The organism is Bacteroides graminisolvens DSM 19988 = JCM 15093 (assembly GCF_000428125.1).
Taxonomy (GTDB): Bacteria; Bacteroidota; Bacteroidia; order Bacteroidales; family Bacteroidaceae; genus Bacteroides; species Bacteroides graminisolvens.
Genome location: NZ_ATZI01000013.1, coordinates 1 through 91,604 on the forward strand (window position 1 = coordinate 1; position 91,604 = coordinate 91,604).

Consider the following 91,604-nt stretch of genomic DNA (forward strand, 5'->3'; position numbering starts at 1 on the left):
CGACCCGTTTCCTTGTATAGTTTCTTGAAATTATCAAGGTTAAGACTATCGACAATCGCATTGACTATGCGAACAGGAGCATTATCAGCAATATCTTCATCGATTCTTTGCGGAAAAAGAACTGTTTGGTTGGGAGTGTAAGGACGAAAATGTAACTTTGCCATAACGAAAAACTTATGCCTAAAGTTACAAAGATTTTAGGAAATAACAAAGCCCGGGCTTGCGAAAGTCTGGGCTTTGCGCATAAAAAAAAGAGGATGTGCCTGTTTTGACACACCCTCTTTAGTTTATAGTAAGAGGTACTGTTTGGCGTGTAATGCTTATCGCAGTTTACTTTTCTTCTTCGTGGTAGTCTCCATTCGCTTTGATCAATGCAATCAATTTGTCGACCGCTTCTTCTTCGGGAATGTTCTTCTCAATGCATTCTTTCTGCTTGTAGAGACTTATTTTCCCTCTTCCGGCGCCCACATATCCGTAATCAGCGTCGGCCATTTCTCCCGGTCCGTTAACGATGCATCCCATGATGCCTATCTTCAGTCCTTTGAGGTGAGAGGTAGCGGCTTTGACCCTGGCTATGGTACTTTGCAAGCTGAAAAGCGTTCGTCCGCACCCCGGACAAGAGATGTATTCGGTTTTGCTGGTTCTGACACGACCGGCCTGCAAGATGCCAAATGCAGTTGCATCTACTTGCGCATGGGTTAATGTTCCTTGGTTGTAGAGGAAAATACCGTCGCACAATCCGTCGAGTATCAAAGCGCCCATATCAATAGCCGATTTAACCTGCAAGTTCTCTACATCGTTTTCGCTGTAATGCTGGAAGAATATCACCGGATTCTTTAAGCCTTCATTCATTAACTGATGAACCAGCGCACGGTGTTCCCCGATGCGGTTGGGGTGATTGCTCTGAGACAAGATAACGATTTCCGGATGTGCTTTGAGGCAGGCTACTGCTTCATCGGTCAGAGCCATATACGGGATAAACAAAAACTTAAGTTCCGCTTGACAAGCCCCTACTGCATATAGCTGGTTGTGACTGAATGCAGGCCAGCATTTCTTTCCGGCTGCTTCGAACTTCTCCTTTTCTTCTGCCCACACATCGGCATCCACAATATAGTCGGGACCGTTTTCCAGTGTGGCGGGAATGCTTTTGGCAGCATAGATGTAATCGGGCATGAATTGATCGTTCGTCTCAAACTTCCCGTCAAGCCTTTCGGCTACTACCACCGGCACGTTGTCGCCACCGATGTTTCGTATGGAAGTTGTTTCCCTTTTTACGGGCGACAAGAAATTAAACGAATCGTTGGCTACTCCCGGAATATACGGATGGTCAGCACGCTGAGCAATGTAATCAACAATTTTGCGGGCAACCGGTATCTCTAACTCCGGCTCTTCACTTAACGATACACGAATGGTATCTCCGTATCCGTCGGCCAGCAGAGTTCCTGTTCCCAAGGCCGACTTGATGCGACCGTCCTCACCGTCACCTGCTTCGGTTACGCCCAGATGAATGGGAAATTTCATTCCTTCCTTTTCCATCACATCGACCAACAAGCGTACAGTGCGCACCATGATGACAGTGTTTGACGCCTTTATCGAAATAACGACATCAGAAAAGTCTTGCTCTACGCACACACGAAGAAACTCCATGCAAGATTCAACCATCCCTTCGGGCGTATCGCCGTAGCGGGTCATGATGCGGTCTGACAAGGAACCGTGGTTTACACCGATACGAATGGCCGTGTGGTTTTCCTTGCAAATAGCTAAGAACTCAACCAAACGTTCACGTATCTTTTGTAATTCAACGGCATACTCTTCGTCAGTATAATCAACTTGCTTGAATGTCCGCGGAGCATCCAGGTAATTACCCGGATTGATGCGCACTTTCTCGGCATACAAAGCAGCCACATCCGCCACCTTAGGCGTGAAGTGCACATCGGCCACCAGCGGGTTCAAGTACCCTTGTTTTCTGAGTTCAGCGTTGATGTTCCTGAGGTTTTCGGCCTCCTTGACTCCTTGCGTGGTAAGCCGCACATAGTCGGCCCCCGCATCAATAATTCTTTTTGCTTGTTCTACACAGGCTTCTGTGTCCTGCGTAGCTGTATTGGTCATTGACTGAACGCGAACGGGGTTACTTCCTCCCACTTCCACGTTCCCCACATGAACCACAGACGTTTCCCTACGGGAATAGTTGAATAAATCCATTTAATTAGTTTTAAACTCAAACTTAACCTCCTTCAGCTCCTCGTTGGCCTTAACGATCTTCCTTTTAAGTCCTTCTTTGTAAGCAATGAATTTGGTTTCTAATTCTTTGTTTTCCAGAGATAACATCTGGACCGCAAGAATTGCCGCATTGAGTGCACCGTTTATTCCTACTGTAGCCACGGGAATGCCCGGAGGCATTTGTACAATGGCCAATAAGGCATCCATGCCATCGAGGGATGATTTTATAGGAACGCCAATAACAGGCAGTGGTGTCGATGCTGCGATAACTCCCGGCAAATGAGCAGCCATCCCGGCAGCTGCAATGATAACCTTTATACCTCTGAGATGTGCATTCTTGGCAAACTCTTCTACAGCTTCCGGTGTGCGGTGAGCCGAAAGAGCATTCATTTCAAACGGTACATGCAAATCATTGAGTAATTGTGCCGCCTTTTCCATTACGGGAAGATCAGACGTGCTGCCCATGATAATACTAACAATTGGTGTCATACGATTGGTTTATTCATTAATGGTTTTTTTATATTCTTTAGCGTCAAGTAAAACACTGAAGTCGGCATCAGCCGATGGCTCGATCTTAATAAGCCATCCGGCACCGTAGGGATCCTGATTAACCAGTTCAGGTTTCTCCTCAAGCGCTTCATTCTGTTCCAAGATTGTTCCGCTTACCGGCATGAACAAGTCGGATATGGTTTTCACTACTTCAATGGTTCCGAAAACGTCACCGGCGTTCAGTTCTTCACCTACCGTTGGTATATCTACAAACACAATATCGCCCAATTGGTTCTGTGCATGTTCTGTTATACCAATGTAAGCAACTTCACCTTCCACACGAATCCATTCGTGCTCAGAGGTATACTTTAGTTCTTCCGGAAAATTCATAATACTTAGTTTTAGGGTTTATAATTATAATAAGAAAATTCGAAATAAGATATTGGCAATGGGGTGCAACACGAGCAGTGAACAGATAAATCCTACCACAAAACCGGTTAGTACCTCGCTCAGTGTGTGGTGTTGCAATATGATTCTGGCTGTACCCAGCACTCCTGCAATAAGTATAAACAGGGATAACCACCACACCGGGTTGTATCCGAAAAGGGCGCTGAAAGAAACGACCCCTCCTACAATGCCACCCATGCCCAGCATGTGTTCACTCAGTTTCCATTTCAAGTTCAGTATAATAGAGATAAGCATCATTAGTAAAGCAGTCAGTATGATGCCCGACATGTACCAGGGTATATTCAGCTTTCTCATCATCAGCATACAAAACACGTAAGAGATGATGGTAAGCAGATAGGGTACATAGCGCTTTTTTCTGTCGGTAAGATCTTTCGCCTCAAAACCATTGATTTTCCGGAAAAGGAAAATGGTTAGCGTGGGCATTAAGATGGTGAAGCAATACACCACGCCCAGCACGATGAGCTTATATGCCAAAGGCATAATGTTTAGGTACGAGAACAGAAATAAAATAAGGAAAGCAACAAACGGGATTGAAAACGGCGTGAAAACGGCCGAAACAATTCGTGCTGTTTTGATCAATGTTCTGTCTGCAATAATATGTTCTTCCATAAGTTGAATTGTTTATTTTCTTAGCCGGGCTACCGGTATGTTTAATTGCTGACGATATTTGGCTACTGTTCGGCGGGCTATAGGATAGCCCTTCTCCTTCAATATATCGGCCAATTCATCATCGGTCAATGGTTTCTTCTTGTTTTCGCTGTCAATGCATTCTTTCAGGATGCGACGTATTTCACGTACCGACATTTCTTCTCCGTCTTCTGTGGTATAACCGTCACTAAAGAAATATTTCAGTGAGTAAATACCAAAATTTGTTTGTACATACTTGCTGTTGCTAACACGTGAAATGGTGGAGATGTCGAGCCCTGTCCGCTCTGCCACGTCTTTCAGAATCATGGGGCGAAGCAGCGATTCATCTCCTTCCTGAAAAAAAGGACGTTGTAAGTCTATAATTGCCTCCATGGTAGTTTGCAACGTGTTTTGTCTTTGCTTGATGGCATCAATAAAACCTTGAGCGGCATCCATTTTCTGCTTCAAAAAGAGCATGGCTTCTTTAGATTCTTTTGTCTGGTTGGCCTTATTATAGGTATGTTCCTGAAGCATATCGTTGAATTCACGACTCATGCGGAGTTCGGGCATGTTTTTATTATTCAGGCTAAGCACTATGCTTCCGTCATCGAACGTTTCAACAATGAAGTCAGGTACAATTTGTTGCATATTACGGCCAATCACCTCTCCGAGAGAGCTTCCCGGTCTGGGGTTTAGCTTGGTGATTTCATTGATGGCGGCTTCAAACTCTTCTTCGCTGAGGTTGAGCCGCTGAATGATCTTATCCCAATGCTTACGGGTAAACTCCTCATAACACTTCTCGATGATGTTTAATTCCGTTTGCTGTAAAGATGACGGTTCCTTGCGCTTTATCTGGATAAGCAAGCACTCTTGCAAACTTCGTGCTCCCAATCCGGGAGGATCGAAATCTTGTATGATGCTTAACACCTCTTCCAATTCCTGCTCTTTGGCATCAACACCTGCATAAATGGCTAACTCATCGCTAATGCTATCTAATGTTTTGCGCAACAGTCCGTCATCATCAAGAGAGCCGATAAGATATTCGGCCAACGCTTGCTGATGCTCGGTGAGGTTTCGTTCACGGAGTTGTTCTTGCAGTGTTTCGTAAAAAGAAGTAGTGTCCGAGAAAGGTATTTCCTCGGCCTGCTCTCCTTTTGACTTATTTCTTTCCTGTAATTTATAATCGGGAATATCGTCTTCGGTCAGGTAATCGCCTAATGAATCATATTCATTGTCCGACTGATCATTTTCTGCATTTTCAGAGAGATCGTCGACAGTTGTTTCCTCTTTCCCTTCTTCAAGAGCGGGGTTTTCCAGAAGCTCGGCACGCACACGATCTTCTAGTTCCACAGCCGGAAGCTCGAGCAGCTTCACTACTAAGATTTGCTGTGGCGAAAGAGTTTGAACCTGTTGTTGTACTTGCGATTGTACCTGACGGGAACCTTGTGCCATAATGTTACTTTTTCAATCGTTGATCTTGCTACAAAAGTAATTAATTTAATTGAGAATCGTCAAGGGGTAATTATCTAATTTTGATTTAAAACGGTTATCTTTGTTGCACTAACTTAAAAACGGAACATTATGTTTTCTAAAGAGACGTACGTGCAACGCAGAGCGTTGCTCAAAAAGAGTTTAGGCTCTGGAATACTTTTATTTCTAGGTAACGATGATATGGGCTTGAATTATGAAGATAACACTTTCCGTTATCGTCAGGACTCCAGCTTTCTCTATTACTTCGGTCTTTCTTTTGCCGGTTTATCTGCTGTGATTGATATTGATAATGATAAAGATATTGTTTTTGGAGATGAACTGACCATTGACCATATTGTATGGATGGGCACTCAGCCAACGTTGAAGGAAAAAAGCGAGCGGGTGGGCATAACATGTACTTTGCCTTCTGATTCTTTAACCGAATATTTGCATAAAGCTGTTCAGAAAGGGCAGGCAATTCATTACCTTCCTCCTTACAGAGCAGAACATAAATTGAAACTTCAGGAATGGCTGGGCATTCCGCTGGGTCGTCAGGAAGGATCGGTCGATTTTATTCGTGCCATTGTGAAACAAAGAAGCTACAAGTCTGAAGAAGAAATTGCCGAAATAGAAAGAGCTTGTAATATAACGGCCGACATGCACATCGCTGCCATGAAAATGCTTCGCCCGGGAATGAAAGAGTATGAAGTAGCATCGGCCATACAAGCAGTTGCCTTTGCGGCAGGAGGTGATTTATCTTTTCCTACCATTGCAACGGTTAACGGACAGACACTCCACAATCATTACCATGACAATACGGTTCAAAGCGGCGATCTGTTTCTAATTGATGCCGGAGCAGAAACCGCTATGGGATATGCCGGTGATATGTCGTCCACGATTCCTGCTGATAAGAAATTTACTACGCGTCAGCGCGAGATATATGATTTGCAGGTTGCGATGCATCTGGAATCAGTGAAAGCGCTAAGACCGGGAGTTCCTTTTGTTGACGTCTATGATCTTTCTGCGCGTGTGATGGTAGAAGGTTTGAAACAGTTGGGACTCATGAAGGGAAATGCCGATGATGCTGTTCGTGAAGGAGCGCATGCTTTGTTCTATCCTCATGGATTGGGACACATGATGGGACTCGACGTGCATGATATGGAAAACTTAGGTGAAATTTGGGTAGGTTATGACGGAAAGCCAAAGAGCACTTTGTTTGGTCGTAAATCTCTTCGTCTGGCCAGAGAACTGGAATGTGGTTTTGTGCATACCATTGAACCGGGTATCTATTTCATTCCTGAGCTTATTGACCTTTGGAAAGGGCAGAAGAAATTTAATGATTTCATTCATTACGATGCGGTAGAAGCTTATAAAGACTTTGGAGGTATTCGTAATGAAGAAGATTATTTGATTACAGAAACAGGAGCTCGCAGGTTAGGCAAGAAGATTCCGTTGACAGCCGATGAGGTGGAAGAATTAAGATAATATATGACTCAAGATAATAAGGCAATCGTTTATGCAGCAATAGCAGTTCTCAGCTGGTCAACGGTTGCCTCTGCTTTTAAAATAGCTTTAAGGTACTTAAGTTCGTTTGAACTTTTATTGGTGGCTTCTTGTACTGCTTTCCTTATTTTTTTATTTACCTTGCTTGCCCGAAATAAATGGAAAGGGGTAAAGAACCTGTCAGCTTCGCAGTGGAGATGGTTTGCGCTGCTGGGTCTCCTTAATCCCGTGACCTATTACTTGGTGCTGTTTCGTGCCTATGATTTACTTCCGGCACAGGTGGCGCAACCTGTCAATTATTCATGGCCCATATTGCTGTTAATCTTATTTTCATTATTTGCGGGGCAATCCATTCCCAAAATTAAGTATGTGGGGATGCTGCTTTCTTTGGGAGGTGTAGTCCTTATCTCAGCCGGCACGGGCTTGTCTGATAAACTAGAGTTCTCTGTTACAGGTTTTCTTTTGGCTTTTTTAAGTGCATTCTTGTGGGCCGGTTATTGGATGGTTTCTAATAAAAGAAAAGAGGTAGATGCTATTATCGCTTTGACGGTTACTTTCTTTTTTGGTAGTGCATATCTTCTTATTGCCTCACTATGGATGGAACCGGTTGTATTACCTATTCAAGCGTTGCTGTCGGGTATGTATGTCGGAGCTTTTGAAATCGGTATTCCTTTTGTGTGTTTTGGAATGGCTATTCAGTTGACCTCCAATGCCACATTGGTAAACCAGATGTGCTATTTATCCCCTTTCTTGTCTTTGTTTCTTATTCATCTCGTTCTTGGAGAACAGGTCGTGTGGACTACTTATGCAGGTCTTTTACTGATTGTAGTGGGCATTATTTTCAATCAGTATCTAGCACCCAGATTGAAACACTAAGGTGTATTGTTTGTATTCCAAAGTGATCATTAACCTTAGAATACAAACAATCATTCACTCTAGTTAATATTTAAAGCTACTTCCTCCGAGGAATTCCCTCAATAATGAAGTTGGAGGAATTTCTTTGTCTTGTACTGTGGCGAAGTATTTGATAAATTTAAGCAAGCGATAGGCTTCACAATATTCTTCGCTATTGCGCGGAACATTCATTAATATAGGTTCAGCGTAACTTCTTAGTACTGCAAATTCAAACAACAAAGCCGAGTTAAACATGACATCGGCATTTTCCTGAAACGGAAAAATCCATTTATCTTCACCTGCTCTTACACTGGGCCATCGCGATATGGTTTCTTGTGCTGAATACCCTCTGTAATTGAAATCACGTATGATGCGGCGCAACAAGCGATTGTCAGTTGTTGGAATCCAATTATGATCGTCAAGTGATATGGTCGTTAATGCCGAAACATATATTTTAAACTTCTTTGCATCCGGAATGTGCGATGTGAGTTCAGGATTTAATGCATGTATGCCTTCCAATATAAGAATGGTATTGTTATCTATTTTAAGTTTATCACCGGGATATTCTTTCTTTCCTAACGAAAAGTTGAAACGTGGCAAGTCAACTTCTTCACCCTTTAATAAGGCTTCCAGTTGATTATTGAAAAGATCGAGATCGAGTGCATATAGAGACTCATAATCATAATTACCATGCTCATCACGAGGCGTTTGTTCACGGTCCACAAAGTAATTATCCAAGGAGATGGGGTACGGACGAAGTCCATTGGTCATCAGCTGGATGGATAATCTCTTACTAAAAGTGGTTTTCCCTGAAGAGGAAGGCCCCGCAATAAGAACCAGTCGTACCCTGTTCCCGTTTTCTCCTTTATGAAAAATGGTATCGGCTATCTGGGCTATTTTCTTTTCTTGAAGAGCTTCGGCAACATTAATCATGTCTGTTGCGTATCCTTTCTCGCATGCAAGATTAAAATCACCGGCATTGTTCATGTCCATGATTTTGCTCCATTGAAGGTATTCCTTGAATACATCGAGCATTTTTTCCTGCTTGATTACTTTCTCTAGTTCATTGGGATTGTCTTTGTTAGGGATGCGCAGCAATAATCCGTCGTAATATTCTACTAAATCGAAAAGCTGTATATAACCGGTTCTTGGAACTAAATTACCGTAATAATAATCAACTGTATCTCCTAAGGTATAGTAATAAGTATAAATAGAGTCGGATGTTTCAAGTAACCTCACCTTATCATCCATACCCTTCTCATTGAATATTCTTACGGCTTCTGTGGTATGACATTCTGTGCGTTTGAAAGGAATATCTGCTTTTATTATTTCACGCATTTTATCCTTGATGCGTTCAACATCATCGGGAAGGATATCACGTCCTAATTTCAGATTGCAAAAATATCCTTTCGACACAGGGTGCTCCATGTATACCTTTGCATGGGGATATAACTTGCTTACTGCCTTAAATAGGATGAAACAAAGGGAACGTACGTACGTGCGCATACCCGACGGGTCGGTTATGTCAAGGAATTCGATGTCTTTATTATTGTATACTCTAAAGTTTAATCCTTCGGATCGGTTGTTGACTTTGGCACTTACAACAGGGTAGGGTAATCTGAAATCCAGACTATTGTATATCTCTAAAAGTGAGCTTCCTATAGGTACTTCTTTAGTAATTTTGTTATTTTTGCAATGTATTTGTATTTTCTGTTTCATGCTTATTATATTTTAATGAGTAAATTAGACGGATAAATATATTGCGAAATTGTTTATAAGGCAAATAACCATCAATCGAATTAAAGATGCAATATTCTTTTTATGATTTTTTAATGCTCATAGGCTCTTTGGGTCTGTTCCTATACGGAATGAAAATTATGAGTGAAGGATTACAAAAAGTAGCCGGTGACAGGTTGCGTAGTATATTAACGGCGATGACAACGAATCGTGTTACCGGAGTACTTACCGGATTGATGATTACGGCACTGATACAGTCATCCTCTGCCACAACGGTCATGGTAGTAAGCTTTGTGAATGCAGGCTTGCTTACGCTGACGCAATCCATCAGTGTGATAATGGGGGCAAACATCGGGACAACCGTTACGGCGTGGATTATTTCATTGTTTGGTTTTAAAGTCGATGTTTCATCTTTTGCACTTCCTTTATTAGGCATAGCTATTCCGCTTATTTTCTCGAGCAAGAGTACCCGAAAATCTCTGGGTGAGTTTATCTTTGGATTCTCTTTTTTGTTTATGGGGCTTGCTTATCTGAAAGACAATGTACCGAACTTAGCAGAAAATCCCGAAATGCTTGCTTTCATACAGAATTATACGGGCATGGGGTATCTGTCGATCTTATTATTCCTCTTGCTGGGTAGTATACTAACCATAGTCGTTCAGTCGTCCAGTGCCACGATGGCAATTACTTTAGTGATGTGCTCCATGAACTGGATTCCTTTCGAACTGGCAGCAGCATTGGTTTTGGGCGAAAATATAGGAACTACCATTACAGCTAATCTAGCTGCATTAACGGCTAATACTTCTGCCCGGCGGGCCGCGTTGGCTCATTTCATGTTTAATGTGTTTGGTGTTCTGTGGATGCTGGTTCTTTTCTATCCGTTTACCGGAATGATATCTTATTTTGTAGATACCTATATGGCAAGTGATCCTCAAGTGGCAGTTTCATTTAAACTTTCTGCATTTCATACGGCATTCAATATTTGTAATGTGTGCATCATGATTTGGTTTGTTAAGCTGATAGAGAAGACGGTGTGCCTGATCATACGCAAAAAGGAAGACGATGAAGAATACCGACTGCGATTCATTTCGAGTGGTATGTTGTCGACTGCCGAACTTTCTATCCTGCAGGCACGCAAAGAGATTCATCTGTATTCAGAGCGTACTTTCCGTATGTTCCGTATGGTGCAAGACTTGCTTCACACAGAAAAGGATGATGATTTCAATAAGCTTTTTAGTCGTATAGAAAAGTACGAAAATATAAGTGATAACATGGAACTGGAAATTGCGAACTATCTGAATCAGGTTTCTGAAGGTAGGTTAAGCTCTGAAAGTAAGCTGCAGATTCGTTCCATGCTACGTGAAGTTACTGAAATTGAAAGCATTGGCGACAGCTGTTACAACTTGGCCAGAACAATTAACCGCAAGCGTCAAACGAATCAAGACTTCACAGAAAAGCAATATGAGCACATTCATTTTATGATGAATATGACGGCTGAGGCTCTTTCGCAAATGATATTGGTTATTGAAAAGCCCGAACAACACAGCATTGATGTGAATAAGTCATTTAACATTGAGAATGAGATAAATAATTATCGAAATCAGTTGAAGAATCAGAACATCCTTGATGTGAATAATAAAGAGTATGATTACCAGATGGGAGTTTACTATATGGATATCATTGGCGAGTGCGAAAAACTGGGCGACTATGTTGTGAATGTGGTTGAGGCTAGTAGCGATATGAAAGAAAAGAAAGCTTCCTAAATAGAGTATTTCCCCTATGCAAAATAGCTAGCATAGGGGAAATCATTTTTTACTCGTCTAAAGGCTCAAAATCTTCTTTTCCTACCCCACAAAGCGGACAAACCCAATCTTCAGGTATGTCTTCGAATGGAGTACCCGGTTCAATTCCACTGTCCGGATCGCCTAGTTCCGAATCATAAACGTAGTCACAAGCTGTACAAAGGTATTTCATAATTTTATCGTTTGGTTTATCAGTTAAACAGATAATAGCTGGTTTTGTTTAATGGTAATCGGCCTCTTTCTGATTTTATAAAAAGCATTAATCTGCACGAATTACCGATTTTATGTTGTATTTTTGTGCTTTTAATTATGTGATCTAGTATGACTACAACAAATGAAACTTATTATCATTCAGGCCTAAGCGAGGATGAAGTTCAAATAAACAGAGCAAAGTATGGTGATAATTTGCTAACACCTCCCAAAAGACCCTCTTTGTGGAAGCTTTATCTTGAGAAGTTCCAAGATCCGGTTGTGAAAGTACTTCTTGTTGCAGCTATCTTCTCTTTAATCATCTCTTTTATTGAACAGGAATTTGCAGAAACGATTGGTATCATCTTTGCGATATTGCTTGCTACCGGTATCGGATTCTTTTTTGAGTATGATGCAAATAAAAAGTTCGATTTGCTTAATGCTGTTAACGAAGAAACGCTTGTTAAAGTAATCCGTGCAGGAAAAGTACGCGAGATTCCTCGCAAAGATGTTGTGGTTGGCGATATCATTATTCTTGAGACAGGAGAAGAGATTCCGGCAGACGGAGAACTGATTGAGGCATTATCCTTGCAAGTCAATGAGTCAAACCTAACAGGAGAGCCTGTTGTAGAAAAAACAACGAATGAAGCCGAGTTTGATCTTGAAGCAACCTATTCATCAAACTTGGTTATGAGAGGAACAACAGTTGTTGATGGTCACGGCATGATGAAAGTGATTAAAGTGGGTGATGCAACTGAAATAGGTAAGGTTGCACGTCAGAGTACGGAACAAAGCACTGAACCCACTCCTTTGAATATACAATTAACCAAGTTGGCTAATCTGATTGGTAAAGTTGGTTTTACTATTGCTATTGCTACTTTCCTGATTTTTGTAACCAAAGATTTATATCATTACATAGGCGCAAACGAAATTAACGGATGGCACTCTTATGTTGATATCGCCCAAATCGTACTTAAGTATTTTATGATGGCGGTTACCTTAATCGTTGTAGCGGTACCCGAAGGCTTACCAATGAGTGTCACTTTGAGCCTTGCATTAAATATGCGACGTATGTTGGCTACGAATAATTTAGTTCGTAAAATGCATGCTTGCGAAACAATGGGAGCTATTACAGTTATCTGTACTGATAAGACGGGAACGCTTACCCAGAATCTGATGCAAGTTCACGAACCCAAATTTTATGCTTTAAAAGAAGCCAAAGTATTGGGAGACGATTTTACAAGCAAACTTGTATCAGAAGGTATTAGTGTAAACTCAACGGCTTTTTTGGAGGATTCTGAAGAACAAGGAAAACTAAAAGGAGTAGGTAATCCTACTGAAGTAGCCTTACTTCTGTGGTTGAATAGCTTAGGAAGAGACTATCTTGCTATAAGAGAAAAATCCAAAGTGATTGATCAGCTAACTTTCTCAACGGAAAGAAAATACATGGCCACTTTAGTGCACTCCGGTCAGACTGGCAAAAAAGTGCTTTATATAAAAGGTGCTCCGGAAATTGTGTTGAGTAAATGCAAGGAAGTTGTGTTGTCGGATGGACAAGTCAGTGCTCAGGACTATAAAAAGACCATTGATGAGCAACTTATGACTTATCAAAACATGGCAATGCGTACGCTGGGCTTTGCCTATAAAATAGTTGACGACAATGAGGATGCTGATTGTGTTGCCTTAGTTTCAGCCAATGATTTAAATTTTCTTGGAGTTGTAGCTATCTCTGACCCTATTCGTGATGATGTACCTGCTGCGGTTGCTAAATGCCAGTCGGCCGGTATCGGAATTAAAATTGTAACAGGCGATACTCCGGGAACAGCTACAGAGATTGCTCGTCAAATTGGTTTGTGGACTGCTGAAGATACAGAGCGGAATAGAATTACGGGAGTTGCTTTCGCTGAACTGACTGATGAGGAAGCGCTGGAAAGAGTAAGAGATTTGAAGATCATGTCTCGTGCACGTCCTACTGATAAACAAAGACTTGTGCAATTGCTTCAGCAGAAGGGCGAAGTGGTGGCCGTGACAGGTGACGGAACAAATGACGCACCGGCGTTGAATCACGCACAAGTGGGACTTTCTATGGGTACAGGAACCTCTGTTGCCAAAGAAGCGAGCGATATCACATTGCTTGATGATTCTTTTAATAGTATTGGCACAGCTGTGATGTGGGGACGTTCGCTCTATAAAAATATCCAGCGTTTTATTGTGTTTCAGTTGACCATCAATTTTGTGGCCCTCCTGATTGTTTTGATCGGTGCCTTTATGGGAACTGAACTGCCACTTACTGTGACGCAAATGCTATGGGTCAATTTAATAATGGATACTTTTGCAGCCCTTGCGCTGGCTTCTATACCGCCCAGTGAAAAAGTGATGAATGATAAACCACGCAAAAGTGATGACTTTATCATCACTAAACCAATGCGATATAACATCATTGGAGTAGGAACTATCTTCTTGGCTGTTTTAATGGGGTTAATCTTCTATTTTACAGATGCTGCAGGTGCAATGTCTGTTCACGACCTAACCATCTTCTTTACGTTTTTTGTTATGTTGCAGTTTTGGAACCTGTTTAATGCTCGTGTGTTTGGAACAACTGATTCTGCATTCAAGGGATTGAGCAAATCGTATGGAATGGAATTGGTTGTACTTGCTATATTAGGAGGACAGTTCTGTATTGTTCAGTTCGGTGGTGATATATTCCGCACAGAACCGTTGAACTTCCAAACATGGGTTGTTATTATAGCAACCTCTTCTTTAGTACTTTGGATTGGTGAAATAATCCGACTGGTTAGACGTTTGATATATAAATAAAAACAGATGAAAAGAAAAGGCATTAAAAACCTTATAATTGATTTTGGTGGTGTATTGATAGATCTGGATAGAGATCGTTGTATCAGGAACTTCGAACAATTAGGCGTAGCGGACTTTGGAGATCTGATTGATCCGTATCGTCAGCAAGGTTTTTTCATGGAGTTGGAGAAAGGTTTGATTACTGCTTCAGAATTCAGAAATATAATCCGGGACCGCTCGAATAAGCTTTTTACCGATAAGCAAATCGATGCTGCCTGGAACAGCTTTTTGGTTGGCATTCCTACTTATAAACTCGATTTGTTACTGAAACTTCGTGAACACTATGTGGTTTACTTGTTAAGTAACACCAATATAATTCATTGGAAATGGTCATGTGCCAATACCTTCCCGCATAAGGGATTTCGTGTGGAAGACTATTTTGAGAAGATGTTTCTTTCGTTTGAATTACATCAAGCAAAACCTGAAAAGGATATGTTCGAGACTCTACTTGCTGAGACAGGTATTGTTCCTGAAGAAACTTTCTTTATTGATGATGCCCCCGCAAACTGTCAGACAGCTCAATCTCTAGGAATATCTACTTATACTCCTGAGGCAGGCGAGGATTGGGGACACTTGTTTAAATAAGACTAAAATAACATGCAGATTATCGATAATATTCCAGATCTTCCTTTGGAACCATGTGTTGCTACCATCGGTTTTTTTGATGGCGTGCATCTGGGACACCGCTTTCTTATAGAGCAGGTGAAAGAACTTGCAAAGGATAAGGGGTTACGTTCTGCATTAATCACTTTTCCGGTTCATCCACGCCAAGTGATGAAGTCTGATTACCGTCCGGAGTTGCTTACTACCCCTGAAGAGAAGATAGAACTGCTGAAAGCTCAAGGTGTTGATTATTGTATTATGCTTGACTTCACGGTTGAATTATCTCAATTATCAGCTCTCTCTTTCATGAAAGACATACTTCAACAAAGGTACAATGTAAGCACCTTGATTATAGGATATGATCACCGTTTTGGGCATAATAGAAGTGAAGGCTTTGAGGACTACGTACGCTATGGCCAACAGATAGGAATGAATGTGTATAGAGCCCAAGCCTGCATGATTGATGATTTGAATATCAGCTCATCTTTGGTTAGAACATATCTGCTAGAAGGCAAAATTGATTTGTCAACTCGTTATCTCGGGTATAATTATTCTATTGAAGGTGTTGTTGTGGGGGGGTATCGCGTTGGGCGAACTATTGGATTCCCCACGGCAAACCTAGATCTACGTGAATCCAATAAGTTGATTCCCTCAGATGGTGTTTACGCAGTACGTGTGGAGGTTAAGGGGTGTTTATATGCTGGTATGCTTAATATCGGTTACCGGCCAACTCTCGATAACGGGTCGAAAAAAAGTATTGAGGTTCACATCCTTCGTTTTGACGAAGATATTTATGATGAAAAGATACGCCTTTATTTCGTAAGCCGTATTCGTTCTGAGATGAAGTTCTCCGGACTTGATGAACTGATAGCACAATTGAAACGTGATGCAGCATTCGTTGATTCGGTTCTGCCCCGTTGATTCCCTTTCTATTTATTGCTGTTTCACATTACTTTCCATTCTTCCTTTTTTAAGGCTTATTTTCGTATAAAAGACCTTTTGTTATTGAAATACATATTTTTTTTATTGTTTTTCAATAAAACATTTGCGTATGTGATAAATACTGTTTTTCTTTGCATATCGAAAAACAATATATTATTATTGAATAACAAATTTACGTCTTATGAAAAGTTCATTACTAAGCATTACTATGTTGATTGTATCCATCTCGGTTATGGTCATGTTTATTTGCGGTACAGCCGCTTGTGCATAATCAATTTAAAATAAAAGTTTATCTTTGCATCCTGAATAACGAAAAATGAAAGAAGCTATCAAATTAGTATTGGTGTATTTCGCCTGCCAGATTGTTGGGGCTATATTGGCTATGATACCTTGCGCCATTATTGCTCTTGTGTTGTACAAAGACTTTTCCTTGGTACAAGACATGATGTTAGCCCCATCTATGCTAGTCGGGTTTGGCTTAATGACATTTTATCTCTTTCGGAAAAAGTACATTCCCTTTGACCTGCAATCGTGGAGTGCTATCTCTGCTTCTTATCTGTCTTCGGTTATTCTGCTTACATTTTCCGTCATGTTTTTGATTGATTGGCTGATGTCACATCTTACCTTTCTTCCCAATTGGTTAGATGCTTCGTTTGATGTGCTATCTTCCAATTGGCTGGGGATTCTTTCCGTAAGCGTGCTTGGTCCCATTTTGGAAGAGCTTCTTTTTCGGGGTGCTATCACAAAAATCCTATTGAAGAAATACAAACCGGCAAAAGCGATTATTTTTTCCGGATTGATTTTCGGGATTTTTCACTTAAACCCTGTTCAGGTTGTAGGTGCTGCTCTGGTCGGTTTTGTTTTTGCTTGGATGTACTATAAAACCAAAAGCCTCCTGCCGGGAATTGTTATGCATATAGTGAATAATAGTACTTCTGTTTATCTTGCAACCAAATACCCTGATGTTGACTATCTCAATGAACTCTCGGGAGATAATTATACCTTATATTTGGGCATGGCAATGGCTTTGATGATTTTGCTTGTTCTTTATATGGAGAAATTAATGGCACACAAGAAACGGGAAAACGCAAACATTATAAATTAATAATATAACCTAATGAAAAGACGATTGAATTTACTTTGTTTATTAGTTATGCTGGTTCTGAGCTACTCTGTGTTTTCGACTTTGTATGATTTTGGCCGTGGAGTGAGCGCCGGGCTTAAGATGGCTAAAAACATTAAAGCAGATAAGGCTGCAAAGAATGACAATCCTGCTTTGCATTTAAAATTGGCTGCTTTTACTCCGGATAATTTTACATGTTTTACTGATTCCGTATATAATGAAAAAACATCCTCTTATGTACCGGCCATGTATAGTCAGTTAATAGTCAGTGTAAAGACCAACCCAAGTATGTGCACCATGCTGATTTCAGGAATTTTATCTTTGCTTGAATTTATATCAATCGCTCTCTCTGTAGTCTTCTTTATACGCATTATTATTTCTATTAATAAATCGGATATTTTTAATTGGAAAAACGTATCCCGGTTGAGGTGGCTTGGAGCTGCATTGACATTTAGTTTCACGTGCTCGCTTGTTGCTTTGATTATTAGTAATTATGAATTGGCGGATGCCTTTGCGTTAAAAGGTTATTCGATGCATTTGTCTGAACTGTTGTCAATTACAACCTTGGTTCTTGGTATTATATCATTTATCATTGCGGAAGTATTTGCAATTGGTTTACGTTTGCAGGAAGAACAAGAACTTACTATTTAAAAAGGAAGGAAAGAATATGTCTATTATAGTAAATCTGGATATAATGATGGCCCGCAGGAAGATTTCTTTGGGAGAGTTGGCTGAGAAAGTTGATATAACTCCTGCCAATCTTTCCATTCTTAAAACCGGTAAAGCCAGAGCCATTCGTTTTTCTACTTTAGAGGCAATATGTAAAATACTTGATTGTCAACCGGGAGATATATTAGAATTCCGCGATGATGGCAAAGAATAGCTTCTTATCTGCACATGAATATAAAAAAGAAAGGAAGCTTAAAGCTTCCTTTCTTTGGCTTTGTAGGCCAAGGCATACATTCTTATTTGTTTGACCATCGACAGCAGACCGTTACTTCGTGTTGGCGACAGATGCTCTTTCAAACCTATCTTTTCAATAAAATAAAGATCAGAACTTAATATCTCATCAGGAGTATGTCCTGAAACAACTTTGATGAGCAGTGCTATGATTCCTTTTACGATGAGGGCATCGCTTTCTGCTTTGAAAATAAGCTTTCCATCCACTTCATCAGCTTGCAACCATACTCTGCTTTGGCAGCCTTCAATCAAATTCTGTTCCGTTTTATATTTTTCTTCGAGCGGTTCTTGTTCATTTCCTAAATCAATAAGTAGTTGATAGCGATCCATCCAATCGCTAAAGTCATTGAACTCAGCAACAACTTCGTCTTGTAATTCGTTGATAGACATTCTTTTTTTATTTTTCGTTATATATTACTTCCAATACAGTTTGCCCCACAGCCTTAAGAGTCGATCTGTCAATAATATCCATGGTGTCATTAACTGTATGCCAGAAAGAGCCAAAACTAGATAGCTCGCTTCCTTCGTCGGTCGGAATGATATCAATGCTGGGAATTCCGGCCAATCTATTTATAAATAGGTGGTCATCTGTAACTGGGCTTCCTTCTTTATCGATAAAGAAACGTCCGTATCCCATCTCGTTAGCCTTCTTCCATACCTTATCATTTACATCTTTGGCATACTTTTCAGAATACCCTTCTTTATAGAAAGTGGCATTCTTGCCTCCTACCATATCGAGTAGAATGCCAAATCTAGCATTGTAACCCTGCACGTGCGGGTTCCTCGCCCAATACTGTGTGCCAAGACACCAATACTCTTCTTTGTGTTCGCCATTGTAAAATTGAGGAGCACCGTAATCTTCAGCGTCAAAGAAGATAATATCCACACCTAACTCCGGTTGTTGTTGTCCTAGCAGGCGTGCAATTTCCAGCAATACACCTACACCGCTTGCGCCATCGTTTGCTCCTAAAATAGGAGTATGGTGGTTTTGTTCATTGGGGTCATTATCCGCCCAGGGACGAGTATCCCAATGGGCAAATAGCAATACGCGTTTTTTATTTTCAGGCTTATACGAACCAATAATGTTTCGGGCTTTTAGTATCACTCCGTCGTAACGAAGCAGATCGGCATATTGATTGGTAACCTTAGCACCAAACTCCTCCAGTTTCGCTGCCAGATAATTACCGCAAGCAACATGTTGGGGAGTATTTAGAACTCGCGGTCCGAATGCAACTTGCGCATTGACATATTGATATGCGCTGTCCGCATCAAAGTCGGGCGCCTTAACAGTTTGTATATTCTCAGCAACAGTCGTGCTTTTTTTTGAATTAGCTCCACACGAGGTTGCTATAATCAATGATAAAGCACAAGCTAAATACATAAGTTTGATTTTCATTTAAAGAGTTATTTTAGATTTTCAAAAATACAAATATATTATTTTAGTTCACTATCCGATAGTCAGAATTTGATTTCAACAACCTTGGATGTTACCGTTAATTCAACCTGTGCGCCGTTCACAATAGCCATGTTTTGAGCCACATGTCCCACTGGAAAATCAAAACAAACAGGGTATTTATACTCCTTAACAATATCTACTATAGCCTCGTAAAGAGGTTTACCAAGAGATAAATCTTCGTCATATTCGGTGAACTGTCCTATGATCAACCCCGATAAACGTTCCAGTATACCACCCAATTTCAAATTATAAATCATTCGTTCAATGGCATGCGGCCTTTCGCCAACATCTTCTATGTATAGAATGGTGTTTTCCGGAATAATATCATACTTTGTTCCCCTTAGTCCATAAAAAACGGCTAAATTTCCGCCTTTTATGATACCTTTTGCCTCTCCTGTTTTGTTTAATTTGTGAGGAGCACAGTTGTAAGTCGGTAGCTGGCCTAAAAGAATCTTTCTTAAACTCAGTGTGCCGGCGTTATCTTCAGGTTCAACACTGAGGTGACGGGCCATAGGAGCATGAATGGAGGCAAAACCATGATATTGGAAAAGATTGTGAAGAGCTGTAATATCACTGAAGCCAATCAACCATTTGGGCGATTTACAAAACTGTTCAAACCGAAGTTGCTCTATGATGTGAACAGCCCCATAGCCACCCCGACTGCAAAAGATTGCTTTTACATCCGGTGCGTCCATTGCATGTTGAAAATCATCAAGCCTTTGGTTTATGCTTCCGGCATATTTACCCGATGCTGCAGCGGCATGTTTGCCCAATATTGATTGGAGTCCCCAAGAAGCTAAACGCTCTTGTGCACCTTTTAAAAGATTCTTGTCTATTTTGCCTGAAGGAGACACGATTGCCACCTTATCTCCCTCTTGCAAATAAGATGGAAATATGAAGTTGTCCATATTTATTGCTTTGATGATTGAATGCTACAAAAGTACATAAAAAAATATGATTATCTTATTAGTTAGAGTTATGTGTAGTGAAACAATTATAATATGTCAAAAGGATAGTAATCATTCCTACTTTTTTGTTGTTTAATGGTGTGTGGTTCACTCTTTTTTCTCATATTTGCTAAAAATCGAACTTTATGAAACCGATTACTACTTTTAATCAGCTTACGGAACATCTCACAACCCTTTGCAAGCGAAAACGTGTTGTGGCAGTTTGCCCTAACGATGCTCATTCCGAGTATGCCATAAAACGTGCTGTTGAGGAAGGCTTTGCCAGTTTTCTTTTAGTGGGAGACGCCCGTTTGCTGCATTCATATACCGAATTAAGTATCTACTCTGATAACATAGAGATTATTGATATTCCCGATTCCGATGAGGCAGCACGCGAAGCAGTTCGCTTAGTCAGATCGGGTAAGGCCGATATACTCATGAAAGGGCTTATCAATACGGATAATCTGCTCCGTGCCATACTAGATAAAGAACACGGCTTGTTGCCGGCAGGCAAAGTGTTAACCCATTTGGCTGTTATGCAAATCCCTACTTACCATAAATTGTTGTTTTTCTCGGATGCGGCTGTCATCCCCAGACCAACGTTGCAGCAACGCATTGAAATGATATGGTATGCTATTCGTACTTGTCATCATTTTGGGATTGAACAACCCCGCATCTCTTTAATACATTGTACGGAGAAGGTTAGCTCTAAATTTCCTCATTCGCTTGATTATGTGAATATCGTTGAACTGGCTGAAGCCGGAGAGTTTGGCAATGTGATCATAGATGGTCCGCTGGATGTGCTTACCTCCTGCGAACGTGAAAGCGGAAACATAAAAGGCATTGCCTCACCCATTAACGGAGATGCTGATGTGCTTATTTTCCCTAATATAGAATCTGGGAATACCTTCTATAAATCGGTTAGCTTGTTTGCCCAGGCAGAGATGGCAGGTGTTTTGCAGGGACCCATTTGTCCGGTTGTGCTAACTTCAAGAAGCGACTCCGGTTTATCAAAATATTACAGTTTGGCCATGGCCTGTTTATCCTCTAATGATATTTAATTATGAAAATTCTGGTCGTCAATCCCGGTTCAACTTCCACGAAAGTTGCTGTTTATCTAAATAAAACCGCTTTGTTTGTAACGAACTTACGCCATTCAGTCGAAGAACTATCGGCATTTCCTACTATAATGGATCAGTTTGATTTTCGCAAACAGCTCGTTCTGAATGAATTGAACCGCAATGGAATTGCACTGCAATTTGATGTTGTGATCGGTCGCGGCGGACTTGTAAAGCCAATTCCCGGTGGCGTCTATGAAGTTAACGAAGCCATGAAGAGAGATACACTAAACGCTATGCGAACCCATGCCTGTAATTTGGGAGGTTTAATCGCTCGTGATCTGGCCTCCTCTATTCCCGGTTGCCATGCATTGATTGCCGATCCCGGAGTTGTTGACGAGCTCGATGATGTGGCCAGAGTTACAGGTTCCCCTCTCTTGCCGCGTATTTCAATCTTTCATGCCCTCAACCATAAGGCCGTTGGTCGGCGATATGCCGCCAATTGCGATGCAAATTACGAAGATTTGAATCTGATTATTTGTCATTTAGGCGGAGGAATCTCCGTGGCTGCACACAGAAAAGGAAGAGCGGTTGATGTGAATAACGCATTAGATGGCGAAGGTCCCTTCTCGCCTGAGCGTGCGGGTACATTGCCCGCCGGTTCCTTAATTGACCTTTGTTACAGCGGTCGTTTTAGCCGTGAAGAATTGAAAAATAGGATTTCAGGACAAGCTGGTTTAGCTGCTCACTTGGGAACTACAGATGTTCCTGAAGTGATTTCCATGATTGAAGCGGGCGATAAACATGCCGAATTGGTGTTGAATGCCATGGTTTATAACGTTATTAAATCCATTGGTGCTCAAAGCGCAGTGCTGAAGGGTCAAGTTGATGCGATCATCCTGACAGGCGGTATTGCGCATTCCGATTATGTAGTGTCAAGAATCAAGGAGTCGGTATCTTATATAGCTCCCGTAATCGTTTATCCCGGTGAAGATGAAATGGAAGCTTTAGCCATGAGCGCCTATGAAGCACTAAACGGAATACTGCCTATTAATGATTACAAATAAGCTCCTGCAACGCTTTATCATTTATTTTTAAAAAGAACCGAATGTTACTTTTTTCAGCTCCAGATTACTTCTTTAATGTTAAATAGTAAATTTTTGGAGCATAAAATTCATTGGAAAGAAATTTTCTTTTATCTTTGCGCTTGTGTTAAGTTAATAAATTGATTAAGGTCGATTTTTGACTGTTTCGAATCGGAAAGTATGGGGGTACTTTCCGATTCTCTTTTTTGGTACCAGTCTGATTTATGGATATAAAAAAGCCCGATCGCATATTTGCAACCGGGCCATATTATTTAGTCAAAAAAGACTGTTTACTTTTTCTCGGGACGAGGGAATAAAACCTTTCTGGAAAGTTTGAATTTACCAGTTTTTTGATCCACATCGATCAATTTAACTTCAATCTCGTCGCCCTCTTTGATACCAGTTTCCTCCACTGTTTCAAGACGTTTCCAGTCCATCTCAGAGATGTGCAACAAACCGTCTTTTCCGGGTAAGAATTCAATGAAAGCACCATAAGGCATGATAGAACGTACTTTTCCTTTGTAAACCTCGCCTACTTCAGGAACGGCTACAATACCTTTGATGATACGCATAGCGCTATCGATAGATTGCTTGTTGGTTCCGGCAATTTCAATTCTGCCCACGCCATCAACTTCTTCAATAGTAATGGTAGCACCTGTTTCCTCTTGCATTCCCTGAATGATTTTTCCACCTGGGCCAATGATTGCACCAATAAATTCTTTAGGAATAGTCAGTGTTTCAATACGAGGAGCATGATCCTTCAAGTCGGCACGAGGCTCTTGAATAGTCTCGGTAATTTTACCCAGAATATGCATACGTCCTTCTTTTGCTTGATTCAAAGCACGTTCCAGAATTTCGAATGATAAACCGTCAACCTTGATATCCATCTGAGTGGCAGTAATACCATCTTTCGTTCCGGTTACCTTGAAGTCCATATCACCCAAGTGATCTTCGTCACCTAAGATATCAGAAAGTACGGCATATTTTTCTTCGCCGGCATTTTTGATCAATCCCATAGCGATACCCGAAACCGGTTTTTTGATTTTCACACCGGCATCCATCAATGCAAGTGTTCCGGCACAAACAGTTGCCATTGATGACGAACCGTTTGATTCAAGAATATCAGAAACCACACGCACTACATAAGGATAGTTTGCAGGAATCATTTTCTTCAAAGCTCTGTGAGCCAAGTTTCCGTGACCAATCTCACGGCGACCTACGCCACGTTGAGCCTTCGCTTCACCGGTTGAGAAAGGAGGGAAGTTGTAGTGAAGAAGGAAACGTTCTTTTCCGTGCACCAATACATCATCAATCATCTTCTCATCGAGTTTGGTTCCCAATGTAACAGAAGTCAAAGACTGCGTTTCACCACGAGTGAAGACTGCTGATCCGTGAGGTCCGGGCAAATAACTAATTTCGCTCCAGATAGGACGAATCTCAGTTGTTTGACGACCATCCAGACGCTTGCCTTCGTCAAGAATGCAACGGCGCATAGCCTCTTTTTCAACATCGTGATAATATTTATTAATTAAACCAACCTTTGCAGCCAGTTCTTCTTCGCTGAAAGTTGCTTTGAATTCCTCGCGAATAGCATCGAAAGCATCCTGACGTTCGTGCTTGTTCTTATTGCCCGATGCTGCAACAGCATAAGCTTTTTCGTAGCAAGCATTATGAACAGCCTGGCGAAGCTCCTCATCATTAACCTCGTGGCAATATTCACGTTTCACAGTTTTGCCAACCGCTTCGGTCAATTCCATTTGAGCTTTGCAATGAACCTTGATTGCTTCGTGAGCCACTTTCATTGCTTCGAGCAGTTCAGCTTCAGAAACTTCGTTCATTTCACCTTCAACCATCATGATGTTCTCATACGTTGCTGCAACCATGATATCCATGTCTGCTTGCTCCAGTTGGTCAAAAGTAGGGTTGATTATATATTTTCCGTCGATACGTGCAACACGCACTTCGGAGATAGGTCCGTTAAAAGGAATGTCCGATACGGCTAGGGCTGCAGAAGCAGCAAGTCCGGCTAATGCATCGGGCATGTCTACACCATCTGCAGAGAACAGAATAATGTTAACATAAACTTCAGCATGATAGTTGTCAGGAAACAAAGGACGTAGAGCGCGGTCTACTAGTCGGCAAGTAAGGATTTCATAATCAGAAGCTCTTCCTTCTCTCTTGGTGAAACCGCCAGGGAATCGACCGTAAGCGGCGAATTTTTCTTTATACTCTACCTGAAGAGGCATGAAATCTGTTCCGGGAACTGCATCTTTAGCGGCACAAACAGTAGCTAGTAACATGGTGTTTCCCATGCGTAGCATGACAGAACCATCTGCCTGTTTTGCCAATTTTCCCGTTTCGAGTGTGATGGTTCTTCCATCACCCAGCTCGATCGTCTTAACAATTGGGTTAATCATAAAAATTGTTTTATCTATATCTTCTTTCAAAATTCGTGCAAAGATATACAATTATCGTGCTAATATCGTGTAAATGAGATAAAAAGTTATTCCATCACTGTTTTTTTTTCGTTCAAAAAGCGAAGATGAGCGCAAAATGCTTTGACTAATCTTTAAAAGAACTATATTTGCAGGCAAAAACATAATCATTATTATGAAGAAAATATCACTCATGGCACTTACTGTGCTAGTACTTAGTTCGTGTAACTCTGACCCGAAATTTAATATCAAAGGAGAAGTTTCCGATGCCGATGGCAAAATGCTTTATTTTGAATCATCCGGTCTGGAAGGTGTTGTGGCGATTGATTCAGTAGAACTGGGTAAAAACGGTTCATTTAGTTTTAAACAGTTGAGACCGGAGTCTCCGGAGTTTTACAGACTAAGAATTGAGGATAAAGTCGTTAATCTTTCGGTCGATTCTACTGAAACCATAGAAGTGAAAGCCCCATATGCAAAGTTCTCGACCGATTATGACGTTGCGGGCAGTGAAAACTGCGTGAAAATTAAAGAGCTTACTTTAAAACAGATTAAACTTCAATCGGATGTAGATGCTCTGTTTAAATCATTACAAGACAATGTAATCACTCACGATGTTTTTGAAGACAGTTTATCGGCTGTGATAACCAAATATAAAGATGATGTAAAAGTCAATTATATATTCTCGGCACCCAATAAGGCAGCGGCCTATTTTGCGTTGTTCCAGAAATTGAATAATTACATGATTTTTGATCCGTTGAACAACAAAGATGATGTGAAATGTTTTGGTGCTGTGGCTACAAGTCTGAACAATGATTATCCTCATGCAATCAGATCCAAGAACCTATATAATATTGTTATAAAGGGAATGAAGAATACTCGTACTCCGGTGCAAAAGACGGTAGAAATTCCTCGTGAAAAGGTAACTGAAGCAGGAGTTATTGATATTGCTTTAAGAGACATAAAAGGGAATGTGCGCAAACTTACCGATCTGAAAGGTAAAGTCGTATTACTGGATTTTACGATCTATCAAAGTGCAGTATCTGCCCCACATAATTTTACGTTGCGTGATTTGTATAATAAATATGCAGCTCAGGGGCTCGAAATCTATCAGGTGTCACTGGATGCAGATGAGCATTTCTGGAAAACAGCAGTTGACAATTTGCCTTGGGTGTGCGTGAGAGATGCCAATGGAATTTACTCACAAATTGCAGCTATATATAATGTAAAACAAGTGCCTGCCTACTTCCTGGTTAACAAAAATAATGAGCTTAGCAAGCGTGGAGAAGACATTAAAGACCTGGATGCAGCTATTAAAGCCTTATTGTAATTTGGCAAATTACGTTTTATTTTGTGTAAACATGTTACAAAGCATCCGTTTTCGCTTGACACGTATTGTTTAAAGCCTTATCTTTGTAGCAGAAAAATAGAGGGAGGGTTCCAGCATGGCTCATGTTGGAATTCTTTTTTGTTTATATGACCATTTGAAAACTAAAAAATATAGGAGAAAAAAACATGGCTTATATGTCTGAAGAAGGCTACAAGAAACTTGTAGAAGAGCTTAGGGTATTGGAAACTGTGAACCGCCCTGAGATATCGCGTCAAATTGCTGAGGCTAGAGATAAAGGAGATTTATCAGAGAACGCCGAGTATGATGCCGCAAAAGAAGCACAAGGCATGCTGGAAATGAAGATAAACAAGCTAAAAGCTATTATCGCCGATGCCAAAATCATTGATGAATCAAAACTGAAAACCGATTCGGTGCAGATTTTGAATAAAGTAGAGCTTAAGAACGTAAAGAATGGTATGAAGATGACTTATACCATTGTTTCTGAAAGCGAAGCTAACCTAAAAGAAGGCAAAATCTCTGTAAGTACACCTATTGCACAAGGTTTGTTGGGCAAGAAGGTAGGTGATGTTGCAGATATTCAAGTACCTCAGGGCAAAATCAGTTTAGAGATCATGAACATTTCGTTTTAAAGTATTAAAAGGTTGAAATAGTATATATTTCAGCCTTTCTTTCTATTAACCCAATCGTATTTAAAAAAAGAAAGGAGCCCTTTATGGCAAGTATTTTTAGTAAGATTATTGCTGGCAACATTCCTTGTTACAAAGTAGCCGAGGATGAACACTTTTTTGCTTTTCTTGATATCAATCCTTTGGTGAAAGGACATACGTTGGTTGTTCCCAAAAGAGAGGTCGATTATATTTTCGATCTGCAAGATGAAGAGCTGGCTGCGTTTCATGTGTTTGCAAAGAGCGTAGCTCGGGCCATTGAACAAGCCATCCCTTGTAAGCGGGTAGGAGTTGCCGTCATGGGACTTGAAGTTCCTCATGCGCATATTCATTTAATTCCCATCAATAAAGAGTCTGATATGATTATTTCCAATCCTAAAATGAAATTGTCGGATTCTGAATTTGCTTCGATAGCAGAATCAATCAGAAAGGCCTGGGAAAAATAAAACAGATATATAAGCTATGTTTTCAAATGAAAAAGGGAGCGAAAGCTCCCTTTTTTTATACATAATCTTCTCCGAGTTTTATTTGCGCATCATTCACGTATTTTCTGATGGCATGCTCCTCGTCTTTCTTGCAAATGAGCAGCACATTGTCTGATTCCGCAATGAGATAACCTTCTAATCCTTCAATTACAGCCAACTTATCAGGCGGCAATGCAATGATATTGTCTTTGCTGTCATACAAAAGCGACTGGCATTTCAAAACAACATTCTTGTTGATATCCTTTGGTGAAAGATCGTACAGAGAGCCCCATGTGCCCAAGTCGGACCAACCGAAATCACCCAAAGCCACATGCACATTGTCGGCTTTCTCCATGATACCAATATCAATAGACACGTTGGGGCAAGTTGGGAAATTCGTATTTATATAAGCTTTCTCTTGCGGTGTGCCATAAATTTCGGCACCGGCACCTAAGTTTGCTGCAACTTCCGGCAAGAAATCTTCTATTGCTTTAATGATGGTGTTGGCACTCCACAAGAAAATACCCGAATTCCAATAAAACTCGCCACTGTCAACAAACACCTTAGCCAGTTCCAGTTCCGGTTTTTCTGTGAATGTTTTCACTTTATAGAAATTATCTGCTTCCTTTTCGGCAACTTGAATGTATCCGTAACCTGTTTCGGGCCTGTTGGGCTTAATACCCAAGGTCAGTAAACGCCCAAATTCAGAAACAAACTCCAAACCCTTATTTATGGCTTCGAGAAATTCACCCTCTTTCAGAATGAGGTGATCGGACGGTGCCACCACTATTTTTGCATTTGCGTTGATGGCCCTAATATGATAGGCGGCCCATGCTATGCAAGGAGCTGTGTTTCTTCTGGTAGGTTCAAGTAAAATCTGCTTCGGGTTCAGGCTTGGTAACTGTTCCTTTACTAAATCAGCATATATATCATTCGTTACAATAAAGATGTTTTCAGCGGGAATCACTTTGCTGAATCTATCGAATGTTTGCTGTAGCAGAGAGCGGCCTGTGCCGAAGAAATCAAGAAATTGTTTGGGTAGTGTTTTGCGGCTGAAAGGCCAGAACCGGCTTCCGATTCCTCCTCCCATTATCACACAATAGTTATCCTTATTCGTCATGATATTGACTGTTTTTAAAGTTTCCGCTAATGTAGGATTTATTTCGTTAAAAGGAATGTTTTGTTAGTTATTTATTGTTTTTCTGCGGATTTTTAAGGGAAACTCTTGCAGGTTTAGAAAAAAGCCGTATCTTTGCACCGCAATTAAGCCCAGATGGCGGAATCGGTAGACGCGCTGGTCTCAAACACCAGTGGATTCACTTCCATCCCGGTTCGACCCCGGGTCTGGGTACCACTAAGAAAGCTAAGTATTGATTATTCAGTACTTAGCTTTTTTGCTTTAATATAAGACACAGAAGTGTCAACTTTGTTTGGTGAAACAAAATAAAAACAGTACTTTTGAAAATAGATACAGTCACTTAAGTAGCAATCCATGGAACAAGGAATTTGGCAAGAGATTGAAGCACTGCAGCGTCAGTTCGTAAAACTAGGTATCAGTGAAGCGGTGGACTATGAGAAGTACTACCTCTATTCGCTCATTGCCAACTCTACTGCTATCGAAGGTTCTACCCTGACTGAATCAGAAGCGCAACTGCTTTTTGACGAAGGTGTTGTAGCCGGTGGTAAACCTCTTCTTCATCACTTGATGAACGAGGACTTGAAGAACGCCTACGAGCTGGCGATAAGAGAAGCCAAAGAGAAAACACCTATTGCTTCTGCATTTCTACAAACCCTCAATGCTGCATTGATGCATTCCACAGGAGGCATTCACAGCGTAATGGGTGGCTCTTTTGATTCCTCGAAAGGTGAGTACCGCCTCTGTGGAGTTACAGCTGGCATCGGTGGTCGCTCTTATATGAGCTATCAGAAAGTCCCTTCAATGGTTACTGAACTGTGTAACTATCTGCAAAAGCGTATCGCCACAGCATTCACTATTCAAGAACTATACGAACTTAGTTTTAATGCTCATCTAAATCTGGTAACCATTCATCCGTGGGTAGATGGAAACGGACGCGCTTCTCGTCTGTTGATGAACTATATCCAATTCCTCTATAACCTTTTTCCAACGAAACTCTTCAAAGAAGATAGAGATGAATATATTCTTGCCTTGCGCCAGTCGCAAGATGAAGACAGTAACCAATCTTTCTTGGCATTTATGGCAGGGCAATTAAGAAAGTCCCTTTCCTTAGAAATTGAGCGGTTTGATGCTTCGCAGAAGAAAGGATTCAGTTTTATGTTTTGAGTACGGAGTACGGAGTACATTGAGGATGTTATTAGGTGAAATGCAGTACCTGAAGTATTTTGATTATCTGTCCTTCGTTTATGCCAAATGGTTTTTGTGATTCTCACGAATGATTATAAAATTTTACACATTGTTCAAAAGGTTATTTTATTATCAAAGTTTTGTTATAACAATTACAACCAGATACTTGCTCCAATCCTGAACCCGATGTAGCGTTTCAGGTTCATCTCTTCAAGTAGAAAGCCTTCGGTCTTAGCAGTCATTCCTAAATTTAGAGATAATCCTTTAACTCCTTTTATTCCTGAATAGACCCTGTATTTTCCTGTTAAATCAATGGCAGTTCCAAGTTTCCCCGAGTTTTCAGCGAAAGCCAATGCTCTAGGTTGTATCCAGCCGTGCAAAGCAGCATCAATAGCGATGTTTTGTGCTACTGATATATTGTATAAATCCGCTCCCAATGCGGGAAACCATGTATTTTTGTTTTCATATTGTCTTAAATAAAAATGAGCATTGACGGACTTTGTTGTTAGCCAGAAATGTTCGTCAATGTAATCTCCAAAGGGAACCATGCCATAGCCCAAAGCGAAATTCCCGTTGCATTTGCTATTCAACTTAAAACCGGTTTTTCCAAGAAGTAGTGGGTCTACTAAATTTAAAAGCGAACGCCAGCCTACTCTTTTTACGAATCTCTTCTCTTTATTTGTTAAATCGTTGTGAAATACTTCCTATTCCTTTGTAGGTAAGTATGGAACGATGCCCTTCTTCATGCGTTAAAGGAATGAATATCAAGGAGGCTGCCGATTGCAAAAGTAGATTGCTGAGGTAAATAGGCTTGTTTTTGAAGATTACAATTTTATTTAATTGACGCATGCTTAGTCTATACAGACTTAAATAATTTTCGTTGGCCTGGCGCATGGTAAAGAGCTTGGCAGGAGAGTCGATCAGAAGAAAAGAATACTCTTTTACTGCCAATGAATCTTTACTTCTGTTTTGTGAAGCTGCATTCACTACTAAAACAAATAATAGAAGTAATGTAATATATGATCTTTTTTTAATCATGAGCAATTTCGAATCTAAAGTTAGTCATGGTTCTTATTGTTTATGAGGTTTACCACCACTTTTACCATGGTGTCTTTCTCTTCAGTACTGCTTTCAGCAATCATTAGAGTCAGGGCAACTAGTGCTCCGTCCTACCCATCACTTGCCTTATGTATTAAACGTTCTAACACTCCCCGTTTACTCTGATTTAAACTCGTCCTTGTCATATTCTTCTTTCAGCATTGAATAATACAATCGATCAACATATTTGCCATCTGTATAAAAGAAATCACGTAGAGTTCCTTCATACGTAAAATTACATTTTCTTATAACGCCCTGCGAAGCTATATTCCCTTCTTTGTGGCAGACTTGTACTTTGTGGAAATTGACATGGTTAAAACAAAAATTCAGAATGGCTTTTACCGCTTCTGTTGCATAGCCCTTACGATGAAACTTGCTTCCTAAAGCATATTCTATCTCACAAAAAATGGTTTTTGTTGTCGATAAGAAAAATGGCAACTTGTCCGATGCATATACCGGACTCCTTTTCAATAATTGCCCAACGATAGTAATCTGGATTTTTGTATGAGTTAATGTATTTATCTAATAGTGCTCTGACTTCTTCTTTTGTTATGTATACCGGTTCGCAGTACAAGGACTGAATTGTTGAATCGCTAATCCAGTAGACCAGCATATCGTTATCGTCTGTGTACTGAAAGGGTCTTAGTGTAAGCCTCTCTGTATTGATGACTGTTGTTCCGCAGTGTTTTAGCGTATCATCCAAAGTATAATAGTTCGCTTTCGGGTCAAAAACAAAACCGTTACCGAGTAATGCTTTGCAAGAAGCTATGTTGTCACTATCCGGCTGAACTATGATCTTAGCATGTGGGTATTGTGTTTTAATACGTTCAACCAGCAATCTGATTATTTGCTTGCCATAGCCTTTGTGCAGATAATCTTCTTCCCCGATAAAGTAGTCGATGCTGAATAATTCATGTGGCCGATCTACAGTGTACCAATCTTCCTTAGCGACAAAGCAGTCGTAATATTGTCCAAAACCAATAGGGTGGTTTTCTTCTTGTGCAATGAAATGGTTGAGAAAGCTAAAGTTGCCTTTTCTTTCTTTGATCTCATTTAGCCATTCATCGGCATCGTTATACCACTTCAACACGTGTTCTTTGTTTAACCAGCAGGTTAGTTGCCGGATGTGGCTATCTTGAACGGGAACTAATTTTAATTTTTCCATATCGATATAGTTTTATTCTGAATATGAGCTGTTTACAAATGTAGTAATTTGATTTCACTTAAAGATCATTCCTTTCAATGTACTTGTATGGTAAAATGTATTTTGTACCTTTACCTCATAATTAATCAGTTGATGGCTAACCAATGAATTCAGTTCAACTTTCTAGTAATCAAATTCAGAGAATAGAGTCTTTCCTACGGAGAAAAGGGATTGAGGTAACTAATATGGAGAGTTTTACTTTTATGACCAGATATGATTTGAGCACCTCGATAAAGTGTAAACCTCAATTCCGAAATCTGGCCGGACCGGGAGTCTTTACTTTCAGGCTAAAGTCGGGTGCTCTTCGTGCTTTTAAACTATATCCGTATCGTTTACGCTACAGCTACCTGATTCAGTATCTTATAGAAAAAAAGATTCCGTTTATAAACTATGTTTCTCAAGAAAAAAGGGATATGGATTTATGTTACATAGAGTTTCCCGGTTTTTCTATGCGATTAGCTTATTTTACCTTACTGGCTTTAATTTTGACTTTTTCTTCTATTTTTCTTTTCCTGCACCAACCGCTTTCTGTAGCGATATTTGGTGTTGCATATTTGTTGTTGGGTGTTTGCCTATTATACCATGGCGTTTTGAAGCAACATTCACTTGTCTTTGATGCTCATAATCTCATTTTGCGTAATTATTTTCAAAAGAAAGTAATACCGTATCATGAGCTGAAGAAAGTAAACTTCGGTGGTAGAAACCATTATAAAAATGTTCATCCGTTTTTCATGGAGATACTTGATGTTCAAAACAACTATCATGTATTTTTTCTTGGTAACGTTAATAAGAAAAATATGATAAGTGCGGTTGAATGTCTCAAAGCGCATGGCATTGATGCTACTTCAGAAGCTATTATATAAACAAAAATTATCTGCTACTTACAAAACCTTGTGCACACCCGGGTGTACAACTATCATACACCCGGGTGTACGGAACTTGTACATGGGGGTGTACAAAGTCTGTACATCCGGGTGGAGACGAAAATTGCTCACTTGCAAAATAAATCGCAGTAGCATACTAACTAAAGATTCTATATATAAACAATAAGTGACTATAAACTTGTAAGAAATTAGTGCCAAAAAAGTTGGTGATACTTGGTGATACTTGGTGAGGCTTTTTTTTAGGCAAGTGTCACCCAGAATTGTCTGATTATCAGTTTGTTACAAGGTTGGTGATACTTGGTGATACTTTATTTCATACTTTTTATGAGACCTTGCGGAACAAAGCACTGCTATTCTTTAAAAGAAGTCAAACTTTTATTTTTAATATTAATTCATATTTACATAGTTTGCATATCATTTATTTTGTTCGTATCTTTATTCCGTTGAATTACAGAGGATAACATAACGTTGATTATATTAATATATATGCGTTTATCATGCATTTATTAAGACTTACTCTTCGACGTTTACCCTAAATGTATCGACAAAAGGCTTAATTTGGCGGTTTTTATTGTTTTCAATAACAATCGATATATTCTCTCTTAAAGTTTGTTTTAGATGGATATTAGTTTCAGGTCTCGCAGTTGCGGGACCTGTTTTTTTATATCGGCTCCTCGTTATTACTTAAAAATAGTATCTTTGTGCTCCTATTTTTTATGTATATGAGTATCATACGTAAATTGAAGCATCCGTTTATCTGGCTTTCGCGTTTCCGTAATCGTTGTGGTTATGGAGTGCACTCGCCTTTTGCCTTTAACTTTATTACGAATGTAATTTATGAAAGGCTTCCTTATTATGCATACAGCACATTGCCCATGCAAGAAAGGGAGCTGGCTCGTCATAACAAAGGGAGAATGTTTTTCTGGGAGAGCCGAAAGGTGAGCCGGCTTTTGTTTCGATTGGTTAACATGGCTCAGCCCGATGTGATAGTGCATGTGGGGAGGCGGTCATCGGCTGCTGTGTATTTGCAAGCTGCCAAAACGACTGCTACTTATTTATATGCCGAATCGTTTTCGGAAGTTTCTTTGAATGATGGAATGCCTATTGATTTTTTGTTTGTCGATGCCGAGGCTGCTTTGCTTACTGCTCAGGTTCTTGACAATCTGCTGAGTCGCCATTCTTTGCAATCAATCTATGTTTTTCGGGGCATTGGTTATGGCAAGGAGATGAAGGCTTGCTGGAAAAAATTGCAGGATGATGAGCGGACGGGCATTACGTTTGATCTTTATGACCTGGGTATTGTTTTCTTTGATAAAAAGAAGATAAAACAACACTATACGGTCAACTTTTAGTGGGTGGCTGCTGTTAATCTTTTACTAATAAGCAATGATATGAAGAAAAGTTTAGTATATACGAAGACGGGTGACAAAGGACGTACCGGACTGATTGGGGGTACGCGGGTGTTGAAAACGGATGCACGGCTCGAGGCTTATGGCACGGTAGATGAGCTCAATGCTCATTTGGGGGTGCTCATTACTTATCTGACTGAAGAGGGTGATGCCGAGTTTCTGCGCGTAGTGCAGGACAAGCTTTTTGGTGTGGGGTCTTATCTGGCAACGGATCAGGAGAAGACCGACTTGCATGCCGTAAGTATCATCAAGCCCGAGGATGTGGAAAAAATAGAACTGGCTATTGATGAAGCCGATAACGGATTGCCGGCTATTAATAATTTTGTACTTCCCGGTGGCGCCAGGGCTTCGGCTTTCTGCCATGTGTGCCGAACGGTTTGCCGCCGTGCCGAAAGGCGTATCTTGGCTTTGACGGATCATTTGACTATTGATCAGAATTTATTGGCTTATATCAACCGTCTGTCCGATTATCTTTTCGTTTTATCACGTAGGATTAATTTTCTGGAGAAAAAAGACGAAATATTTTGGAATAATCGTTGCAAATGAAGTATTTTATTATACTTTTGCCGAAAATATAAAAAAAGAGGAATAATATTCACATTTTAAATACTGTAAAACTATGTATTGGACGTTGGAATTAGCATCAAAATTGGAAGATGCACCTTGGCCTGCTACCAAGGATGAGCTTATCGATTATGCAATGCGGTCGGGAGCCCCTCTTGAAGTAATTGAAAACCTTCAGGAAATGGAGGATGAGGGTGAAATTTATGAAAGCATTGAAGATATTTGGCCCGATTATCCGAGTAAAGAAGATTTCTTTTTTAACGAAGAGGAGTATTAAAACTACAATAGATAGAAAGAATACGAAGCCTGGTGATTTGTTACCGGGCTTTTTTTGTGTTTCACATTGTAAACAAAAGGGGCTCGCAGGGCGTTCCTTAAAAAGAATTTCTTACTTTTGCAGAAATATTAAACTTTATGACTTATGAAAAAATGGATTACTCTTTTTACTGTGACTGTTTGTTTGGCTATGGCTATGCCGGCTAAAGCACAAATTAAGTTTGGTGTGAAAGGCGGTTTGAATTTGGCTTCGGCTTCACTTTCTGATGCATGGGATGCTAAAGGAAATGCAGATAATTATACCGGCTTTTTTATTGGCCCAATGGTAGACATTACAATACCTATTATAGGATTAGGTGTTGATGGTGCTTTGATGTATGCTCAAAAAGGAACGAAGTTTTCTTATGAGGAAGATAAAATTTCAAAAGAAAAGACTTTCAAACAACAGGGTGTTGAGATTCCTATCAATCTGAAGTATTCTATTGGATTAGGTAGTCTGGCCAGTCTTTATTTCGCTGCCGGTCCCAGTTTCTTTTTTAATATGAACTCTGACGATGACTTGACTTTTGATTCGGTGAAAGGTTCGCTGGATTATGATAAGTCCGAAGTGTCACTAAACCTGGGTGCCGGTGTGAAGTTACTCAAACATCTTCAGTTGGGTGTTAACTACAACATGGGGTTAACTGATTCGGCAAAGGCGAAGATTGATAGTCCTTCTAGTGCATGGGATGCCATTAATGGTGAATCTTATAAATCAAAGATGTGGCAGGTTTCTGTGGCTTACTTGTTCTAGAATTCTTAGAATTTATAGATATGCGAAGATAGAGGGGTTTAGGCTCCTCTATTTTTTTGCGCTGATACTACGCTGCTTTACATAAGAACTTTTTTGTACCTTTGCTCTACGATGAAAAAATATGTAGATGTTATATTGCCTTTGCCACTGAACGGAACTTATACGTATGCCGTTCCCGATGACTTGTCTCTGTCTGTTGAGGCGGGCTGCCGGGTGGTGGTTCCTTTTGGGAAAAAGAAGTATTACACGGCAATTATCAGCAATGTGCATTATTGTCCGCCTTCGGAGTATGAAGTAAAGGAGTTGTTTGCTGTGCTGGATGATTCGCCTGTGTTGTTGCCTCTTCAATATCGGTTCTGGCAATGGCTTTCGGGATATTATTTGTGTCCCCTGGGTGATGTCTATAAGGCAGCCATGCCTTCGGGGCTGAAGCTGGAAAGTGAAACGATGGTGGAATATAACCCTGACTTTGAATCGTTGCAGCCTTTGTCGGCCAAGGAACAATTGGTTCTTGACTTGCTGTCTGCCGAACATGAGCAGTGCGTAAGCAAACTGGAGAAAGACAGCGGAATAAAAAATATACTGACCGTCATTAAATCTTTGCTCGACAAAGGGGCGCTTTTTGTGAAGGAGGAGCTACGCCGAAACTATAAACCACGCACGGAGGTGCGGGTTCGCTTGTGCAGCGAAGTGGCTCACGAGGAGAAGTTGCAAGCTCTGTTTACTGAACTGGGAAGGGCGCCTAAGCAATTGGCCTTGCTGATGAAATACCTTGAACTGTCTGCCTTTATGGGAACGGGAACGTTGAAAGAGGTTTCCAAGAAGGAACTTCTAAAGCAAGCCGATGTTTCGGCCAATGTGTTTGCTGCATTGGTTGACAAGCGGTTGTTTGAGGTGTATGATTTTGAGGTGGGACGCTTAACAAATGCTTTGGCTAATGTGTTGCCTTTAAATCCGCTGAATGAGTTTCAACGCAAAGGGTATGCCGAGGTGGTGGAGTCTTTCAAACAAAAGAATGTTTGTTTGCTGCACGGGGTTACGTCAAGCGGTAAAACGGAAATTTACATTCACTTAATTGCCGATGCACTGGCGCAGGGAAAGCAGGTGTTGTACTTGCTTCCCGAAATAGCGTTGACTACTCAGATTACAGAACGCTTGCAGCGCGTGTTTGGCTCCAAACTGGGTGTGTATCATTCTAAATTTCCCGATGCAGAGCGGGTGGAGATTTGGCAGAAGCAGTTGAGCAATGAGCCGTATGATGTGATTCTGGGTGTGCGCTCGTCGGTCTTTTTGCCGTTCAGCAGGTTGGGACTGGTCATTGTCGACGAGGAGCATGAAAATACGTATAAACAGCAGGATCCGGCTCCGCGTTATCATGCACGCAACGCAGCCATTGTATTGGCTTCTATGTATGGTGCCAAAACGCTGCTGGGCACGGCAACGCCGTCTATCGAGAGTTATTTCAACGCGCAAACGGGTAAGTATGGTTTGGTGGAGATAAAAGAGAGGTTTCAGGAGATTCAGCTTCCCGAAATTGTGCCGGTTGACATCAAGGAGTTGTACCGGAAGAAGCGAATGACGGGGCCGTTTTCTCCGCTTTTGCTCAAGGAGATTACCGATGCGCTGCAACGGGATGAACAGGTTATTTTGTTTCAAAACCGACGCGGATTTGCTCCGATGATTGAGTGCCGCACGTGCGGATGGGTACCCAAATGCAAGAATTGTGATGTGAGTTTAACGTATCACAAGGGGATGAATCAGCTGACTTGTCACTATTGCGGATACACGTATCAAGTGCCCACGGTTTGTCCGGCATGCGGGGGTGTGGAGTTGTTGCACAGGGGTTTTGGCACGGAGAAAATTGAGGATGACATCAAGTTGTTGTTCCCCGATGTTGCTGTAGCGAGAATGGACTTGGACACTACACGCACGCGAACGGCTTATGAAAAGATTATTGCTGATTTTACGGAAGGAAGAACGCGCATTCTTATTGGTACGCAGATGGTGTCTAAAGGTCTCGACTTTGACCGGGTGAGTGTGGTGGGAATACTCAATGCGGACACGATGTTGAATTATCCTGATTTTCGTTCTTACGAACGGGCTTTTCAGTTAATGGCGCAGGTGGCGGGCCGGGCTGGGAGAAAGCATAAAAGGGGAAAGGTTGTTTTGCAGACGAAGAGCATGGATCATGAGGTGATTGCTCAGGTCATTGATAACCGGTACGAGGAGATGGCGCAAGGACAGTTGGCCGAGAGGCAGATGTTTCAGTATCCTCCTTTCTTTAGGCTTATTTATGTGTATATGAAACACAAAAACAGTGAGTTGCTCGATAAGATGGCGGATGAGATGGCAGGTAAGTTAAAAACGGTTTTGGGTACCAGGGTACTTGGTCCGGATAAACCGCCGGTGGCAAGGATACAGACTTTGTACATTAAGAAGCTGGTGGTGAAGATTGAGAATGATGTTTCCATGAATAAGGTACGGGAGATTTTGTATGATGCGCGACTGGCGATGTTGCAAAATGAACTTTTTAAATCGGCTATCATTTATTATGATGTGGATCCGATGTAATATAGTAGATGTTTATGAAGAAAAAGATATTGTTTGTTTGCTTGGGTAATATTTGCCGCTCTCCGGCAGCAGAGGGGGTGATGCGTCACTTAATTGAAGAGAGGGGGTTGAATGATTTGTTCGAGATTGATTCGGCCGGTATATTGAGTTATCATCAGGGGGAATTGCCCGATTCCCGAATGCGTGCGCATGCCGCTCGCCGGGGGTATAACCTGATACATCGGTCTCGCCCGGTGAAAACGGACGACTTTGAGGTGTTCGATCTTATCATCGGCATGGATGATCGCAACATTGATGATTTGCGTGAACGGGCTCCTTCTCTGGAGGCTTGTGACAAGATACACCGAATGATCGACTTCTGCACTCGTATGCAGGCCGATCATGTTCCCGATCCGTATTATGGCGGTGCGCAAGGTTTTGAGTATGTGCTCGACATACTAGAGGATGCTTGCGACGGCTTACTTACTTCTTTAACTCCGGATAACTGATGCGGGTGTGGTAGATGGTTTTGAGCTTTTCTTTGAACACTCCTTTGATGATGGCTATGTCTTTGAATGTAATGGGACATTCTTTGAAATAGCCTTCTTCTACCTGCGAATCGATTATCTTTTCAACCAGGTTGCCAATGCTTTCTTCGGTGTACTCGGGCAGGCTGCGTGAAGCGGCTTCTACTCCGTCGGCCATCATCAGGATGGCGGTTTCACGGGTGAAGGGGTTGGGACCGGGGTAGGTGAAGAGTTCTTCATCGGGTTCTTCGTCGGGGTGCTCGTTTTTCCATGAAATGTAGAAGAACTTGGTTTTTCCCTTGCCATGGTGGGTGGTGATGAAGTCTTTAATGACTTTGGGCAGGTTGTGTTTCTCAGCCAGCTTAACGCCATCGGTTACGTGGCTGATTACAATTTGTGCACTCTGTTCGTAACTGAGTTTTTCGTGCGGGTTGATGCCGCCCGATTGGTTCTCGGTAAAGAAAACGGGGTTCTCCATCTTTCCGATATCGTGGTAGAGGGCTCCGGTACGTACCAACTGGCTTTTGGCACCGATGCGTATGGCTGCTTCTGCCGCAAGATTGGCTACTTGCAGTGAATGTTGGAAGGTTCCCGGTACTGTTTCGGACAGTTGTCTGAGTAGGTTGTTGTTGATGTTTGAGAGTTCTACCAAGGTTACGTTGGAGGTAAAGCTGAATATCTTTTCGAGCAGGAACAACAAGGGGTAGGTGAACAGTAGCAATATGCCGTTGATCACGAAATAGATGTACATGCTGCGGTTTAACTTAGACAGGTCGTTCTCTGTTATCAGTTCGAACGAGAAGTAGAGTACGATGTAAGTCACGATAACTAGTATGGCTGTACGGAAGAGTTGTGAGCGTTGTGACAGTTCTCGCAGACTGTATATGGCTACCAACCCGGCTGTGAGTTGAAGCAGTATAAATTCGTGCGGATAACGAAGTGTAATGGAGCATGCCAGTATGGTGATAACGTGCGTAATGAACGCTGTTCGTGAATCTAGAAATATACGCGTGATAATGGGCAGCATGGCATAGGGTATGATGTAGATGCTAAAGAGGTTGTTGCTGATCATAAGCGCCGTAACGATGCAATAGAACATGATGAGGGAGAACAATAAGGGCATACTGCCTTTTCGCTCATAATAGTCTTTGCGGAACAGTTCCATGTAGAGCATGAAACAAAGCATCAGGATTCCGATGAAGAGTATTTGTCCTCCCAGAATTAATTGCTTTTGTCCGATGGACTCACTTCGTTTGATGGATTCTTTTTTCAGTGATTCCAGAATGTTATATGTACGTTGATCTATGATTTCTCCGCGATCAATAATTTTCTGCCCGCTTTGTACCACTCCGTTTGCCCAGGAGTAGTTATCTAAGAGTTCTTTTTTGGCTGCCTCAGTTTTCTCACTGTCATAATTCAGATTGGGCAGAACGTATTCGTTTAGAGAACCCCGACGAAGAATTTCTTTCTTATAATGAATGGTGTCGGCAGACAAAAGGTATTCGTAGGCTTCCTTTACGCTGTACACATTACCGGCCAGTTGTTGGTTGGCCAGTTTGTCTTCCACCACCATGATGAAGGTGACGCTGTCTTTTTTTATTTGACTGATGTCTTCCGTTGATGCGATACCTTTGGCATAGATTTCTTTCAATGTTTTTTCCAGGTGATGCAGGTATCCCACAGAGGGAACAATTTGATTGAGGTGTTTCTTGTAATTCTCTTTCAACTTTCTTACTGCGTCCTTCTCAACTGTTTTGTTTAAACGATAGTAGGGCTGGAAGGAAGCCAATAGGCTGTCTTGCTCTTTCTTCACCACTGCTTCGTCTTTGTAAATAGGGAAGTCGAAGGTTGCCATCAGTTGGCCGTATTTCCAAGGTTTATTAAGATCGAACTGATAACTGAACTTCCCTTCACGAGGAAGAAAATAGACAATAAGTGCTACTGTGCCTGCAAAGACAAGTACTTTATATAGTAAATCTCTGTATGAAAAGCTTTTCTTTATCTTCAAATAACTCATATTCGTTGAAATTTTTGCGAAAAGTACAAAAAAAAACATTAGTATCGGAAAAAAAGGCTTAATTTTGCCGCGATTTACCTATACAAAAGCAATTATGTCAGAAAGAAAAGTAAGAGTTCGTTTTGCTCCCAGCCCCACAGGGGCATTGCACATTGGTGGTGTGCGTACTGCATTGTATAATTATCTTTTTGCCCGTCAACAGGGTGGTGATTTGATTTTCCGTATAGAAGATACGGACTCAAACCGCTTTGTACCAGGGGCTGAAGAATACATTTTGGAATCATTTGCCTGGCTGGGAATTCAATTTGACGAAGGGGTAAGCTTTGGAGGAAATCACGGTCCGTATCGTCAGTCGGAGCGTCGGGATATATACAAGAAGTATGTACAAATCTTGTTGGATAACGGCAAAGCGTACATTGCTTTCGATACACCCGAAGAACTCGAAGCTAAAAGAAATGAAGTGTCTAATTTCCAATATGACGCGTCTACACGTTTGTCAATGACAAATTCGCTGACTTTGTCGGCCGATCGCGTGCAGGAGCTCATTAGTGAAGGAAAACAATATGTTGTTCGTTTTAAGATTGAGCCGAACGAGGATGTATGTGTACACGATTTGATTCGTGGTGATGTGGTGATCAATTCTTCCATCCTTGATGATAAGGTGTTATACAAATCAGCGGATGAATTGCCTACTTATCACTTGGCTAATATTGTGGACGATCATTTGATGGAAGTGTCTCATGTGATTCGTGGTGAGGAATGGTTGCCGTCGGCTCCGTTGCATGTATTGTTATACCGTGCCTTCGGATGGGAAGATACCATGCCGGAGTTTGCGCATTTGCCGTTGTTGCTTAAACCGGAAGGAAATGGAAAGTTGAGCAAAAGAGACGGTGATCGTCTGGGCTTTCCGGTGTTCCCGCTGGAATGGAAAGATCCTAAAACGGGTGACGTATCTTCGGGATATCGGGAAGCAGGCTATCTGCCCGAAGCTTTAATCAATTTCTTGGCTTTGTTGGGATGGAATCCGGGCAACGATCAGGAACTAATGTCGATGCAGGAGCTGGTTGAGTTATTTGACCTTAACAGGTGCAGCAAGGCGGGAGCTAAGTTCGATTATAAAAAGGGCATCTGGTTTAATCATCAATATATTCAGAAGAAGAGCAACGAGGATGTTGCCACGCTTTTCCTTCCTGTATTGAAAGCACACGGGGTTGAGGCGCCTTTTGAAAAGGTTGCAACAATTGTGGGAATGATGAAAGAACGTGTTAGTTTTGTCAGTGAACTGTGGGATGTGTGCGATTTCTTTTTTGTGGCTCCGACAGAATATGACGAGAAAACGGTCAAAAAGCGTTGGAAAGAGGATTCGGCTAAATGTATGCTCGAACTGGCCGATGTGCTGGAAGCTATCGAGGATTTTAGCATCGAGGGACAGGAGAAGGTTGTTATGGACTGGATTGCTGCCAAAGGGTATCACACGGGAAACATTATGAATGCGTTCCGACTAACTTTAGTAGGAGAGGGCAAAGGCCCTCACATGTTTGATATATCTTGGGTTTTAGGCAAGGAAGAGACTCTTTCTCGTATGAAACGCGCTGTTGAAATTTTGAAATAAGATCTATGTTATATAATCTTGCAATTGGCATTTACGACCTGATTGTTCATATCATGGCTCCCTTTAGCCGGAAGCCTCGCAAAATGATGAAGGGACATTGGGTTGTTTATGAATTGCTTCGCCAACAAATAGAAAAGGATGCCCGTTATATCTGGTTTCATGCTGCTTCGTTAGGGGAGTTTGAGCAGGGACGGCCGCTAATTGAGAAAATCAGAGCAAAATATCCTGATTATAAGATATTGCTTACCTTTTTTTCGCCTTCGGGTTATGAGGTGCGTAAGAATTACAGGGGAGCGGATGTGGTTTGTTATCTGCCTTTTGATAAACCGCGTAACGTGAAGAAGTTCTTAGATATTTCAAATCCGGTAATGGCTTTTTTTATTAAGTATGAGTTCTGGAAGAATTATCTGGATGAACTCAATAAAAGAAGAATTCCGGTGTATAGTGTATCGTCTATTTTTCGTAAGGATCAGATTTTCTTTAAGTGGTATGGCGGTACTTACCGGAATGTGCTGAAGAATTTTGATTATTTGTTTGTGCAAAACGAAGCTTCTAGGCGTTTCTTGTCTAAGATCGGCATTAACAAGGTAACGGTTGTGGGTGATACTCGCTTTGACCGGGTTTTGCAGATTAGGGAGGAGGCAAAGGAATTGCCTTTGGTTGAGAAGTTCAAAGGTGATTCGTTTACTCTGGTTGCCGGTAGTTCGTGGGGGCCCGATGAGGATTTGTTTTTGGAGTATTTCAATACGCATCCTGAAATGAAACTGATCATTGCACCGCACGTTATTGACGAAAATCATCTGGTGGAGATTATTTCAAAACTAAAACGTCCTTATGTAAGGTACACGAGAGCTGACGAACGGAATGTTCAGAAGGCCGACTGTTTGATTATTGATTGCTTTGGCTTATTGTCTTCTATATATAGGTATGGTGAAGTGGCTTACATTGGCGGTGGCTTTGGCGTTGGCATTCATAATACTCTTGAAGCTGCGGTTTATGGTATACCGGTTGTATTTGGACCGAAATACCAAAAATTTATGGAAGCCAAGCAGTTGATAGAGGCGCAGGGGGCTTTTTCTATTAGTAATTATGAGGAGCTTGGTTCTTTATTTGATCGGTTTCTGACAGATGAACATTTTCACAGAGAAACCGGTTCCAATGCGGGTTTCTATGTAACAAACAATGCCGGAGCAACGGATAAGGTGTTGTCGATGATTAATTTCTAAAGATAGCTAAATACAGAATTAAATAGCCTCCAAGTTATGTGCTGAACTTGGAGGCTATTCTTTTTATTTGGCTGTGATCAGTTATTTGTACCAGTCTGAATACATTAAATAATTGTGGGCTATCTTTTCATTTAGCTCTTTGGATTGTTCGGGGTCGACTTTCTTAATGAATTTGGCGGGCACGCCTCCCCAAATGCTTCCCGGTTCAATTACGGTGTTGCTGAGTACCAAGGAACCGGCCGCTACTATGGCTCCTTCGCCAACAACAACATGGTCGAGAACGGTTGATCCCATACCAATTAGTGCGTAATCTTTGATCTTGGCTCCATGTATGGTTACGTTGTGTCCTACCGATACATAGTTGCCAATTTCAATCGTTGATTTTTGGTACAAGGTATGCAGTACACTTCCATCTTGAATGTTTACGCCATTTCCTATGTTGATTGAATTTACATCTCCTCTGATAACGGTGCTAAACCAGAAACTGCAATCTTTTCCGGTTTTTACATCTCCTATAATCACAGCGTTATCGGCCAGAAAACAATTCTCTCCAAATTCAGGGGTAAACCCTCTTACTGATTTTATTATTGCCATATCTTTAATTTTAAATCTCGTGAGTTTTATCTTTTAACCACAATACTTCTTTTTCATCGAGGTAGGGTGATAGGGTGGAATATACGGTTTGATGGTATTGGTTGAGCCATATTAACTCTTCTCTTGTAAGTAGTTCTTTGATAATTCCTTGGGTGCATATTGGGCACAAGGTGAGGGTTTCAAATTTTAAATAGGTTCCAAAAAGACCTTCAGCGTCTTCAACTACTAGCATTAAGTTTTCCGTGCGAATGCCGTGACTGTCCTTTTTATATACTCCGGGTTCATTTGACAGAATCATTCCAGGAAGTAGAACGACCGGGTTTTCATTCATTCTGATGCTTTGCGGACCTTCGTGTACACTTAGGAAGTGTCCTACGCCATGCCCAGTTCCGTGCAAAAAGTTCATGTTGTTTTGCCACAAAGGCATTCTGGCAAGTACATCGAGTTGTGCTCCTCTTGTTCCTGAGGGGAACTTGGCCAATGACAGTGCAATATGTCCTTTGAGTACTAGGGTATAGTCTCTTTTTTCTTCGTCGGTGAGTTCTCCTAGAGCAATCGTTCGGGTTATATCTGTGGTTCCATCAAAATACTGTGCTCCCGAATCAAGTAATAGAAATCCTTTGGATTGCAATAATGTGTCGCTCTCCTGGGTAGCCGAGTAGTGCACAATGGCGGCATTTTCTTTGTACCCGGCTATCGTATCAAAACTTCTGTCTATAAACAATTCTTGGCTGGCTCTGTATTCGTATAGCTTCTGATCAATGCTGACCTCTGTCTCTTTGCCCGTTGGAACAGCTTGTTCCAGCCAATGAAGAAACTTAACTAGTGCAATGCCATCTTTAATCATGGCGTGGTGTATGCCTTTGATCTCTTCCGTATTGCGAACAGCTTTCAACAATGCAATTGGACTTTCTTTCTCATTGGTTTGGCACGATGATGGCAAATGAGAATAAAGATTGTAGTTGGTTTTTGAAGGATCAAATTGTAAATTGTCAGCCTGAAGGGTGTTCAGGAAGTTGTGAATGGAGTCGTAATCATGTATATGAATCTGGCTCTCTATTAAATAATCATCCACTTCTTTCGATCTTTTGGCTGGGTCAATGAAAAGGTGGGCGCTTTGTTGTGTGATGATAAGGTTGCAAATGAACACAGGCGTGTGTTTTACATCGCTTCCTCGTAAATTTAATGTCCAGCATATCTCATCCAATGCGCTGGTTAACAAAGCATCCACCTCATTTCTCCTAAGCTCTTCTCGTATGAGTATAAGCTTCTCGGAACAGCTTTTACCTGCATATTTCGTTGGGTAAATATAGGCTTTGTTAGTTGGTGCGCCCGGACGATCCTTCCATATTTCTTTGAGTGGATCGTGTTTGGTGTGAAGCTTAATTCCATACTTGCTCAGGGCTGTTTGCATGGATCTGACTGCATTCACTGAAAACAAGGAACCATCTATGCCTGCTATTTCATTTGGTTGAAGTTCTCTGATAAGATACTCTGGTATAGTAGGTGTTGCAGGGAGCCCTTCTTTGTGCAACTCAATTCCGGAACCTTGGATCTGCTTTTCAGCTTGTATATAATACCTGGAGTCAGTCCATAAGCCTGCTTTATGGCTTGTTATGACAAGTGTACCTGCAGATCCTGTAAAACCGGAAAGCCATTCGCGGCTTTTCCAATGAGGAGCTACATATTCACTTAAGTGAGGATCGCTACTTGGGATAATAAATGCTGCCAGATTCAGACGTTTCATCTGTTCCCTAAGTCTGGCTATTTTTTCTATTGTAATCATACTGCGTAATACTGTATAATTTAGGTAATTACATGTTTTGCAAAGATAATAATTTAATTAATCCCATATAATATATGGATTATAGACTGCCAATATTCTATCTATATACATAATATTCTGTTAGTTAGAAAGAAATATTTGCAGAAAGTTTTGTGAATAAGGAAAGTATGTGTAATTTTGCCCCGCAATTTAACAGCGAATTATAAACCATAACATTAATAATATTAAAATGATTGTAGTACCTGTAAAAGAAGGCGAAAACATTGAAAAAGCGCTGAAGAAATTTAAAAGAAAATTTGAGAAAACTGGAATAGTTAAAGAATTAAGAAGTAGACAGCAGTTTGATAAACCCTCTGTGGTTAAAAGACTTAAGAAAGAACATGCTGTTTACGTACAGAAACTTCAGCAGGTTGAAGATTAATATTTCAGATTTCCTTTTGAATTATTGATTTTCTTTCTTATATTCGTTGCGTAATTATAGATGCAATGATATGGAATTGATTAATCTTTTTCTTGACTACCTCAGACTGGAAAAATGTTACTCTGATAAGACGATTCAAAGTTATCAATGTGATATTCTTCAGTTTGGAGTTTTTGTCGAGAAAAAGGGGACTTCTTTTAGTCCTTGTTTAGTTGATTCTTTGCTGATCAGGGAATGGATTGTTGTTCTGATGGACAAAGGATATTCTGCTGCCTCTGTGAAAAGGAAGCTGAGTTCTTTGAGATCTTTTTATAAGTATCTTCTTCGTCTGAAGAAAATGGATCGAAATCCTCTTAGTGGTTTGAACTCTCCCAAATTGGAGAAAAAACTACCGGTGTTTCTGAAGCCAGTTGATGTGGACCGACTTTTAGATGAAGTGGATTTTGGTGACGGTTTTGCGCCTATGAGAGATCGTTTGATTATTGAGGTGTTTTATTGCACCGGAATCAGAAGGTCTGAATTGATAAATTTGAATCTGAGAGATGTTGATTTGGGTTTGTCTCTTCTTAAGGTAACCGGTAAGAGAAATAAGCAGCGTCTTGTTCCTTTTGCAGGAGAACTGAAAAAAGACATAGAAGATTATCTTTTAAAAAGAAGTCAGTTGGATGATTTGCAAACTGATGCTTTCTTTGTAACTGTCGATGGAAAGCGTATGTATGCTACGTTGGTCTATAATATAGTTAAAAGAGCTCTTTCTAAAGTGGTTTGCATGAAGAAAAGAAGTCCTCATGTCTTGCGGCATACTTTTGCAACTTCGATGCTAAATAATGAAGCAGAACTTAATGTTGTTAAAGAATTGCTTGGTCATGCAAGTTTGGCGGCGACTGAAGTTTACACGCATTCTACTTTTGAGGAACTAAAAAAGGTGTATAAACAGGCCCATCCGAGGTCATAAAAAAAAGGAGGTTATTATGGAAGTAAGAATTCAATCAATTCATTTTGATGCTTCGGAGCAATTGCAGTCATTTATTCAGAGGAAGGCGTTGAAACTGGAACGGTTTCATGATGATATAAAAGTAGTTGAAGTCCAACTAAAGGTTGTTAAGCCTGAATCAGCAGAAAACAAAGAAGCTGGAATTAAAATGATAGTTCCCAATGGCGAGTTTTATGCAAGTAAAGTATGTGATTCTTTTGAGCAATCTGTTGACGAAGCGCTTGAGGCTTTGGAGAAGCAATTGGTTAAGCACAAGGAAAAGCTTAGAAATAAATAAAAACTCCGCAAATGTTTTGCGATAAAGAAATAAATATCTAAATTTGCAGCCGTTTCGCTCGCAATAGAACGTAACGGTTGCTTTTTTTTAGTGTATGCCTCTTTAGCTCAGTTGGCCAGAGCACGTGATTTGTAATCTCGGGGTCGTTGGTTCGAATCCGACAAGAGGCTCAAATGTAGGGCAAATACCAGAGTGGCCAAATGGGGCAGACTGTAAATCTGCTGGCTTACGCCTACGGTGGTTCGAATCCATCTTTGCCCACATTGCGACGAGTGTAATCTCTGGCAAGAATTGCGGAAGTAGCTCAGTTGATAGAGCATTAGCCTTCCAAGCTGAGGGTCGCGGGTTTGAGCCCCGTCTTCCGCTCTCATTCCTTGCTGTTATAGCTCAGTGGTAGAGCACTTCCTTGGTAAGGAAGAGGTCCCGGGTTCAAGTCCCGGTAACAGCTCAGTAAAATGTAAGTGCTGATTATTAATCAAATAAATAACAAGTAAAGCTATGGCTAAAGAGAAATTTGAACGTACCAAACCGCACGTTAACATTGGTACTATTGGTCACGTAGACCACGGTAAGACCACATTGACCGCTGCTATTACTACTGTATTGGCAAAAAAAGGTCTTTCAGAAGTTAAGTCTTTCGATCAGATCGATAACGCTCCTGAAGAAAAAGAAAGAGGTATTACTATTAATACTTCGCATGTTGAGTATCAAACAGCTAACCGTCACTACGCTCACGTAGACTGTCCGGGTCACGCTGACTACGTTAAGAACATGGTTACTGGTGCTGCTCAGATGGACGGTGCTATCATTGTAGTTGCTGCTACTGATGGTCCTATGCCTCAGACTCGCGAACACATCCTTTTGGCTCGTCAGGTAAACGTTCCTAAATTGGTCGTTTTCATGAACAAATGTGATATGGTTGATGATGAAGAAATGTTGGAACTTGTTGAAATGGAAATGAGAGAATTGCTTTCTTTCTATAATTTCGATGGTGACAATACTCCTGTTATCCGTGGTTCTGCACTTGGTGCATTGAATGGCGTTGAAAAATGGGAAGAGAAGGTTATGGAGTTGATGGATGCTGTTGACACATGGATCCCGCTTCCTCCTCGTGATGTTGATAAACCATTCTTGATGCCTGTTGAGGATGTATTCTCAATCACAGGTCGTGGAACAGTTGCTACTGGTCGTATCGAAGCTGGTATCGTTAAAGTAGGAGACGAAATTCAGATTATCGGTTTGGGATCAGAAAACAAAAAATCAGTTGTTACTGGTGTGGAAATGTTCCGTAAACTTCTTGATCAAGGTGAAGCTGGTGATAACGTTGGTCTTTTGCTTCGTGGCGTCGACAAAAACGAAATCAGACGTGGTATGGTAATGTGCCACCCGGGCAAGATTACTCCTCATACTTCTTTCAAAGCTGAGGTTTATATCTTGAAGAAAGAAGAAGGTGGACGTCACACTCCATTCCATAACAAATATCGTCCTCAATTCTACTTGCGTACTATGGACTGTACTGGCGAAATCACTTTGCCAGAAGGAACTGAAATGGTAATGCCAGGTGATAACGTAACTATCACTGTAGAATTGATCTATCCAGTTGCTCTTAACATCGGTTTGCGTTTCGCTATCCGCGAAGGTGGACGTACAGTTGGTGCAGGTCAGATTACTGAAATTCTGTAATTAATATATGGATCAGTTCTTGAGCTAATAAGCTCGAGAACTGATTTTTATCCACGGGAGTAGCTCAGTTGGTAGAGCACCGGTCTCCAAAACCGGGTGTCGGGAGTTCGAGCCTCTCCTCCCGTGCTAATATTTTTGAAATGAAAAAAGTAGTTGCTTATATTAAAGAGTCTTACGACGAACTTGTTCATAAAGTATCGTGGCCGACGTATTCTGAATTAACTAGCAGTGCAGTAGTTGTTTTATATGCTTCCCTACTTATTGCATTGGTAGTTTTTGCGATGGACTCCTGTTTCCAGACTTTAATGGAAAAACTTATTTACCCACATTAAAAATTAGAATTAAATGTCTGAGATTGAAAAGAAATGGTATGTATTACGTGCCATAAGCGGAAAAGAAGCTAAGGTTAAAGAGTATCTTGAAGCTGATATTAAAAACAGCGACCTTGGTGAGTATGTGTCTCAGGTATTGATTCCTACTGAAAAAGTATATCAGGTTCGTAATGGAAAAAAAATAGTGAAAGAAAGAAGCTATTTGCCTGGTTATGTTTTAGTGGAGGCTGCTTTGGTTGGTGAGGTTTCTCATCACTTAAGAAATACTCCTAATGTGATCGGTTTTTTAGGAGGGTCGGAGAAACCTGTCCCTTTGAGACAATCAGAAGTGAATCGTATACTTGGTACAGTTGATGAGCTACAAGATTCAAATGAGGAATTAAATATTCCTTATGTTGTAGGGGAAACTGTAAAAGTAACTTTTGGACCTTTTAGCGGATTTAGTGGTATCATTGAGGAAGTTAATAGTGAAAAGAAGAAACTTAAGGTCATGGTTAAGATCTTTGGACGTAAAACTCCATTGGAATTAGGCTTTATGCAAGTTGAAAAAGAATAGTGCAGGTGTTACGCTGTATTTGTTCTTAATTAATAAATATATAAATTCAATAAAGAAATGGCTAAAGAAGTTGCTGGACTAATCAAATTACAGATTAAAGGAGGCGCGGCAAATCCATCTCCCCCTGTTGGACCTGCTTTGGGTTCTAAGGGTATTAACATAATGGAATTTTGCAAGCAATTCAACGCCAGAACCCAAGATAAGGCAGGTAAGATTTTACCTGTTATTATCACTTACTACGCAGACAAGTCTTTTGATTTTGTAATCAAAACTCCTCCTGTAGCAATTCAATTACTTGAAGTTGCTAAAGTTAAGAGTGGTTCTGCTGAGCCTAATCGTAAAAAAGTTGCTGAATTAACTTGGGAACAGATTCGTACGATTGCTCAAGACAAAATGGTTGACTTGAATTGCTTTACCATTGAAGCGGCTATGAAGATGGTTGCTGGTACTGCTAGAAGTATGGGTATCGCAGTAAAAGGGGATTTCCCTAATAATAACTAATTAACTTCAATTCGAATGGGTAAACTTACAAAAAATCAAAAGTTGGCTGCAGAAAAAATTGAAGCAGGGAAAGCATATTCACTGAAAGAAGCTGCGTCTTTGGTAAAAGAGATTACTTTTACTAAATTTGATGCGTCTTTAGATATTGATGTGCGATTAGGTGTGGATCCTCGCAAGGCAAACCAAATGGTGAGAGGTGTTGTTTCACTTCCTCATGGAACAGGTAAAGAAGTACGTGTTTTGGTATTGTGTACACCTGATGCTGAAGCTGCTGCAAAAGAAGCTGGTGCTGACTATGTTGGTCTTGATGAATATATTGAGAAGATCAAAGGAGGATGGACTGATATTGATGTTATCATTACTATGCCTTCTATTATGGGGAAAATTGGTGCTCTAGGTCGTGTTTTAGGACCTCGTGGCTTAATGCCAAATCCCAAAAGTGGTACTGTAACTATGGATGTTGCTAAAGCTGTTAAAGAAGTTAAGCAAGGTAAAATTGATTTTAAGGTTGATAAGAGCGGTATTGTTCATACTTCAATTGGAAAAGTTTCATTTGAAGTTGATAAGATCCGTGATAACGCCAAAGAATTTATTGCGACTTTAAATAAGCTTAAACCTACTGCAGCCAAAGGTACATATATTAAGAGTATTTATCTTTCAAGTACTATGAGTGCTGGAATTAAGATAGATCCGAAGTCAATTGAGGAAATCTAATTAATGGAGGAACAATGAGAAAGGAAGATAAAAATACAATTATTGAGCAGTTAACTGCTACTATTAGCGAGTATGGTCATTTCTATTTAGTTGATATGACTGCTATGAATGCTGCATCTACAAGTGCACTCAGAAGAGCTTGTTATAAAGCAGATATTAAGCTTGTTGTAGTAAAGAATACCTTGTTGCATAAAGCTCTTGAGTCTTTGGATTTGGATTATTCTCCATTGTACAACTCTTTAAAAGGTGCTACGTCTGTGATGTTTTGCAATACTGCAAACGCTCCGGCAAAGCTTTTAAAAGAGGTTGCTAAAGATGGAATACCTGGATTAAAGGCTGCTTATGCTGAAGAAGGTTTCTATATAGGTGCAGATCAATTAGATGCATTGATTAGTATCAAGAGCAAGAATGAAGTTATTGCAGACGTTATTGCTTTGTTGCAATCACCTGCGAAAAGCGTTATTTCCGCTCTTCAATCCGGTGGAAACACCATTCACGGGGTACTCAAAACTCTTGGTGATAGATAATTCAAAACAAAATCGTATTTAAACATTAAAATCATACAAAAATGGCAGATTTGAAAGCTTTTGCAGAACAATTAGTTAACTTGACAGTAAAGGAAGTTAATGAACTTGCAACTATCCTTAAAGAAGAATATGGTATTGAACCAGCTGCTGCAGCTGTTGCAGTTGCTGCTGGTCCAGCTGCTGCTGGTCCTGCCGTAGAAGAAAAGACTTCTTTTGACGTAGTATTAAAGAGCGCTGGTGCAGCTAAACTTCAAGTAGTTAAAGCTGTTAAAGAAACTTGTGGACTTGGTTTGAAAGAAGCTAAGGATATGGTTGACGGAGCTCCTAGCGTAGTTAAAGAGGGTTTGGCTAAAGACGAAGCAGAATCATTGAAGAAAGCATTGGAAGAAGCTGGAGCTGAGGTTGAACTTAAATAACATTTGCCTGTTTATCAGGTAGTTCGGTTAAGAATCCTTTACAAGAGGATTCTTAACCTTTTTGTGTATATATTTAAAATTAAGTTCTACAAATTCATTGACAGATGTCTTCAAATACAGTAAATCAACGAGTTAATTTTGCTTCCATAAAGAATCCTTTAGAATATCCGGATTTCTTAGAGGTGCAATTGAAGTCATTTAAAGACTTTTTACAGTTAGATACTCCTCCCGAAAAACGTAAGAATGAGGGATTATATAAGGTGTTTGCTGAGAATTTCCCTATAGCTGACACAAGGAATAACTTTGTTCTTGAGTTTTTGGATTACTATATTGATCCGCCGCGTTATACAATTGATGATTGTATAGAGCGAGGGCTTACATATAGCGTGCCATTAAAAGCTAAGCTTAAATTATACTGTACAGATCCTGATCATGAGGATTTTGATACTGTTATTCAAGATGTGTTTTTAGGTCCAATACCTTACATGACTGATAAAGCTACATTTGTTATAAATGGAGCTGAGCGTGTTGTTGTCTCTCAATTACATAGATCTCCTGGAGTGTTTTTCGGTCAAAGTGTGCATGCAAATGGTACCAAGCTATATTCAGCACGTATAATTCCTTTTAAAGGATCATGGATTGAATTCGCAACTGACATTAATAATGTTATGTATGCTTATATTGATCGTAAGAAGAAGCTTCCAGTTACGACTCTTTTACGTGCTATAGGATTTGAAAATGATAAAGATATTCTAGAAATCTTTAATCTTGCTGAAGATGTAAAGGTTAATAAGTCTAACTTAAAGAAAGTCATTGGAAGAAAGTTGGCCGCTAGGGTGTTGAAGACTTGGATTGAAGATTTTGTAGATGAGGATACCGGTGAGGTGGTTTCTATTGAGCGTAACGAAGTTATCATTGATCGCGAAACGATTTTGTCAGCTGAACATGTAGACGAAATTATAGAATCAGGCGTGCAGAATATTCTTTTACATAAGGATGAGCCCAATCAATCTGATTATTCAATTATATATAATACACTCCAAAAAGATCCTAGTAACTCTGAGAAAGAGGCTGTTTTGTATATCTATCGGCAGTTGCGTAATGCAGATCCAGCTGATGATGCAAGTGCTAGAGAAGTTATTAATAATTTATTCTTCTCAGAAAAAAGATATGATCTTGGCGATGTTGGAAGATATAGGATCAACAAAAAGTTGAATCTTTCAACTGCTATGGACGTCAAAGTGTTGACGAAAGAAGATATTATTGAAATAATAAAATATCTGATAGAATTGATTAACTCTAAGGCCGATGTTGATGACATTGACCATTTGAGTAATCGCCGTGTAAGGACTGTTGGGGAGCAGTTGTCTAATCAATTTGCTGTAGGTCTTGCGAGAATGTCTAGAACTATTCGTGAACGTATGAATGTTAGAGATAATGAGGTGTTTACGCCTATAGATCTAATTAATGCGAAGACGATTTCCTCTGTTATAAATTCGTTTTTCGGGACAAATGCTTTGTCTCAATTTATGGACCAAACGAATCCTCTTGCTGAAATTACTCATAAGAGACGTATGTCAGCTTTAGGCCCTGGTGGTTTGTCTAGAGAGAGGGCCGGATTTGAGGTTCGTGACGTGCATTATACCCATTATGGCCGTCTCTGCCCTATCGAGACTCCTGAAGGCCCGAATATTGGTTTGATATCATCTTTGTGTGTTTACGCAAAGATCAACGAACTTGGTTTTATTGAAACACCGTATCGTAAAGTCAAGGATAGTAAGGTAGATATCTCACCTGAAGGAATTATTTATCTAACTGCTGAAGAAGAGGAAGCCAAAATTATTGCTCAAGGAAATGCTCCACTAAACGATGAAGGTGCTTTTATTCGTAATAGAGTCAAATCAAGACAAGATGCTGATTATCCTGTTGTTGATCCTTCTGAAGTAGAACTAATGGATGTTGCACCACAACAAATAGCATCAATTGCTGCATCTCTAATTCCTTTCTTGGAACATGATGATGCTAACCGAGCTTTGATGGGTTCTAATATGATGCGACAGGCTGTTCCGCTTCTTAAAAGTGAAGCGCCTATTGTGGGTACTGGTATTGAAAAGCAATTAGTTAAGGATTCGAGAACTCAAATAGCTGCTGAAGGTGATGGTATGGTTGAATTTGTTGATGCTACAACAATAAGTATATTATATGATAGAACACCCGAGGCGGAATTTGTAAGTTTTGAGCCAGCTCTGAAGGAATACAAAATTCCTAAATTTAGGAAAACCAACCAGAACATGACTATAGACCTTAGACCTATTTGTGAAAAAGGTCAAAGAGTAACTAAAGGTCAAATCCTAACGGAAGGATATTCTACAGAAAAGGGAGAATTAGCTCTCGGAAAGAATCTATTAGTGGCCTATATGCCTTGGAAAGGATACAACTACGAGGATGCTATTGTTCTAAACGAACGTGTTGTGCGTGAAGACCTTTTGACTTCTGTCCATGTAGAGGAATATTCTCTTGAAGTAAGGGAAACGAAAAGAGGTATGGAAGAATTAACTTCTGATATACCTAATGTTAGTGAGGAAGCAACTAAAGATCTAGATGAAAATGGTATAGTTCGTGTTGGTGCAAATATACAACCTGGTGATATTCTTATCGGTAAAATTACTCCTAAAGGAGAATCAGATCCTTCGCCTGAGGAAAAACTGTTACGTGCCATTTTTGGTGATAAGGCTGGTGATGTTAAAGATGCATCGCTGAAAGCTTCTCCTTCTTTGAAGGGAGTAGTTATTGATAAGAAATTATTCTCACGCGTAATTAAGAGTAGAAGCTCTAAACTTGCTGATAAAGCTCTATTACCCAAAATAGATGATGAGTTTGAATCAAAGGTGGCAAATCTTAAGACTATATTGGTAAAGAAACTATCAACTCTGACAGAAGGTAAAGTGTCACTTGGTGTTAAGGATTATTTGGGAGCTGAAGTTATTGCTAAAGGTTCTAAGTTTAGTCCTATTGATTTCGAAACACTAGACTTTAATTCGATCCAATTAAGCAACTGGACTTCGGATTTGCATACAAATGAATTAATTAGAGATTTAGTTCTAAATTATTTGAAAAAATATAAAGAATTAGATGCTGATTTAAAACGTAAGAAATTTAGTATAACAATTGGTGATGAATTACCAGCTGGTATAATTCAGATGGCTAAAGTATATGTTGCTAAAAAGCGCAAAATTGGTGTTGGTGATAAGATGGCTGGTCGTCACGGAAATAAAGGTATTGTCTCTCGTGTAGTTCGCCAAGAAGATATGCCATTCTTATCAGATGGTACTCCTGTAGATATTGTGCTTAATCCGCTTGGTGTGCCTTCGCGTATGAACTTAGGACAGATTTTTGAAGCTGTCTTAGGCTCTGCAGGTAAAAAACTAGGTATTAAATTTGCTACTCCTATTTTTGATGGTGCTTCTCTAGAAGATATAACACAGTGGACAGATAAAGCCGGTTTACCTCGTTTTGGTAAAACATATCTTTGTGATGGAGGTACTGGAGAGATGTTTGATCAGCCTGCTACAGTTGGTGTGACTTACATGTTGAAGTTAGGACACATGGTAGAAGATAAAATGCATGCTCGTTCTATTGGTCCTTATTCTCTAATTACTCAGCAGCCTCTCGGTGGTAAAGCACAATTTGGTGGTCAACGTTTTGGAGAAATGGAAGTGTGGGCTCTTGAAGCATTTGGTGCATCTCATATTTTACAGGAAATTCTAACGATTAAATCGGATGATGTTGTTGGCCGTTCTAAAGCGTACGAAGCTATTGTAAAAGGCGAACCAATGCCTCAGCCTGGGATACCAGAGTCTTTAAATGTGTTGTTGCATGAATTAAGGGGTCTAGGGTTAAGTATTAATTTAGAATAGTGAATCTTTAGCACATTTTAAAATAAATGTTATATGGCTTTTAGAAAAGAAAATAAGATAAAGAGTAATTTCTCGAAGATTTCAATTGGTTTGGCTTCCCCTGAAGAAATTCTTGAAAATTCGAGTGGTGAGGTTTTAAAACCTGAAACTATAAATTACCGTACATATAAGCCTGAACGCGATGGACTGTTCTGCGAAAGAATCTTTGGACCAATCAAAGATTACGAGTGTCATTGCGGAAAATATAAGCGTATTCGTTACAAAGGTATCGTTTGTGATCGTTGTGGCGTTGAAGTTACGGAAAAGAAAGTAAGACGTGAACGAATGGGACACATACAATTGGTCGTGCCCGTTGCTCATATATGGTATTTCCGTTCTTTACCTAATAAAATAGGTTATTTGTTAGGCTTGCCAACCAAAAAACTTGATTCAATAATTTATTATGAAAGATACGTAGTTATACAGCCTGGTGTGAAATCAGAAGACGGTATTGCTGCATATGATTTGCTTTCAGAAGAAGAATATTTGGATATTCTAGACACTCTTCCTAAAGAAAATCAGTATTTGGAAGATAATGATCCGAATAAGTTTATTGCTAAGATGGGTGCGGATGCTATCTATGACTTACTTTCTCGTCTTGACTTAGATGCTTTATCATATGAGTTGAGACATCGCGCGGGGAATGACGCCTCTCAGCAACGTAAGAATGAAGCATTAAAACGTTTACAAGTTGTTGAATCATTCCGTATTTCAAGAGGGCGTAATAAACCTGAATGGATGGTTGTGAGGATTGTTCCTGTTATTCCTCCTGAATTACGTCCATTAGTTCCTCTTGATGGGGGAAGGTTTGCTACTTCTGACTTGAATGATCTTTATAGAAGAGTTATAATTAGAAATAATCGTCTTAAGAGACTTATTGAGATAAAGGCTCCTGAAGTAATTTTGCGTAATGAAAAACGTATGTTACAAGAATCAGTTGATTCCTTATTTGATAATTCTCGCAAATCAAGTGCCGTAAAGACGGATGCAAATAGACCATTAAAATCTTTGTCAGATAGCCTTAAGGGTAAACAAGGGCGTTTTCGTCAGAACTTGCTTGGTAAGCGTGTTGATTATTCTGCCCGTTCTGTTATTGTAGTGGGACCAGAATTAAAAATGCACGAGTGTGGTATCCCTAAATTAATGGCAGCAGAACTTTATAAACCTTTTGTTATTAGAAAGCTAATAGAAAGAGGTATTGTTAAAACAGTAAAGTCTGCGAAGAAAATTGTTGATCGCAAAGAACCTGTTATTTGGGATATTTTGGAACATGTTATGAAAGGACATCCAGTGCTGTTAAACCGTGCACCAACTTTGCATAGACTGGGTATTCAGGCATTTCAACCTAAGATGATTGAAGGCAAAGCAATTCAGTTGCATCCGCTCGCTTGTACTGCTTTTAATGCAGACTTTGATGGTGACCAGATGGCTGTTCATTTACCTTTAAGTAATGAAGCCATATTGGAAGCGCAGATGTTGATGCTTGCTTCACATAATATCTTAAATCCCGCCAATGGAGCTCCAATTACTGTTCCTTCTCAAGACATGGTTCTTGGATTATACTATATCACTAAACTTCGTAAAGGGGCAAAAGGTGAAGGACTCATCTTTTATGGACCTGAAGAGGCGATGATTGCTTACAATGAAGGGAAAGTCGATATTCATTCTCCAATCAAAGTTATTGTAAAGGATTTAGACGAGAATGGCAACATTGTGGATGTTTTGCGTGAAACGTCTGTTGGACGTGTTATTGTTAATGAAATTGTACCTGCAGAGGTTGGTTATATCAATACCATTATTTCTAAAAAATCCTTAAGAGAAATCATTGGTGATGTTATAAAAAAATGCGGAGTTGCAAAAACTGCAGATTTTCTAGATGGTATAAAAGATTTAGGGTATCGAATGGCATTTAAGGGTGGCCTTTCATTTAACTTAGATGATATTATTATTCCTGAGGAAAAGGAAACACTTGTACAAAGAGGGTATGATGAGGTTGAGCAAGTAATTAGTAACTATAATATGGGGTTCATTACAAATAACGAACGTTATAATCAGGTTATTGATATATGGACACACGTGAACTCTGAACTTTCAAATATACTAATGAAAACGATCTCATCTGATGATCAAGGTTTTAATTCAGTGTATATGATGCTTGATTCTGGTGCTCGTGGATCAAAAGAGCAGATTAGACAGCTTTCTGGTATGCGTGGTCTTATGGCTAAGCCTCAGAAAGCAGGTGCCGAGGGCGGACAGATTATTGAAAATCCTATCTTGTCAAACTTTAAAGAGGGATTATCTGTATTGGAGTATTTTATTTCTACTCACGGTGCCCGTAAAGGTCTTGCTGATACAGCTCTCAAAACAGCGGATGCAGGGTATCTAACTCGTCGTTTAGTTGACGTTTCGCACGATGTTATTATTAATGAAGAAGACTGTGGCACACTTCGTGGTCTTGTATGCATGGACTTGAAGAATAATGATGATATTATTGCTACTTTGTATGAACGTATTTTAGGAAGAGTATCTGTACATGATATTATTCATCCTACTACTGGAGAGTTATTAGTTGCTGGTGGAGAAGAAATTACAGAAGATATCGCGAAAAAAATTCAAGAATCTCCAATAGAGAGTGTCGAAATACGTTCGGTATTAACTTGTGAATCTAAAAAGGGAGTTTGCGCCAAATGTTACGGAAGAAATTTAGCGACTAACCGTATGGTTCAGAAAGGTGAGGCGGTTGGTGTTATTGCCGCACAATCAATTGGTGAGCCGGGTACACAGTTAACATTGAGAACTTTCCACGCTGGAGGAACTGCAGCTAATATAGCTGCAAATGCAAGTATAGTGGCTAAGAATGATTCGCGCCTAGAGTTTGAAGAACTTAGAACGGTTGATGTTGTTGATGAGAGTGGTGAGGCTGCTAAAGTCGTTGTTGGACGTTTAGCTGAGGTTCGCTTCATAGATGTAAATACGAATATTGTTTTATCAACTCATAATGTTCCTTATGGTTCAAAACTTTACGCCGCAGACGGTGATATAGTAAATAAAGGTAAGGTTATTGCTAAATGGGATCCTTTTAATGCTGTTATCATTACTGAAGCTACAGGTAGAATTGATTTTGAAGGGGTGATTGAGAATATTACTTATAAAGTTGAATCAGACGAAGCAACTGGTCTTAGAGAAATAATCATAATTGAATCTAAAGATAAAACTAAAGTCCCATCTGCTCATGTAATATCTGAGAGTGGTGATTTGATTAGAACATATAATCTTCCTGTGGGTGGACACGTTGTTATTGAAAATGGACAAAAGGTCAAGGCAGGTGAGGTAATAGTTAAGATCCCTCGCGCTGTAGGTAAGGCTGGTGATATTACTGGAGGATTGCCCCGTGTAACAGAGCTTTTTGAAGCCCGTAATCCATCAAATCCGGCAGTGGTCTCAGAAATTGACGGAGAGATTAGTATGGGGAAAATTAAAAGAGGAAATCGTGAAATTATTGTCACCTCAAAAACTGGAGAGGTTAAGAAATATTTAGTTGCTCTTTCTAAACAAATTCTAGTTCAGGAAAATGATTATGTTCGGGCAGGAACTCCATTATCTGATGGTGCCACAACTCCATCTGATATTTTGGCTATTAAGGGCCCTACTGCAGTTCAAGAATACATAGTTAACGAGGTTCAGGATGTATACAGGCTTCAAGGTGTGAAAATTAACGACAAGCATTTTGAGATAATTGTGCGTCAGATGATGCGAAAAGTACAGATTGATGAACCTGGTGATACTCGCTTCTTGGAACAACAAGTGGTTGATAAGCTTGACTTTATGGAGGAAAACGACCGAATTTGGGGTAAAAAGGTTGTAGTTGAATCTGGTGATTCTCAAACTTTACAAGCTGGACAAATTGTTACTGCACGTAAGTTGAGAGATGAAAACAGTATGTTAAAACGTCGTGACTTGAAACTTGTCGAAGTTCGTGATGCTATACCAGCAACATCTACCCAAATATTACAAGGTATCACTCGTGCTGCTTTACAAACATCTAGCTTTATGTCGGCAGCATCATTCCAAGAGACAACTAAAGTCTTAAATGAAGCTGCGATAAATGGTAAAGTTGATCGTTTAGAGGGTATGAAAGAAAATGTAATATGTGGTCATTTAATTCCTGCAGGAACTGGGCAACGTGAATTTGAAAAAATCATTGTTGGCTCTAAAGAGGAATACGATAGGGCTTTGGCTAATAAGAGGACGGTAATTGATTATACGGAATCATAGTTCCTTTCATGGAATGATCGCCTGTTAAATATTATTATGAACACCTGAGTTGATATCTAATATTATATATTAATATCATCTTGGGTGTTCTTGTATTTTTTATCATTTTAATGGTTTGCAATATATAATCTTTGTTTAAATCAATCTTACTGAATTATTATATCTTTAATTCCTTGATTTGCCCCACAAATAGAGAACAAAAAATAAAAAAAGATATTGGTTTGATATATTGGATTATTATTTGTATTTTTGCAGCCCGAATTATACTGTATTGAAATTAATAATAAATAATATATAATTAAAAACAATTAAAATGCCTACAATTCAACAATTAGTAAGAAAAGGGCGCTCAGTGTTGGTAGAGAAAAGTAAATCTCCTGCGCTGGATTCTTGCCCTCAAAGACGCGGCGTTTGTGTTAGGGTGTATACAACAACACCTAAAAAGCCGAATTCAGCAATGCGTAAAGTGGCACGTGTTCGCCTTACAAATCAAAAAGAGGTAAACTCTTATATACCAGGTGAAGGACACAACCTTCAGGAACACTCCATCGTTTTAGTTCGTGGTGGACGTGTGAAAGACCTTCCTGGTGTTCGCTATCACATTGTACGTGGCACTTTGGATACAGCAGGAGTAGCTGGTCGTACTCAAAGAAGATCTAAGTATGGTGCAAAAAGACCAAAGCCAGGTCAACCAGCAGCTCCTGCAAAGAAAAAATAATTAACAAATTATAACTCGTTTTCGTTATTGGAAAAGTATAAGGTTGAGTAAATGTCCTAGTGAGGGTGTTGAAGACAAAATGCAACCAAAAACAAAACATTATTTATTGTAAAATGAGAAAAGCTAAACCCAAAAAACGTGTGATCTTACCAGATCCGGTGTTTAATGATCAAAAAGTATCGAAATTTGTGAATCATCTCATGTATGATGGCAAAAAAAACACTTCGTATGAAATTTTTTATGCAGCATTAGAGGTTGTTAAGAATAAGCTTCCTAATGAAGAAAAAAGTGCTTTGGAGGTGTGGAAGAAGGCTCTAGATAATATTACGCCTTTAGTGGAAGTGAAATCTAGACGTGTAGGTGGCGCGACTTTCCAGGTTCCGACTGAAATCAGACCCGATCGTAAAGAATCAATTTCGATGAAGAATCTAATTTTATATGCTCGTAAGAGAGGCGGAAAGTCTATGGCTGATAAACTTGCTGCTGAGATTATAGATGCTTTCAACGAACAAGGAGGGTCATTTAAACGTAAAGAGGATATGCATAGAATGGCTGAAGCTAATCGTGCTTTTGCGCATTTTAGATTCTAAATATATAAAAGTACTAGAAGATGGCAAAACATGATTTACATTTAACTCGTAATATCGGTATCATGGCTCATATTGATGCTGGTAAGACTACAACTTCGGAGCGTATCTTGTTTTATACCGGATTGACACACAAAATTGGTGAGGTTCATGATGGAGCAGCTACAATGGACTGGATGGAACAAGAGCAGGAGCGTGGAATTACTATTACATCTGCTGCTACTACTACGAGGTGGAAATATGCAAACGAAACCTATAAAATAAATTTAATAGATACACCTGGACACGTTGACTTTACAGCGGAAGTGGAACGTTCTCTTCGTGTTTTGGATGGGGCAGTTGCTACTTACTGTGCTGTGGGTGGTGTCGAGCCTCAGTCCGAAACTGTATGGCGTCAAGCTGATAAGTATAATGTTCCCAGAATTGGTTACGTAAATAAAATGGACCGATCAGGCGCTGACTTTTTTGAAGTAGTCCGTCAGATGAAAGATATTTTAGGAGCAAATCCGTGTCCTGTTGTTGTTCCCATTGGTGCGGAAGAAACTTTTAAGGGACTTGTGGACTTGATTAAGATGAAGGCTATTTATTGGCATGATGAGACAATGGGTGCTGACTATACTGTTGACGAGATTCCTGCTGATTTAGTTGATGAGAGCAATGAATGGAGAGATAAGATGCTTGAAAAAGTTGCTGAGTATGATGATGCATTAATGGAGAAATATTTTGATGATCCATCTACTATCACAGAAGAAGAAGTTTTGAGAGCGTTGCGTAATGCCACTGTTCAAATGGCTATTGTTCCTATGCTTTGTGGTTCTTCTTTTAAAAATAAGGGCGTACAGACATTATTGGATTACGTATGTGCTTTTTTACCATCTCCTTTAGATACAGAAAATGTTGTTGGTACAAATCCCAATACAGGGATTGAAGAAGATCGTAAGCCTGATGAGGAAGACAAAACTGCTGCTTTAGCCTTCAAAATTGCGACAGACCCCTATGTAGGTCGTCTAACTTTTTTCCGTGTTTATTCAGGTAAAGTTGATGCAGGTTCTTATGTTTACAATTCTCGCTCAGGGAAGAAGGAGCGTATTTCTCGTTTATTTCAGATGCACTCAAATAAACAAAATCCAGTTGAGGTTATCGGTGCTGGGGATATTGGTGCTGCTGTTGGTTTAAAGGATATTCGTACAGGCGATACATTATGTGATGAATCGGCTCCTATTGTATTGGAATCTATGGATTTTCCTGAACCAGTTATCGGTGTTGCAATTGAACCTAAAACTCAAAAGGATATGGATAAGTTGTCTAACGGCTTAGCTAAGTTGGCAGAAGAAGATCCTACTTTTACAGTGAAGACTGATGAGCAAACCGGACAAACTGTTATTTCTGGAATGGGTGAATTGCACTTGGAAATTATTATTGATCGTCTTAAACGAGAATTTAAAGTTGAATGTAACCAAGGTCGTCCCCAAGTTAATTACAAAGAGGCAATCACGAAGACTGTCAATTTAAGAGAAGTTTATAAAAAACAATCTGGAGGTCGTGGTAAGTTTGCTGATATTATTGTCAATATTGGTCCTGTTGATGCGGATTTCGTACAAGGAGGTCTACAGTTTATTGATGAAGTAAAGGGAGGCAATATTCCTAAAGAGTTTATTCCATCTGTTCAAAAAGGCTTTCAGTCGGCAATGAAGAATGGTGTTCTTGCTGGTTATCCTCTTGATTCTTTGAAGGTTACATTGGTTGACGGTTCATTTCACCCTGTTGATTCGGATCAATTATCTTTTGAAATTTGTGCAATACAAGCATACAAAAATGCATGTGCGAAAGCTGGCCCTGTTTTAATGGAACCTATGATGAAACTTGAGGTTGTTACCCCTGAAGAAAATATGGGTGATGTAATTGGTGACTTGAATAAGCGTCGCGGTCAAGTAGAAGGAATGGAATCCAGTCGATCTGGCGCGAGAATTGTTAAAGCTACTGTGCCTCTTGCTGAAATGTTTGGCTATGTTACTTCACTCAGAACAATTACTTCTGGACGTGCAACTTCTTCTATGACGTATTCACATCATTCTCAGGTTTCTACGTCTATTGCTAAGACTGTGCTTGATGAAGTGAAAGGAAGGACAGATTTATTATAATCAATTAATGTAGTGACTTAGTGAATGACTCTTAAGTCACTACTATTTATTAATATTTAATTAAAACTGAAGATGAGTCAAAAAATTAGAATTAAATTAAAATCATACGATCATAATTTGGTTGATAAGTCGGCTGAAAAGATTGTAAAAACTGTAAAAAGTACTGGTGCTATTGTTAGTGGGCCTATACCGTTGCCTACTCATAAACGTATTTTTACGGTAAATAGATCTACTTTTGTAAACAAGAAGTCTAGGGAGCAATTTGAACTTTCTTCGTACAAAAGGTTGATAGATATTTATAGTTCGACTGCTAAAACAGTTGATGCATTAATGAAGCTTGAGTTGCCAAGTGGAGTTGAGGTTGAAATTAAAGTTTGATAATTTAATAAGTTAGTGAAATGCCAGGATTATTAGGAAAGAAAATCGGAATGACATCCGTTTTCAGTGCCGATGGTAAAAATGTACCATGCACTGTTATCGAAGCAGGTCCTTGTGTAGTTACTCAGGTGAAAACGTCTAAAGTAGATGGTTACGAAGCTTTGCAGTTAGGTTTTCAAGAAAAAAAAGAGAAACATACTACGAAGCCCTTGATGGGCCATTTTAAGAGAGCTGGAGTTACGCCCAAGAGACACTTGGCTGAGTTTAAGGATTTCGATCAGGTCTTTAATTTAGGAGACACGATTAATGTTTCCTTATTTAGTGATGAGGATTTTGTAGATGTAATTGGAACATCTAAAGGTAAAGGTTTTCAAGGTGTTGTAAAGCGCCATGGTTTTGGAGGTGTTGGGCAATCGACACATGGACAGCATAATCGTGCTCGTAAACCGGGTTCTATTGGCGCTTGCTCGTATCCTGCAAAGGTTTTTAAAGGAATGCGAATGGGAGGCCAACTTGGAGGAGACAGAGTTACAGTGCAAAATCTTAAAGTTTTAAAAGTGATTGAGGAACACAATCTTTTGTTGATTAAAGGTTCTGTCCCTGGTTGTAAAGGTTCAATCGTAATAATTGAAAAGTAATGGAAGTTAACGTATATAATATAAATGGTGAAGCCACTGGAAGAAAGGTTACGTTAAACGAATCTATCTTCGGTATTGAACCCAATGATCATGCTATTTATCTGGACGTAAAGCAATTTATGGCAAATCAGCGTCAAGGTACACATAAATCTAAGGAAAGAAGTGAAATTAGCGGTTCTACCCGCAAAATTGGTCGTCAAAAGGGCGGTGGGGGAGCTCGACGAGGCGATATGAATTCTCCTGTTTTAGTTGGTGGTGGTAGAGTTTTCGGTCCAAGACCTCGCGACTATTTCTTTAAGCTCAATAAAAAAGTGAAAGCGTTGGCTCGTAAATCAGCCCTTTCTTATAAGGCTAAGTATGATGCGATCATAGTGCTTGAAGATTTCACTTTTGAGGTTCCTAAGACTAGAGAATTTGTAAGTTTGACAAAAAAACTTAATATTTCCAATAAAAAGCTGTTAATGATTCTATTGGAAACGAATAAAAACGTATATTTGTCGGCTCGTAACATTGCTGGTGCTTCTGTGCAAACTACATCTGGGCTCAATACTTATAGAGTGTTGAATTCTGATGTTGTTGTGTTTACTGAAAGTTCGCTATCATATTTTGATAAAGTTTCAATTTAAAGGAGTAGTATAATGGGAATTATAATTAAACCATTGGTGACGGAGAAAATGACTGCAATAACTGATAAACTTAATCGTTTCGGTTTTATTGTACGTCCTGAAGCTAATAAATTAGAAATAAAGAGAGAAGTTGAAATGCATTACAATGTTACTGTTGTGGATGTTAATACAACAAGATATGCTGGCAAAACTAAAAGTCGTTACACGCGCGCTGGTATTATCAAAGGTCGTACTAATGCTTTTAAGAAAGCAATAGTAACTTTAAAAGATGGTGATTCTATAGATTTTTATAGCAATATTTAAAATGGCAGTACGTAAATTTAAGCCCACAACACCAGGGCAAAGACATAAGATTATTGGTACTTTTGATGATATAACTGCTCAAGTACCAGAAAAATCTCTTGTATATGGTAAGAAGTCTTCTGGAGGCCGTAATAATGTCGGTAAAATGACAATGCGTTACATTGGAGGCGGTCATAAGAAGGTTATTCGTGTTGTTGACTTCAAGAGAAATAAGGATGGTGTTCCTGCGGTAGTTAAGACAATTGAGTATGACCCAAATCGTTCAGCTCGCATTGCGTTGTTGTACTATGCTGATGGTGAGAAACGTTATATCATTGCGCCTAATGGTTTGCAAGTAGGTGTTACATTATTGTCAGGTGCGGATGCTGCACCTGAAATAGGGAATACTTTACCTCTTCAAAATATTCCTGTTGGTACTGTGATTCATAATATAGAGTTACGCCCCGGTCAAGGAGCAGCTTTTGTTCGTTCTGCTGGTAATTTTGCCCAATTAACATCAAGAGAAGGCAAGTATTGCGTTATTAAATTGCCTTCTGGGGAAGTTAGGCAGATTTTGAGTACTTGTAAAGCGACTATAGGTAGTGTTGGTAATTCAGATCATGCACTTGAGAGTTCTGGTAAAGCAGGCCGATCAAGATGGATGGGACGCCGTCCTCGAAATCGTGGAGTTGTAATGAACCCTGTTGATCACCCAATGGGTGGTGGTGAAGGACGTGCTTCTGGAGGTCACCCAAGATCTCGTAAAGGTCTATATGCAAAAGGACTTAAAACGAGAGCTCCTAAAAAGCAATCTTCTAAGTATATTATTGAGAGAAGGAAAAAGTAATCTGATTAATTAGTAAGTTATGAGTCGTTCATTAAAAAAAGGTCCCTATATTAATGTTAAGCTTGAAGGAAAAGTTCTTGCAATGAATGAATCTGGGAAAAAGGCTGTTGTTAAAACATGGGCTAGGGCTTCAATGATATCGCCAGACTTTGTTGGCCACACTGTTGCAGTACATAATGGGAATAAATTTATACCTGTATATGTTACCGAGAATATGGTAGGTCATAAACTTGGAGAATTTGCCCCAACACGTACCTTCAGAGGACATGCAGGTAATAAGAAAAAGTAATGATTATAAGGAAAAATTAAGTTATAATGGGAACAAGAAAAAAAATATCGGCAGATAAAAGAAAAGAAGCCCTTAAAGCTACATATTTTGCAAAGCTGCAAAATGTTCCTACTTCTCCTCGGAAAATGCGTCTTGTTGTTGACATGATTCGTGGAATGGAAGTAAATAAAGCACTTGGTGTGTTACGATTTTCATCTAAGGAAGCATCTTCGAGAGTAGAGAAACTATTACGCTCAGCGATTGCCAATTGGGAACAGAAAAACGAACGTAAAGCTGAAGGTGGAGAACTGTTTGTTACAAAAGTTTTTGTTGATTGTGGTTCAACATTAAAGAGAATGAGACCAGCTCCTCAAGGGAGAGGTTACAGAATTCGCAAACGTTCAAATCACGTAACTTTGTTCGTTGATGCTAAGAGTAATAATGAAGATTAAATAAATGCTACATGGGACAAAAAGTTAATCCAATTAGTAATCGTTTGGGAATCATTAGAGGTTGGGATTCTAACTGGTATGGTGGAAATGATTATGGTGATTCTTTGCTTGAAGATAGCAAGATTCGTAAATATTTAAATGCTAGGTTAGCAAAAGCGAGCATATCTCGTATTATAATTGAAAGGACGCTAAAATTGGTTACTATTACAGTATGCACAGCTCGTCCTGGTATTATTATTGGTAAGGGAGGACAAGAGGTTGATAAACTTAAGGAAGAGCTTAAGAAAATAACCGACAAAGATGTTCAAATCAATATTTTTGAGGTTAAAAGGCCTGAGTTAGATGCTGTTATTGTTGCGAATAATATCGCAAGACAGGTTGAAGGTAAAATAGCCTATAGACGTGCTATTAAGATGGCAATAGCAAATACGATGCGAATGGGAGCTGAAGGAATAAAAGTGCAAATTTCAGGACGTCTTAATGGTGCTGAAATGGCTCGTTCCGAGATGTATAAAGAAGGAAGGACTCCGTTACACACTTTTAGAGCTGATATAGATTATTGTCATGCTGAGGCTTTGACAAAAGTTGGGCTGCTTGGAATTAAGGTCTGGATTTGTAGAGGAGAAGTATTTGGAAAAAGAGATTTGGCTCCAAATTTTACTCAAACTAAAGAAAGTGCACGTTCTACAAATAACAGTGGCGGAAAAAACTTCAAAAGAAAGAAAAATAATCGCTAAACGAATTTGAATTTTAGGAATTATGTTACAACCGAAAAAGACAAAATTCAGAAGACAACAAAAGGGACGCATGAAGGGCAATGCCCAGCGCGGCAATCAGCTTGCTTTTGGATCTTTTGGAATTAAAGCACTCCAGAATAAATGGATTACTGGTAGGCAAATAGAAGCTGCGCGTATTGCTGTGACTAGATATATGCAACGTCAAGGACAAATCTGGATAAGAATTTTCCCTGATAAGCCTATTACTAAGAAACCTGCAGAAGTACGTATGGGTAAAGGAAAAGGTTCTCCAGAAGGTTTTGTTGCGCCTATTACTCCTGGTAGAATTATAATTGAAGTTGAAGGAGTTTCATATGAGATTGCAAAAGAAGCTTTAAGGTTAGCTGCTCAGAAACTTCCTGTTACTACAAAATTTATTGTTAGGCGTGATTATGATGTTCAAAATCAAAATGCGTAAGACATATGAAGAATTCTGAAATAAAAGAGTTGTCTACAGTTGACCTAGTAGAAAGAATCGAAGCTGAGAAAATTAGTTATAGCCAATTGGTTTTGAATCATTCAATCTCTCCTTTAGATAATCCAGCAAAAATTAAAGTTTTGCGTAGAACGATTGCTAGGATGAAAACTGAGCTTCGTGACAGAAAATTAAATAAATAAATGATTGCCTTAAATGGAAGCAAGAAATTTAAGAAAAGAAAGAACTGGGATTGTGCTAGGTAACAAGATGGATAAGACCATTACTGTGGCCGCTAAGTTTAAAGAGAAACATCCCATATATGGTAAGTTTGTTAGTAAGACAAAAAAATACCATGCACATGATGAAAAGAATGAATGCAATGTTGGTGATACAGTTTGCATTATGGAGACTCGTCCCTTAAGTAAAACTAAGAGATGGAGATTAGTAGAAATAATCGAAAGAGCTAAGTAGTTATGATACAGGCAGAATCTAGATTAGTAGTGTGTGATAATAGTGGAGCTAGGGAGGCTTTGTGTATCCGCGTTCTTGGCGGTACAGGTCGTCGTTATGCTTCGGTTGGGGATATTATTGTTGTTTCAGTAAAAAATGTTATCCCCTCTAGTGATGTAAAAAAAGGTGCAGTTTCTAAGGCTTTAATTGTTAGGACAAAGAAAGAAATTCGTCGTGCTGATGGTTCTTATATACGCTTTGATGACAATGCATGTGTGCTGTTGAATAATGCTGGGGAGATACGTGGAAGCCGTATTTTTGGTCCAGTTGCTAGAGAACTACGTTCTACAAATATGAAAGTTGTTTCGCTTGCACCTGAAGTTTTATAATTTAGAAAAGACTTTAGTCATGAATAAGTTACATATAAAAAAAGGTGATACTGTTTATGTCAATTCAGGTGATGATAAAGGCAAAACAGGTAAGGTTTTAAAAGTTTTAGTTAAAGAGGGGCGAGCAATCGTTGATGGCATTAACTTAGTTTCCAAAAGTGCTAAGCCTAGTGCAAAGTATCCTCAAGGTGGTATAATTAAGCAAGAGGCGTCTGTACACATCTCTAACTTAAATGTTGTTGATGCTAAGACAAACAAGCCTACTCGTATTGGTAGAAGAAAGAGTTCTGAAGGGACTTTAGTACGTTATTCTAAAAAAAGTGGAGAGGAGATTTAATAATGAGTAATACTGCTAGTTTAAAAAAAGAATATGTTGAGCGTATAGCTCCTGAATTGAAGTCTCAATTTCAATATTCTTCTACCATGCAAATACCTATGTTAAAAAAGATTGTCATTAATCAAGGATTAGGTATGGCTGTGGCTGATAAAAAAATTATTGAGGTTGCAATTAATGAAATGACTACTATTACAGGTCAAAAGGCTGTTGCAACAATTTCTCGTAAAGATATTGCCAATTTCAAATTGAGAAAGAAAATGCCAATTGGTGTTATGGTTACTTTACGCAGAGAGAGGATGTACGAATTTCTTGAGCGCTTAGTGAAAGTTGCTTTACCTCGTATTAGAGACTTTAAAGGGATTGAAAGTAAATTTGATGGTAAGGGAAACTATACTTTAGGCATTCAAGAACAAATTATTTTTCCTGAAATAAATATTGATAGTATAACAAGAATTTTAGGGATGAATATAACTTTTGTAACAACGGCTAAGACTGATGAAGAAGGTTATGCACTCCTGAAGGAATTTGGATTACCTTTTAAAAACGCTAAAAAGGATTGATATTATGGCAAAAGAATCAATGAAAGCTCGTGAGGTAAAACGTGCTAAGTTAGTGGAAAAGTATGCAGAAAAACGTGCATTATTGAAGAAAGAAGGTAATTTTGAAGCTTTACAAGCTTTGCCTAAAAATTCTTCACCTGTTCGTTTGCATAATCGTTGCAAACTTACAGGGCGTCCCAAAGGTTATATACGTCAGTTTGGTATATCAAGAATCCAGTTTAGAGAAATGGCTTCTAATGGGCTTATCCCTGGCGTAAAGAAAGCAAGCTGGTAATTATTGTTAAATTTTAAATATTGTCAGGATAGACCTGATTAATTTATTTCATATGACAGATCCGATAGCTGATTATTTGACGAGGCTAAGAAATGCGATTAGTGCAAATCATAGAACAGTAGAAGTTCCAGCCTCTAATTTGAAAAAAGAGATTACTAAAATACTCTTTGAAAAAGGTTACATTCTTAATTATAAGTTTGTAAGTGATGGACCTCAAGGTACAATTAAGATTGCCTTGAAGTATGATTCTGTTAATAAAGTTAACGCAATCAAGAAACTTATTAGGGTATCTTCCCCTGGTATGAGGAAGTACACAGGTTATAAAGATATGCCTAGAGTAATTAATGGTTTAGGTATTGCTATAATATCTACTTCTAGGGGAGTGATGACAAACAAAGAAGCTTCTGACCTGAAAGTTGGTGGTGAGGTATTGTGTTATGTATATTAATAAGGGAGGATTAAGCAATGTCTAGAATTGGAAAATTACCTATTACTGTGCCAGCAGGTGTTACATTAGAGTTTAAAGATAATGTTATTACTGTTAAGGGTCCTAAAGGAGAGTTACGTCAGTATGTAAATCCAGTTATATCTGTTAACTTAGATAATAATGAGATTACTCTTACTCGTTCGACTGATGACAAACAAGAACGTGCATATCATGGATTGTATCGTTCCTTGATAAACAATATGATTATTGGAGTTTCTGTTGGCTACAAAAAGGAACTTGAACTTGTGGGTGTCGGTTATAGAGCTTCAAATAATGGTAATATAATTGATTTATCTTTAGGTTATACGCATAATATATTTATTCAGTTGCCACCTGAGATAAAAGTTGAAACTAAATCTGAAAGGAATAAAAATCCGCTTATTATTTTGGAATCTTGCGATAAACAACTTTTAGGGCAGGTTTGTTCTAAAATTCGTTCTTTCCGTAAGCCTGAGCCTTACAAAGGTAAAGGTATTAAATTTGTGGGAGAAATTATTCGTAGAAAATCAGGAAAATCAGCTGGTGCTAAATAAGTTTTAAATAATAGATAATATTATGACAACAAAAGTAGAAAGACGTACCAAAATCAAATATAGAGTCCGTAGTAAAATATCTGGAACATCGGATTGCCCTCGTATGAGTGTGTTTAGAAGTAATAAACAAATCTATGTACAGATAATTGATGATCTATCGGGAAAGACTTTAGCTTCTGCTTCTTCTTTATCTTTTGATGAAAAAGTAACTAAGAAAGAACAGGCTGCGAAAGTTGGTGAGGTTATTGCTAAAAGAGCTCAAGAAGCAGGAATTATGACTGTTGTTTTTGATCGCAATGGTTATTTGTATCACGGACGCATTAAAGAGGTTGCTGATGCAGCACGTAATGGTGGACTTAATTTTTAATGATTATGGCAGGAATTAATAAAGTTAAAGTTACTAACGATTTAGAACTAAAAGATAGATTAGTTGCCATTAATCGTGTAACAAAGGTGACTAAAGGTGGTAGAACTTTTAGTTTTTCAGCGATAGTAGTTGTTGGTAATGAAGAAGGTGTAATTGGCTGGGGACTTGGTAAAGCAGGTGAAGTTACTGCAGCAATTGCTAAAGGCGTAGAAGCTGCAAAAAAGAATCTTACTAAGGTGCCTCTTTTAAAAGGAACAGTTCCTCACGAGCAAGTTGCAAAATTTGGTGGTGCCGAAGTTTTTATTAAACCTGCGTCACATGGTACCGGAGTAGTTGCTGGTGGTGCTATGCGTGCTGTTTTAGAAAGTGTTGGAATTACCGACGTTTTAGCAAAATCTAAGGGATCTTCGAATCCTCATAATTTGGTTAAGGCTACAATCTTAGCGTTATCGGAGATGAGAGATGCGCGTATGGTTGCACAGAACAGAGGTATTAGTGTTGAAAAAGTTTTCAGAGGTTAGGAGGATATAATATGTCAACTATAAAGATTAAACAAATAAAAAGTAGAATTGGTGCTCCAATTGACCAAAAGCGTACCTTAGATGCTCTTGGTCTCCGAAAACTAAATAGAGTGGTAGAACATGAGTCTACACCTTCTATCTTAGGAATGGTGAGTAAGGTAAAGCACTTGGTTGCTATTGTTAAATAAACATTGTGAAATTTAAAATTTTACCATATGGATTTAAGTAATTTAAAACCAGCTTTTGGCTCAACCAAAACAAGGAAAAGAGTAGGACGTGGTTCTGGTTCTGGTTTAGGTGGTACTTCGACTAGAGGACATAAAGGTGCTAAGTCAAGATCTGGATATTCAAAAAAAATAGGTTTTGAAGGAGGTCAGATGCCTCTTCAACGTAGAGTGCCTAAATTTGGATTTAAAAATATTAGCCGAGTAGAGTACAAAGCTATTAATATTGATGTCGTACAAAAACTTGCTGAAAAGAAAAATTTAACGGTTGTCGGTTTTTCTGATTTAGTTGATGCGGGATTTGTTTCGGCTAATCAATTAGTTAAGATTTTGGGTAACGGTACCATCTCTATTAAATTGGAGGTACAAGCTCATGCTTTTTCCAAATCTGCAATTAGTGCCATTGAAGCGTTGGACGGAAATGTTGTAAAACTCTAGATCAATGAGAAAAGCTATTGAAACATTAAAGAATATATGGAAAATTGAGGATCTTAGACAAAGGATCCTCATAACCATATTGTTTGTTGCGATATATCGCTTTGGATCATATGTTGTTTTACCAGGAATTAATCCTGGTATGTTAACTCAACTGCATCAGCAAACTAGTGAGGGTCTTCTTGCGCTGTTAAATATGTTTTCTGGCGGTGCGTTTTCAAATGCATCAATTTTTGCTTTGGGAATTATGCCATATATTTCAGCATCGATTGTAATTCAATTATTGGGTATTGCTGTCCCCTATTTTCAGAAAATGCAGCGTGAAGGTGAGAGTGGTAGAAGGAAAATGAATCAATATACTCGTTATTTGACGATTCTAATACTTTTAGTACAAGCACCTTCCTATTTACTTAATTTGAAAATGCAAGCAGGTCCTTCTTTAAATGCTTCATTAGATTGGACCTTGTTCATGTTTACCTCTACGATTATATTGGCTGCAGGAAGCATGTTTATACTTTGGTTAGGTGAGAGAATTACTGATAAAGGTATTGGCAATGGTATTTCTTTTATTATATTAGTGGGAATTATCGCAAGGCTGCCGCAATCTTTATTTCAGGAGTTAATTTCTCGTATGAGTGATAAGACTGGTGGCTTGATTATGTTTTTAATAGAAATTGTTTTCCTACTGTTGGTTATTGCTGCTGCTATTTTATTGGTTCAAGGAACAAGAAAAATTCCTGTTCAGTATGCTAAGAAAATTGTTGGTAATAAGCAATATGGAGGTGCACGTCAATATATTCCATTAAAAGTTAATGCTGCCGGTGTTATGCCAATCATATTTGCTCAGGCAATTATGTTCATACCTATAACTTTCATCGGTTTTTCAAATGCTAACACTTCTAATAGTATTATTCAGGCTTTTACAGATCATACGAGTCTTTGGTATAATTTAGTTTTTGCTGTGATGATTATTTTGTTTACTTATTTTTATACAGCAATAACTATTAATCCGACTCAAATGGCTGAAGATATGAAAAGGAATAATGGTTTCATTCCAGGTATTAAACCGGGTAAGAGTACTGCGGAGTATATAGATGATATTATGTCACGCATTACCTTTCCAGGCTCTTTCTTTCTGGCAATTGTGGCTATCATGCCAGCTTTTGCTGGCTTATTGGGGGTTAAAGCTGAATTTGCTCAATTTTTTGGTGGTACATCGCTTTTAATCTTAGTTGGTGTCGTTTTAGATACTTTACAGCAGATTGAAAGCCATTTGTTAATGAGGCATTATGATGGATTGTTGAAGTCTGGTCGTATTAAAGGTCGGAGTGCTAGCTCAACCGTTAATGCTTATTGATTGTTAAAATGATTTTTCTTAAAACTGAAGAAGAAATTGAGTTTCTTAGGGAGAGTAATCTATTGGTTAGTAAAACTTTAGGTTATGTTGCTTCACTTATTAAACCTGGTGTAACTACTTTAGAGTTAGATAAATCAGCAGAAACGTATATAAGAGATCACGGAGGAGTACCAACTTTTAAAGGTTATCCAAATAATTTTGGTACTCCTTTTCCAGCAACACTTTGTACATCTATTAATGACCAAATAGTTCACGGTATTCCAAGTGGTGCTGTAACTTTAAAAGAAGGTGATATTATTTCTGTTGATTGTGGAGTTCGCCTCAATGGTTTCTGTGGCGATTCTGCATATACGTTTGGTGTGGGTGAAATTAACAGCAATGTGAAACATTTGCTGAAAGTTACAAAACAAGCGTTGCTAGAAGGTATAGATAATGCTGTCGTAGGTAAACGCATTGGTGATATTGGTTTCGCAATACAGAATTTGTGTGAAAATAGTGGGTACGGAGTTGTTCGTGAGTTTGTAGGTCATGGTATTGGTCGAAATATGCACGAAGATCCTCAGGTTCCAAATTATGGGAGAAAAGGTTATGGACCTTTACTAAAAACAGGAATGTGCATCGCAATTGAACCCATGATAACTTTAGGCAGTAGACTTATTATTATGGAGCGTGATGGTTGGACTGTGAGAACCAAAGATTGTTCCTATTCTGCACATTTTGAACATACTGTAGCTATAACGAACAAAGAAGCTGATGTTTTATCTACTTTTGATTACATTGATGAGGTTTTAAGAATTTGAGTATTTTAATATTTATGGCAAAGCAATCTGCAATAGAACAAGATGGAATAATAGTTGAGGCGTTGTCTAATGCAATGTTTCGAGTTGAGTTAGATAATGGACATGAGATTACGGCTCATATTTCAGGTAAGATGAGAATGCATTATATAAAGATTTTACCTGGAGATAAAGTTAGAGTTGAAATGTCTCCCTATGATTTATCCAAAGGAAGAATAGTGTTTAGATATAAATAAATTTAGATATGAAAGTAAGAGCATCATTAAAAAAACGCACGTCAGAATGTAAAATTGTTAGACGTAACGGTCGTTTGTATGTTATTAACAAGAAAAATCCTAAGTTTAAACAACGTCAAGGATAATTTCTTATTTTTGCAAGATAAATATTTTATTTTATGGCTATAAGAATAGTTGGTGTAGATTTACCTCAAAATAAGAGAGGAGAAATAGCGTTAACCTATGTATATGGTATAGGACGCAGTAGTTCAGCTAAAATTCTAGAGAAAGCTGGTGTAGATAAAAATCTTAAAGTCAAAGATTGGTCAGATGATCAAGCGGCATCAATTCGTGAGATTATTGGTGCAGAATTTAAGGTTGAAGGTGATCTTCGTTCTGAAGTTCAATTAAATATTAAAAGATTAATGGACATTGGTTGCTATCGTGGTGTCCGTCATCGTATTGGCTTACCTGTTCGTGGTCAAAGTACTAAGAATAATGCACGAACTCGTAAAGGGAGAAAGAAAACCGTTGCTAATAAGAAAAAAGCTACTAAATAATAATTCTTGATATGGCAAAAAAAACTGTTGCAGCAAAAAAAAGGAATGTTAAAGTTGATGCTAATGGACAATTACATGTTCATTCCTCATTCAATAACATAATTGTTTCACTTGCTAATAGTGAAGGGCAGATAATTTCGTGGTCTTCTGCTGGAAAAATGGGCTTTAGAGGCTCTAAAAAGAATACCCCTTACGCAGCTCAAATGGCTGCACAAGATTGTGCAAAAATTGCTTTTGATCTTGGACTTAGAAAAGTTAAGGCTTATGTTAAAGGACCGGGTAATGGTAGAGAGTCAGCAATTCGTACTATTCATGGTGCTGGTATTGAGGTTACAGAGATTGTCGATGTAACTCCATTGCCACATAATGGATGTCGTCCTCCTAAAAGACGTAGAGTTTAATTAATAAAATGAGACTTAATTTTGTTTATGGATTGCACTCTTTCTTCTCTGTAATCGCGGCTGCAACAAATTAAGTTGATGATTACTATAATTTAATAAAAATAATAATGGCTAGATATACAGGACCAAAATCTAGAATTGCGCGTAAATTTGGTGAAGGCATTTTTGGAGCCGATAAGGTGTTGTCAAAGAAGAACTATCCTCCAGGACAACATGGTAATTCTAGAAAAAGAAAAACTTCTGAATACGGAATCCAACTTCGTGAGAAGCAAAAGGCAAAATATACTTATGGTGTTTTGGAAAAACAATTTCGTAATTTGTTTGAAAAGGCTGAGACCGCTAAAGGTATTACAGGTGAGATTTTGCTTCAATTACTAGAAGGGCGTTTAGATAATGTAGTGTTCCGTCTTGGAATTGCTCCATCGCGTGCCGCAGCTCGTCAGTTAGTAAGTCATAAACACATAACTGTTGACGGTAGTGTTGTTAATATTCCTTCATATGCGGTGAAACCTGGGCAAGTTATTGGTGTAAGAGAACGTTCAAAGTCTTTAGAAGTAATTAGTAATTCTCTTGCAGGCTTTAATCATAGTAAATATCCATGGTTAGAATGGGATGACAATGCTAAAGTAGGTAAATTGCTTCATATTCCTGAGCGTACAGATATTCCTGAGAATATTAAAGAGCATTTGATTGTTGAGTTGTATTCTAAATAATAATTAGTTCCATGGCGATATTAGCATTTCAAAAACCTGATAAAGTATTAATGTTGGAGTCGGATCCGAAGTTTGGAAAATTCGAATTTCGTCCCTTAGAGCCGGGTTTTGGTATTACAGTAGGTAATGCATTGCGCCGAATTCTTCTTTCTTCGTTGGAAGGTTTTGCTATAACAACAATTAGGATTGAAGGTGTAGAGCATGAATTCTCTAGTGTTCCTGGTGTCAAGGAAGATGTTACCAACATAATCTTAAATCTTAAACAAGTAAGATTTAAGCAAGTAGTTGAAGAGTTCGAAACAGAAAAGGTAACTATTACAGTTGAAAACTCTAGTGAATTTAAGGCTGGTGACATAGGTAAGTATTTGACTGGATTTGAAGTGTTAAATCCTGAATTGGTTATTTGTCATTTAGATTCTAAGGCAACTATGCAAATTGATATAACAATTAATAAAGGTAGAGGTTATGTCCCTGCTGATGAAAACAGGGAGTTCTGTACAGATGTTAATGTTATACCAATTGATTCAATTTATACTCCTATTCGTAATGTCAAGTATTTAGTAGAAAATTTCCGTGTTGAGCAAAAAACTGACTATGAGAAATTAGTACTTGAGATTACTACAGATGGTTCCATTAATCCAAAAGATGCGTTAAAAGAAGCTGCCAAAATTCTAATTTATCATTTTATGCTTTTTTCTGATGAAAAGATTACGTTGGAAAATACAGATATAGATGGTAATGAGGAATTTGATGAGGAAGTTTTGCACATGAGACAATTGCTTAAGACTAAATTAGTTGATATGGATCTGTCTGTTCGTGCCCTTAACTGCTTAAAAGCAGCTGATGTTGAAACTTTAGGAGATCTTGTACAATTTAATAAGACTGATCTACTGAAGTTTAGAAATTTTGGAAAGAAATCGCTTACCGAGCTTGATGATTTGCTGGAAAGTCTGAATCTAACATTTGGGACTGATATCTCGAAATACAAATTAGAAAAAGAATAAAAAATGAGACATAATAAAAAATTCAATCATTTAGGCCGTACTGCTTCTCATAGAGCTGCTATGTTATCTAATATGGCATCTTCTTTGATAAAGCACAAAAGAATCACTACGACCGTAGCTAAGGCTAAAGCATTAAAGAAATTTGTTGAACCATTGATAACTAAATCAAAGAATGATACAACAAATTCTCGTCGCGTAGTTTTTAGCAATTTACAAGATAAAATTGCAGTTACTGAACTATTTAAAGAAATTGCGACTAAAATAGCAGATCGACCAGGTGGCTATACGAGAATTATTAAGACAGGGAATCGATTAGGTGATAATGCTGAAATGTGTTTCATAGAGTTGGTTGATTATAACGATAACATGTCGAAAGATATTGTTGCTAAAAAATCACCTCGTACACGCCGTTCAAAGAAAGTAGTTAATGCTGATTCTACAGATTTAGCCCAAGATGCTCAATCTACAGAAGAAAATAATGCTTCCGTTGAATAATAGAGACTTTCTTATAAGGGTCACATGAGATAAATTGTTGACCATACTAAAAAATAACTCGAGTTTGTGACTCGAGTTATTTTTTTAGTAATGACTAATGTTTAGGGTTGACTATGCTTGTAATTTTAGTATTAGCCTACAAATCTTTTGGATGAAATGTTCTATATCGATTGATTCAATATCCTAGATGCGGCGGTTAATGTATTTTTTTGATTCACCAGTTGTTGGACTTATATCGATTTTGATTGCCTGCCAAAATTAGATGATTATTATTTTATTATAGCAAAAATTGCTTCATCAAATAGATTTCTCTGTTTAAAAATCAACTAGATAACGCTTTTTTTGAATGGATTTATAATACGCACCTTCCTCTTTCAGTATCTAAAGTTTTTTCCCTTTAAGTGTATGTTAGCTCTAAGTTATGCCTGAACATCATATTTAATATACACCTTGATTTATTATATTCATTTATTGTCATTTCACCTTTAATTCGTATCTTTCCAAAGTTTTTAATATGCTGATTGTTTATGTCTATGAAAAGGGTTTTAATATTATTGGGGTTTGCACTTTTTTCAGTGCTTATGTTTGCTCAAAATAAGTTTTATTTGAGTGTTAAAGATATCTATATACATCGTGGTGATTCTCTCTCCAAAGTTGTTTTAGAGAAAAGAACAAAAAATCAGCTTATGCTTACGCCTGGTGGGGATTATAAAATAAGTGCCTCTTCTCCTTCAACTTGCAAGAGAATCAAAGGACGGTACTTTGCGATTGAGATAGATGGAAATTTATATTTGAATTGCAGAAAATTGCGCTTTAACCGTTTTAGATTTGGTACTTGTTATGCCCCTGCTATGTGGGTGAAAGATAAAATTTATTTCTCGGCTTTGCCGATTGGATCTGCAGCAGCTAGTATAACATCAGCGACAAATTATAATATGGGAGATGTTGGACGGGCAATTGCTTCTTCCTCACTACTAACTGAACGTGTCTACTATTTTATTGATCCTATAACTTATAAGGTTGAATTTGTTAGTCGTGATGTTATGAGCGAATTATTGATTGATCAACCTGATTTGCGAGCAGAATACTTATCTTCCCATTCAGAATTAGCTAATGTGACAGGTAAGTATCTTAAAATATTAGCAGGAGTTGATCAATAATCATTCTTCAATTAATACTTTCCTATTTTTTAATAATATCTTTATACTACATATTTTAGTGTGTTACTTATGCGATTTTTTAATTTAGAAATCAGATATAACTATATAAAAATAAACAGTATATAATTATGTATGAAAAAGAAAACAACAGAACAGAGCTGAAGCATAAAACCGTCACTTTAGCGATGAACGCTTTTGCGACTAAAGGTATAAAAGGAGTGACAATGGATGACATTGCTATGGGGTTGGGTATATCAAAAAGAACTCTATATGAAATGTTCGAAGATAAAGAGGAACTCTTGATAGCATGTATGCTGGAGCATCAAAGAGAAAAAAATGTATTTGTTAATGAAGTTATATCTAATTCAGTGAATGTTCTAGAAGTCATTCTCAAATGTTATAAGAAGAGTGTTGAGGATTATCATAAAACGAACGTACGTTTTTTAGAGGAAATAAAGAAATATCCGAAAGTTTGTGAGCTAATGAATGATCATAAAAAGAAAAATAGTAACTACGTTATTTCTTTTTTTAGGAAAGGAGTTGAGCAAGGGCTTTTTAGAGCAGATATTAAGTTTGATATTGTTCATGATTTGTTGCATGAGCAGATCGATATGTTAATTCACAGTGAGACTTTTAAAAAATATTCTTTTCTAGAGGTTTATGAATCAATAGTTTTGATATTCGTACGAGGCATATCAACTGATAAGGGAATTGGAATACTGGAAAACTTCTTGATAGAATATAATGCTAAATCTGTATAATGCAATATCCTATGTGTATATGATGATTAAGAAAATGTTTTTGGATAAAATTTTATTATTGATTGTCTTGCTAGCTTTATTTACTAATTCAGTGGAAGCGCAAGATTCGAGTCTTTCACAAGATAAGGATACATTGGTTCTAACTATCGAATCTGCTATGAAAATTGCACTTTCTGAAAGTCCTATCGTAAAGATATCCGAGAAAGAAGTTGTTTTGAAGAAAGAAATTAATAAAGAAGCATACGCTGCCTTATTCCCTGATATAAACTTGAGTGGTACTTATTCAAGAACAATCAAAAAACAAACAATGGCAATGCAATTCGGTGAGGAAACTACAACTATACAAGTTGGACGTGACAACACTTATAATGGTGGTATGATAATTAGTTTACCAATTTTTGCTCCCGCATTATACAAAACTATTAATCTTACGAAAACAGATATTGGTCTTGCTACTGAGAAAGCTCGATTCTCAAAATTGGATCTTATAAATCAAATTAAAAAAGCCTTTTATCAGTTGCTTCTAGCTCAGGACAGTTATAGCGTTTTGACTAGAAGTTACCGTCAGGCTGAGGCTAATTTTAATATTGTTAATGCAAAGTTTATTCATGGCACTGTTAGTGAGTTTGATAAAATTCGTGCAGAAGTCCAGATGCGCAATTTAAAACCTTCTGTTGTGTCAGCCCATAATGGCGTTAATTTAGCAAAACTGCAACTCAAAGTTTTAATGGGGATTGATGCAAATTATGAACTAGTTATCAATGGAGGTCTAAAAGAATATGAAATGGAGATGTTCATATCTAAAGAGAATAATGTCTACTATAACCTTAGTAATAATTCAGACCTAAAGCAATTAGACCTTAGTAATAAGTTGCTTCAGAATACTCTTAAACTACAACAAACTAATTTCATGCCTACCTTATCGGCTTCTTTCAATTATTTATATATGTCGATGAATGATAATTTCAGAATATCTAGTTACGATTGGTATCCATACTCTACGTTTGGATTAAGTCTGACTATACCGTTATATAAAGCTAGCAATTTTAATAAACTGAAGCAAACAAAAATTCAAATCCAGCAACTGGCGCTGAATAGACTCAATTTGGAACGTCAGCTGAATATGAAAATTAGTAGTTATTTAGATAGTATGAATGCTAGTTCCGAGCAATTAATGAGTAACAAAGAAAGTGTGGCTCAGGCGGAAAAAGGTCGTCAAATTGCATCAAAGCGATATGATGTAGGTAAAGGAACTATTTTAGAATTGAATGATTCTGAATTGGCTTTAACACAAGCTCAATTGGTTTATAACCAATCTATATATGATTTCTTAGTTGCCAAAGCCGATTTAGAGCTAGTGCTAGGTGAATAACAACAGATAGAGTAATTTCAATTAAAAGTATTATATGAGAAAGTATATTCAGTTAGTATCCTTCATGTTTATTTTGCTAATGAGTGCGTGCACAGAAAGCAAAGATAAGAAAGGAGTAGATGTAATTAGTGAAAAGCCGAGGGTAAAACTTGCAACTGTTACAGCCCGACAAGTTGATCAAATTTTGGAATATACAGCAACTGTAGAGGCAGAAGTAAAAAATAATATTGCTCCTGCTTCTCCTGTTAGAATTGATCATATCTATGTTGAAGTAGGAGACAAGGTCAGTAAAGGTCAAAAACTTGTTCAAATGGATGCAGCAAGTTTAAAACAATTAAAACTTCAGTTGGATAACCAAGAGATAGAATTTAAACGCCTTGATGAATTGTATAAAGTCGGAGGAGTTTCGAAGTCTGAGTGGGATGCTTCAAAAATGTCTTTAGACGTAAAAAAGACTTCCTATCGGAATCTATTGGAAAATACGTCTTTACTTAGTCCCATAAGCGGAATAATAACGGCTCGTAATTATGATAATGGAGATATGTATAATGGTAATACTCCTGTTTTAGTAGTAGAACAAATTGTTCCTGTAAAGCTACTAATTAATATATCAGAAAACTATTTTTCTAAAATAAAGAAAGGATCTCCAGTTAAAGTTAAGTTTGATGTTTTTGAAGGAGAAGTCTTTAATGGCAAAATTAGTTTAATCTATCCAACCATTAACGCAGCAACACGCACTTTTCCTGTTGAGCTTGTGCTAGATAATAAAGATATGAAAGTGCGCCCCGGTATGTTTGCGCGTGTTGAAGTAAATTTCGGTTCGGAAAATCATGTGGTAGTTCCTGATCTAGCAGTTGTTAAACAAGCTGGCTCTGGCGACCGTTATGTATTTGTCTATGAGAAGGGAAAGGTTCGTTACCAAAAGGTAGAATTGGGTAGCAGAATGGGAAGTGAGTATGAGTTGATCTCAGGAGTAGACAACAACTCTCAGGTGGTTGTTGCCGGACATGCACGTTTGGTTAATGGTACTGAAGTAATTATTGAAAAATAATAAAACCCAGTTATGAGTTTATATGAAGGAGCTGTAAAAAAGCCAATTATGACCTCGCTCTGCTTCTTGGCAGTAGTGATTTTTGGTCTGTTTTCATTGTCTAAATTACCTGTCGATTTGTATCCTGATATTGATACAAATACTATAATGGTAATGACAACGTACCAAGGAGCCAGTGCTTCTGATATTGAGAACAATGTTACACGTCCTCTTGAAAATGTTCTTAATTCAGTTAGTAACTTAAAGCATATAACGTCAAAATCATCAGAGAACATTTCAGTCATCACACTAGAGTTCGAATATGGTTATGATATTGATGTCTTAACTAATGACGTGCGTGATAAGTTAGATATGGTTAACTCAGCTTTGCCCGAAAATGTTGAGACTCCAATTATTTTCAAGTTCAGCACAGATATGATTCCTATAGTACTGCTCTCTGTGCAAGCTGAAGAAAGCCAATCTGCTTTGTATAAAATACTAGATGATAATGTAGTTAACCCTTTAGCCCGAATCCCAGGTGTTGGAACTGTATCAATTAGTGGTGCACCTAAGAGAGAAATACAGGTTTATTGTGATCCCAATAAACTGGAAGCCTATAATCTCAGTATTGAAACTATTAGCTCTATAATAGGGGCAGAAAACAAAAATATCCCCGGAGGCAATTTTGATATTGGAAATGAAACCTATGCTTTACGTGTTGAAGGAGAGTTTAATGATACCAAACAGTTAGAGAATATTGTAGTTGGTACGCGTAATGAGGCGAATATTTTTCTTCGTGATGTAGCAAAAGTTGTTGACACTGTTGAAGAGCGAGCTCAAGAGACGTATAATAATGGGCAGAAAGGTGCTATGATTATTGTACAAAAGCAATCTGGAGCAAATTCAGTCAATATATCAAAAGAAGTACTTAAAGCTTTACCCAAACTACAGAAATCACTGCCGAGTGACGTGAAACTTGGTATCATTGTTAATACGTCCGATAACATATTAAATACGATAGACAGTTTAACAGAAACGGTAGCATATGCGTTATTGTTTGTAGTCGTTGTTGTATTTCTCTTTTTAGGAAGATGGAGGGCAACACTTATTATATCAATTACGATTCCCCTTTCACTGATTGCATCATTTATATATCTTGCTATTACTAATAATACAATTAACATTATATCGTTATCTTCTTTATCCATTGCAATTGGTATGGTTGTTGATGATGCGATTGTTGTCCTTGAAAATGTCACTACCCACATCGAAAGAGGTTCTGCCCCTAAGCAAGCAGCTGTTCATGGTACTAATGAAGTTGCCATATCTGTAATTGCTTCTACACTAACCATGATTGCTGTGTTTTTTCCGCTTACAATGATTACCGGTATGACAGGAGTTATGTTTAGGCAACTTGGTTGGATGATGTGTACAATCATGTTTATATCAACTGTAGCAGCGCTTTCATTGACTCCAATGCTTTGTTCGCAGTTACTGAAATTAGAGAAGAAACAGACCAAATCTTTTCAGAAATTCTATGCTCCGGTTGAACGCATTCTTAATGGTTTTGACAATTGGTATGCGCATGTATTAAACAAAGCAGTGCGCCATAGAATGTTGGTTATCATTTCTTGTATCGGCTTGTTTCTCTTGAGCCTTCTTTGTGCCAATGGTATAAGTACGGAATTCTTTCCTACCCAAGACAATGCACGCATATCCGTTGCACTAGAGTTGCCTATCGGATCTCGAAAAGAGTTCGCGCAAAATTTGGCAGATCGATTAACCAAGCAGTGGCGATCAAAATATAAGGATGAAATATTGGTGTGTAATTATACGGTTGGCCAAGCCGATACAGATAATGCGTGGGCAGTAATGCAGAATAATGGTTCGCATATTATTTCATTTAATATCCGATTATCAGATCCGGGAGATAGAAAAAAGACGTTGGAACAGGTTTGCGATGAAATGCGTCAAGACTTAAAGTCTTATCCCGAATTAAGTAAAGCTCAAGTGATATTAGGTGGTAGTAATACAGGCTTAACCGGCCAATCTACTGCTGACTTTGAAATTTACGGTTATGATATGTCTGTCACAGATAGTGTTGCCGCTAATCTGAAACGTCAGCTTTACCAGATAAAAGGTGTTTCAGAGGTTAATATTAGTAGGAGTGATTATCAACCAGAATATCAGGTTGATTTTGACCGAGAAAAGCTAGCCATGCATGGGCTAAATCTATCTACCGCAGGAACTTATTTAAGGAATAGAGTTAATGGCGCAATTGCATCGCAATATCGTGAAGATGGTGATGAATATGATATTAAGGTGCGTTATGCCCCTGAATTCAGAACTAGTTTGGAAAGCCTTGAGAACATTATCATATATAATAGTAAAGGTGAGGCAGTGCGAGTTAAAGAACTTGGTAAAGTTGTTGAGCGATTTACGCCGCCAACAATCGAGCGAAAAGACAGGGAGCGTATAATAACAGTCTCTGCCGTTATTTCAGGAGAGGCTTTGGGAGATGTTGTTGCAGCTGGCAATGACGTTATTGACAATATGGATATTCCTGCGGGAGTAACAGTACAAGTTGCTGGTTCTTTTGAAGATCAACAAGAGTCGTTCCAAGATTTAGGAGTGCTGGGGGTGCTTATTGTTATTCTTGTTTTTATTGTGATGGCTGCCCAATTTGAATCGCTTACCTATCCGTTTATCATCATGTTTTCATTGCCATTTGCATTTAGTGGTGTATTGATTGCTTTGTTTACCAGCCAAAACACGCTGAATGTGATGAGTATGTTGGGAGGCATTATGCTTATTGGTATCGTTGTTAAGAATGGTATTGTATTGATTGATTATATTAGTTTATGTCGAGAAAGAGGGCAGGCGGTAATAAATTCTGTTGTTACGGCAGGCCGTAGTCGTCTTCGCCCGGTTATAATGACAACGGCTACAACCGTGTTAGGTATGGTACCTATGGCAATCTCAACGGGACAAGGTTCAGAAATGTGGCGACCAATGGCTATTGCTGTTATCGGTGGATTAAGTATCTCTACTATTCTTACTTTGATATTAATCCCAGTTCTCTACTGTGTGTTTGCAGGTACAGGAATCAAGAGGCAACGTAAAGTGATGAAGCGCAGGCGTGCTCTATCTGATTATTTTCAAGAACATAAAAGTGAAATTGTTAAAAAATGAAGTCTGTATTTATAACCTTTGACCAAGCCTATTATGAACAGATAATAGGAACCCTAGATCGTTTGAATTGTCGTGGGTTTAGCTATTTTGAACAAGTAAAAGGGCGTGGGAGCAAAACCGGCGAACCGCATTTCGGGAGTCATGCATGGCCTTCTATGTGTTCGGCCATTATAACAATGGTAGATGATAATAAAGTTGATCCATTGCTTGATGCGTTGCATAAGTTGGATACGAGAACTGAAAAATTAGGTCTGCGTGCGTTCGTTTGGAATATTGAAAAAACGATTTGATTGTAAATCGATCTTTCTCTTCCTTTTATATATCTTTGCAGCCTTAAAATCGTAACATGGCTGTATGAATCATCTTAAAGATACGTTTTGGCTGACAATAATTGTTCTGTCGGCACTTCTTTTGCTACATTATTTGCCTTCTACAATAATCTGTGGTCACACTTTACGGAAGGTTGATATGTTGAGTGATATACGTAGTAGCAAAACGGATCTGTCTGTACCTGACACGCTACCTCTTGTTGCTCCCAAATCAAAGATTTTAGTAGATACATGTAAGAGCGGCATTACTTGTGTTGAAGATTTCACAGATTCTATAGGACAGGGAATGGCGCTGTTTTATAATGCGTTGTCGAAGCTTGATGCCGGAGAAAAACGTATAGTGAGAATTGCTGTTTTCGGAGATTCTTTTATAGAGGGAGATATATTCACTGCCGATTTAAGAGAAATGCTTCAACGAAAATTTGGAGGATGCGGAGTGGGCTTTATTCCCATAACCTCTATGACCAGTGGCTATCGGCCTACGGTGAAACATTCGTTTGGAGGCTGGAATAGTCATGCTGCAACTGATACTACTTATTTTAATAAAAAGAAACAGGGGATATCCGGCCATTATTTTATTGCCGATTCAGCAGCATTTGTAGAACTCAGGGGGCAGGCTCAATATGCCTCTTTACTAGATTCTTGTACATGCGCTTACCTTTTGTTTGCCAATAAGGCTCCCGTCAAAGTGGGAGTCAGACTTAATCGGGAAATAGAAAAACTTGTCGATGTCCCATCTTCTTCCTCAAATGGATCATTGCGACAGATTACTCTAAAGGGACACATCGGCTCTGTGAGGTGGAACATTTATAAGGCCGATTCTACCGTGTTTTATGGAGCGGCGTTAGAAGGGGCAAAGGGTATTGTCCTTGATAATTTTTCTTTGAGGGGCAGTTCGGGGGTATCACTGCGATATATTCCGGAGCAAACATTGAAAGCTTTTAGATCTAAGAGACCTTATGATTTAATAATTCTGCAATACGGACTAAATGTTGCTACCGAAAAAGGACGTAACTATGACTACTACCGCATAGGTATGAACAAAAGCATTGCTCATATAAAAAAATGCTTTCCCGAAGCGGCTATTCTAATGTTGGGCGTGGGTGATAGAAGCTATAAGACAGAGGAAGGGGAGTTGAAAACTATGCCGGGTGTAAAGAACCTCATTCAATATCAAAAGGTGATAGCCTCAGAGTCTTCGGTTGCTTTTTGGAATATGTTTCAGGCCATGGGTGGGGAAGGTGCTATGGTCAAAATGGTACATGCTAAACCTTCTTTGGCCAATTACGATTATACGCACATCAATTTTCGAGGCGGCAAATATTTGGCAGGTTTACTATATGAATCCTTAATGTATGGATACGAGCAACATAAACGGAGGGAAGATTATGCTAAGTAGCTTTAGAATAAAGTGCCTCCTTTGCCTGCTGCTCTATGCATCGGGCATGTCGTCTCAAGATAAACTGCCGCAGAAAGCGGCACGGAATTTAATAAGTAGAATACCCAAACCTGCGCTGAAAGTAAAATGGCCGGCTGATACGATTCCGTATACTCAATTACTGCCTGAAATTTTTAGGAACGTTAAGTCGAATGAAATTGTAGATTCTACAGATGTATTGGAGCCTGTCATGAAACAGCTGCAAGAGATGAGGCTGGACATGGAAGTCGATACATTCCGAATTCTTCATATCGGTGATAGTCACGTTCGTGGCCATATTTATCCTCAATCGGCAGGTTTAGTACTTACTCAAGAATTTCATTCTCTTCTTTATTATGACATGGGAGTCAACGGAGCTACCTGTCTTACTTTTACGCATCCGGCGCGAATATCGGCTATTGTTGAAGCTAAGCCGTCGTTGTTAATCTTATCGTTTGGTACCAATGAGAGCCATGGAAAAGGTTACAAAACAAATGTGCACTATAATCAGATGCATGAGTTAATAGAGTTGTTGAAGGATAGCTTACCGGGTGTTCCCATGTTGCTTACTTCTCCTCCGGGGTCATTTGAAAGACGTCGGCTAAGTCGCAGGCGCAGCACTTATTCTCCTAATCCGCGTACTATTATGGCAGCAAAGACAATCAGAGAATATGCATCTCGTAATGGACTTGCGTTTTGGGATCTATATGCTGTGGTAGGAGGAGAGCAATGGGCTTGTAAAAACTGGGATGGGGCAAAACTTATGCGTCCCGACCATGTGCATTATTTGCCTGAAGGATATACTTTGCAAGGAAAACTTTTGGCTCAGGCCATTATAAAAGCTTATAATAATTATGTTGTCAATAGACATTAGTCGACTAATAGAGGTGTTTAGCTATGATTCGCAGGCACCGATGATTTTTAGTAGCGGTTTTTTTCTCTGGTTATTTACCGCATTTATCTCTGTATACGTTTTACTAACACAGAAGAATACAGCCAGAATTTTGTTCGTAACTGCCTTTTCTTATTTCTTCTATTATAAAAGTAGTGGCGTTTATTTTATGCTTTTGGCGTTGGTAACCGTTAGTGATTTCTTTTTGGCTCGAAGAATGAATGTTACTGCATCTGCTGTTCAAAGAAAGCTTTTGGTGTTTTTTAGCTTGTTAATAAACCTCGGACTTCTTTGCTATTTTAAATATAGTAACTTCTTTGGAACCATTTTGGCTGATATTACGGGAGGGTCTTTTAGTCCGATTGACGTGTTTCTACCGGTTGGGATTTCTTTTTTTACGTTTCAATCCTTAAGCTATACCATAGATGTTTATCGCAAACAGATAGAACCTTTAAATCATTTGATGGATTATGCTTTCTACGTGTCTTTTTTCCCGCAGTTAGTAGCTGGCCCTATTGTACGCGCGCGCGATTTTATTCCGCAGATAAGAAAGCCTTTGATGGTGACTTCTGAAATGTTTGGCAGAGGCGTGTTCCTTATTCTGTGCGGACTATTTAAGAAATCAGTCATCTCAGATTATATAAGCGTGAATTTTGTAGAACGTGTGTTTGATGCTCCTTCGCTTTATTCCGGTGTTGAAAATTTAGTTGCTGTGTATGGATATGCACTTCAAATTTATTGTGATTTCTCGGGTTATAGCGACATGGCTATAGGTATAGCTCTTTTGTTGGGGTTTCATTTTAATCTCAATTTTGATTCACCCTATAAGTCATTGTCTATTACAGAGTTCTGGCGCCGCTGGCACATATCGCTTTCAAGTTGGTTGAGAGATTATTTATACATATCGTTGGGAGGTAACCGCAAGGGCAAATTACGTCAATATGTGAACTTGATTGTTACCATGTTTCTTGGCGGCTTATGGCATGGTGCTTCGTGGAACTTTGTTTTGTGGGGAGTACTACATGGCCTGGCCTTAGCGGTTCATAAAATATGGTTGGAGCTATTGGTCGTTTCTCGACTTAGTATTAAGATTCCAAATTTTGTTGGAGCCTTTTTCACTTTCCACTTTGTGTGCTTCTGCTGGATATTTTTTAGAAATACCAGTTTTGAAAATTCGCTTAACATGATTCGACAGATATTTGTGAACTTTCATGTAGATGTGTTACCTCAAATGATAATTGGCTATTGGCCCGTTTTTGTGTTAATGATGATTGGGTTCTTATTGCATTTTGCACCTGATAATTGGGAAAAAGCTTGTTGCTCATTTATTACACGAATACCCTTATGGGCTAAGGCCCTCATTATTATTCTAGTCGTATTCGTTATTATTCAGGTTAAGAGTGCAGATATTCAGCCCTTTATTTATTTTCAATTCTGACGCTTCAACCTCAAAGATGATCTTTCTATATTTAGGCGAATCTTTGGATTCGCCTAGCTTGTTTATGCGGTTTGTTATTAAACAATGGCTTTTCAATATCTAGAATCTTTCGTATTTCCCTATCTCTTTTTGCGCTTCATCTGCTTTCTCTTCTCTCTTTTCTTATTTTTTCTTTCAAGTATCTTCCTTTTGCATTTATCGGCTCACCATGGTTAGCAAGTTGAACGACCAAGGTTAGCCAGTCGCCCAACGATGGTTAGCCAGTCGTCCAACCAAGGTTAGCCGCTCTTTTTTCTTCGGGCTCTTTTCGCTTGAGCTATTGAATAGTCTATCCTGTCCTTCCTTCTTCTTGCTCCTTCGCTAATGTCTGCCTTTCGCCTTTCAACTACCACGTTCCTGCTTTGTTTTCTTGATCCCCCCACTTTGTTTCGAGTCTTTTTATTCTATCCTTGCCTTCCTTCTTACTATTGCAATAACCCTCTTTTTCCTCTGCTTACATTCCCCTTTATATAATATAAGGTATCCCCATTCTTGGCATTTCCCTTCTTCTTGATTCTTTTGCATTTATTTTCCTGCTGTTATCCCTTGATGTCTAGCGCTTTAAGCCTTTTCGCTCCTTTCTTCTTAAAAAAAAGAGTATGATCTTCTTGTTTTGTATGGCAAAAGCTTCTACTTTTGCACCCGCTTTGCAAGAGAGACAAAGTGTTTTCTTGAAATGTTGATAAAGCGCCTGTAGGGTTTGACTTATGCGGTTTTACTTTTAAAAAAAAACTTCTCTGAAAGTTTGGAAGTGAAACTAAAAAGTCTTTATCTTTGCAGTCCGGTTCGCAAAAAAGGATCTTTTTTTGTTTAGGTCTTCGCTCTTGCTAAAAGAGTTTTAGAAGGTAGCTTAACGAAAAAAAACTTT

The 91,604-nt window shown here is 38.9% G+C and carries 97 protein-coding genes, 6 tRNA genes and 2 pseudogenes; 84 read left to right on the plus strand and 21 right to left on the minus strand.

Annotation, left to right across the window (positions count from 1 at the left end; all coding sequences use genetic code 11):
* The 6 genes and pseudogenes from C511_RS17900 to rpoN all read right to left on the minus strand — a co-directional run.
* Positions 1–164, minus strand: a pseudogene (locus C511_RS17900) (IS5/IS1182 family transposase); the annotation flags it as partial.
* 166 nt (positions 165–330) lie between these two features.
* Positions 331–2,202: a 4-hydroxy-3-methylbut-2-en-1-yl diphosphate synthase gene (locus C511_RS0109360; protein WP_027318083.1), complete on the minus strand. Its 1,872-nt coding sequence runs from the start codon at positions 2,200–2,202 to the stop codon at positions 331–333.
* A complete protein-coding gene (purE, locus tag C511_RS0109365) occupies positions 2,203–2,709 on the minus strand; it encodes a 5-(carboxyamino)imidazole ribonucleotide mutase (RefSeq protein WP_024996949.1) in 507 nt (168 codons plus the stop codon). It abuts the gene before it with no gap.
* A gap of 9 nt (positions 2,710–2,718) precedes the next feature.
* Entirely contained in the window at positions 2,719–3,099 is a 381-nt protein-coding gene (gcvH, locus tag C511_RS0109370; protein WP_024996948.1) for a glycine cleavage system protein GcvH, read from the minus strand.
* Between the two features lie 24 nt (positions 3,100–3,123).
* On the minus strand, positions 3,124–3,786 hold the full coding sequence (locus C511_RS0109375) for a membrane protein (protein ID WP_024996947.1): 663 nt from the start codon (positions 3,784–3,786) through the stop codon (positions 3,124–3,126).
* 12 nt (positions 3,787–3,798) lie between these two features.
* The gene (gene rpoN, locus C511_RS0109380; RefSeq protein WP_024996946.1) at positions 3,799–5,256 is read right to left on the minus strand and encodes an RNA polymerase factor sigma-54; all 1,458 of its coding nucleotides are present in this window, start codon (positions 5,254–5,256) and stop codon (positions 3,799–3,801) included.
* Positions 5,257–5,385: 129 nt separating this feature from the next.
* On the opposite strand from rpoN, the gene C511_RS0109385 reads away from it, so the two are divergent.
* A complete protein-coding gene (locus tag C511_RS0109385; RefSeq protein ID WP_024996945.1) occupies positions 5,386–6,759 on the plus strand; it encodes an aminopeptidase P family protein in 1,374 nt (457 codons plus the stop codon).
* 3 nt (positions 6,760–6,762) lie between these two features.
* Positions 6,763–7,653, plus strand: coding sequence for a DMT family transporter (locus tag C511_RS0109390; protein ID WP_024996944.1), 891 nt, complete (start codon positions 6,763–6,765; stop codon positions 7,651–7,653).
* A gap of 63 nt (positions 7,654–7,716) precedes the next feature.
* Here the strand turns inward: C511_RS0109390 and C511_RS0109395 are convergent, their stop codons facing one another.
* Positions 7,717–9,390, minus strand: a complete 1,674-nt coding sequence (locus C511_RS0109395) for a nucleoside kinase (protein ID WP_024996943.1) — start codon at positions 9,388–9,390, stop codon at positions 7,717–7,719.
* 86 nt (positions 9,391–9,476) lie between these two features.
* Between C511_RS0109395 and C511_RS0109400 the strand changes: the two genes are divergently transcribed.
* Positions 9,477–11,171, plus strand: a complete 1,695-nt coding sequence (locus tag C511_RS0109400) for a Na/Pi cotransporter family protein (protein WP_024996942.1) — start codon at positions 9,477–9,479, stop codon at positions 11,169–11,171.
* A gap of 49 nt (positions 11,172–11,220) precedes the next feature.
* On the opposite strand, the gene rd is transcribed toward C511_RS0109400, so the two are convergent.
* Positions 11,221–11,382, minus strand: a complete 162-nt coding sequence (gene rd / locus C511_RS0109405; RefSeq protein WP_024996941.1) for a rubredoxin — start codon at positions 11,380–11,382, stop codon at positions 11,221–11,223.
* A 149-nt stretch (positions 11,383–11,531) separates the two neighbouring features.
* Between rd and C511_RS0109410 the strand changes: the two genes are divergently transcribed.
* The 6 genes from C511_RS0109410 to C511_RS0109435 all read left to right on the plus strand — a co-directional run bounded on the left by C511_RS0109410 (position 11,532) and on the right by C511_RS0109435 (position 17,806).
* Positions 11,532–14,216: a calcium-translocating P-type ATPase, PMCA-type gene (locus C511_RS0109410; RefSeq protein ID WP_024996940.1), complete on the plus strand. Its 2,685-nt coding sequence runs from the start codon at positions 11,532–11,534 to the stop codon at positions 14,214–14,216.
* 6 nt (positions 14,217–14,222) lie between these two features.
* The gene (locus C511_RS0109415; RefSeq protein WP_024996939.1) at positions 14,223–14,840 is read left to right on the plus strand and encodes an HAD family hydrolase; all 618 of its coding nucleotides are present in this window, start codon (positions 14,223–14,225) and stop codon (positions 14,838–14,840) included.
* Between the two features lie 12 nt (positions 14,841–14,852).
* Positions 14,853–15,779, plus strand: a complete 927-nt coding sequence (locus C511_RS0109420) for a bifunctional riboflavin kinase/FAD synthetase (protein WP_027318084.1) — start codon at positions 14,853–14,855, stop codon at positions 15,777–15,779.
* A gap of 337 nt (positions 15,780–16,116) precedes the next feature.
* Positions 16,117–16,905, plus strand: coding sequence for a CPBP family intramembrane glutamic endopeptidase (locus C511_RS0109425; RefSeq protein ID WP_024996938.1), 789 nt, complete (start codon positions 16,117–16,119; stop codon positions 16,903–16,905).
* A gap of 12 nt (positions 16,906–16,917) precedes the next feature.
* The gene (locus tag C511_RS0109430) at positions 16,918–17,574 is read left to right on the plus strand and encodes a DUF2975 domain-containing protein (protein WP_024996937.1); all 657 of its coding nucleotides are present in this window, start codon (positions 16,918–16,920) and stop codon (positions 17,572–17,574) included.
* 16 nt (positions 17,575–17,590) lie between these two features.
* Positions 17,591–17,806: a helix-turn-helix domain-containing protein gene (locus C511_RS0109435; protein ID WP_024996936.1), complete on the plus strand. Its 216-nt coding sequence runs from the start codon at positions 17,591–17,593 to the stop codon at positions 17,804–17,806.
* Between the two features lie 38 nt (positions 17,807–17,844).
* Here C511_RS0109435 and C511_RS0109440 read toward each other — a convergent pair whose 3' ends face one another.
* The 3 genes from C511_RS0109440 to C511_RS0109450 form a co-directional block, all read right to left on the minus strand.
* Entirely contained in the window at positions 17,845–18,273 is a 429-nt protein-coding gene (locus C511_RS0109440) for a SufE family protein (RefSeq protein WP_024996935.1), read from the minus strand.
* Between the two features lie 7 nt (positions 18,274–18,280).
* Positions 18,281–19,279: a M20 family metallopeptidase gene (locus C511_RS0109445; RefSeq protein ID WP_024996934.1), complete on the minus strand. Its 999-nt coding sequence runs from the start codon at positions 19,277–19,279 to the stop codon at positions 18,281–18,283.
* 62 nt (positions 19,280–19,341) lie between these two features.
* Positions 19,342–20,247, minus strand: coding sequence for a S66 peptidase family protein (locus C511_RS0109450; protein WP_027318085.1), 906 nt, complete (start codon positions 20,245–20,247; stop codon positions 19,342–19,344).
* A gap of 185 nt (positions 20,248–20,432) precedes the next feature.
* On the opposite strand from C511_RS0109450, the gene C511_RS0109455 reads away from it, so the two are divergent.
* Together C511_RS0109455 and buk are read left to right on the plus strand one after the other, a co-directional pair.
* On the plus strand, positions 20,433–21,347 hold the full coding sequence (locus C511_RS0109455; RefSeq protein WP_024996933.1) for a phosphate acyltransferase: 915 nt from the start codon (positions 20,433–20,435) through the stop codon (positions 21,345–21,347).
* Positions 21,348–21,349: 2 nt separating this feature from the next.
* The gene (gene buk / locus C511_RS0109460) at positions 21,350–22,411 is read left to right on the plus strand and encodes a butyrate kinase (protein WP_024996932.1); all 1,062 of its coding nucleotides are present in this window, start codon (positions 21,350–21,352) and stop codon (positions 22,409–22,411) included.
* A 308-nt stretch (positions 22,412–22,719) separates the two neighbouring features.
* Here the strand turns inward: buk and pnp are convergent, their stop codons facing one another.
* On the minus strand, positions 22,720–24,846 hold the full coding sequence (gene pnp / locus C511_RS0109465) for a polyribonucleotide nucleotidyltransferase (RefSeq protein ID WP_024996931.1): 2,127 nt from the start codon (positions 24,844–24,846) through the stop codon (positions 22,720–22,722).
* Positions 24,847–25,039: 193 nt separating this feature from the next.
* Here pnp and C511_RS0109470 point away from each other — a divergent pair, with 193 nt between their 5' ends.
* The 3 genes from C511_RS0109470 (at position 25,040) to C511_RS0109480 (ending at position 27,323) form a co-directional block, all read left to right on the plus strand.
* Positions 25,040–26,191: a DUF4369 domain-containing protein gene (locus C511_RS0109470; RefSeq protein ID WP_024996930.1), complete on the plus strand. Its 1,152-nt coding sequence runs from the start codon at positions 25,040–25,042 to the stop codon at positions 26,189–26,191.
* Positions 26,192–26,376: 185 nt separating this feature from the next.
* Positions 26,377–26,841 carry a transcription elongation factor GreA gene (greA, locus tag C511_RS0109475; RefSeq protein WP_024996929.1) on the plus strand — a complete coding sequence of 155 codons (465 nt, stop codon included), beginning with the start codon at positions 26,377–26,379 and terminating at the stop codon, positions 26,839–26,841.
* Between the two features lie 83 nt (positions 26,842–26,924).
* The gene (locus C511_RS0109480; protein WP_024996928.1) at positions 26,925–27,323 is read left to right on the plus strand and encodes an HIT family protein; all 399 of its coding nucleotides are present in this window, start codon (positions 26,925–26,927) and stop codon (positions 27,321–27,323) included.
* 55 nt (positions 27,324–27,378) lie between these two features.
* Here the strand turns inward: C511_RS0109480 and C511_RS0109485 are convergent, their stop codons facing one another.
* Positions 27,379–28,461: a mannose-1-phosphate guanylyltransferase gene (locus tag C511_RS0109485; protein WP_024996927.1), complete on the minus strand. Its 1,083-nt coding sequence runs from the start codon at positions 28,459–28,461 to the stop codon at positions 27,379–27,381.
* Between the two features lie 147 nt (positions 28,462–28,608).
* Here C511_RS0109485 and C511_RS0109490 point away from each other — a divergent pair.
* Both C511_RS0109490 and C511_RS0109495 read left to right on the plus strand, forming a co-directional pair.
* Positions 28,609–28,695: transfer RNA gene (locus C511_RS0109490), tRNA-Leu, on the plus strand.
* A gap of 138 nt (positions 28,696–28,833) precedes the next feature.
* Positions 28,834–29,643, plus strand: coding sequence for a Fic family protein (locus C511_RS0109495; protein WP_024996926.1), 810 nt, complete (start codon positions 28,834–28,836; stop codon positions 29,641–29,643).
* 173 nt (positions 29,644–29,816) lie between these two features.
* Here the strand turns inward: C511_RS0109495 and C511_RS0109500 are convergent, their stop codons facing one another.
* From C511_RS0109500 to C511_RS18195, 5 genes and pseudogenes are all read right to left on the minus strand, one after another.
* Positions 29,817–30,254, minus strand: coding sequence for a hypothetical protein (locus C511_RS0109500; protein ID WP_034783300.1), 438 nt, complete (start codon positions 30,252–30,254; stop codon positions 29,817–29,819).
* 85 nt (positions 30,255–30,339) lie between these two features.
* Positions 30,340–30,702, minus strand: a complete 363-nt coding sequence (locus tag C511_RS0109505) for a hypothetical protein (RefSeq protein WP_024996924.1) — start codon at positions 30,700–30,702, stop codon at positions 30,340–30,342.
* A 20-nt stretch (positions 30,703–30,722) separates the two neighbouring features.
* Positions 30,723–30,833: pseudogene (locus C511_RS18340) on the minus strand (cytochrome C biogenesis protein CycH); the annotation flags it as partial.
* 46 nt (positions 30,834–30,879) lie between these two features.
* On the minus strand, positions 30,880–31,233 hold the full coding sequence (locus C511_RS18570) for a GNAT family N-acetyltransferase (protein WP_394356845.1): 354 nt from the start codon (positions 31,231–31,233) through the stop codon (positions 30,880–30,882).
* On the minus strand, positions 31,160–31,927 hold the full coding sequence (locus C511_RS18195) for a GNAT family N-acetyltransferase (protein ID WP_211227691.1): 768 nt from the start codon (positions 31,925–31,927) through the stop codon (positions 31,160–31,162). Before C511_RS18195 ends, C511_RS18570 begins: the two co-directional genes overlap by 74 nt.
* Before the next feature lie 224 nt (positions 31,928–32,151).
* Here C511_RS18195 and C511_RS0109525 point away from each other — a divergent pair, with 224 nt between their 5' ends.
* The 7 genes from C511_RS0109525 to C511_RS0109555 all read left to right on the plus strand — a co-directional run bounded on the left by C511_RS0109525 (position 32,152) and on the right by C511_RS0109555 (position 38,951).
* Positions 32,152–32,829 (plus strand): hypothetical protein, encoded by a 678-nt coding sequence (locus C511_RS0109525; RefSeq protein WP_148297738.1) that lies wholly within the window; start codon positions 32,152–32,154, stop codon positions 32,827–32,829.
* 743 nt (positions 32,830–33,572) lie between these two features.
* Positions 33,573–34,202, plus strand: a complete 630-nt coding sequence (locus C511_RS0109530; protein ID WP_024996922.1) for a hypothetical protein — start codon at positions 33,573–33,575, stop codon at positions 34,200–34,202.
* A gap of 39 nt (positions 34,203–34,241) precedes the next feature.
* The gene (locus C511_RS0109535) at positions 34,242–34,805 is read left to right on the plus strand and encodes a cob(I)yrinic acid a,c-diamide adenosyltransferase (RefSeq protein WP_024996921.1); all 564 of its coding nucleotides are present in this window, start codon (positions 34,242–34,244) and stop codon (positions 34,803–34,805) included.
* A gap of 73 nt (positions 34,806–34,878) precedes the next feature.
* On the plus strand, positions 34,879–35,100 hold the full coding sequence (locus tag C511_RS0109540) for a DUF2795 domain-containing protein (protein ID WP_002558131.1): 222 nt from the start codon (positions 34,879–34,881) through the stop codon (positions 35,098–35,100).
* Between the two features lie 144 nt (positions 35,101–35,244).
* On the plus strand, positions 35,245–35,892 hold the full coding sequence (locus C511_RS0109545; protein WP_024996920.1) for a porin family protein: 648 nt from the start codon (positions 35,245–35,247) through the stop codon (positions 35,890–35,892).
* 111 nt (positions 35,893–36,003) lie between these two features.
* Positions 36,004–38,463, plus strand: coding sequence for a replication restart helicase PriA (gene priA / locus C511_RS0109550; protein ID WP_027318086.1), 2,460 nt, complete (start codon positions 36,004–36,006; stop codon positions 38,461–38,463).
* 14 nt (positions 38,464–38,477) lie between these two features.
* Positions 38,478–38,951 (plus strand): low molecular weight protein-tyrosine-phosphatase, encoded by a 474-nt coding sequence (locus C511_RS0109555; RefSeq protein ID WP_024996919.1) that lies wholly within the window; start codon positions 38,478–38,480, stop codon positions 38,949–38,951.
* Here C511_RS0109555 and C511_RS0109560 read toward each other — a convergent pair.
* Positions 38,926–40,986, minus strand: coding sequence for an HD family phosphohydrolase (locus C511_RS0109560; RefSeq protein WP_024996918.1), 2,061 nt, complete (start codon positions 40,984–40,986; stop codon positions 38,926–38,928). The two genes, C511_RS0109555 and C511_RS0109560, sit on opposite strands and share 26 nt — an antisense overlap.
* Positions 40,987–41,080: 94 nt before the next feature.
* Between C511_RS0109560 and gltX the strand changes: the two genes are divergently transcribed.
* Positions 41,081–42,598: a glutamate--tRNA ligase gene (gene gltX, locus C511_RS0109565; protein WP_024996917.1), complete on the plus strand. Its 1,518-nt coding sequence runs from the start codon at positions 41,081–41,083 to the stop codon at positions 42,596–42,598.
* A gap of 5 nt (positions 42,599–42,603) precedes the next feature.
* Complete coding sequence (locus C511_RS0109570; protein WP_024996916.1) at positions 42,604–43,824, plus strand: 3-deoxy-D-manno-octulosonic acid transferase; 1,221 nt, start codon at positions 42,604–42,606, stop codon at positions 43,822–43,824.
* Between the two features lie 81 nt (positions 43,825–43,905).
* Here the strand turns inward: C511_RS0109570 and C511_RS0109575 are convergent, their stop codons facing one another.
* On the minus strand, positions 43,906–44,418 hold the full coding sequence (locus C511_RS0109575; protein ID WP_027318087.1) for a gamma carbonic anhydrase family protein: 513 nt from the start codon (positions 44,416–44,418) through the stop codon (positions 43,906–43,908).
* Positions 44,419–44,428: 10 nt separating this feature from the next.
* Positions 44,429–46,204 carry an aminopeptidase P family protein gene (locus C511_RS0109580; protein ID WP_024996915.1) on the minus strand — a complete coding sequence of 592 codons (1,776 nt, stop codon included), beginning with the start codon at positions 46,202–46,204 and terminating at the stop codon, positions 44,429–44,431.
* A gap of 229 nt (positions 46,205–46,433) precedes the next feature.
* Between C511_RS0109580 and rpsU the strand changes: the two genes are divergently transcribed.
* The 59 genes from rpsU (at position 46,434) to C511_RS0109860 (ending at position 90,697) form a co-directional block, all read left to right on the plus strand.
* The gene (rpsU, locus tag C511_RS0109585; RefSeq protein ID WP_024996914.1) at positions 46,434–46,625 is read left to right on the plus strand and encodes a 30S ribosomal protein S21; all 192 of its coding nucleotides are present in this window, start codon (positions 46,434–46,436) and stop codon (positions 46,623–46,625) included.
* A 70-nt stretch (positions 46,626–46,695) separates the two neighbouring features.
* Positions 46,696–47,580, plus strand: a complete 885-nt coding sequence (locus C511_RS0109590; RefSeq protein WP_027318089.1) for a tyrosine-type recombinase/integrase — start codon at positions 46,696–46,698, stop codon at positions 47,578–47,580.
* Between the two features lie 16 nt (positions 47,581–47,596).
* Positions 47,597–47,896, plus strand: coding sequence for a ribosome hibernation-promoting factor, HPF/YfiA family (gene hpf / locus C511_RS0109595; RefSeq protein ID WP_027318090.1), 300 nt, complete (start codon positions 47,597–47,599; stop codon positions 47,894–47,896).
* A gap of 96 nt (positions 47,897–47,992) precedes the next feature.
* Positions 47,993–48,066: transfer RNA gene (locus C511_RS0109600), tRNA-Thr, on the plus strand.
* Between the two features lie 8 nt (positions 48,067–48,074).
* Positions 48,075–48,157, plus strand: a tRNA-Tyr gene (locus C511_RS0109605).
* Between the two features lie 32 nt (positions 48,158–48,189).
* A tRNA-Gly gene (locus C511_RS0109610) sits at positions 48,190–48,262 on the plus strand.
* A gap of 10 nt (positions 48,263–48,272) precedes the next feature.
* A tRNA-Thr gene (locus C511_RS0109615) sits at positions 48,273–48,344 on the plus strand.
* A 50-nt stretch (positions 48,345–48,394) separates the two neighbouring features.
* Positions 48,395–49,579 (plus strand): elongation factor Tu, encoded by a 1,185-nt coding sequence (gene tuf, locus C511_RS0109620; RefSeq protein WP_024996913.1) that lies wholly within the window; start codon positions 48,395–48,397, stop codon positions 49,577–49,579.
* 53 nt (positions 49,580–49,632) lie between these two features.
* Positions 49,633–49,705 (plus strand) — tRNA-Trp (locus C511_RS0109625).
* A 14-nt stretch (positions 49,706–49,719) separates the two neighbouring features.
* Positions 49,720–49,911 carry a preprotein translocase subunit SecE gene (secE, locus tag C511_RS17550; RefSeq protein ID WP_024996912.1) on the plus strand — a complete coding sequence of 64 codons (192 nt, stop codon included), beginning with the start codon at positions 49,720–49,722 and terminating at the stop codon, positions 49,909–49,911.
* 13 nt (positions 49,912–49,924) lie between these two features.
* Complete coding sequence (gene nusG, locus C511_RS0109630; RefSeq protein ID WP_024996911.1) at positions 49,925–50,467, plus strand: transcription termination/antitermination protein NusG; 543 nt, start codon at positions 49,925–49,927, stop codon at positions 50,465–50,467.
* Positions 50,468–50,524: 57 nt separating this feature from the next.
* The gene (rplK, locus tag C511_RS0109635; RefSeq protein ID WP_024996910.1) at positions 50,525–50,968 is read left to right on the plus strand and encodes a 50S ribosomal protein L11; all 444 of its coding nucleotides are present in this window, start codon (positions 50,525–50,527) and stop codon (positions 50,966–50,968) included.
* Between the two features lie 15 nt (positions 50,969–50,983).
* Positions 50,984–51,682, plus strand: coding sequence for a 50S ribosomal protein L1 (gene rplA, locus C511_RS0109640; protein ID WP_024996909.1), 699 nt, complete (start codon positions 50,984–50,986; stop codon positions 51,680–51,682).
* 14 nt (positions 51,683–51,696) lie between these two features.
* Positions 51,697–52,209, plus strand: a complete 513-nt coding sequence (gene rplJ / locus C511_RS0109645) for a 50S ribosomal protein L10 (RefSeq protein WP_024996908.1) — start codon at positions 51,697–51,699, stop codon at positions 52,207–52,209.
* 41 nt (positions 52,210–52,250) lie between these two features.
* Positions 52,251–52,625: a 50S ribosomal protein L7/L12 gene (rplL, locus tag C511_RS0109650; RefSeq protein ID WP_024996907.1), complete on the plus strand. Its 375-nt coding sequence runs from the start codon at positions 52,251–52,253 to the stop codon at positions 52,623–52,625.
* Between the two features lie 104 nt (positions 52,626–52,729).
* Complete coding sequence (gene rpoB / locus C511_RS0109655) at positions 52,730–56,542, plus strand: DNA-directed RNA polymerase subunit beta (RefSeq protein ID WP_027318091.1); 3,813 nt, start codon at positions 52,730–52,732, stop codon at positions 56,540–56,542.
* Positions 56,543–56,575: 33 nt separating this feature from the next.
* Positions 56,576–60,856, plus strand: a complete 4,281-nt coding sequence (rpoC, locus tag C511_RS0109660; RefSeq protein ID WP_027318092.1) for a DNA-directed RNA polymerase subunit beta' — start codon at positions 56,576–56,578, stop codon at positions 60,854–60,856.
* A 313-nt stretch (positions 60,857–61,169) separates the two neighbouring features.
* Positions 61,170–61,574 (plus strand): 30S ribosomal protein S12, encoded by a 405-nt coding sequence (gene rpsL, locus C511_RS0109665; protein ID WP_024997603.1) that lies wholly within the window; start codon positions 61,170–61,172, stop codon positions 61,572–61,574.
* 113 nt (positions 61,575–61,687) lie between these two features.
* Positions 61,688–62,164, plus strand: a complete 477-nt coding sequence (gene rpsG, locus C511_RS0109670) for a 30S ribosomal protein S7 (RefSeq protein WP_024997602.1) — start codon at positions 61,688–61,690, stop codon at positions 62,162–62,164.
* Between the two features lie 20 nt (positions 62,165–62,184).
* Positions 62,185–64,302, plus strand: coding sequence for an elongation factor G (gene fusA, locus C511_RS0109675; protein ID WP_024997601.1), 2,118 nt, complete (start codon positions 62,185–62,187; stop codon positions 64,300–64,302).
* 72 nt (positions 64,303–64,374) lie between these two features.
* The gene (gene rpsJ, locus C511_RS0109680; protein ID WP_024997600.1) at positions 64,375–64,680 is read left to right on the plus strand and encodes a 30S ribosomal protein S10; all 306 of its coding nucleotides are present in this window, start codon (positions 64,375–64,377) and stop codon (positions 64,678–64,680) included.
* A 20-nt stretch (positions 64,681–64,700) separates the two neighbouring features.
* On the plus strand, positions 64,701–65,318 hold the full coding sequence (gene rplC, locus C511_RS0109685; protein WP_024997599.1) for a 50S ribosomal protein L3: 618 nt from the start codon (positions 64,701–64,703) through the stop codon (positions 65,316–65,318).
* Positions 65,318–65,944: a 50S ribosomal protein L4 gene (gene rplD, locus C511_RS0109690; RefSeq protein ID WP_024997598.1), complete on the plus strand. Its 627-nt coding sequence runs from the start codon at positions 65,318–65,320 to the stop codon at positions 65,942–65,944. The genes rplC and rplD overlap by 1 nt, the downstream gene beginning before the upstream one ends.
* 12 nt (positions 65,945–65,956) lie before the next feature.
* The gene (rplW, locus tag C511_RS0109695; RefSeq protein WP_024997597.1) at positions 65,957–66,247 is read left to right on the plus strand and encodes a 50S ribosomal protein L23; all 291 of its coding nucleotides are present in this window, start codon (positions 65,957–65,959) and stop codon (positions 66,245–66,247) included.
* Between the two features lies 1 nt (position 66,248).
* The gene (rplB, locus tag C511_RS0109700) at positions 66,249–67,073 is read left to right on the plus strand and encodes a 50S ribosomal protein L2 (protein ID WP_024997596.1); all 825 of its coding nucleotides are present in this window, start codon (positions 66,249–66,251) and stop codon (positions 67,071–67,073) included.
* Positions 67,074–67,092: 19 nt separating this feature from the next.
* Positions 67,093–67,362: a 30S ribosomal protein S19 gene (gene rpsS, locus C511_RS0109705; protein ID WP_024997595.1), complete on the plus strand. Its 270-nt coding sequence runs from the start codon at positions 67,093–67,095 to the stop codon at positions 67,360–67,362.
* A 26-nt stretch (positions 67,363–67,388) separates the two neighbouring features.
* On the plus strand, positions 67,389–67,793 hold the full coding sequence (gene rplV, locus C511_RS0109710; RefSeq protein ID WP_024997594.1) for a 50S ribosomal protein L22: 405 nt from the start codon (positions 67,389–67,391) through the stop codon (positions 67,791–67,793).
* Positions 67,794–67,804: 11 nt separating this feature from the next.
* Positions 67,805–68,530: a 30S ribosomal protein S3 gene (gene rpsC, locus C511_RS0109715; protein ID WP_024997593.1), complete on the plus strand. Its 726-nt coding sequence runs from the start codon at positions 67,805–67,807 to the stop codon at positions 68,528–68,530.
* A 22-nt stretch (positions 68,531–68,552) separates the two neighbouring features.
* Complete coding sequence (rplP, locus tag C511_RS0109720; RefSeq protein ID WP_024997592.1) at positions 68,553–68,987, plus strand: 50S ribosomal protein L16; 435 nt, start codon at positions 68,553–68,555, stop codon at positions 68,985–68,987.
* Positions 68,988–68,992: 5 nt separating this feature from the next.
* On the plus strand, positions 68,993–69,187 hold the full coding sequence (gene rpmC, locus C511_RS16625; RefSeq protein WP_034782149.1) for a 50S ribosomal protein L29: 195 nt from the start codon (positions 68,993–68,995) through the stop codon (positions 69,185–69,187).
* 13 nt (positions 69,188–69,200) lie between these two features.
* Positions 69,201–69,458 carry a 30S ribosomal protein S17 gene (gene rpsQ / locus C511_RS0109725; RefSeq protein WP_024997591.1) on the plus strand — a complete coding sequence of 86 codons (258 nt, stop codon included), beginning with the start codon at positions 69,201–69,203 and terminating at the stop codon, positions 69,456–69,458.
* A 2-nt stretch (positions 69,459–69,460) separates the two neighbouring features.
* A complete protein-coding gene (gene rplN, locus C511_RS0109730) occupies positions 69,461–69,826 on the plus strand; it encodes a 50S ribosomal protein L14 (protein ID WP_024997590.1) in 366 nt (121 codons plus the stop codon).
* 19 nt (positions 69,827–69,845) lie between these two features.
* Positions 69,846–70,163 (plus strand): 50S ribosomal protein L24, encoded by a 318-nt coding sequence (rplX, locus tag C511_RS0109735; RefSeq protein ID WP_024997589.1) that lies wholly within the window; start codon positions 69,846–69,848, stop codon positions 70,161–70,163.
* Positions 70,164–70,165: 2 nt separating this feature from the next.
* Complete coding sequence (gene rplE / locus C511_RS0109740; protein WP_024997588.1) at positions 70,166–70,723, plus strand: 50S ribosomal protein L5; 558 nt, start codon at positions 70,166–70,168, stop codon at positions 70,721–70,723.
* 4 nt (positions 70,724–70,727) lie between these two features.
* Positions 70,728–70,997, plus strand: coding sequence for a 30S ribosomal protein S14 (gene rpsN, locus C511_RS0109745; protein WP_024997587.1), 270 nt, complete (start codon positions 70,728–70,730; stop codon positions 70,995–70,997).
* Between the two features lie 52 nt (positions 70,998–71,049).
* On the plus strand, positions 71,050–71,445 hold the full coding sequence (gene rpsH, locus C511_RS0109750; protein WP_024997586.1) for a 30S ribosomal protein S8: 396 nt from the start codon (positions 71,050–71,052) through the stop codon (positions 71,443–71,445).
* A gap of 17 nt (positions 71,446–71,462) precedes the next feature.
* Positions 71,463–72,017, plus strand: coding sequence for a 50S ribosomal protein L6 (rplF, locus tag C511_RS0109755; protein ID WP_024997585.1), 555 nt, complete (start codon positions 71,463–71,465; stop codon positions 72,015–72,017).
* A 22-nt stretch (positions 72,018–72,039) separates the two neighbouring features.
* A complete protein-coding gene (rplR, locus tag C511_RS0109760; RefSeq protein WP_024997584.1) occupies positions 72,040–72,384 on the plus strand; it encodes a 50S ribosomal protein L18 in 345 nt (114 codons plus the stop codon).
* A gap of 5 nt (positions 72,385–72,389) precedes the next feature.
* Positions 72,390–72,905 (plus strand): 30S ribosomal protein S5, encoded by a 516-nt coding sequence (rpsE, locus tag C511_RS0109765; RefSeq protein WP_024997583.1) that lies wholly within the window; start codon positions 72,390–72,392, stop codon positions 72,903–72,905.
* An 11-nt stretch (positions 72,906–72,916) separates the two neighbouring features.
* Positions 72,917–73,093 carry a 50S ribosomal protein L30 gene (rpmD, locus tag C511_RS0109770; RefSeq protein ID WP_024997582.1) on the plus strand — a complete coding sequence of 59 codons (177 nt, stop codon included), beginning with the start codon at positions 72,917–72,919 and terminating at the stop codon, positions 73,091–73,093.
* A gap of 27 nt (positions 73,094–73,120) precedes the next feature.
* Positions 73,121–73,567 (plus strand): 50S ribosomal protein L15, encoded by a 447-nt coding sequence (gene rplO / locus C511_RS0109775; protein WP_024997581.1) that lies wholly within the window; start codon positions 73,121–73,123, stop codon positions 73,565–73,567.
* Positions 73,568–73,571: 4 nt separating this feature from the next.
* A complete protein-coding gene (gene secY, locus C511_RS0109780) occupies positions 73,572–74,921 on the plus strand; it encodes a preprotein translocase subunit SecY (protein ID WP_024997580.1) in 1,350 nt (449 codons plus the stop codon).
* An 8-nt stretch (positions 74,922–74,929) separates the two neighbouring features.
* The gene (gene map, locus C511_RS0109785) at positions 74,930–75,721 is read left to right on the plus strand and encodes a type I methionyl aminopeptidase (RefSeq protein ID WP_024997579.1); all 792 of its coding nucleotides are present in this window, start codon (positions 74,930–74,932) and stop codon (positions 75,719–75,721) included.
* Positions 75,722–75,735: 14 nt separating this feature from the next.
* Complete coding sequence (gene infA / locus C511_RS0109790) at positions 75,736–75,954, plus strand: translation initiation factor IF-1 (RefSeq protein WP_024997578.1); 219 nt, start codon at positions 75,736–75,738, stop codon at positions 75,952–75,954.
* 8 nt (positions 75,955–75,962) lie between these two features.
* Complete coding sequence (ykgO, locus tag C511_RS17555; protein ID WP_081698298.1) at positions 75,963–76,079, plus strand: type B 50S ribosomal protein L36; 117 nt, start codon at positions 75,963–75,965, stop codon at positions 76,077–76,079.
* 33 nt (positions 76,080–76,112) lie between these two features.
* A complete protein-coding gene (gene rpsM / locus C511_RS0109795) occupies positions 76,113–76,493 on the plus strand; it encodes a 30S ribosomal protein S13 (RefSeq protein ID WP_024997577.1) in 381 nt (126 codons plus the stop codon).
* Between the two features lie 11 nt (positions 76,494–76,504).
* Positions 76,505–76,894 carry a 30S ribosomal protein S11 gene (gene rpsK, locus C511_RS0109800; RefSeq protein ID WP_007212088.1) on the plus strand — a complete coding sequence of 130 codons (390 nt, stop codon included), beginning with the start codon at positions 76,505–76,507 and terminating at the stop codon, positions 76,892–76,894.
* Between the two features lie 107 nt (positions 76,895–77,001).
* On the plus strand, positions 77,002–77,607 hold the full coding sequence (rpsD, locus tag C511_RS0109805) for a 30S ribosomal protein S4 (RefSeq protein ID WP_024997576.1): 606 nt from the start codon (positions 77,002–77,004) through the stop codon (positions 77,605–77,607).
* 11 nt (positions 77,608–77,618) lie between these two features.
* Positions 77,619–78,611, plus strand: coding sequence for a DNA-directed RNA polymerase subunit alpha (locus C511_RS0109810; protein WP_024997575.1), 993 nt, complete (start codon positions 77,619–77,621; stop codon positions 78,609–78,611).
* A 3-nt stretch (positions 78,612–78,614) separates the two neighbouring features.
* On the plus strand, positions 78,615–79,106 hold the full coding sequence (gene rplQ / locus C511_RS0109815; protein ID WP_024997574.1) for a 50S ribosomal protein L17: 492 nt from the start codon (positions 78,615–78,617) through the stop codon (positions 79,104–79,106).
* A gap of 533 nt (positions 79,107–79,639) precedes the next feature.
* Entirely contained in the window at positions 79,640–80,266 is a 627-nt protein-coding gene (locus C511_RS0109820) for a DUF6563 family protein (RefSeq protein WP_024997573.1), read from the plus strand.
* A gap of 122 nt (positions 80,267–80,388) precedes the next feature.
* Positions 80,389–81,027, plus strand: a complete 639-nt coding sequence (locus C511_RS0109825) for a TetR/AcrR family transcriptional regulator (RefSeq protein WP_024997572.1) — start codon at positions 80,389–80,391, stop codon at positions 81,025–81,027.
* A 19-nt stretch (positions 81,028–81,046) separates the two neighbouring features.
* Positions 81,047–82,399 (plus strand): TolC family protein, encoded by a 1,353-nt coding sequence (locus C511_RS0109830; protein WP_027318093.1) that lies wholly within the window; start codon positions 81,047–81,049, stop codon positions 82,397–82,399.
* Positions 82,400–82,433: 34 nt separating this feature from the next.
* The gene (locus C511_RS0109835) at positions 82,434–83,450 is read left to right on the plus strand and encodes an efflux RND transporter periplasmic adaptor subunit (protein WP_024997571.1); all 1,017 of its coding nucleotides are present in this window, start codon (positions 82,434–82,436) and stop codon (positions 83,448–83,450) included.
* A gap of 12 nt (positions 83,451–83,462) precedes the next feature.
* Positions 83,463–86,621 carry an efflux RND transporter permease subunit gene (locus tag C511_RS0109840; RefSeq protein WP_024997570.1) on the plus strand — a complete coding sequence of 1,053 codons (3,159 nt, stop codon included), beginning with the start codon at positions 83,463–83,465 and terminating at the stop codon, positions 86,619–86,621.
* Positions 86,618–86,911: a PG0541 family transporter-associated protein gene (locus C511_RS0109845; protein ID WP_024997569.1), complete on the plus strand. Its 294-nt coding sequence runs from the start codon at positions 86,618–86,620 to the stop codon at positions 86,909–86,911. Before C511_RS0109840 ends, C511_RS0109845 begins: the two co-directional genes overlap by 4 nt.
* Before the next feature lie 64 nt (positions 86,912–86,975).
* The gene (locus C511_RS0109850; protein WP_024997568.1) at positions 86,976–88,349 is read left to right on the plus strand and encodes an SGNH/GDSL hydrolase family protein; all 1,374 of its coding nucleotides are present in this window, start codon (positions 86,976–86,978) and stop codon (positions 88,347–88,349) included.
* Positions 88,306–89,241, plus strand: coding sequence for an SGNH/GDSL hydrolase family protein (locus C511_RS0109855; protein WP_027318094.1), 936 nt, complete (start codon positions 88,306–88,308; stop codon positions 89,239–89,241). The genes C511_RS0109850 and C511_RS0109855 overlap by 44 nt, the downstream gene beginning before the upstream one ends.
* Entirely contained in the window at positions 89,216–90,697 is a 1,482-nt protein-coding gene (locus C511_RS0109860; RefSeq protein WP_024997566.1) for an MBOAT family O-acyltransferase, read from the plus strand. The genes C511_RS0109855 and C511_RS0109860 overlap by 26 nt, the downstream gene beginning before the upstream one ends.
* The last annotated feature ends 907 nt before the right edge of the window (positions 90,698–91,604 follow it).

Bases quoted from the DNA above. Each gene is read 5' to 3' on its own strand.
- C511_RS0109360 (WP_027318083.1), bottom strand. From the start codon at position 2,202: ATGGATTTATTCAACTATTCCCGTAGGGAAACGTCTGTGGTTCATGTG.
- purE (WP_024996949.1), bottom strand. From the start codon at position 2,709: ATGACACCAATTGTTAGTATTATCATGGGCAGCACGTCTGATCTTCCC.
- gcvH (WP_024996948.1), bottom strand. From the start codon at position 3,099: ATGAATTTTCCGGAAGAACTAAAGTATACCTCTGAGCACGAATGGATT.
- C511_RS0109375 (WP_024996947.1), bottom strand. From the start codon at position 3,786: ATGGAAGAACATATTATTGCAGACAGAACATTGATCAAAACAGCACGA.
- rpoN (WP_024996946.1), bottom strand. From the start codon at position 5,256: ATGGCACAAGGTTCCCGTCAGGTACAATCGCAAGTACAACAACAGGTT.
- C511_RS0109385 (WP_024996945.1), top strand. From the start codon at position 5,386: ATGTTTTCTAAAGAGACGTACGTGCAACGCAGAGCGTTGCTCAAAAAG.
- C511_RS0109390 (WP_024996944.1), top strand. From the start codon at position 6,763: ATGACTCAAGATAATAAGGCAATCGTTTATGCAGCAATAGCAGTTCTC.
- C511_RS0109395 (WP_024996943.1), bottom strand. From the start codon at position 9,390: ATGAAACAGAAAATACAAATACATTGCAAAAATAACAAAATTACTAAA.
- C511_RS0109400 (WP_024996942.1), top strand. From the start codon at position 9,477: ATGCAATATTCTTTTTATGATTTTTTAATGCTCATAGGCTCTTTGGGT.
- rd (WP_024996941.1), bottom strand. From the start codon at position 11,382: ATGAAATACCTTTGTACAGCTTGTGACTACGTTTATGATTCGGAACTA.
- C511_RS0109410 (WP_024996940.1), top strand. From the start codon at position 11,532: ATGACTACAACAAATGAAACTTATTATCATTCAGGCCTAAGCGAGGAT.
- C511_RS0109415 (WP_024996939.1), top strand. From the start codon at position 14,223: ATGAAAAGAAAAGGCATTAAAAACCTTATAATTGATTTTGGTGGTGTA.
- C511_RS0109420 (WP_027318084.1), top strand. From the start codon at position 14,853: ATGCAGATTATCGATAATATTCCAGATCTTCCTTTGGAACCATGTGTT.
- C511_RS0109425 (WP_024996938.1), top strand. From the start codon at position 16,117: ATGAAAGAAGCTATCAAATTAGTATTGGTGTATTTCGCCTGCCAGATT.
- C511_RS0109430 (WP_024996937.1), top strand. From the start codon at position 16,918: ATGAAAAGACGATTGAATTTACTTTGTTTATTAGTTATGCTGGTTCTG.
- C511_RS0109435 (WP_024996936.1), top strand. From the start codon at position 17,591: ATGTCTATTATAGTAAATCTGGATATAATGATGGCCCGCAGGAAGATT.
- C511_RS0109440 (WP_024996935.1), bottom strand. From the start codon at position 18,273: ATGTCTATCAACGAATTACAAGACGAAGTTGTTGCTGAGTTCAATGAC.
- C511_RS0109445 (WP_024996934.1), bottom strand. From the start codon at position 19,279: ATGAAAATCAAACTTATGTATTTAGCTTGTGCTTTATCATTGATTATA.
- C511_RS0109450 (WP_027318085.1), bottom strand. From the start codon at position 20,247: ATGGACAACTTCATATTTCCATCTTATTTGCAAGAGGGAGATAAGGTG.
- C511_RS0109455 (WP_024996933.1), top strand. From the start codon at position 20,433: ATGAAACCGATTACTACTTTTAATCAGCTTACGGAACATCTCACAACC.
- buk (WP_024996932.1), top strand. From the start codon at position 21,350: ATGAAAATTCTGGTCGTCAATCCCGGTTCAACTTCCACGAAAGTTGCT.
- pnp (WP_024996931.1), bottom strand. From the start codon at position 24,846: ATGATTAACCCAATTGTTAAGACGATCGAGCTGGGTGATGGAAGAACC.
- C511_RS0109470 (WP_024996930.1), top strand. From the start codon at position 25,040: ATGAAGAAAATATCACTCATGGCACTTACTGTGCTAGTACTTAGTTCG.
- greA (WP_024996929.1), top strand. From the start codon at position 26,377: ATGGCTTATATGTCTGAAGAAGGCTACAAGAAACTTGTAGAAGAGCTT.
- C511_RS0109480 (WP_024996928.1), top strand. From the start codon at position 26,925: ATGGCAAGTATTTTTAGTAAGATTATTGCTGGCAACATTCCTTGTTAC.
- C511_RS0109485 (WP_024996927.1), bottom strand. From the start codon at position 28,461: ATGACGAATAAGGATAACTATTGTGTGATAATGGGAGGAGGAATCGGA.
- C511_RS0109495 (WP_024996926.1), top strand. From the start codon at position 28,834: ATGGAACAAGGAATTTGGCAAGAGATTGAAGCACTGCAGCGTCAGTTC.
- C511_RS0109505 (WP_024996924.1), bottom strand. From the start codon at position 30,702: ATGATTAAAAAAAGATCATATATTACATTACTTCTATTATTTGTTTTA.
- C511_RS18195 (WP_211227691.1), bottom strand. From the start codon at position 31,927: ATGGAAAAATTAAAATTAGTTCCCGTTCAAGATAGCCACATCCGGCAA.
- C511_RS0109525 (WP_148297738.1), top strand. From the start codon at position 32,152: ATGGAGAGTTTTACTTTTATGACCAGATATGATTTGAGCACCTCGATA.
- C511_RS0109530 (WP_024996922.1), top strand. From the start codon at position 33,573: ATGAGTATCATACGTAAATTGAAGCATCCGTTTATCTGGCTTTCGCGT.
- C511_RS0109535 (WP_024996921.1), top strand. From the start codon at position 34,242: ATGAAGAAAAGTTTAGTATATACGAAGACGGGTGACAAAGGACGTACC.
- C511_RS0109540 (WP_002558131.1), top strand. From the start codon at position 34,879: ATGTATTGGACGTTGGAATTAGCATCAAAATTGGAAGATGCACCTTGG.
- C511_RS0109545 (WP_024996920.1), top strand. From the start codon at position 35,245: ATGAAAAAATGGATTACTCTTTTTACTGTGACTGTTTGTTTGGCTATG.
- priA (WP_027318086.1), top strand. From the start codon at position 36,004: ATGAAAAAATATGTAGATGTTATATTGCCTTTGCCACTGAACGGAACT.
- C511_RS0109555 (WP_024996919.1), top strand. From the start codon at position 38,478: ATGAAGAAAAAGATATTGTTTGTTTGCTTGGGTAATATTTGCCGCTCT.
- C511_RS0109560 (WP_024996918.1), bottom strand. From the start codon at position 40,986: ATGAGTTATTTGAAGATAAAGAAAAGCTTTTCATACAGAGATTTACTA.
- gltX (WP_024996917.1), top strand. From the start codon at position 41,081: ATGTCAGAAAGAAAAGTAAGAGTTCGTTTTGCTCCCAGCCCCACAGGG.
- C511_RS0109570 (WP_024996916.1), top strand. From the start codon at position 42,604: ATGTTATATAATCTTGCAATTGGCATTTACGACCTGATTGTTCATATC.
- C511_RS0109575 (WP_027318087.1), bottom strand. From the start codon at position 44,418: ATGGCAATAATAAAATCAGTAAGAGGGTTTACCCCTGAATTTGGAGAG.
- C511_RS0109580 (WP_024996915.1), bottom strand. From the start codon at position 46,204: ATGATTACAATAGAAAAAATAGCCAGACTTAGGGAACAGATGAAACGT.
- rpsU (WP_024996914.1), top strand. From the start codon at position 46,434: ATGATTGTAGTACCTGTAAAAGAAGGCGAAAACATTGAAAAAGCGCTG.
- C511_RS0109590 (WP_027318089.1), top strand. From the start codon at position 46,696: ATGGAATTGATTAATCTTTTTCTTGACTACCTCAGACTGGAAAAATGT.
- hpf (WP_027318090.1), top strand. From the start codon at position 47,597: ATGGAAGTAAGAATTCAATCAATTCATTTTGATGCTTCGGAGCAATTG.
- tuf (WP_024996913.1), top strand. From the start codon at position 48,395: ATGGCTAAAGAGAAATTTGAACGTACCAAACCGCACGTTAACATTGGT.
- secE (WP_024996912.1), top strand. From the start codon at position 49,720: ATGAAAAAAGTAGTTGCTTATATTAAAGAGTCTTACGACGAACTTGTT.
- nusG (WP_024996911.1), top strand. From the start codon at position 49,925: ATGTCTGAGATTGAAAAGAAATGGTATGTATTACGTGCCATAAGCGGA.
- rplK (WP_024996910.1), top strand. From the start codon at position 50,525: ATGGCTAAAGAAGTTGCTGGACTAATCAAATTACAGATTAAAGGAGGC.
- rplA (WP_024996909.1), top strand. From the start codon at position 50,984: ATGGGTAAACTTACAAAAAATCAAAAGTTGGCTGCAGAAAAAATTGAA.
- rplJ (WP_024996908.1), top strand. From the start codon at position 51,697: ATGAGAAAGGAAGATAAAAATACAATTATTGAGCAGTTAACTGCTACT.
- rplL (WP_024996907.1), top strand. From the start codon at position 52,251: ATGGCAGATTTGAAAGCTTTTGCAGAACAATTAGTTAACTTGACAGTA.
- rpoB (WP_027318091.1), top strand. From the start codon at position 52,730: ATGTCTTCAAATACAGTAAATCAACGAGTTAATTTTGCTTCCATAAAG.
- rpoC (WP_027318092.1), top strand. From the start codon at position 56,576: ATGGCTTTTAGAAAAGAAAATAAGATAAAGAGTAATTTCTCGAAGATT.
- rpsL (WP_024997603.1), top strand. From the start codon at position 61,170: ATGCCTACAATTCAACAATTAGTAAGAAAAGGGCGCTCAGTGTTGGTA.
- rpsG (WP_024997602.1), top strand. From the start codon at position 61,688: ATGAGAAAAGCTAAACCCAAAAAACGTGTGATCTTACCAGATCCGGTG.
- fusA (WP_024997601.1), top strand. From the start codon at position 62,185: ATGGCAAAACATGATTTACATTTAACTCGTAATATCGGTATCATGGCT.
- rpsJ (WP_024997600.1), top strand. From the start codon at position 64,375: ATGAGTCAAAAAATTAGAATTAAATTAAAATCATACGATCATAATTTG.
- rplC (WP_024997599.1), top strand. From the start codon at position 64,701: ATGCCAGGATTATTAGGAAAGAAAATCGGAATGACATCCGTTTTCAGT.
- rplD (WP_024997598.1), top strand. From the start codon at position 65,318: ATGGAAGTTAACGTATATAATATAAATGGTGAAGCCACTGGAAGAAAG.
- rplW (WP_024997597.1), top strand. From the start codon at position 65,957: ATGGGAATTATAATTAAACCATTGGTGACGGAGAAAATGACTGCAATA.
- rplB (WP_024997596.1), top strand. From the start codon at position 66,249: ATGGCAGTACGTAAATTTAAGCCCACAACACCAGGGCAAAGACATAAG.
- rpsS (WP_024997595.1), top strand. From the start codon at position 67,093: ATGAGTCGTTCATTAAAAAAAGGTCCCTATATTAATGTTAAGCTTGAA.
- rplV (WP_024997594.1), top strand. From the start codon at position 67,389: ATGGGAACAAGAAAAAAAATATCGGCAGATAAAAGAAAAGAAGCCCTT.
- rpsC (WP_024997593.1), top strand. From the start codon at position 67,805: ATGGGACAAAAAGTTAATCCAATTAGTAATCGTTTGGGAATCATTAGA.
- rplP (WP_024997592.1), top strand. From the start codon at position 68,553: ATGTTACAACCGAAAAAGACAAAATTCAGAAGACAACAAAAGGGACGC.
- rpmC (WP_034782149.1), top strand. From the start codon at position 68,993: ATGAAGAATTCTGAAATAAAAGAGTTGTCTACAGTTGACCTAGTAGAA.
- rpsQ (WP_024997591.1), top strand. From the start codon at position 69,201: ATGGAAGCAAGAAATTTAAGAAAAGAAAGAACTGGGATTGTGCTAGGT.
- rplN (WP_024997590.1), top strand. From the start codon at position 69,461: ATGATACAGGCAGAATCTAGATTAGTAGTGTGTGATAATAGTGGAGCT.
- rplX (WP_024997589.1), top strand. From the start codon at position 69,846: ATGAATAAGTTACATATAAAAAAAGGTGATACTGTTTATGTCAATTCA.
- rplE (WP_024997588.1), top strand. From the start codon at position 70,166: ATGAGTAATACTGCTAGTTTAAAAAAAGAATATGTTGAGCGTATAGCT.
- rpsN (WP_024997587.1), top strand. From the start codon at position 70,728: ATGGCAAAAGAATCAATGAAAGCTCGTGAGGTAAAACGTGCTAAGTTA.
- rpsH (WP_024997586.1), top strand. From the start codon at position 71,050: ATGACAGATCCGATAGCTGATTATTTGACGAGGCTAAGAAATGCGATT.
- rplF (WP_024997585.1), top strand. From the start codon at position 71,463: ATGTCTAGAATTGGAAAATTACCTATTACTGTGCCAGCAGGTGTTACA.
- rplR (WP_024997584.1), top strand. From the start codon at position 72,040: ATGACAACAAAAGTAGAAAGACGTACCAAAATCAAATATAGAGTCCGT.
- rpsE (WP_024997583.1), top strand. From the start codon at position 72,390: ATGGCAGGAATTAATAAAGTTAAAGTTACTAACGATTTAGAACTAAAA.
- rpmD (WP_024997582.1), top strand. From the start codon at position 72,917: ATGTCAACTATAAAGATTAAACAAATAAAAAGTAGAATTGGTGCTCCA.
- rplO (WP_024997581.1), top strand. From the start codon at position 73,121: ATGGATTTAAGTAATTTAAAACCAGCTTTTGGCTCAACCAAAACAAGG.
- secY (WP_024997580.1), top strand. From the start codon at position 73,572: ATGAGAAAAGCTATTGAAACATTAAAGAATATATGGAAAATTGAGGAT.
- map (WP_024997579.1), top strand. From the start codon at position 74,930: ATGATTTTTCTTAAAACTGAAGAAGAAATTGAGTTTCTTAGGGAGAGT.
- infA (WP_024997578.1), top strand. From the start codon at position 75,736: ATGGCAAAGCAATCTGCAATAGAACAAGATGGAATAATAGTTGAGGCG.
- ykgO (WP_081698298.1), top strand. From the start codon at position 75,963: ATGAAAGTAAGAGCATCATTAAAAAAACGCACGTCAGAATGTAAAATT.
- rpsM (WP_024997577.1), top strand. From the start codon at position 76,113: ATGGCTATAAGAATAGTTGGTGTAGATTTACCTCAAAATAAGAGAGGA.
- rpsK (WP_007212088.1), top strand. From the start codon at position 76,505: ATGGCAAAAAAAACTGTTGCAGCAAAAAAAAGGAATGTTAAAGTTGAT.
- rpsD (WP_024997576.1), top strand. From the start codon at position 77,002: ATGGCTAGATATACAGGACCAAAATCTAGAATTGCGCGTAAATTTGGT.
- C511_RS0109810 (WP_024997575.1), top strand. From the start codon at position 77,619: ATGGCGATATTAGCATTTCAAAAACCTGATAAAGTATTAATGTTGGAG.
- rplQ (WP_024997574.1), top strand. From the start codon at position 78,615: ATGAGACATAATAAAAAATTCAATCATTTAGGCCGTACTGCTTCTCAT.
- C511_RS0109820 (WP_024997573.1), top strand. From the start codon at position 79,640: ATGAAAAGGGTTTTAATATTATTGGGGTTTGCACTTTTTTCAGTGCTT.
- C511_RS0109830 (WP_027318093.1), top strand. From the start codon at position 81,047: ATGATGATTAAGAAAATGTTTTTGGATAAAATTTTATTATTGATTGTC.
- C511_RS0109835 (WP_024997571.1), top strand. From the start codon at position 82,434: ATGAGAAAGTATATTCAGTTAGTATCCTTCATGTTTATTTTGCTAATG.
- C511_RS0109840 (WP_024997570.1), top strand. From the start codon at position 83,463: ATGAGTTTATATGAAGGAGCTGTAAAAAAGCCAATTATGACCTCGCTC.
- C511_RS0109845 (WP_024997569.1), top strand. From the start codon at position 86,618: ATGAAGTCTGTATTTATAACCTTTGACCAAGCCTATTATGAACAGATA.
- C511_RS0109850 (WP_024997568.1), top strand. From the start codon at position 86,976: ATGAATCATCTTAAAGATACGTTTTGGCTGACAATAATTGTTCTGTCG.
- C511_RS0109855 (WP_027318094.1), top strand. From the start codon at position 88,306: ATGGATACGAGCAACATAAACGGAGGGAAGATTATGCTAAGTAGCTTT.